Source organism: Candidatus Microbacterium phytovorans (assembly GCA_029202445.1).
Classification (GTDB): domain Bacteria; phylum Actinomycetota; class Actinomycetes; order Actinomycetales; family Microbacteriaceae; genus Microbacterium; species Microbacterium phytovorans.
Genome location: CP119321.1, coordinates 1084644 through 1198331, shown reverse-complemented (window position 1 = coordinate 1198331; position 113688 = coordinate 1084644). Strand labels below are relative to the sequence as shown.

The following is a 113688-nucleotide window of genomic DNA, read 5'->3' as shown; positions in this document are numbered from 1 at the left end:
CGAGTATCCGAAGCGGGGCCGCGTGCCCGCCTTCAAGGCCGTCGAGAACGCGTCGATCAAGATCCAGCCCGGTGAGGTGCTGGGACTGGTGGGCGAGTCGGGCTCGGGCAAGACGACGATCGCCCGCGCGATCGTCGGGCTCGTCCCGATCTCCGAGGGCGCGTTGCGTGTCGCCGGCCAGGAGATGGTGGGAGTGGATGCCAAGCAGCTGCGCGCCGTGCGCCGCAAGCTCGGCATCGTCTTCCAGGATCCCGGTTCCTCGCTGAACCCGCGGTGGCCCGTCGGCATCTCGATCGGTGAGCCCCTCGAGCTCGCCGGCTGGGAACGCAGCAAGATCGGCAAGCGCGTCGAGGAGCTGCTCGACATGGTCGAGCTGCCCCGCGAGTTCCGCAACCGCTACCCGCACGAGCTCTCCGGCGGTCAGCGTCAGCGCATCGGCATCGCCCGCGCGCTCGCCCTCGATCCCGAGGTGCTCGTCGCCGACGAGCCCACGAGCGCGCTCGATGTGTCCGTGCAGGCGCGTGTGCTGGAGCTGCTGCAGAACATCCAGAAGGAGAAGCAGTTCGCGACGCTGTTCGTGACGCACGACCTCGCCGTCGTCGACCTGCTCGCCGACCGGATCGCGGTCATGCAGCACGGCAAGATCGTCGAACAGGGCTCGAAGGAGCAGATCCTCCGGAACCCGCAGGACCCGTACACGCAGCGACTCATCGCGGCCGTGCCCGTGCCGGATCCGGGCGAGCAGCGCCAGCGCCGCGAGGCGCGCGCGGCGCTCCTGGCGACCCAGGAGAAGTACCGTCCGGCCAGCTGAGACCGCCCCGGACGCGGTTCACAGCCGCGGCTTGTAGAATGGGATGCACCCGACTCCGGGTGCATCCCCTTCTTCTTTCAAGGAATCCCATGGCGCGCGCCCTTCGTCCCGACCTCCGAAACGTCGCGATCGTCGCGCACGTCGACCACGGCAAGACCACGCTGGTCGACGCGATGCTGCGGCAGACGGGCTCGTTCGGCGAGCACGCGCACGTCGAAGATCGCGCGATGGACTCCAACGACCTGGAGCGTGAGAAGGGCATCACGATCCTCGCGAAGAACACCGCGATCACCTACAACGGCGCCCACACCGACGTGCCCGTGACCATCAACGTCATCGACACCCCGGGCCACGCCGACTTCGGAGGCGAGGTCGAGCGCGGTCTGTCGATGGTCGACGGCGTGGTCTTGCTGGTCGACGCGAGCGAGGGTCCCCTTCCGCAGACGCGCTTCGTGCTGCGCAAGGCCCTCGAGGCGAAGCTCCCCGTCATCCTGCTCGTCAACAAGACCGACCGTCCCGACGCGCGCATCGTCGAGGTCGAGGAGGAGGCCCACGACCTGCTGCTGGGCCTGGCATCCGACCTCGTCGACGACGTGCCCGACCTCGACGTCGACGCGCTCCTCGACGTGCCGGTCGTCTACGCGTCCGGTCGCGCCGGCGCCGCCTCGCGTACGCGGCCCGACAACGGCTCGCTGCCCGACAACGACGACCTCGAGCCGCTGTTCGAGGCGATCCTCCAGCACGTCCCCGCGCCGTCCTACGACGACGAGGCGCCGCTGCAGGCCTGGGTCACCAACCTCGACTCCTCGCCGTTCCTCGGCCGCCTCGCGCTGCTGCGTGTCTTCAATGGCACTCTCAAGAAGGGCCAGACGGTCGCGTGGGTGCGTCACGACGGCACGCACAGCAACGCGCGCATCACCGAGCTGCTGAAGACACGCGCGCTGGAGCGCTACCCGGCCGAGTCGGCGGGTCCCGGCGACATCGTCGCGATCGCCGGTATCGAGGAGATCACCATCGGCGAGACGATCGCCGACCCCGAAGACGTGCGCCCGCTCCCGGCCATCACGGTCGACGACCCGGCCATCTCGATGACCATCGGCACGAACACGTCGCCCCTCATGGGCAAGGTGAAGGGCCACAAGTTGACGGCTCGCATGGTCAAGGACCGCCTCGACCGCGAGCTCATCGGCAACGTGTCGCTGAAGGTCGTCGACATCGGGCGCCCCGACGCGTGGGAGGTGCAGGGCCGCGGTGAGCTGGCCCTCGCGATCCTCGTCGAGAACATGCGCCGCGAAGGTTTCGAGCTGACCGTCGGCAAGCCCCAGGTCGTCACGAAGAAGGTCGACGGCAAGACGTACGAGCCGTTCGAGCACCTCACGATCGACGCGCCCGAGGAGTACCTCGGCGCCATCACGCAGCTGCTCGCGTCCCGCAAGGGCCGCATGGAGACGATGACCAACCACGGCACCGGATGGGTGCGCATGGAGTTCGTCGTGCCGTCGCGCGGACTGATCGGCTTCCGCACCGAGTTCCTGACCACCACGCGCGGCACGGGCATCGCCAACGCGATCTCGCACGGCTACGAGCCCTGGGCGGGTCACATCACGACGCGTCAGAACGGTTCGATCGTCGCCGACCGCTCGGGTGTCGTCACGCCCTTCGCGATCATCGCGCTCCAGGAGCGGATGTCGTTCTTCGTGCAGCCCACGGAGGAGGTCTACGAGGGCATGGTGATCGGTGAGAACTCGCGCGCCGACGACATGGACGTGAACATCACCAAGGAAAAGAAGCTCACCAACATGCGCTCTTCGACCTCGGACTCGTTCGAGTCGATGACGCCGCCGCGCACCCTGTCGCTGGAGGAGTCGCTGGAGTTCGCCCGTGACGACGAATGCGTCGAGGTCACGCCGGAGAAGGTCCGCATCCGCAAGGTCGTGCTCGACGCGACCGAGCGCGGCCGCGCGACTGCTCGTCTCAAGCGCCAGGACGCCAACGCCTGACCAGGACCCGTGCCGTCAGTGGGGCCCTGTGCCGTCAGCGCACTTCTGACACGAGCACGGCGGCGGTGTCGGGTTCGAGGGCCTCGAACACGTGCGGCGCGTCGCCGGCGTAGCGGAGGTAGTCGCCGGGCGTCAGCTCGAACGGTTCGTCCAACGGACCGACGAGCGCCCGTCCGGTGACGAGGACGACGTGTTCGACCGTGCCTACCAGGTGGGGGAGCGAACGTCGGGGCTCGCCGGGCTCGGCACGCAGGAGGTAGAGGTCGCTTCTCGCCTGCGGCGCGCCGGCGGCGAGTAGGAGCGCTTCGTACGACGACTCGGCGGAGCGGATGCCGCTGCGGTCGGTGGCGCGGATGAGCTGCGGGCCTTCGCGCCGGTCCTCCACGAAGACGGAGAACGGCACATCGAGCGCGGTCGCGATGGCCCACAGCGTCTCGACGCTCGGATTGCCGCTCCCGGACTCCAGCTGCGACACGGTCGCCTTGGAGACGCCGGCTCGGCGTGCGAGCTCTGACGCGCCCAGTCCCGCGCGCTCGCGCTCGCGGCGCAGGGCGACGGCGATCCGAGGTCCGAGTGCATCCATGCGGTTCATTGTTTCAAACGTACGGCCGATTTGACGAACGCAGGCAATATCGTTCATCATTTCGACCATGCGTTCATCGAATCAGCCAGCTGCCGATTCCGATGATCGCGACATCCGCCGGGCCTGGCGCGACGGCGTCGGGGTAACGCTTGCGACGAGTGCCTACGGAGTGTCGTTCGGTGCGCTGTCCGTGGCATCCGGTCTCGACGTGTGGCAGACCTGCGTGCCGAGTCTCCTCATGTTCACGGGCGGATCGCAGTTCGCTTTCGTGGGCGTCATCGGCGCCGGCGGACTCGCCGCTGCGCCGGCGGCCATCGCCTCTGCCGGCCTCCTCGGCGTCCGCAATGTCGCGTACGGGCTGCGCGTCTCGCCGATGATCGGTGCCGGCGGGTGGCGGCGTGCGACGGCGGCCCACTTCACGATCGACGAGTCGACGGCGGTCGGATTGGCCCAGCCGACGCCGCGCGCCCGACGCGTGGGCTTTTGGGTCACGGGCGTCGGCATCTGGATCGGCTGGAACCTCACGACGCTGGCGGGTGCGCTCCTGGGCGACGTGCTCGGCGACTCGAGAGCATACGGGCTGGATGCCGCGGCGGCGGCCGCCTTCCTCGCGCTGCTGTGGCCTCGGCTGCGTCGTCGCCAGGCGATCGCCGTCGGCGTGGGCGCGGCGGTGGTCGCGACCGTGCTCACGCCTGCGCTGATGCCCGGCATCCCCGTGCTCGTCGCCGCGCTCGTGGCCGTCGTCGTGGGCTGGACGAACTGGCTCGGCACCCGCACGCCGGAGGTGGCCTCATGACCCTCTGGAACGCCGTCCTCCTCGCCTCGATCGTGTGCGTCGGGCTCAAGGCGCTCGGATACCTGATCCCGCCGCGCTGGTTCGATGCGCCGACGCCGTCGCGCATCACCGACCTCCTGACCGTCGCGCTGTTGGCTGCGCTCGTCGCCGTTCAGACGCTGGGAGCCGGCCAGAACGTGGTCGTCGATGCCCGTGTCCCCGCACTCCTCGTGGCGGCGGGACTCCTGCTGATCCGCGCCCCCTTCCTCGTCGTCGTGGTCGCCGCGGCCGCCGTGGCCGCGCTGCTGCGGCTGGCGGGTATCGCCGCGTGAGCTCTCGGCGTTCGCTCTGCGTTGCGGCCTACACCGCGGCCTAGACTGACGCGGTGAGTATGACGCTTTCCCGGGCCGGCACCTGGCTCGTCGCGCTGATTATCGGATTCGTCTTCGGCGTAGCCGGCACCGTGGCTCAGTCGGCGATGTGGGGATGGTTCCCGGTCGGTCTCCTCGTCGCGATCGTCGGGGCTGCGGCGATCGTCCTCGCGGTGCGGCTCCTGACGGCCGACCGCTGGGCGGCGCTGTCGACAGGGCTCGGCGTCATGATCGCGACGCTGCTCTTCTCGGGGCGCGGTCCGGGTGGCTCGGTCATCGTCCCCGCTCCCGACGACGGCCAGATCTCGACGGGTCTGGTGTGGACCGTCGTCGTCCCGCTCGTCGCGGCGATCATCGTCGCGTGGCCCAGCGTGACGCGTCCGGCATCCGTGCCGACTGCGCCCGTCGGCGGACCTCACGCGGAGTGACGAACTAGACTCGAAGGCGTGACGTATGTGATCGCCCTGCCCTGTGTGGATGTGAAGGACCGTGCGTGCATCGACGAGTGCCCCGTCGACTGCATCTACGAGGGTGAGCGCTCCCTGTACATCCACCCCGACGAGTGCGTCGACTGCGGGGCGTGCGAACCGGTCTGCCCCGTCGAGGCGATCTATTACGAAGACGACCTCCCGGACGAGTGGCAGGACTACTACTCCGCGAACGTCGAGTTCTTCGATGACATCGGCTCGCCCGGTGGCGCCGCCAAGATCGGCGTCCTCTCGAAGGATCACCCGCTGATCGCCGCCCTGCCTCCGCAGACGCACTGATGGCCGTCCGCGACCTCGCCGATTACCCCTGGGATGCCGTGGCCCCCTTCGCGGCCACCGCTCGTGCGTACCCCGGCGGCATCGTCGACCTCTCCATCGGCTCTCCCGTCGACCCCACTCCCGATGTCGTCGCCGACGCGTTGCGCGCCGCGACCGACGCGCACGCCTACCCGCAGACGGTCGGGTCTTCGCTCCTTCGAGAAGCCATCGTCGCGTGGTACGCCCGCCGGCGGGGAGTAGCCGGCCTCACCGTCGACCAGGTGCTCCCGACCGTCGGCTCCAAGGAGCTGGTGGCGTTGCTGCCGCTCCTGCTCGACGTGCGGCCCGGCGATGTCGTCGTGCACCCGCGGGCTGCCTACCCCACGTATGAGGTCGGTGCCCGACTCGTCGGAGCGACGCCGCTGGCTGCCGACGACCCCGACGCGTGGCCGGAGGGCACGCGACTGGTGTGGATCAACTCGCCGGGCAACCCCGACGGTCGGGTGCTCGACGTCGCCGAACTCCGCCGCGCGGTCGCGCGCGCCCGTGAGCTCGGTGCCGTGCTGGCATCCGACGAGTGCTACGCGGAACTCGGCTGGGACGGCGCATGGGCGGCCGAGCCCGTACCCAGCCTGCTGGACCCGCGCGTCACCGAGGGCGACCTCTCGGGACTGCTGTCCGTCTACTCGCTGAGCAAGCAGTCGAATCTCGCGGGGTACCGCGCCGCCTTCCTGGCCGGCGACGCCTCGATCGTCGCGCGGCTGCTGACGGCCCGCAAACACCTCGGTCTCATGCTTCCCGCACCGGTCCAGGCGGCCATGGTCGCCGCTCTCGGCGACGACGCGCATGTCGCGGCGCAGCGCGAGCTGTACCGCGCGCGGCGCGCGGTGCTGAAGCCGGCGCTGGAGCGCGCGGGCTTCCGGATCGACCACAGCGAGGGTGGCCTCTATCTGTGGGCGACGGCGGGGGAGGACGCGTGGGAGACGATGCGTCGGCTGGCGCACCTCGGCATCCTGGCCGGTCCGGGGCACTTCTACGGAACGCACTTCCCCCAGCATGTGCGCTTCTCGCTCACGGCGACCGATGAACGCATCGAGGCAGCGGCGGAGCGTCTGACAGCGACCGAAGAGTCGCGGGTGCCCTCGTAGACTTCCTCCTACGGATGCCGTGATCCTTTGGCGCCGATCGGAGTAGGCCGTGAGGGCCAGTAGTCTGTAGAGACCGCCTAGATCGACCGCAAGGAGGCTTCGTGAGCGAGTCGGGCACCCCCCAGCAGGCCACCGTCACCGTCGGAGAGCGGACGGCGCAGCTGCCGATCCTCACCGGCACCGAAGGTATTCCGACCGTCGATTTCTCGACGTTCACGAAGCAGACGGGCCACACGGCGCTCGACTACGGCTTCGTCAACACGGCCGCCACGAAGTCCGCGATCACCTACATCGACGGCGACGAGGGCATCCTTCGTTATCGGGGCTACCCGATCGAGCAACTCGCGACGAACAGCACCTACCTCGAGGTCGCGTGGCTGCTTCTGTACGGCGACCTGCCGACCGCGGATCAGCTGGGCGAGTGGGACGACAAGATCCGTCGCCACACGCTGCTGCACGAAGACCTCAAGCGCTTCTTCTCCGCGCTGCCGCACACGGCGCACCCGATGTCGATGCTCTCTGCCGCCACGGCGGCGCTGTCGACGTACTACGAGGGCCAGTCCGACCCCAACAACCCCGACCACGTCGAACTCAACACGATCCGGCTGCTCGCGAAGCTGCCCGTGATCGCGGCTTACGCGCACAAGAAGAGCATCGGTCAGGCGTTCCTCTACCCGGACAACTCGCTTAGCTTCGTCGACAACTTCCTGAAGCTCAACTTCGGGGTCCTCGCTGAGCTCTACGAGGTGAATCCCGTGACCTCGCGCGCACTGGAGCGGCTCCTCATCCTGCACGAAGACCACGAGCAGAACGCGTCGACGTCCACGGTCCGCCTGGTCGGATCGACCGGCGCCAACCAGTTCTCCTCCATCTCCGCGGGCATCAACGCGCTGTACGGGCCGCTTCACGGCGGAGCGAACGAGGCCGTCCTCGACATGCTGGCGCGGATCCGCGATTCGGGTGAGACCGTGCAGCGCTTCGTCGAGCGAGTCAAGAACAAGGAAGACGGGGTGAAGCTCATGGGCTTCGGTCACCGCGTCTACAAGAACTACGACCCCCGCGCCAAGCTCGTGAAGGAGTCCGCGGATGAGGTGCTGGAGGAGTTGGGCGTGCACGATCCGCTCCTCGACCTCGCCAAGGAGCTCGAGGACATCGCATTGAACGACGACTACTTCAAGGAGCGTCGTCTCTACCCGAACGTCGACTTCTACACGGGCGTCATCTACAAGGCGATGGGCTTCCCGACCCGCATGTTCACGCCCCTGTTCGCGATCGGCCGTCTTCCGGGCTGGCTCGCGCACTGGCGCGAGATGCAGCTCGACCCGCAGACGAAGATCGGGCGGCCGCAGCAGCTTTACACCGGGTCGCCGCAGCGGGACTACCCGGGCATCTGACCCCGACTCCACCACCGCTTTCCGGCATCCGTTCGGGTCGTCTCTCACCCCGATAAGGTCGAGGGATGCCGCGTCTTCTCGTTCGTCGACCCTCCTCCCAGCTGGCTGACGGCGAGCTCACCCACCTCGAACGTGTGCCCGTGGACGTCGGGCTCGCGCGTACCCAGTGGGAGGGCTACGTCGACGCCTTCCGGACACGCGGTTGGGAGGTCGTGGAGGTTCCCGCCGACGATGCTCAGCCCGACGGGCGTCTTCGTCGAGGACGCGCTGATCGTTTTCGGTGACCTGATCGTGCTCGGCCGCGCGGGGGCGGAAGCTCGACGCGGCGAGGCGCCGACGGCGCGTACGGCGGCGGAGCGGCTCGGGCTGGAGGTGGCGTCGATCGACGCCCCCGGCGCGCTCGACGGCGGCGACGTGCTCAAGGTGGACCGCACCGCCTACGTCGGCGCGTCGTCGCGGACGAACGCGGCGGGGATCGCTCAGTTGCGTGGCCTGCTGGAGCCTCGCGGGTGGGATGTCGTCGAGGTTCCGGTGACGCGCGTGCTGCACCTCAAATCGGGGGTCACCGCGCTGCCGGACGGCACCGTCGTCGGGTATGCGCCGCTGGTCGACGATCCCGACGCTTTCCCGGTCTTCCTTCCCGTCCCGGAGGAGCACGGCACCGCGGTCGTCGTGCTCGATCCCGGCACCGTCCTCATGTCGTCCGATGCCCCCGCGACAGCCGCGCTGTACCGCGACAGGGGCCTGGAGGTCGTCACGGTGCCCGTGACGGAGTTCGAGAAGCTCGAGGGGTGCGTCACCTGCCTGTCGGTGCGCATCCGCGACTGATCTCACCCGTAGCGACGTGCCGGCGACGGCAGTGCGGACGACCGTCTATGCATGTGGACCTGCGCGCTACGCTGTGGACATGCGCGCCGCGGAGCTGATCGACGACATCATCATCGAGCCGGTCGACCCGACCATGGGCGCCTCGGCGGGCTTCGCGGGCTTCTTCGGCGTGGTGGTCTTGCTCATGGTGATCGGGGTGATCTTCAGCGCCGTCGTTGGCTACCGGAAGTACCGCATCCTGCGGGATGCGGGAACGGACCCGTTCACCGTCGATGCCGCCCTGGCGGCGAAGGTGCTCAAGAGCGACGTTCTCGCCGCACCCGCTGCCGCCCGCTCGATCGAGGAGCGGCTGCGCGAACTCGACGATCTGCTCGCGCGCGGGGTGATCACCGCCGACGAGCACCGTGAGGCGAGAGCCGCCGCACTCCGGGACTGAGGCCCGCGCCTCGAATCAGGCGTGCAGCGCCTCGTTGAGCGTGACGCCGACGCCGCGTCGGCGCACGGCTTCGATCGCCCCGGTGAGCGAGTTGCGGCGGAACAGGATGCCGTTGCGCCCCGACAGCTCGGCGCCCTTCACCGAGGGACGGGTGCCATCGGCACGCGCGGGCTCGTCGGCCAGCACGATCTTCGAGCCCGCGGTGACGTAGAGGCCCGCCTCCACGACGCAGTCGTCACCCAGGGAGATGCCGATGCCCGCATTGGCTCCGAGAAGGGTGCGGGAGCCGATCGAGACGCGGTGGCTGCCACCGCCCGACAGTGTGCCCATGATCGAGGCGCCACCGCCGATGTCGCTGCCGTCGCCGACCACGACGCCCTGCGAGATGCGTCCCTCGACCATCGACGCGCCGAGCGTTCCCGCGTTGAAGTTCACGAATCCCTCGTGCATGACCGTCGTTCCCGGCGCGAGGTGCGCACCGAGGCGCACGCGCGAGGCGTCGGCGATCCGGACCCCGGGCGGGACGACGTAGTCGAGCAGTCGCGGGAACTTGTCGAGACTCTGTACCTGGATGCCGGCGCGCTGCAGGCGCGGGCGGAGCCGGGTCAGCGCGTCGGGGTGAACCGGGCCCGCGTTCGTCCACGCCACATTCGGCAGGTGGGCGAAAATGCCTGTCAGATCGAGTTCGTTGGGGGCGACGAGCCGGTGCGAGAGTGCATGCAGCCGGAGGTAGGCATCTGACGTGCTGGCGGGGGCGGCATCCAGGTCGATCTCGACGACGACGGACTCGATGCTCACGTCGCGACGCTCGTCCTCTCCGACTCCGTCGGCGACGAGCGCCAGGTCGGGTCGCTCCGGGGCGCGTCCGCGTGCGGGCGCCGGGAACCACGTGTCGAGGACGACACCGCCACGGTCCACCGTCGCCAGCCCGACACCCCAAACCCACCGCTGCTCGCTCATCTCCCCAGGCTATCCGGCCCATGGCGGCCCATCGACCGCGGTGGTCATCGGACGTCTCGATAGAATCGACGTCATGCCCACGCTCGATCTGACCGTCTCCGCGCTCGAGCTCACGCGTGCGATCTGCGACATCCCCAGCGTCTCCGACGACGAGACGACCCTCGCCGACGCCATCTACGCTGCCGTCAGCGCCTACCCTCATCTCCATGTCGAGCGCGACGGTGACACGATCATCGCCCGCACGCGTCTCGGGCGGGCGCAGCGCGTCGCGATCGCGGGCCATATCGACACAGTGCCGATCAACGAGAACCTGCCCACGCGGGACATCGAGATCGACGGCGAGCCCTACCTGTGGGGGCGCGGCACCGTCGACATGAAGGCCGGTGTCGCGGTGCAGCTGAAGCTCGCCGCCGAGCTCGTCGAACCGCGCGTCGACCTCACGTGGATCTGGTACGACCACGAAGAGGTGGATTCCGATCGCAACGCGCTCACGCGGCTCGTCGCGACCCGTCCCGACATCTTCGAGGCAGACTTCGCCATCCTCGGCGAGCCCTCGAACGGTCAGGTCGAGGGCGGGTGCAACGGCACGCTGCGCGCTGTCGTGCGCACGCACGGGGTCCGTGCCCACAGTGCCCGTTCGTGGATCGGCGAGAACGCGATCCACAAGGCGGCGCCGATTCTCGCGCGCCTGGCGGAGTACCGCACGCGCGACCTCGAAGTCGACGGCCTGGTCTACCGCGAGGGCCTGAACGCGGTGGGCGTCCGCGGCGGCATCGCAGGCAACGTCATCCCCGATGTCTGCGAGGTCGAGGTGAACTACCGGTTCGCGCCTCGTCGAAGCGGCGAAGAAGCCGCGGCGCACGTGCGCGACGTCTTCGCCGGCTTCGAGGTGGAGATCCTCGACGTCGCCCCCGGCGCGCGGCCGGGGCTCGACGCGCCGCTCGCGCAGGAGTTCCTCGCGGCCGTGGGCGCCGAGCCGCGCCCGAAGTACGGCTGGACCGACGTGGCCCGCTTCTCCGAGCTGGGTGTCCCTGCTGTCAACTACGGGCCGGGCGACCCTCACCTCGCGCACCATGACGAGGAGCGGGTCGCGGTCGCCCAGATCGACGACGTCGAGCGGGGCCTTCGGGCGTGGCTGACAGCGTCCTGACGCGCTCGCGGGCGCAGTCGGCCCGCTCCCGCCTGTCACCGGCGCTGCAGATCGCGATCGTCTACGTGGTGGCCCGGGCGGTCACGACCGTCTTCCTGCTCATCGCGGCGGAGCTGTCCGGCGAGGGTTCCCGCTTCGGGCCCGACGCCACCATCGGTTCGTTCGTGATGGGCTGGGATGCCGAGTGGTACTCGTTCATCGCGGGTTTCGGCTATCCGAGCGATCTGCCGCGCGACGAGACCGGCGAGGTCACCACCAACCAGTGGGCGTTCATGCCGCTCTACCCCGTGCTCGCCAAGCTCGTCGGCTTCGGCAACTACGGCCTCGGCGCGTTGATCGTCTCCCTCGTCGCCGGATACCTGTCGGCGCTGGTGCTCTACCGGCTGCTTCGCGACCGCATCGATGCATCCGCCGCGATGTGGGCGGTGGTCTTCTTCGTGAGCGGACCGCTCGCGGCGTTGTTCCAGATCGGGTACGCCGAGGCGCTGTTCCTCCTGTGGTTGTTCTGCGCGCTGTGGTGCGTGCAGCGCCGCCGGTTCGCTCCGCTGTACGTCCTGATCCCACTCATGGGCTACACGCGACCGGGGGTGCTGGCGTTCTCGCTGTTCCTCGCGCTCTACGGGATCTGGCGCTGGTTCCGCCGTAAGAATGATCCGCTGCCGGCACGCGAGGTGGTGCACATCGTGGTCCTGGGGCTGTGGGCCGCTGCGGTCGGGTTCTCCTGGCAGATCATCGCGGGTCTGGTCACCGGAGACCCGTCGGGTTACCTCGAGACCGAGCTCAGCTGGCGCCGGTCCTGGACCGGAGAAGTGGGCGCGTTCGTGCCCTTCGACGGTTTCGTGCAGGCCGCCGCGATCTGGTTCCGGCTGTGGGGCCTCGACGTCGTCTGGGGCTATGTGGCGCTGGGTGTGGGAGTCGTGGCGGTTGCCGCCGCCCTGCTCTTCGTGCCGCAGGTGCGCCGGCTCGGCGCGGAGGTGCGGCTGTGGTCGGCGAGCTACATCGTCTACTTGCTGGCCGTGTTCTTCCCGCAGTCCAGTCTCTTCCGGCTGCTCGTGCCGCTCGCGCCGTTGTCGGGCGCGCTTGCGCTCCCGCGATCGCTCGCTTGGCGCGTCGGAGTGCTCGCAGCATGCCTCGTGGGCCAATGGATGTGGATCCTCAACATGTTCGCCCTCGCGAGCACGTACTACCAGATCCCCTGAGGGTGTCGTCGGCGTGCGTCGCGCTTCGCTCCGGTGCCCGCGGAACGCGCTATCCGCGCAGACGGGTAAACTTGTCGGGTACTCAACGAAAAGGAGCCGCAATGGCAGCCATGAAGCCGCGAACCGGTGACGGACCGATGGAGGCCGTGAAGGAGGGACGCCTCATCATCGTGCGCGTGCCTCTCGAAGGCGGCGGCCGTCTGGTCGTCTCGGTGAACGACGACGAGGCCAAGGAACTCCACAGCGTTCTGGGCGAGGTCGTCGGCGCCGCCTGACCTCACGACATACGACGAGGGGCCGGTCTGCGGACCGGCCCCTCGTCGTATGTCTGCGAGGGAGCGTCAGCGCCCGTCGCTCTGCGTGGTCGTGAGCTGGAGCAGTCCCTCTCCGACGATGGAGAGGGCACCGAGCACGGCGGGGGAGGACTGCGTCTCCTGGATGAGCGACCGGTAGGCGCTCGTCACGGCATCCCGCTTCACCGGGTCGGCGACGGCACCGCCGGCCAGCACGCGGGGCACCAGAACCGTGCCGCCCGCGCGCACCAGGCGCAAGCCGTGCTCGACGTACTCGATGGCGCCCTCGGCGTCGGCGTCGACGAGCACGATGTCGTAGGAGGCCTCGTTCATCCGGGGGAGCACATCGGCTGCCCGTCCGGCGATGAAGCGGGCGCGCGCCGGGGGGATCTTCGCCTCGGCGAAGGCGCTGCGCGCGGCGGCGAGGTGTTCGGGCTCGATGTCGATGGTCGTGAGGGTCGCGCGGGGGGAGCCGCGCAGCAGCCACAGGCCCGAGACGCCCCCTCCCGTGCCGATCTCGACGATGTTCAACGCCGCGGTCGCCGCGGCGATGACGGCGCACTGCGCTCCGACGGGTGCGCTGACCGGATCGGCGCCCAGTTCGAGCGCATGTGCCCGGGCGCGTGCGATCGACTCCGGTTCGACCGTCGCCTCATCCGCGAACCGGCGGATCGCCTCGAAATCGCGGCTGGACTCGTTGTCACGCATGTGCTGGACCTCCTCTGCCAGGGTAGGCCGCGTGGGCGCCGTGGACACCGAGGCGCACGGGTAACCTTGAGCCATGTTCTTCGGGATCGACATGGAGAAGATCGTCATCATCCTCGTGGTGGCGGCGCTTCTGCTCGGCCCGGAGAAGCTGCCGCACTACGCGGAGCTGCTGGCGAAGTTCACGGTTCGCGCACGCGACTGGCTCCAGGGGGCGCGCTCACGCGTCAAGGACGAGATGGGCGAGGACTTCGACGACATCGAGTGGCGCAAGCTCGATCCCCGTCAGTACGACCCGCGTCGGATCATCCGCGATGCGCTGCTGGATGACACGCCGCCGCCGGCACGCGCTGCCGCCATTGCGCCGGCGATCGTGGCTCCCGTGGCATCCGCTGCTGAGGCCGGCGAGAGCCCGAGCGCGCCTCGACGGCGCACCGCCGACGAGCCCGTTCCGTTCGATTCCGAAGCCACCTGACCCGTCTCAGGCGGGCGTGAAGGGGAGGGAACGGCCCGACAGCCCGCGCGGCCTGGCCGCAAGGGCGATGGCGATCTCGGTGAGCGCGCGTGCGGCCGGGTCGCCCGGATCGGCGACCACGACGGGGACCCCCTGATCAGCGCTCGTGCGCAGCGGCGCGCTCAACGGGATGGAGCCCAGCAGCGGCACCGTGGTCTCGGTGCTGAGGGCCGCCGCGACGGCTTCGCCCCCACCACTGCCGAACAGGTCGAGGGTCGTGCCGTCGGAAAGCGTGAGCGCCGCCATGTTCTCGATCACCCCGGTGACTCGCTGCCCCGTCTGACGGGCGACGAGGCCGCTGCGGACGGCGACGTCGGCGGCCGCGGCCTGGGGCGTCGTGACCACGAGCACCTCGGCGTGCGGGAGGAACTGGCCGACCGAGATCGCGATGTCTCCCGTTCCGGGCGGCATGTCGAGCAGCAACACATCGAGATCACCGAAGTAGACGTCCGTGAGGAACTGCTGAACGGTGCGATGCAGCATCGGCCCGCGCCAGGCCACGGCGCCCGCCGTGGGGGAGTCGCGGGGGAGGAACATGCCGATCGAGATCGTCTTCACGTCGTAGGCGACCGGCGGGAGCATGAGGTCATCGACACGTGTCGGCGCAGGCGGGAGCCCATCGGGGCCGACGAGACCTAGCAGACCGGGGATGGAGAATCCGTGCACATCAGCGTCGATGAGGCCCACGGCAAGGCCCTGCTGGGCCAACGCGACGGCGAGATTCGCGGTCACGGTGGATTTGCCGACGCCCCCCTTGCCGCTCGTGACGGCGATGACGCGGGTGAGCGAGTCGGGGCCGAACGGCATCCGTCGGGGTCCGCCTCGCAGACGCTCGGTCAGCGCCGATCGCTCGGCGGGAGTCATGACACCCACCGAGACGACGACCTCGTTGACCCCGGGAACGGATGCCGCGGCCTCGCGCACGTCACGTTCGATGCGGTCGGCGGCCGGGCAACCGACGATCGTCAGCGCGATGGCGACGCGCGCCTGGTCGCCTTCGACGACGATGTCGCGCACCATGTCGAGTTCGCCGATCGGACGGCGCAGTTCAGGATCGGCGACATCTGAGACGGCGCGGCGCACGGCGGCCGCGGTCTTCTCGTTGCTCACAGGCGGGCGTCGTCGGTGACTGTCGCGTCGCGCGAGTCGAGCTGTTCCACGACGCGGGCGAGTTCCTGGCGCAGTGTCTCTCTCGTGACCAGCTCTCCCGTGAGGTCGGTCAGAGCCATGCGCAGCGCCACGACCTCGCGCGCGAGGTACTCGGTGTCGGCGAGGTTGCGTTCGGCGCGCTGGCGGTCCTGCTCGATCTGCACCCGGTCGCGGTCGTCCTGGCGGTTCTGGGCCAGCAGGATGAGGGGAGCAGCGTAGGACGCCTGCAGCGACAGGACGAGGGTGAGGACGGTAAACCCGTACTCCTGGGAGTCGAACCGGAGCCACTCGGGCATCAGCGTGTTCCACGAGATCCAGCCGATGCAGAACAGCGACAGGATGAGCAGGAACATCGGCGTGCCCATGGCCCGCGCGATCCACTCGGTGAAGCGACCGAACCGATCACGCGACGGCTGGGGAGCGCGCCGTGTCGTGCGGCCGAGGGGTGCGTCGAGGGACGCCTGACGGGTCGTGCGCGCCATCATCGCCTCCTCGCCGCGCTGATCGGGGCCGCCTGCCGCGGGGCGGGCGCGTCGTCACCGTCGTCGTGGGAACGCCAGTCCTCCGGCAGGAGGTAGTCCAAGACGTCATCGACGCTCACGACCCCCACGAGCCGATGAGCAGCGTCGACCACGGGCAGGGAGACGAGGTTGTAACTCGCCAGCAGCCGCGCGACCTCGGCGGCCGAGCCCGTGACCGGTACGGCATCGACGGTGTCGTCGATGATGGCACCCAAACGCTCGTGCGGCGGGTAGCGCAGCATCCGCTGGAAGTGGACGGTACCGAGGAGGCGCCCCGTCGGGGTTTCGTACGGGGGCAGAGTGACGAAGACGGCCGCGGCCAGAGCGGGGTGGAGTTCGTGGCGCCGGATCAGCGCCAGCGCCTCCGCGACGGTCGCATCGGCCGATAGCACGATCGGCTCGCTCGTCATCAGACCACCGGCCGTGTCGGACCCGTACTTGAGCAGCTCGCGCACGTCCTCGGCCTCTTCGGGCTCCATGAGCTCCAGCAGATCCTCCCGTTGCTGCTCGGGAAGCTGGGCGAGGACGTCTGCGGCGTCGTCGGGCTCCATCTGGTCCAGGATGTCGGCGGCGCGCTCGTCACCGAGCGCCTCGAGAATGTGGACCTGCTCGTCTTCGGGCATCTCCTCGAGCGCGTCGGCGAGACGGTCGTCAGGCAGTTCCTCGGCCACCTCCAGCAGGCGCTCCTCAGGGAGGTCGAGCAAAGTGTTGGCCAGGTCGGCCGCCTTCAGCTCGGAGTAGCTCGCCACGAGCTGCTCGGCGGACTGCGCCTCGCCGGGCGTGGACTGCTCGCGCACGTCGCTCCACTGGGCGAAGGTCGTCGGTCCCTTGGCGAAGGGAGAAGCGCTCGTCTTGGGCTTGCGCAGGAAGAGCTGTCCGATGTCCCACTCGCCGAGGCGATTGCGCTCGATCGCGGCATCTTCGATGACCGCCTCGCCCGATCCGTCGCGGAAGAAGATGCGGCGCCCGAGCAGCTCGGCCATGACGCGCACCTCACCGCCGCGCTGCTGGAAGCGACGGACGTTGATGAGGCCCGTCGTGATGACCTGGCCCGTCGCTATCGATGTGACGCGCCCGATCGAGAGGAAGACGTGACGGCGGCCGGGGATCTCCACCACGAGTCCCACGACGCGTGGTGGATCGTCCTTGCGGAAGATGACGACGACGTCCCGGACCCTGCCGAGCCGGTCGCCGGCGGGGTCGAAGACGGCGCACCCGACCAGGCGCGCGACGAAAACCCGCTGCGTACTCACTCGTCCAGCGTAGTCCGCGACCGCCACGAAAGCGGTGACCGCACCGGGCTACTCGGGAGTCGGGCATGACAAGATGGAGAACGTGAGCATGATGGGCGGCACTCCGCAGGAGCACGGCGAGACGATCGCCGAATACTCGTCGTACGAGGGCGCCCAGAAGACGGTGTCGCGCCTCATCGCCGGCGAGATCCCGGCGAAGGACATCGCGATCGTCGGTCGCGGACTGCGGTCCGTCGAGACGGTCACGGGCCGCCTCGGGTACGCCGCCGCCGCACGGTCGGGCGCCATCAACGGCATCCTGCTGGGTCTGCTCTTTTCCGCCATCTTCGTGCTCGGCACTCCGAATGCGGCCATCCAGCTGTTCGTGGGCGTGATGCTCGTGGGCATCGCGATCGGCATGTTGATGAGCATCATCACCTACTCGGTGTTGCGCCGTCGCCGTGACTACACCTCGATCACGCAGCTCATCGCCGACCACTACGACGTGACCGTGCTGCCGAGGTCGCTCGCACGTGCACGGGAGATCGCCGGCGTCGCGGCAGCTCCGGCCGCACCGGCGACGCCGATCATCGACTCCCGCGTTCCCCCCCAGTACGGAGAGCGGATCGACCCGGCCCCCGACCCGACGCCCGAAGCGCGCGCCGCCGCCGACCCGGACGCGCCGACTCCGGAGACGCCGTCGGGGTCGTGACCGGTTTCGAGGTCGACCTGCCGGCAGGACGCACCCGTGTCTCTGCCCTCGTGCTGGCGCCGGCCGATCCGGTCGCGGTGGTCCTCCTCGCCCACGGTGCGGGCGCCGGCATGGAACACCCGTTCCTCACCGGTCTCGCCGATGCGCTGGAGCAGGCCCGATTCGCGGTCGTGCGCTTCGTCTTCCCGTATCTCGAGGCAGGCCGACGGATGCCGGGCCCCGCAGCCCACGCCACGGCGACGTGGATCGCGGCGATGCGGGATGCCGAGCGGCGCTTCCCCGGGTTGCCGGTGATCGCGGCCGGGAAGTCGTACGGCGGACGCATGGCGTCGATGGCGGCTGCCGAGGGGCTCATCGCTCCCGCAGGGCTCGTCTACCTGGGCTACCCGCTGCATCCGCCCGGCGCCCCCGAGAAGCTCCGCGCGGCACACCTTCCCGCGATCACCGCGCCGCAGCTGTTCGTCGAGGGCACGCGCGACCCCTTCCTCCAGCCTCTGGAGCAGTTCGCCGAGGTCGTGGCTCACTGTCAGCTCGCCGAGGTGGTGTGGATCGAGGGTGGCGGGCACTCCTTCGACGTCGCGGGGACGAAGCGCCCTGCCTACGAGATCGGGGCCTCGCTGGCCGGACCCGTCGCGGATTGGGTGGCACGCCAGGGCATCGCGTGAGGGCCCTCGCCCCGGAGTCGGAGCCGAAGCCTCTGTGCAGCGCGGCGTCAGCGTCCGGCGGCGTACCCGGACATCCCTCGTGCGTTGGCCGCGGCCCACAGTACCGGGGCTCCGGATGCCAGGCGCCGCCGGCGATCGATGCCGACCGCCGACAGCCTGCCGAGGGTCCAGTCACCCGCACGTCTCACGTCGTGACCGCGCTCGATCAGCCCGGCGATGACATCGTCGCCGAGGCGGTCCTCCGCGACCACCCCGGCCGGATTCCAGGTGCGCGGCCAGAAGGAGTCGATGAGAGCGGTGGTGTGCAGGGTCGGTGCGTCGATCGCCTCCTGCGCGGTGTAGCCGCCGACGAGCATCCGCAGCAGAAGGGGGAGCTGCCATTGATCCTGCTGGTCACCTCCGGGCGTGCCGAGGGCGGCGACGGGGAGCCCGTCCTCCAAGAGCAGGGTCGGAGTGAGCGTCGTCCGCGGACGCGCGCCGGGCCGCAACGCGGAGGGCGACTCGGGGTCGAGCCAGCACATCTGCAGGCGCGTGCCCAGGCAGAAGCCGAGTTCGGGCACCGTCGGCGACGACTGGAGCCACCCGCCAGAAGGTGTCACGGCGACGATGTTCCCCCAGCGGTCCACGACGTCGATGTGACAGGTGTCGCCTCGGGTCTCGCCGCTGGACGACACCGTGGGCTCTCCCGTCCCCGAATCCGCAGCGGATGCCGTGAACAGCGGTGGGCGGTGAGGCGCTTCACCCGTGGGGGAGCCTGGACGCCACTCCTGCGAGGCCTGTGCACCGAGGAGAGTGCGCCGACCGTCCAGGTACGCATCGTCGAGCAGCGGGCTCGGATCGACGCCGTCGCCGAAGTGCGCGTCTCGATCGGCCAGGGCGAGCTTGAGCACTTCGATGATCGTGTGCGCGCCATCGACGGTGGACGGGTCGAGGCGGTCGTCGGTCATCGGCTCCAGAAGGCGCAGCGCCTGCAGCAGCGCCGGACCCTGCGTCCACGTCCCCGCCTTCGCGACCGTGCGGCCGCGGAACGTCGCCGTGACCGCCGGCTCGTACGAGGCGGCGAGGGAGTCGACGTCCGCATCGGCGAGGACGGCGGCGTGATCAGTTCCCGTGGAGTGCCGATGAGGGTGCGCGAGGAAGGCGACGGCGGCGTGCAGGATCGTCCGCCAGCGCGCGCGGGCGGCGTCGATGCGAGCACCCCGATCGCCCCCGGCCGCCGCGGACGTGTCGGCGAGATCCTGCAGGACGTCGGCATAGGCGGGGTTGCGCACGAGATCGCCGCCGCGGGGCGCGGTGCCCTCCGGCATCCACAACGCCGCGGACGTCGGCCAGTGCGCACGGAAGAGTTCTGCCACTCGTCCGATGGTCGCCGCCGCTGCGGGGAGGAGCGGGTGACCCTCGCGCGCATAGGTGATCGCGGCGCCCAGCACGTCATCGAGGTCGAGGGTGCCGTGGTCGCGCAGAAGCAGGAGCCACGCGTCGACGGCGAGCGGAACGGCGGCCGCGAGCCCGCCCGCGCCGGGCACGAGCTCGAGACCCTGCGCGCGGAAGTGCGCGATCGTCGCACCGCGGGGAGCAGCGCCCTGGCCCATGAGGACCGTCGGAGCGGTCGCGCCGGCAGTCTGGAAGATTCCGACCAGATCACCGCCGGGTCCGTTGAGGTGCGGCTCCACCACGTGGAGGACGAACCCGCCCGCCACGACCGCGTCGAACGCGTTCCCGCCGCGCTCGAGCACCGCCTGCGCCGCACCGGTGGCGAGCCAGTGCGTCGAGGCGGCGAAGCCGTGTACGCCCTCCAACTGAGGGCGTGTCGTCGTCGTCGGCGGAGGGGTGTAGCTCACGCGGTGAGCCGCGCGATCCAGGCCTCGACCTCGTCCGCGGTGCGAGGGATGCCGGCGGAGAGGTTCTCGGGTCCGTCCGCCGTCATGAGGATGTCATCCTCGATGCGCACCCCGATTCCACGGAACTCCTCCGGCACGGTCAGGTCGTCGATCTGGAAGTAGAGACCGGGCTCGATCGTGAACACCATCCCCGCTTCCAGGATGCCGTCGTAGTACATCTCCCGTCGGGCCTGGGCGCAGTCGTGCACGTCGATCCCGAGGTGGTGGCTCGTTCCGTGCACCATGTAGCGGCGGTGCTGGCCGCCGTTGTCGGCATCCAGCGCCTCCTCGGCCGAGACGGGGAGCAGACCCCATTCCGCGACGCGCGCCGCGATCACACGCATGGCCGCCTCGTGGATCGAACGGAAGGTCACGCCGGGGCGCGCTGCCGCGAAGGCGGCATCGGCGGCTTCCCGGACGGCTTCGTAGATCTTCCGCTGGATCGGCGTGAACGTGCCCGATACCGGGAGGGTGCGGGTGATGTCGGCGGTGTAGAGGCTGTCGACTTCCGCGCCCGCGTCGATGAGGATCAGGTCTCCGGCGACGACGGGACCGTCATTGCGCGTCCAGTGCAGATAGCACGCGTGCGGCCCGGAGGCGGCGATCGTGTCGTACCCCTCGCCGTTGCCCTCGACCCGTGCTCGGTGGTGGAAGATCCCTTCCACCGCACGCTCGCCGCGCGGCGTCTGCGCGATGCGCGGGAGGTCGGCGACGATGTCGTCGAATCCGCGGGCGGTCACCGCGACGGCCTGCCGCATCTGCTCGATCTCGTACGCGTCCTTCACGAGCCGCAGCTCCGAGACGAACCGGGTGAGATCCGCGTCGGCATCCAGCACGACATCGCCCTCAGCCGGTGTGAAATCGTCGAGGTGCGCCGTCGCGATGCCGAGGTCGGCTGCCACGCCGGCCAGCGCCGGACGCGGGCCGATCCAGAACTCGCCGACCGTGGCATCCGCGTAGAACTCGGCCGTCGTGCGATCTGCGCGCTCACGCAGGTACACCGTCGCGGTGTGGCCGTCGTCCGAGGGGTCGAAGACGAGGACCGAGTCGGGGACGGCGTCGGACGCCCAACCCGTGAGGTGGGCGAACGCGGAGTGCGCACGGAACGGGTAGTCCGTGTCGTTGGAGCGCTGCTTGAGCGAGCCGGCGGGGATGACGAGGCGCCGCCCCGGGAACGCCGCGGAGACGGCCCGGCGCCGAGCGGCGGCATAGGGAGCCTGCGCGCGTTCCACCGGGGTGGCGTCGGGCCGTTCCGCCCACCCCGTCGAGATCGTGTCGAGGAAGCCCTGCGGGAAGGGCTGCTTGCGGTTCGCGTTCTCCTGCGGCTCTGCCGTGGCGGGGGTGTCGGCGATCGTGTCGCTGTCGCTCGTGCTCATGGCATCCAGTCTCGCACTTCGCCGCCGGTCAGTCAGCGCCCGCGCGTTCGAACTGCACGATGACCGGGCGATGGTCGCTCCCGGCATCGTCGAGGGTGCCGAGGACGACGGATGCCACGGGCTTCCACCGGTCGGTCGCCATGACGTGATCGATCGGCGTCCCCAGCAGTGAGGGCCACGTCGTCGACCAGGTGCCGACCGCGCCGTTGCCCGTCTCGCTGGTCGCATCGTGGCAGCGACCGAGCGTTCCTCCGTCGGTGCCCAAGCGGTCCATGTGATCGACGGTGGCGTTGAAGTCGCCCGCGAGGATGACGTCGTCGGCCGCGCACTGGTCGGCGATCCACTGGAGGTCGCTGCGCCACGCATCCATCGCGTTCTGGCGGGGAGCGACGGCGTGCACGGCGACGACGATCGGACCCTCGCCCTCCACGGGCATCGCGACGACGCTCGGCACGGCGGACGTGTTGGTCGTGCCATCGGAGGAGGACTCGACCACGGCGTAGTCGCCCAGGTCCGGGGAGATGAGCAGTGTCGTCGAGTTGGCATCCCAGTCGGGGTAGTCCTCGCGGTCGCCGAAGTCTTCGTGGTGCGCCCACATCGGGTGCCCCATCTCGCGCATCGCGACGGCGACGTCCTCGCCCGTCTCGATCGTCGTCTCCGGCAGCGCGACGATGTCTGCCTGCATGGCGACGGCGGTACGCGCGATGATCGCCGGGTCGGTCGCTGCGCCCGCCGTGTTCCAGGTCATGACGCGCAGGGACCCGTCCGTCTTGCTCGGGAGCGTAGCCGCGCCGGTGCCGCGCGCCAGCATGATCGCCGCGTTCGCGCCGGACGCGACGAGCGCCACGATCAGCACCGACACCGCGAATCCTCGCGCCGTGCGCGCCAGACACAGCAGCAGCGCGAGCAGGGCGACGAGGCCGAAGGCGAGCACGAGGGGCCCGCGGAGCGACACGATCTGGGCGAAGGGGAAGGCCCGTTCGAGGCGGAAGAACTGGGGCCAGGTGACGATCGCGGCAGAGATCGCGAAAGCCACCGTCACGAGGATCCCGAGCAACCGCAGCACGGCCCCGACTCTAGGACAGCAGGCTGGGAGTTCCCGCCATCGCGCTACGCTCGTGGTCATGTCGGAAAGCGGTGAACCCCGGGTCGATGCGGCCCGCGCTCACCGCCGTTTCGCCGGTCCGAGCGATCTGCACCTGCACTCCGATCACTCTGACGGAACAGAGCCGCCGGCCACCGTGATGGCCGCCGCTCACCGGCATGGACTCCGCACCGTTGCCCTGACCGACCACGACACGACATCCGGGTGGGCTGAAGCGGCCGAGGCGACGGGGTCGCTCGGGATGACCTTCCTGCCGGGCATGGAACTCTCCGCGCGACACGAATGGCGGAGCGTGCACGTGCTGGCCTACCTGTTCGACCCCGACGACCCGAGTCTCCGGGCGCTCACCGAACGCATCCGCGACTCGCGGCTGACGCGGGCGCGGGGCATGGCCGACCGCATCTCGCGCGACTACGACCTGCACTGGGACGACATCGTCGCTCAGACCGCGACCGGTGCCACCGTCGGGCGACCGCACATCGCGGACGCGCTCGTCGCGAAAGGGTTCGCACGTGATCGCGGCGACGCCTTCGCCGGCATCCTTCATCCCGCCAGCGACTACTACATCGACCTCTTCGCGCCCGATCCGGTCACGGCGGTCTCGGCGGTGACCCGCGCCGGGGGAGTCGCGATCATCGCGCATCCGGCAGGTCGCGCCGGTCTCCTGCCCGCGCGACTCACGCGGGACATGCTCGACGCGGGTCTCGCCGGATACGAGCTCGGGCATCGGGAGAATCAGGAGCCCGCGCTGGCGCGGCTGCGCTCTCTCGTGGCCGAACGCGACCTGATCGTCACGGGCTCCAGTGACTACCACGGGTTGGGCAAGCCCAACCTGCCGGGGGAGAATACGACCTCCGACGACATGGTCGCAAGGATCGTGGACCTCGGCTCGGGAAGCGACCCGGTATACCCCTGACGGGGCAGGTGTCAGGCGCCGGCGACGGCCGTGCCACCACCGGATCCGCCGCGACGGCGACGTCGACGACGGGCGGCGGCGGGCTTGCCGTCGTGGTGCTCCTTGCCGGAGCCGTCGTGCGTTCCCGCGCCGTCGGCGTCGCGCCCGCTCCCGGCATCGATCGCCACCGACGCCTCACCGCGCGAGGAGGCGGACGCCTCTTCCGCGAAGGTGGAACCGACGCGTGCCTGGTCGGAGCCGGTGCGGCGACGCCGGCGACGTCGCGTTCCCCCCTCGCTCGTAGCCTCCGCTGCGGCATCCGCGGCCCGTGCGGGCTGCGTCGTGCGGATCGTCTGGGTCTTCGGCGCGGTGGCGATGCGGCCCTTCGTGCCGGCGGGGATGTCGAGCTCCTCGAAGAGGTGCGGGCTCGACGAGTAGGTCTCGACGGGCTCGGGCTGCCCGAATTCGAGGGCGCGGTTGATGAGGGCCCACTTGTGTAGGTCCTCCCAGTCCACGAAGGTCACCGCGATGCCGGTCTTGCCGGCGCGGCCGGTGCGTCCGGCACGGTGGAGGTAGGTCTTCTCGTCGTCGGGGATGGTGTGGTTGATCACGTGCGTGACGTCGTCCACGTCGATACCGCGCGCGGCCACGTCGGTCGCGATGAGGATGTCCTTCTTGCCGGCCTTGAAGGCCGCCATCGAGCGCTCGCGGGACTCCTGACTCATGTCGCCGTGCACGGCGCCCGCGTTGAAGCCGCGGTCGTTGAGTTCGTCGACGAGGCGCTGGGCGGCGCGCTTGGTGCGGGTGAAGACGACGGTCTTGCCGCGGCCTTCGGCCTGCAGGATGCGGGCGATGACCTCGTCCTTGTCGAGCGAGTGGGCCCGGTAGACGAGGTGGCGGATGTTGGCCTGCGTGAGGCCCTCGTCGGGATCGGTCGCCCGGATGTGGATCGGGTTGGACATGAAGCGGCGGGCGAGTGCGACGATCGGACCGGGCATCGTGGCCGAGAACAGCTGCGTGTGCCGGACGGGAGCGACCTTCGAGAAGATCTTCTCGATGTCGGGGAGGAATCCGAGGTCGAGCATCTTGTCGGCCTCGTCGAGCACGACCTCGGTCGCGTTCGAGAGGTCGAGGAGGCGCTGATTGTTGAGGTCGATGAGGCGGCCGGGGGTGCCGACGACGATCTGCGCGCCCGCCTTCAACTGGTCGATCTGACCTTCGTAGGCCTTGCCGCCGTAGATGGCGACGACGCTCGTGGCGCGATTGGACGTCAGCATGTCCATGTCTTCGTAGACCTGCACCGCGAGCTCACGCGTCGGGACGACGATCAGAGCCTTGACGCCCGGCGCGGGGTCGAGGCCCAGACGCTGGACGACGGGGATGCCGAAGCCGAAGGTCTTGCCGGTACCGGTCTTCGCCTGGCCGATGATGTCCTGACCGGGCAGGCCGAGCGGGATGGTCTGCTCCTGAATGGGGAACGCGTCAACGATCCCCTTGGTGGAGAGAGCATCCACGATGTCCTGGTCGACGCCGAGTTCGACGAATGTCGTCACTTTTCCGTGCCTGTCTGGCGGTGAGAAGCCGCCGGGTGATGGGGTCCACGCCCTTCACTCAGCCACAGGCGCGGGGGTCCCGATCCGACGCCGGGACCTGCCCAGCCTATCCCAGGGGGTCACCGCCTCACGCGGGCGCCTCCCGCGTGGCGCGCGGCTTCGGCCTAGGCTGTACCCGTGGTGAGGTGGTTCTGGCAGCGCGGGCACGCCCCCGATCGCACACTCCGCGTGCGTTCGCGCGGCGATCACGGTGACGTCTCGCGCGTCGATTTCGAAGAGCTCGCCCCCGACATCGACACGTTCCTCGGGCAGGCCGCGTACCTGCAGCTCGGCTACTTCGAGACGCTGAGCGAGCTCATCGCGCCGACACCCGACCTCACCCACAAGGAGTCGCTCTCTCTCGCTGCCGGGTCGGCCCTGCTGAAGCACAGGGCACTCGTGGAGGTCATCCGCGACCGCGGCGACGATCCGCTGGATCTGATGCTGCCCTTCCGCGAGCCGCTGGATGCGTTCCGGCGGGCCACCCATGGGGCACGGCCGCTGGAGACCATGCTCTCCGTGCACATCACGGCCGGCATGCTCGACGACTTCTACCGCTCGCTCTCGGCCAGCTACGCCTCGACGGGTCGCCGCGTGGCAGACATCCTCGACCGCGATGACGATCGTGACGCGCTCGTCCAGATCATCACGGCTGCGATCGCGGCCGATGCGGAGTGGAAGTCCCTGCTCGCGCTGTGGGGACGTCGGCTGGTCGGCGACACGCTGCTCATCGCGCGTGGGGCGCTGCGTCCGCAGTCGCTGGATGCGGCCGAGGAGAAGCGGGTGGAGCCGGTCTTCACGGAACTGCTCGGGGCGCACTCGCGCCGCATGGCACACATGGGCCTGGACGCCTGACGGCATCCCTCGCGATCAGGCGATGCCGAGGCGCACGCGCTCACGAGCATCGTGAGCGGCGCGCGTGCGCGTGAGCAGAAGCAGAGTGAGCGGCACGACGACGAGCGGCGCCGCGAACGACACGAGCCACAGCCACGGATTCAGCGTCGTGACACCGACCCAGGTGAGGACGAGCCAGACCAGGCCGCCGGTGAGGGCCCCCAGCAGCGGTGCCAGAGCGACGCCACGTGCATCGCGACCCGACTGCACGAAGTGCAGGAGGCCGCCGACCGCCGCGCCGAACACCAGCGCGATGATGATCTGCATGTCAGGCGACGAAGCCGACGCGACGGGACTGGTCGGTGCCGACCTCGACGAAGGTGATCGCGGCCGTCGGCACGACGAAGGAGTTGCCCTTGGAGTCGGTGAAGGAGAGGTGGCTCGTTCCCGCCTCGAGCGCGCCGGTCACGGCGCTCTTGACGGCGTCCGCCGACTCGTCGGACTCGAAGCTGAGCTCTCGCGGGGTGTTCGCGAGGCCGATACGGATCTCCACGGTGACTGCCTTTCCGGCACGTGATCTCACGCGCCACTTCGACTCTACGACACCGCTGAGTGTCGGGCGCTGCGGCTAGCGTGGATGCCATGCCGCTCCTTCCCGTCCGGGCCGTCGACGACGCCCAGCGCGCGATCGTGGAGCTGCCGCCCGAGGCCTCCGGTGTCGTGGCGGGGGCAGCGGGCACCGGGAAGACGTCGACGATCCTCACGCGCACCGCCCGCCTGATCTCCGACGGCGGGATCACGCCGGAGGAGCTCGTCGTGCTGACCCCGACCCGTCCCGCGGCGACGGCGCTGCGTGACGATCTCGCGCTCGCGGTCGGCGTGGCGACGGCAGGACCGCTGGCGAAGTCGGTGGCCGCCCTCGCCTTCCAGATCGTCCGATCGGTACTCGTCGCCGCCGACGCCGACCCGCCCCAGTTGCTCACCGGTCCTGACGAAGACCGCATTGTGCAGGACCTGCTCGCGGGCGACGCCGAAGACGAGGCGACGGGCCCGTCGCGGTGGCCGTCGTGGCTCCCCTCCGAGGTGCGCGCGACCCGTGGGTTCCGTGCCGAGGTGCGCGCGTTCCTCGCCGAGATGACGACGCTGGGAATCGATGCGCCCGCTCTTGCGCGGCGTGCCGCAGAAGACGACGTCGAGATCTGGCGTTCGTTGGCCGGCTTCGCCGCCGAGTACCACGACGTGCGCGCGCGGATGCGCGGCGCGCACAGGGATGCCGCGGGCCTCCTGCGTGAGGCTGTCCGGCTGCTGCGTTCGCTGCCGTCCGATGCGCGGGAGCTCGGCGCCGTCTCGCGGCTGCGGGTCGTCCTCGTCGACGATGCGCAGGAGCTCACCAGGGGCGGGGTGGAGCTTCTCGAAGCGCTGCGCGATCGCGGCGCGAGCGTGCTGGCCTTCGGCGACCCCGACATCAGCTCGGGGTCGTTCCGCGGCGCCTCGCCCGAGAACTTCGCGCGCCTCGCCGCGTCGCTTCCCGTGCACGTCCTGCCGAAGGTGCACCGCGGTACGGGCGCGCATCGCGACCTCGTGGCGGAGGTGACCTCCCGGATCGGTGCCGGCGGCATCGTCTCGCATCGGCGACCACCCGGCGGAGAGGACCACGCCGCCGACGTGCGTGCCTCGGTGCGTGTGCGCACGCTGCGGTCGACAGCCGAGGAGTACGACACGATCGCGCGCCTGCTGCGTGAACGTCATGTGCACGACGGCGTGCCGTGGGCACAGTGCGCCGTGATCGCCCACGACGCACGCCAGGTCGCCGCGCTCGAGGATGAGCTGGGTGCGCGCGACGTGCCGACCGGCGCGACGGGCCCCACGCGCACTCTCGCCTCCTCGGCCGCGGTGCGAGACCTGCTGTGGGTGGTCGAGCTCGCCGCTGTCGACCCCGACGTCTGGGAGCCCGACGACGTCGTCGACGTTCTGCGCGCCACGGGACTGGACACCGTCGAGTTGCGCCGGCTGCGCACGGCTCTGCGGCACGATGCACTGCGGCGGGAGGAGCCCGACGAGTCGGCGCCGCGTGAGCTGCTGCTGTCGGCGATGCGGCATCCGCTCGAGTTCGAACTCCTCGACACACGTGAAGGGCGTCGCGCGGCCCGCGCAGCCGAGACGCTCGGCCTGGTCCGCGCGCAGATCGCCGAGGGCGCCACGGCCCACGAGCTGCTCTGGACGGTGTGGGAGCGTTCGGGCCGCGAGCGCGCGTGGCACGAGACGTCGCGCGGACACGGCCCGCTCGCCGAGCAGGCGGGTCGCGACCTGGATGCCGTCGTCGCGCTCTTCCAGGCCGCTAAGCGGCACGGCGAGCGCGAAGACGGCACGTCGCCCCTGGACTTCCTGCGTGGCGTGCGCGACTCCGATGTCGCGGAAGACCGCTTGAGTGCGCCCCTGCCGCCCCAGGCAGTGCGCGTCATGACCCCCGCCGGCGCGCTCGGCGCGGAGTTCGACACCGTCGTGGTGGCGGGCGTCCAGGACGGGGTGTGGCCCAACCTGCGCGTGCGCGGGAGCCTCCTGGAGACGTGGCGTCTCGGGCTCGCGGCCGGCATCGACCCCGCCACCGTCGATCGCCGGCGGGGGGTGCTCCACGACGAGCTCAGACTCTTCGCCCGTGCGGTGTCGCGGGCACGGTCCCTGTTGATCGTGACCGCGGTCGACGACGACGACACCGGCCCGAGCGCGCTGTTCGAGCTCCTCCCGTCCACGTCGCCGGCTCCGGCATCCGCGGAGCATCCGCTCTCGTTGCGGGGCCTCGTCGCTCAGCATCGTCGCGCGCTCACCGCCGACGGCGTGCCGCCGGCGGTTCGGCGCGACGCGGCCGGTCAGCTCGCTCTTCTGGCCGACGCCGGGGTGCCCGGCGCGTCGCCGGAGCACTGGTACGGGCTCGCTTCGCCGTCGACGACCACGCCGCTCTACGACCTCGAGACGGAGCCTGCGCGCATCTCGCCGTCGAAGCTGGAATCGATCGACGAGTGTCAGCTCAATTGGGTGATCAGCGATCTCGGCGGCGACGGTGCCAGCGTCACGGCAGGTCTCGGCACGTTGATCCACGCGGCGTTGGAGCATGCCGAGGGCGGCGATGACGCGGCGCTCTGGACGCTCGTGGAGCAGCGGTGGGGTGAGCTGGAATTCGAGGCGGCGTGGATCGAACGAGCCGAACGCACCCGCGCCCGCGACCTGATCTCGCGGCTGGCTCGCTATCTGCGTGACCGGGAGACCGACGGCACGCGCCTCCTAAGCGCCGAACCACACTTCGAGCTCGAGGTGCCGGTAGAGGGTGCGGCGATGCCGGCCGTCATCAGTGGGACGGTCGACCGGGTGGAGCTCACGCCGTCGGGCACGGTCGTCATCGTCGACCTGAAGACCGGGCGCACGCAGGCGACCGGCGCGGCCGCCGCCGCAGCGCATCCTCAATTGAGCGCCTACCAGCTCGCTCAGGAGCGGGGCGCGATCGCGGCGGCGGCCGGGATGCCGACGGGCGGCGCGAAGCTCCTCGTGCTCCGGCAGACCCGCACCACGCCCTACGCCACTCCCACGCAACCGCCGTTCGACGACGAGACCCGCGAGGCCTTCCTCGCCCGCATCCGCGACGCGGTCCAGGTGATCGGCGCGCGCGAGTTCCTCGCTCCCTACGAAGCCCACTGCCGTGACGATCACACTCGCGGCCTGTGCCGCATCCACACCGTCGGGGCGGTGAGCGCGACGTGACGGCATCCGTGCCCCTTCTCTCTCCGCGCGTCATCGCCGCGGCCCTCGGACAGTTCCCGCCGACCGACGAGCAGGCTGCCGTGATCTCTGCACCTCTTGCGCCTGCGCTCGTCGTCGCCGGCGCGGGCAGCGGCAAGACCGAGACGATGGCGGGCCGTGTCGTGTGGCTCGTCGCCAACGGCCTCGTGCGTCGCGATCAGGTGCTCGGTCTGACGTTCACGCGGAAGGCAGCCGGCGAGTTGGCCGAGCGCATCCATCGCCGGCTTCAGCGATTGGCGGAGTTCGAGCGGCGCGGCATGCTGTCGACACTTCCGGAGCTCCACGCCGAGGGCCGCCTCGACGTGTTCGCGCGGATCGAGCGTGCGGGAGCGGGGGATGGCGCGCGCCGGGTGGCGCTGGACGCTCTTGCGCCGGGTCTCGCCGTCGATCCGGATCCCGATGCGCTCCTGCACCGCCCGACCGTCGCCACCTACAACAGCTTCGCGGACGCCATCGTGCGCGAGAACGCCGTGCGGGTGGGGCGCGACCCCGAGGCCGTGGTCCTCAGTGAGTCTGCTGCCTGGCTTCTCATGCGTCGTGTCGTGCACGATGCCGACGATCCGCGACTGGACGGGATCGAGTACCGACCGTCGACCATCATCGACGCCGCCCTGCGGATCGCTCGGGATGCCGCCGACAACCTCGTCGACCTCGATGAGCTCGCCGCATTCCCGGCAGGGCTGGCCGAGATCCGTGATCGACCGTCGGCGCGCCGTGGCCAGGGGGTGTACGCCGAGGTGGAGAAGGCCCTCGGCGCGATAGACGGCCTGGGCGTGCTCACGGCGCTCGCTCGAGAGTATGCGCGTCAGAAGCGGCGGCGGGGGGTGATCGACTTCTCGGATCAGGTTGCGGGAGCGCTCGAGATCGCTCAGCGCCACCCCGCCGTGGCGACGGAGCTGCGCGATAGATTCCGGGTCGTGCTCCTCGACGAGTATCAGGACACGTCCGTCGTGCAGAGTGATCTGCTCGCGACGGTGTTCGCGGGCACCGCGGTCATGGCCGTCGGCGATCCTCATCAGTCGATCTATGGCTGGCGCGGCGCGAGTGCGGGAAATCTCGGCGGCTTCCGGGCCGCGTTCGCTGAGGGAGGGGAGTCGTCCGAGTACTCGCTGCTGACGAGCTGGCGCAACAGCGAGGCGGTGCTGGGGGCGGCGAACGCCGTGCTGTCTCCGCTGTCCGAGCGGTCGCCCGTGCGGGTCGACGCGCTGCGTGCACGTCCCGAGGCTCCCGCCGGGCGCGTCGAGGTCGCCTTCGATGAAGACGTCGACGCGGAGGCGGAGCGCGTCGCCGCGTGGTTCGAGACGTTGAGGGCGACCCGGTCGGAGACAGGGCGCGCGACGACCGGCGCTGTGCTGTTTCGCGCGAAGAAGCACATGGTGCGCTTCGCGGACGCCCTCGCGCGCCGGGGGATTCCCCACCGCATCCTGGGGCTCGGCGGCCTGCTGTCGACTCCGGAAGTGGTCGACGTGGTCTCGGCGCTCCGCGTCATCAGCGATCCGACGGCCGGTTCGGCGCTGATTCGGCTGCTCTCGGGGCCGCGGTGGGCGATCGGACTCGCCGATCTGCGGGCCCTCGCGAGCCTCGCCCGGCGACTCGTCCGGCACGACACCGCTCTGCAGCCCCTCGACGCCGACGTCGTGTCGCTCATGCGTCGCAGTGATGCGGCGTCGCTCGTCGACGCCCTCGACTGGATCGTCCGGCAACCGGCCGGTCACGGTTGGCTCGACGGATTCAGCGATGCGGGCATCGAGCGGCTGCGCGACGCCGGGGCCGTGTTCGCGGGCTTGCGCAGAGCGATCGGACTCCCGGTGCCCGATCTCGTGCGACTCATCGAGATCGAACTGCGCCTGGACATCGAGCTGGCCGCGAACGAAGCGCGCGGTCCGGCACGCATCGCCAGTGACCAGTTGCGGGCCTTCGTCGACGAGCTGCACGGGTTCCTCGCCACCGATGACTCCGGCTCACTGTCCGCATTGCTCGCCTGGCTCGACCGGGCGGAACGACTCGACGAGTTCGCGCCGCGTACGGAGCCGCCCGAGGAAGACGTGGTTCAACTGCTCACGATCCACGGCTCGAAGGGCTTGGAGTGGGATGCCGTGGCGGTCGTCCGCTGCGTCGAGGAGGAACTGCCGGCGAAGGCACGAGACGGCTTGGGTTGGCTGCGCTTCGGCGTTCTGCCCTACCCGTTCCGCGGTGACCGCGGCTGGCTCCCGCGCCTGCGATGGTCCCTCGACGACGCGCCCACGCAACAGGACGTGCGCGACGAACTCGCCGTGTTCCGCGCGGAACTCGACGAGCGTCGGCAGGATGAGGAGCGGCGGCTCGCCTACGTCGCGGTGACGCGAGCGCGCGATCACCTCCTCTTGACGGGCGCCTCGTGGTCGGGCACGCGCTCGGCACGCCGCGCCAGCCGCTATCTCATCGAGATCGCCGATGCGCTCGACCTCTCGCTGGAACTGCCAGAAGATACGGGGGAGAACCCCTATCTCGACCAGCAGCGTCTGCTCGCCTGGCCGATGGACCCGTTGGGCTCCCGCCGGTCACGGGTGCAGGCCGCCGCCGATGCCGTCGCCCGCGCGCAGAGAGATCCGCGCCCTGCGCCGTCACGCGATCTGTCGCTCCTCCTAGCCGAGCGCGACGCCCGCCGGGCCGGGCCGGCCCCGTCGGCGCCGACACGGATCCCGGCGTCGCGGTTCAAGGACTTCGTCGGGAACTACTCGGCGGCTGCAGCGGCGGCAGCCCGTCCGCTGCCGGAACGCCCGTACCGGCAAACGCGTCTGGGCACCCTCTTCCACGCCTGGGTCGAGCAGCGATCGGGAATCAGCGGTGCCGGCGCGTCGGACGACGATGGCCTGTGGGAGCAGGACGACGATGCCTTCATCGGATCGTCGGCCGATCAGCACGCTCTCGCCGAGCTGAAGGAGCGGTTCCTGGCATCCGAATGGGCTGACCTGCAACCGATAGAGGTGGAGACGGAGATCGACTTCACGGCCGACGACCTGCTCGACGACGGCGCTCCACACGTCGTCATCTGCAAACTCGACGCGGTGTACCAGCGCGACGGCCGCATCGAGATCGTGGACTGGAAGACCGGCCGCCCGCCTCGCACAGCCGCCGAACGCGCCGAGCGCATGGTGCAGCTAGAGCTGTACCGCCGGGCGTATCACGCGAAACACGGCATCGCGCTGTCCGACATCGATGTCGTCCTCTACTACGTGGCCGACGACCTCATCCTGCGCGGCTAGAGCGCGGGCGTCAGGCGGTTTCGGTCCAGCGGCGCAGCGCGTTGCGGGCCGCGGCTTCGGGATCGTCGTCGTCCGCGTGCGCGGCCGTCGCATCGCCGGCGGGCTCGGGCCGCACCCAGTCCGACAGCTCGAGGGGAGCGGTCTCGTCTTCGCTCGGCGCCGATGATCCGGTGTCGTCCGCGGTGTATTCGGAGAGGGCGTCGGCGTCGTACGTGTCGGTCTGCATCGACGTGTCGACGGCCGCAGCCTGCGGCACGCGCCCGATGGCAGCGAACGCGTCGTCGACGGTGACGGAGTCCTGCGCGAGCGGGGGAGCGTCTCGCACGCTTTCGTCGAGCGCCTCGAGCAGGGCGACGGCGTCGGCGACGACGCTCTCCGAACCTGCGGCGTGGCCGTGGACGAGCCACGAGGCGAACTCCAGTTCGGCATGGAGCCGCGCACGCTCTGACAGCGCTCCGTCGACGGCGCGGGGGGAGGAGACGGCGTAGGCGTCGAGCACATCGGTGCGCGCATCGGGAGCGGAGGCGAGCCATCGAAGATCGACCGCAGGGTCGCCCACCGACAACCCGCCCCACTGCAGAAGGCCCGTGATGCGGGGGACGTCGTCGGCATCGTCTTCGAACAGGAACGATGCCGGGTCGACGCCGCCGAGGACGACCGTCGTCTCGAATCGCCAGAGTTCGTCGGCGGCGACCGCAGCGCTCCAACGTCGCAACAGGCCGAACGGGAGCGCCCCGGTGGCCTCGGCGCGGTCGAGCAGCCGCTCGGCCTCCGCACGCACCTGGGCGGCATCGAGCGCCGGCAGGCCGCCGTCGCGGACGACCGAGGTGGGCAGAGCGTGCACGGCGGCGATGGCGGCAGCGAGTTCCGTTGCGACTCCGGGACCGGGGGGCACGTGGCCCGCGTCGACGCGGTAGCCGGGCAGCCACGAGTGCACGACCACCGGGCGCGCGTCGAGCACCGTGTCGCCCAGGATGACGGGCGCGGCCAGCGGCAGCACCGCGCGCACCCCCGCGGTGAGAGCCTGCAGGGCGCGAGCCTCCCCGCGGAGGTCGCGATCGGCGTCGGCATCGGTGGGCACACGGACGACGACCTGGCGACCGTCGTCGAGCGTCGCCAGCGCGCTGTCATACCGCCCGGCAGCGTTCTCGGAGAGAGCGGCGACGCTCACCACGCCCGCCCGAGGCAGAGCGGACGTCACCGACGCGGCTAGAGTGAGGGGTGAGCGTGCCATGCCCCCCAGGGTAGGCGGGGCACGTCTCGGCGCCTCCGCGCCACGCCCGCAAGAGAGGTCCTCGATGTCGCCGAAGGACACCCCGCATACGCCTCCGTTGGCGCGCGCATCGCACGATCGAGCCGCCGACGAGCGCCTGGTGTCCGATCTCGTGGCGAAGCTGCGCAAGGATTCCGCGAGCCGCGTACTCGTGGTGTGGGGAGATCAGGCCCCGCTCGCGCCGACGGGCTCGCTCGCGTTCGTGGCGCCGGATGCCGTCAGAGGAGAGGCGGCCTGGGCCTTCCTCGGCAGGGATGCCGGGGGCGCCGCCCTGCTCGTCGCCGCGTTCGACGCCGACGCCGAGGCTCCCGTCCCGACACCGGAGTGGGGGGCGCTGCGCGCGGTGGGCGGCGACCTGCCGCCGGAAGAGGCATCCGTGTTCGTGAACGCGCTGGCGCTCGGCCGGTGGCTGCTCGATTCGCGGTACTGCCCGCGATGCGGCGGGATCACGGAACTGCGAGCGGCGGGATGGTCGCGTCGGTGCACGGTGTGCGGGCGTGAGCACTTCCCGCGCACCGATCCTGCCGTGATCGTGGCCGTCACCGACGCGTCCGGCGATCGCCTGCTGCTGGGCAAGAACGCCCGCTGGGCGCAGCGCAACGTGTACTCCGCCTTCGCCGGGTTCGTGGAGGCGGGCGAGTCGCTCGAGTCCGCCATCGTGCGCGAGATCGCCGAGGAATCAGGGGTTGTCGTGCGCGGCATCCGCTATCGCGGCTCGCAGGCGTGGCCTTACCCGCGCTCGCTCATGCTCGGGTTCCATGCGGTCGCGGACGATCCGGACGCTGCTCGGGCGGACGGCGAGGAGATCGTGGACGTGCGGTGGTTCACCCGCGCCGAGCTCCGCGCGGCTTTCGACGGCGCCGGCGATGTCCAGCTGCCGGGGGCGGCCTCGATCGCTCACCGTTTGATCCGCGACTGGATCGATGCCGACGAGGATCGGCCGTGACGACGGATCCGCTCGACGGACTCGACGACGCGCAGCGGGAGGCGGCGGCGACGCTGCGCGGACCGGTGTGCGTCCTGGCGGGGGCCGGGACCGGCAAGACGCGCGTCATCACGCACCGCATCGCCCACGGTGTCGACACCGGCGCGTACTCCCCGACGAGGGTGATGGCGGTCACGTTCACGGCGAAGGCCGCGGGTGAGATGCGCGGCCGGCTGCGCGCTCTGGGCGTGGCGGGTGTCGCGGCCCGGACCTTCCACGCGGCGGCGCTGGCCCAGCTCAATCACTTCTGGCCGCAGGTCGCCGGCGACGTCGCCCCCACGATCCTGTCGGGCAAGGTGAAACTGCTCGGTCAGGCAGCGGATGCCTTGGGCCTCCGCCTCGACGGCGCGACGCTGCGCGATGTCGCCGCGCGGATCGAATGGCGAAAGGTCACGCTCAGGTCGATCGAGCAGGCGGCGCGCGATCGACCCGACGCGGTCGGGGGCGTCGGCATCCAGGCGCTCGTCGACCTTCAGCACGCGTACGAGAAGCTCAAGGACGAGCGACGCCAGCTCGACTTCGAAGACGTGCTGCTCGCCTGCGCGGGGATGCTGGAGGCGGAACCACGCGTGGCGGCGCAGGTGCGCGAGCAATATCGGCACTTCACGGTGGACGAGTACCAGGACGTCTCGCCCCTGCAGAACCGACTTCTCGAACTCTGGCTCGGCGACCGGCGCGACCTGTGCGTGGTCGGCGACGCGAGCCAGACCATCTACTCCTTCGCGGGAGCCGACCCTCGGTACCTGCTCGGCTTCGGCGACCGGTATGCGGACGCCACCGTCGTGCGACTCGAGCGCAACTACCGCTCCGATCCCGGCATCCTCGACGTCGCGAACGAGCTCATGCGCGGGAGGCCCGGCGCGCTGCGATTGCACTCGGATGCCGAGACCACGGCGGCCCCGGAGGTCACCGCCTACCCCGACGACGTCGCGGAGGCCCGCGGTGTGGCGGCGCGGATCGCCGATCTCCTGGCGGCTGGCGAGGATCCCGGCGACATCGCGGTCCTGTACCGGGCCAACGCGCAGTCTGCCGAGCTCCTCGCCGCGCTCGCGGCCCGAGGCATCCCTGCTTCCGTGCTCGGCGGAACCCGCTTCTTCGACCTCCCCGAGGTGCGCCAGGCGTTGTTGGCGCTGCGCGGTGCGTCGGTCGCGCCCACGGAGGGCGGATTCGTCGCCGCGGTGAGGGACGTGCTGCGCTCGCTCGGGCTCACCGACGAGCCGCCGGCCGCGGGGGGTGCGCTGCGGGAGGCGTGGGAAGCACGCTCGGCGCTGCTGCGCCTGGCCGAGGAGGCTCCGGAGGGGATGACACTCCGTCGGTTCACGGACGGCTTGCAGGCCCGCGCCAAGGATCAGCACGAGCCGACGCTGCGCACGGTCACCCTGGCGACGCTGCACGCGGCAAAGGGACTGGAGTGGCCGCACGTCCATCTGGTCGGGTTGTCGGAGGGGCTCCTCCCGATCTCGTACGCGATGACGTTCGAGGCGGTCGACGAGGAAAGGCGACTCGCTTACGTCGGGATCACGCGGGCCGCGCGAACGCTGTCGCTGTCGTGGGCTCAGGCGGCGGGGCATCGAGAGCGGCAGCGCTCGCGGTTCCTTCAGGAGATCGGCACAAGCACTCTGCGTGCGGGCGATGCGCGCGCCAGGTCCGGCGCACGCTCGAAGACGACACGCTGACCGAGTGCGACACGTCGTGATGACGACCGTCGGGCGGCTCGACCGGTGACGCACCGCGCAGCATACGGGCGGCGAGGAGCGCCGACTCCTGGAGTAGCGCAGGATCGGTGGGCGTCGGAGCGCGCGAGAGGAGCTGCGCCGCGATGACCGGCCACGCGGAGTCGGCGTCGCGCCGGTGCGCATGCCGGCACGCTTCGCACGCGGTGCGGCCGGGTACGACGAGCGGACCGACGGTGACCCGGTCGCCAGAGAGCTCCACGGGCAGATGCACGATGTCGGCACGGATGAGCTGTGCCACCCGACGCGGGTCGAGGAGACGGTGGGCCACGACGACGACGGGGACACGGTGGCCGTCATGCGACCACCGGCGCACGTCTACGTCGAGTCCGCTCGAGAAGAGTGCCCGTGCGAATGTCGCGCCCTCCTCGTGGCTGAGCTTCTCCGGGAGTTCGAGTGCGACTCTCGGCGGGCGGGGGGAACCGTCGACGAGTGCCGGGCGGATCCGCTCCAGGAAGCGCTCAGCCGCGTCGCGGTCTGCGCCGAGGTTCCCGGCGAGCGGAATGGCCATCGCGTCGGGGATGCCGTCGACGAGCGCGTCGAGCAGACGTTCCTGCCAGGGGGCGATGTCGTCGACACGAACGACGGCGTCGGCGCCGAACTGCACCGAGGTGGGAGATCGCCACAGGGGCACGTGAGAGGGAGCGAGCCGAAGCATCCATCGATTGTCGACGCACCCGTGCGTGCGTCGCGAGAACTGTCCACAGACGCGCGTCGGCGTGACGCGGGGCTCAGACGGGCCGCGGACCTTCCGGGCCGTCGTCGGCGGAGTCGCGCCGGTCTGAGCGGTCTTCCCCCTGCTCGGGCGCGGCCTCCGCGTCGGCGGCCTCCGCGAGCAGCGCGTCGAGGGCGTCGTCCATCGCGTCGCGGACAGGAGCGTCGCCGCGGGCGTGCGCACGCAGCCTCTCCACGAGAGCGGCAGGATCGTCGATGTCCTCGGCAGAAGGCATCAAGTCGGGGTAGTCCCACAGAGCGTCGCGCTCCGCTGTGCCCACAGCGTCGGTCACCGCGCGCCACATGGCGGCCGCCTCGCGCAAACGCCTCGGACGCAGCTCGAGTCCGACCAGCGAACCCATGGCGCGCTCCGCGGGCCCGCCCACCGCACGTCGGCGACGTACCGCCTCGGCGATACGGTCGGCGGCGGGCAGCCGGATCGTGGCATCCGCCGTCACGACGTCGACCCATCCTTCGATCGTCGCCAGGAGGTTCTCCAGCCGTGCGAGCGCCGCCGTCTGGGCCTCGGAACGCGCAGGGAGGAGCGCGCCGGACTCGAGGGCCTGGCGGAGTTCTTCCGGCGCCGAGGGATCGAAGCGCGACGCGAGTTCCTCGAGAGCGTCGGTGTCGACGTGCAGGCCGCGGGCGAACTCGGTCACCTGCGAGATGACGTGAAGGCGCAGCCAGCGGGCGTGCCGGAAGAGGCGAGCGTGGGCGAGTTCGCGGGTGGCCAGGTACAACGCCAGCTGCTCGTCGTCGATCTCGAGGTCGCGCCCGAAGTCCGCGAAGTTCTGCGGCAGGATGGCGGCTTGCCCGTCGGGCATCACCGGGATGCCGACATCGCCTCCCGACACCACCTCCTGCGACAGCGCGCCGATCACCGCTCCCAGCTGCGCGGCGAAGAGCGAGCCGCCGACCGTCCGCATGAGGCGGCCGGCGCCGGCCGCGACGTCCCGCATCTCCTCCGGGAGCTGCGTGCCGATGGCCTCGGTCATCGCGTCCGCGATCGAGGTCGCTACCGGCTCGGCGAGCTCCTGCCACACGGGGAGCGTCGCCTCGACCCACTGTCCGCGCGTGAGCGCTCGAGCGGGCGTCGGGAGATCGGAGATGGCCGTCGCCTCACTGAGCCACAGGGTTGCGAGGCCGAACGCCTGATCGAAGTCCTGACGGTCGCCGGTCGTGATCCCCAGCCCGTCCTTGTTGGCCAAGTGCAGTGCCTGCGTGCGCGCCGACGACCAGTCGATGCCGCCGTCGCCGCCGGCGGCGAATGCGCCCTGGAGCTGGCGCATCATCTGCTGGGCCATCGCCGGGTCGATCCCCAACCCGCGCAGCTGCTCGAGCTGCTCGGGGTCGAACCCGCCGTGCCCGCCGAGCAGATTGCGGAGGATCTCCGCGAAGTCGTCGGGGTCGGGTCGCTCGTCGTCGGTCATGTCAGGCGCCTTTCAGCAGGATGATGACATCGCGTTCTACGCTAGTCGCACGTGTTCGCGGCCCGTCCGGCTCGGACCCGTCTCGTGTACGCCGGCGGCGAACGTCCGGCCAGGAAGGTCAGACGTGGCACTGTTCGATGAACGCGACGACATCGTGCGCGCCCCTCGCCGGCGGATGCCGCGCACCACGATCGCGGGCATCTGGGCGGTCACCGTCGCCCTCGTCGCGCTTCTCGCTCTCACCGTCCTGCCCACGTCGTTCGTCGTCCAGCAGCCCGGTCCCGTCTTCAACACGCTCGGGACGGCGGAGGGACCCGACGGCACCCAGGTGCCGCTGATCTCGGTGGCCGGCGCCGACACCTTCGAGACGAGCGGTTCGCTCGACCTCCTCACGGTGCAGGTCGTCGGCAATCGCGATCGCACACCGTCGTGGTTCGAGCTCGCGCTCGCGTGGTTCGATCCTTCGCGTGCGGTCCTTCCCCTCGACGACATCTTCCCGGCCGATCAGACCACCGAGGAGCGCAACGAGCAGAGTGCGGCGATGATGGTCGACTCGCAGAAGGAGGCGACGGCCGCGGCGCTCACCGAGCTCGGCTACGACGTGAAGCCGATGGTTCGCGTCTACTCGCTCACCGATGACTCCGCGGCGACCGGCATCCTCGAGCCCGACGACATCATCCGTGCCGTCGACGGCACCGCCGTCACCGATACCGGCGCGCTCCGCGACCTCATCAATGCGGCCGACGGCGCGCCCGTCCGGCTGACCATCGAGCGCGGCGACAAGACGGAGGACGTCGAGATCCAGCCCCGGCGCACCGACATCGACGGCGAGCAGCTCTGGCTCATCGGGGTGACGACGCTGCACGACTACGTGTTCCCCATCGACGTGACCATCCAGCTCGACAACGTCGGCGGCCCGAGCGCCGGGATGATGTTCGCGCTCGGGATCATCGACACCCTCAGCGAGGGGGAGCTCAACGGGGGCCTGGACGTCGCGGGAACCGGAACGATCGATTCGGCGGGGACGGTCGGGCCGATCGGCGGCATCCGCCAGAAGCTCTACGGCGCTTCGGGAGCGGGCGCGGACTACTTCCTCGCTCCCGAGAGCAACTGCAACGAGGTCGTCGGCCATGTACCCGCCGGGCTCCGCGTCTTCTCGGTCGCCACTCTCGACGATGCGCTCGACGTGCTCTCGACGCTGCGAGACGGGGGAGACCTCGACACCCTCCCGACCTGCCGCTGACTCCCGCCCTCACCGTCGCCTGTCGCGGCTCGGTGCCGGGAGAAGTCGAGGAATCCCCACGGCATCCACCCAGAATGCACGCGCCTAGGATGGAGGGGTGACCACGACCTCAGCGCCGAACCAGGCCACGCCCAGTCCGCTCCGCCGCGCCGTCGGCATCACCCTCGCGGTGATCGCCGCCCTCGTGGTGGCGTTCTTCACCTTCGCGAGCCTCTTCGCCGACTGGCTGTGGTACGAGCAGCTCGGGTTCGACAGCGTCCTCGTGACGCAGTGGACCGCGCGCGTGACCATGTTCGTCATCGGCTTCGCCGCCATGGCGATCCCCGTCTTCGTGGCCATCCAGCTCGCCTACCGACTACGGCCGGTGTACGCCCGGCTCACCTCGCAACTCGACCACTACCAGGAGGTGGTCGAGCCGCTGCGCCGTCTCGCGATGTGGGGAATCCCGGTCTTCTTCGGGTTCTTCTCCGGCTTCGCCGCGTCGGCCCAGTGGGAGACGGTGTGGCTGTGGCTGAACCGCGTTTCCACGGGGAAGGCCGACCCGCAGTTCGGTCTGGACACCGGCTTCTATCTCTTCGAGCTCCCGTTCTACAGCTCCGTTCTCGGCTTCGCGTCAGCCGTTCTGCTCGTGTGCCTCGCTGTCACCGCCGTCGTCGCCTACCTCTACGGTGCCGTTCGCGTCGGCCAGCGCGAGCTTCGGATCTCGAAGTCGGCGCGTATCCAGCTCGCCGTGCTGGCGGGTCTCTACCTCGCGGTGCAGGCGGTCAGCATCTGGCTCGACCGCTACAAGACGCTCCTCGCCCAGAACGATCGCATCACCGGCGCCGGCTACACCGATGTGAACGCGATCATCCCCGGGCTTGCGATCCTCTCGATCGTCGCGGCGATCGTCGCCGCGCTGTTCTTCGTCACGGCGATCATCGGTCGCTGGCGTTTCCCGCTCATCGCGACCGGTCTTCTCATCGTGTCGTCGCTCGTCGTGGGCGTCGCGTACCCGTGGTTCGTCAACCAGTTCCAGGTGATCCCCAACCAGGAGCGCCTCGAGAGCACCTACTACCAGCGCAACATCGACGCGACGAAGGCCGCGTACGGCATCGACGGCCTCGAGAAGGAGGACTACACCGCGCGCACCACGGTGGAGTCCGGCCAGTTGCGCGAGGATGCCGAGACCACCTCGTCCATCCGCATCATGGACCCGGCGATCATCCCGCCGACGGTGCGTCAGCTGGAGCAGTACCGGTCGTACTACCAGTTCCCCGAGGCGCTCGACGTCGACCGGTACGAGATCGACGGCAAGTCGCAGGACACGGTCACGGCCGTGCGTGAGCTCAACCTCTCCCAGCTCGGTCAGGCGGCATCGTGGTACAACACGACGCTCGTCTACACCCACGGCTACGGCATGGTCGCGGCAAAGGGTAACGACCGCACGCCCGACGGCGACCCCGTCTTCCTCGAGCGTGGAATCCCGGCTTCGGGCGTGCTGACGTCGCAGGAGAAGTACGAGCCGCGGATCTACTTCGGCGAGTCGTCGCCCACCTACTCGATCGTCGGCGCGCCCGAGGGTACGGACGACATCGAGCTGGACTACCCGCGCGGCACCGACGAGGGCGCGGCGCAGACGAAGACGACCTTCTCGGGCGACGGTGGGCCGGAGATCGGTGGCATCTTCAACCGGCTCATCTACTCCCTGAAGTTCCAGTCGACCGACATCCTCTTCTCGGATGCCGTCAACGAGAAGTCGCAGATCCTCTACGACCGCGATCCGCTGACGCGTGTGCAGAAGGCGGCACCGTACCTCGAGCTCGACAACGACCCGTACCCGTCGATCGTCGACGGCCGGATCGTCTGGATCGTCGACGGGTACACGCTGAGTGCGAACTACCCGTACTCGTCGATCGTGAGCCTCCGTCAGGCCATCAGCGACACGACGACAACCGCCGCGCGCGTCGCGCTCGACGACATCAACTACATCCGCAACTCCGTGAAGGCGACCGTCGACGCGTACGACGGCTCCGTCACGCTGTACGCGTGGGACGAGACCGACCCGCTGCTCAAGGCGTGGCAGAACGTGTATCCGAACACGCTCAAGCCCATCTCGGAGATGTCCGGCGATCTGATGAGCCACGTGCGCTACCCGAGCGACCTCTTCAAGGTGCAGCGCGCCATGCTCGGCACCTACCACGTCGACGACGCAGCCTCGTTCTACGCGCGCGACAACGCGTGGAAGACGCCGAACGACCCGGTGTCCAACCGCGATGTGCTCCAGCCTCCGTACTACCTGACGATGCAGATGCCGGGGCAGGACGCTCCGTCGTACTCGATGTTCTCGTCGTTCATCCCTGCCTCCGAGGGCGAGGGGTCGAGGAACGTGCTGATGGGCTATTTGGCCGTCGATGCGAACGCCGGGTCGGAGAAGGGCGTGAAGGGCGAGGGGTACGGCAAGCTGCGGATGCTGGAGATCAGTGCCGACGTGAGCGTGCCGGGCCCGGGTCAGGTGCAGAACACCTTCAACTCGAACCAGGAGATCTCCTCGCAGGTGAACCTGCTGAAGCAGGGGCAGTCCGAGGTACTCAACGGCAACCTGCTGACGCTGCCGGTCGGCGGCGGTCTGCTCTACGTGCAGCCCGTCTTCGTGCAGGCCTCCAGCGGAACCCAGCTGCCGGCGCTCCGGAAGATCCTCGTCGCCTTCGGTGACAAGGTTGCCTTCGAAGACACGCTGCAGGAGGCGCTCGACGAGATCTTCGGCGGAGATTCCGGTGCCAGCACCGGCGACGGAGACGTGACGCCGACGCCGACACCGACTCCGTCGCCGAGCGAGACGCCGGGTACCGATCCCGGCACCGGCGGCCAGAACGGCGATTCGCTCGAGCAGGCGCTGGCGGCCGCCCGCACGGCGATGGAGGAGCGGGACGCGGCACTGAAGGCGGGAGACCTCACGGCCTTCGCCGAGGCCGACAAGAAGCTCACGGATGCCGTCGAGCGGCTGCTCGCGCTGAGCGGCGACTGACGACACGAGACGATCCGACGGGCGGGTTCCTCCATGGGGGACCCGCCCGTCGGCGTATGCGCAGCGCCGTCGAAGCGTGAGGCCGGCGCGGTGTCAGGGCCACTGCGGCATCAGGCGACGAACCACCACCAGATGAGCAGGAGCGTCACGCCGAAGCCGGTCAGCTGATTGATCCATAGGAAGCGGCGCCACCCCGTGGTCGCTGCGGCGCAGTCCGCGTCGGCGAGATGACGATACGGCCACACGGCAACGAGGTAGGGGATCACCAGCAGGGCCGCGAACGGGCCGGGCCAGGCCGCGCCGAGGACGACGAGTCCGGCGGCGGCGTAGCAGCCCAGCGCGAGCCGGACGGTCGGTCGGGCCCCCAGGACTGTGGCGACGGAGGCGATGCCCGCCTCCCGGTCGGCGACGATGTCCTGCACCGCACCGAACGCGTGGGAGGCCACGCCCCATAGCGCGAACGCGGCGATGACCGCGACGAGCGGCCAGGTCCAGGTCGCACCGGCGAGCACGAGAGCGTAGACGGCGGGGGAGAAGAAGTGGATGCTGCTCGTGATCGAGTCGGCTACGGGTCGCTCCTTGAGCCGGAGCGGGGGAGCGGAATAGAACACGACGAAGAAGAGGCTGAGTGCGAGGACGAGCCACGACGCCGGTGAGCCGACGATGGCGAGGTAGACGAAGAAGGGCAAGGATGCGATCGCAGAGGCCCACAACGTGACACGATGGAAGCGTCGGTCGAGGACCGACCCCTGTGCGCCCCCCTTACGGGGATTGCGGAGATCGGATTCGTAGTCGAACACATCGTTGATGCCGTACATCGCGAGGTTGTAGGGCACCAGGAAGAAGATCGTGCCGACGATGAGCGTGGCGTCGATCTGTCGCGTGGAAAGCAGGTACGCCGCCGCGAACGGGTACGCGGTGTTGATCCAGCTGACGGGTCTCGACGCGAGAAGGAGCTGCCGCAGGGTTCCGGTCATGAGACGCGCCGCCGTTCGAGGAGAGTGCGCACCGCGGGCACGAGGAACGCGGCGCAGAGCGGGTAGGAGAAGTCTTCGATGGGTGCGAGGCCGATGCGCACCCCGCTGATGAGATGCTCCGGGTAGGTGAAGAGGCCCGCCGCGATCATGACATTGTCGAAGACGGCGGTGAGTATCAGCAGCACGGCCGCGGCGATGCCGGACCCCGCCATGCGAGCGGGGAAGTGCGGCATCCGCAGGGTGGCGAGGGTCACGGCGATCGTCACCGCGACGAACGGCAGCACGATCACGCCGTACATCACGCCTTCTCGTCCGCGACCCGCATCCGCTCCTGACGCCGGCTCACGGCCCCGTGTACGAGGAGGGCCAGGTAGCAGAGGAAGGCCAGGAAGACCGGTTCCTCCACCGGAAGGTGGGGGGCGAGGTCCCAACCCAGCAGGAGAGGGCTGTCGCCCTTGACGAACACCCCCGCGGCGATGCCGACGGCATCCCACGCGAGGAAGAAGGCCGTTCCGAGGGCGATCGCCGCCGCAGCGCGACCGGCGCCCGCCGACCACAGTACGAGCCGGAAGCGCGCGTCGAGCAGCGCGAGTCCGGTGGCGGACACGAGCAGGCACGCCAGGTACAGTCCGGGCACGTCAGTCCTCCGCCCGCGCCGGCACGGGAAGTCGCCCGGCTCCGCGGTCGCCGCGGAGGCGCTTGACCACGAGTTCCGCCGAGATGAGGCACATGGGAAGCCCGATGCCGGGCAGCACCGTCGAGCCGGCGTAGTAGAGGTCGGCGACCTTCGACGACGCGTTGCGGGGGCGGAAGATCGCGCTCTGAGTGAGCGTGTGCGACAGCCCGAGCGCCCCGCCGCGCCACGCATGCAGATCCTGCTCGAAGTCGGCGGGCATGATCGTGCGACGCACGCGGACGCGGGCGGCGAGATCAGGGATGCCGGCCCACTGTGCGATCTGATCGATGACCCGATCGGCCATCTCTTCCACGCGCGCGTCGCCGCCGCGATCGACGCCGCCGTGACCGAGTGCGGGGTCGGCGGGAATCGGAACCAGGACGAACAGGTTCTCCGATCCCGCGGGCGCCACGGTGTCATCGGTCGCCGACGGACGGCACACGTACAGGGATGCCGGTTCGGGAATACGCGTCTGCGCACCGTAGATGTCGCCGAAGTTCTTCTCCCAGTCGCGGGCGAACAACAGCGTGTGGTGCTCCAGCTCCGGGAGGTCTCCGTCTACCCCGAGAAGGAGCAGCAGGGCGCCGGGGCCGGGCTTGCGGCGTCGCCACCACCGTTCGGGGTAGGCGCGGTGCGCGGCGGGCAGGAGGGCCGTCTCGGTGTGGTGGAGGTCGGCGCCGGAGACGACGATGTCGGAGAGGTGGACGTGCCCGTCGGCAAGCCTGACCCCCGTCGCCGATCGGTTCTCGACGAGGATCTCGTCGACTGCGGCGTTCGTACGGATGTCGACACCGCGGGCGCGGGCCAACCGCTCTATCGCCGCGATCACCTCCGTGAAGCCACCGCGGGGGTACTGCACGCCGTCATCGAGATCGAGGTGCGACATCAGGTGGTAGAGACTCGGCGCGTCGAACGGCGAGGCGCCCAGGAAGACCGCCGGGTAGCCCAGGATCTGGCGCAGCACGGGGTCGGAGAAGAACCGGGCGACGTGCGACGCGAGGGGCCGCAACAGCAGCGGTGCGAGGCGCCCCAACTGCGACAGCACCCGACGGTCGCGCAGGCCCTCGGTCGAGGCGTAGGTGTCGTACAGGAACTGCGACACCGCCAGGTCGTACGCGTCCGCCGCGGAGTCGAGATACGCATCCAGGCGCGGACCCGAGCCGGGTTCGCGCGACTCGAACAGTTCCCGCACGGCGTCCCGGCCCGTGACGACGTCGACGCGGTCACCGGGGCCCTCGCCGTCGGGCTGCGCGTACACGCGGTATGCGGGGGTCAGGGGCACGAGATCGAGCTCGGCCTCAGAGCTCGTGCCCAGCAGGGCGAAGAAGTGATCGAACACCTCGGGCATGAGGTACCAGCTCGGGCCGGTATCGAAGCGGAATCCATCGCGCGTCCAGCTGCCCGCGCGCCCGCCGACGTCGTCGCGGGCCTCGAAGAGCGTGACCGACCAGCCGTCCTCCGCGAGAAGGGCTGCGGTCGCGAGCCCCGCGATGCCACCGCCGATGATCGTCGCTGTGCGGCTCATGAGGGAGACCTCCGGGGTGCGCGGCCCGCGATCGCCCGAGCGGCGATCCGTGCCTTGACGGTGCGGGGAACGCTGACGCGCACGTTCTCGTCCGAGTCGCGCAGACGTATGGCGAGCTCTCTGAACAGGCCGTGGGCTGTCGTGACGGCGCGTCGGCAATCCCGTGGCAGCTCGGGGATCACGGCGGCCGCGGCGTCGAGGTCGCGATCGATGCGCTTGAGCACGGTGGCTCGGTCGGTCGTCCCGCCGATCCCGAGATAGTCCCGGCCCAGGCGCTCGGAGTCGTCTGCCTGGTCGCGCAGGAAGTTGATGTCCTGGAAGGCGGCTCCCAGCCGTCTGGCACCCTCGACCAGGCGCGCGTCGGGGGCGCGCGGTACCGGGGAACCTGCGTTGACGAACACCTGCAGGCACATGAGGCCGACCACCTCGGCGGAACCGTAGACGTAGGACTCGTGGGATGCCGCGTCGTGCGCGGCGAGGTCGAGATCGGTGCGCATCGACGAGAAGAACGGACGGATGAGGTCTTCGCCGATGCCGCAGGAGCGAGCCGTCGTGGCGAATGCATGAACGATGAGGTCGACACTGAATCCGCGGTCTATGGCCGCGAGGGTCTCGGTCTCCAAGGCGTCCAGGAGTACACGTTGCTGATCGCGGTCGAGACCGGCGGCCTCAGCGGCGCCATCGACGATCTCGTCGGCCACACGGACCAGCGCGTAGATCTCGCGCACCTGGGGGCGTACGCGCGGTCCGAGGAGACGCGTCGCGAGCGCGAAGGACGTCGAGTAGTTCGCGATGACGGCCGCTGCGGCATCGCGCGCGCACCGGTCGTACAGCTCACCGCCCGTCACGGAATGCGCCGCTCGATGGCATCCGCGATCCCCGCGAGGAGCATGACGGCAGGGGGCGGCAGCTCGGGGGATGCCGCGTGGGCCCGGGCGCGGCGGAGGTTGGCTCGCACGAGCTCCTCGACACCCGCACGTGCACCGCTCGCCTCGATCTCGCGCTGCGCACGGCGCACGGCGATCGGTCCCGTATGGGCCTCGGCCAGAGCGTCGCTCACGCGGGACCACGACTCGCTCTGCCGTGCCAGCGCGATCAGCGGCGTTCGCTTGGCCTCGCGCAGATCGGCGCCGGGGTCTCGCCCGGCTTGGCTGCGGGAGCCGAAAGTGCCGATCAGGTCGTCGACGAGTTGGAACGCGAGCCCGAGGGCCGCCGCCGCGTCGGCGAGGGCGGGGTGCGAGGCGGCGCCGGCGAGGATGGCGCCGGCGCGCAACGGGGCGCGGAAGGAGTACACGGCCGTCTTGTCGTGTGCCGCGGTCAGCAGCGCTTCGGCGTCGGGTAGATCGGCGCGTGCCGCGTGCTCGGCGTCGGCCAGTTCGCCGACCGCCGACACGAGGAGCGCTTCGTCGAGCACCGCGAACAACTCGTCCCGCTCGACGTCGGTGAGAGCCGCTGTCGCGACCAGGCGCGTGGCCTCGAAGAGGAGAAGATCCCCCGCGAGGACGGCCGCAGCATCCGCGACGACGGCCGTGCCGTGCGCATCTGCCCCGAAGCTCTGGGCCCGCGCGCGGAATCGCCCCGAGACATTCGGGATGCCACGGCGCTCGTCGTCGCGGTCGATCAGGTCGTCGTGGACGAGGAGCGCCGTGTGCAGGATCTCGAACGCGGCTGCGACGTCCCACAGTGCGGGGACGGCATCCGTGTCCCCGCCATACGCCGTGAACGCGGCGACGACCAGTGCCGGGCGCAGCCGTTTGCCGTCGGCCGCGGCGGCGTGAACGGCGGCGGTGAGGGCTTGCGCCGATTCGCCGTGGGGTCGGGCGCGCGCGGCCAATCGCGTCAGGGCGCGATCGATGGCACCGTCGACGCTCTCGCGGTGCTCGGGAGCGAGCTCGATCACGAGGCTCTCCGCTCCTGCCCGTTGGAGAGCACGTCGAGCTGCTCGGCCTGGAGCACGAGCCAGGGGCTGAAGGCCCACGGGGTCACGCGCAATCCCGTGGCCAATCCCACCGGGTCGACCCAGCGAGCCTCGGCCACCTCGCGCGGATTGAGGTCGGGCTCGTCGTCCGTCACCGCGATGTAAACGGGGCAGACTTCGTGCTCCACGATGCCGCTCGCGTCGACGGCGCGGTAGCGGAACAGGGGGAGGGCGAGTCGCACGTCGCGCAGCGTGATGCCCAGCTCGTGCTCGGCGCGCCGGTGGACGGCATCGATGACGGGCTCGGCGGGACGCGGGTGTCCGCAGAAGGAGTTGCTCCACACCCCCGGCCAGGTGCCCTTGTCGAGCGCGCGCCGAGTGACGAGGGTTTCGCCTCGGGAGTTGTAGACGTGGCAGGAGAATGCGAGGTGCAGCGCAGTGTCGGTTCCGTGCACACTGGCCTTCGGAGCCGTGCCGATCTCCCGTCCGTCGTCATCGAGTAGGACGACGAGCTCTGTCGGCGACATGCGATTACCTCCATTGCTAGTTTATCTAGCGATTTTCAGCGATACTACCTACTCTGACAGGAGGTGTCCACACGGTGCAGGAGAGATGGGTACCCACGACTCCCCGCGACGGGCTCGTGCTCGAGGCGATGCGTGCCGTGCGTGCATTCTCCGACGCGATGGACCGTATGCACGGAACTCTACGCGGCGACATGGACATGAACGCGAGCGACCTCGCCGCCCTGCGCATGCTCATCGTGCGGGAGCAGCGCGGGCACTGGGTGTCGCCCCACGACATCGCGTCGCATCTGGCCATCTCCACCGCCTCCACGACGAAGCTGCTCGACCGGCTGACCCGGAGCGGTCACCTCGAACGGCGACCGCACCCCCACGACCGACGCGCCCGGATCGTCGTGCTGTCCGAGGCGGCGCGCACCGAGTTCTATCGACACCTCGGCGCGCGCATGACGAAGATGCGCGTGGCGGTGGAGTCCTACAGCGACGACGAACTGCGCGCGATCGTCCGATTCCTCGGCGACATGGAGGAGGCGCTGACACAGGAGCCAGACGCGAACCCGTCCGCCACCGCGTGACGAATCTGCTGGTCGGCACGCAAAAAGAAGAAGGCGTCCCCATCGGGACGCCTTCTTCATCTGTTGCGGGGACAGGATTTGAACCTGCGACCTCTGGGTTATGAGCCCAGCGAGCTACCGAGCTGCTCCACCCCGCGGCACAAGAAGCGAGCCTAGCACGGATCTGAGACCGCGTCGAACCGGCTGCGTCCGTCGGAGCGTCCTGTTGTCCCAGACGAGTGTGGCGAGCGAGGATGGCCGCATGGGATCCACATCGGCCTCACCCGCCGCCGACCCCGCGCCGGACGCCCGCCCGGGCGACGGGCGCGAGGAGACGGCCAACGAGCGTGCGGACCGCAACTGGAGCGAGGTCCTGCAGGAGCTGCGGGTGCTGCAGACCGGGACCCAGATCCTGACGGGATTCCTTCTGGCGCTCGCGTTCCAGCCGGCGTTCGCCGACCTGTCGTCGGGGCAGCGGACGTTCTACCTCGTACTGGTGGTACTCGCGGCGCTCAGCGCGATCATCGCGCTCGCACCGGTCGCCCTGCACCGTCTGCTGTTCCGGCGCGGTGTGAAGCCGACCATCGTCGCCTACGGCCACGCCTCACTGCTGACCGCCCTGCTGACGGTGTCCGCCATGATGGTGGGTGTGGTGGCATTCGTGTTCGACATCGTGGTGGGTGACGCCGCCGCCTGGGTGACGGGCGGCGTGATGGCCCTCGTCATCGTCCTCCTCTGGATCGTCATGCCCGTCCTCGTGCGCTCGCATCGGATCGAAGCGAGCAGTCGATGAGCCGGGATGCCGTCGCCGTCGCGGTCGCGCAGTTCGCTCCGACGGCTGATGAGGACGCCAACCTCGCGGCCATCGGCGAGCTCACCGAACGCGCCGCAGCGCGGGGAGCGCGCGTCGTCCTGTTCCCGGAGTACGCGAGCTACTTCCTCGATCCTTTCGACGACTCGCTCGTCGAGCACGCCCAGGAGATCGACGGTCCGTTCGCCGGCGCGCTCCGCGAGCTCGCGCAGCGCCACGGCGTCACGGTGGTGGCAGGCCTCCTCGAACGCGGGGGTGGACGGCGGGTGCGCAACGCTGTGATCGCCGTCGACGGGTCGGGCGTGCGGGCCGTCTACCGGAAACTGCACCTCTACGACGCCTTCGGTCAGCGGGAGTCGGATTGGGTCGAGCCGGGGGAGATCGGCGAGCCCCAGACGTTCGAGGTCGACGGCATCCGCTTCGCCTTGATGACCTGCTACGACCTGCGCTTCCCGGAAGTGGCACGACTGCTCGCCGACACGGGCGCTCATGTCGTGCTCGTCGCGGCGGAGTGGGTACGCGGTCCGCTCAAAGAGCACCACTGGCGCACGCTCCTGCACGCGCGCGCCATCGAGAACACCCTCTTCGTCGCGGCGGCGGATCATCCGCCGCCTCTCGGTGTCGGCGCCTCCATGATCGTCGACCCTCAGGGGGTCGAGATCGCCGCTGTGGGGACCGCTAGGGATGTCGCGGTGGCACACCTCGACCCCGAGGCGGTCGATCGTGTGCGTCGCGTCAACCCCGCACTGCGGCTACGGCGGTTCGCCGTCACACCGCGCACGGGAACACCGGCCCCCGACGCGACGCGCAGCTGAGCAGCGTCAGCGACCGAGGGCGGCCAGGCGCGCCGATGCCTCCTCGATGACGTCCACCCGCTTGCATGCGGCGAATCGCACGAGCGTCGCGTAGTCCTGCCGATGCTCGGGCGTGACGAACGCGGTCAACGGGATCGCGGCGACCCCCGCGCGGGCGGGCATCAGACGGCAGAGGGCATCGGCATCCGCTACGCCCAGTCGATCGCAGAGGTCCGCTGCATCCGCGACGGTGAAGTAGCCGCCACGCGGCGGGATCACGTCGAAGCCCGCGGAGCGAAGGCCGGCCGCCAGCACCTCGTGCTTGTCGGCGAGCGTGGCGGCGAGATCTGTGAAGAATCCGTCGTCCAGGCGCAACCCCACCGCGATCGCCGGCTGGAAGGGTCCGCCGTTGACGTACGTGAGCCACTGCTTGACCGCGAGCACCGCGTCGACGAGCTCCGCCGGGCCGGTGACCCAGCCGATCTTCCAGCCCGTCGTGGAGAACGTCTTCCCTCCGGACGAGATCGTGAGCGTGCGCTCCCGTGCCTCCTCGCGGCGTGCGATGGGCACGTGAGGCGCGCCGAACACCAGGTGCTCGTAGACCTCGTCGGTCACGATGACTGCGTCGTGACGAGCGGCCAGCCGCACCACCTCGTCCAGGACGTCCTCGGTCAGCACAGCACCCGTGGGGTTGTGCGGGTCGTTGACGAGGATGACGCGCGTGCGGTCGGTGACGGCGCGGCGGAGGTCGTCCGCATCGGGCTGGAAGTCGGGCCGTCGCAGCGGCACCGTCACGAGGCGCGCACCGGCGAGAGCGACACACGCGGCGTAGGCGTCGTAGTAGGGCTCGAAGACGACGACCTCGTCGCCCGGACCGTCGATGAGCGCGAGAAGCGTCGCCGCGAGCCCTTCGGTCGCCCCGGCGGTCACGAGCACCTCGCGGTCGGGATCCACGGGGATGCCGTAGAAGCGCGCTTGATGCTCGGAGATCGCCGCGCGCAGGTCCGCGGTTCCGCGTCCCGGCGGATACTGGTTGCCTCCGGAGGCGATCGCGGCACGAGCCGCTTCGAGGACGACGGCCGGGCCGTCCTCGTCGGGGAAGCCCTGCCCGAGGTTGATCGCTCCGTGTTCGACCGCGAGGGCGCTCATCTCGGCGAAGATGGTGGGGATGCCGGTGCCGTCGGGACCGAGGAGGCCTGCTCCGCGGGCAGCGCGGGACCAGGCTCCGGGGACGTGTCGCATCGGCCTCACGCTACACGCATAGCGACATCGGGGTGCGGGCATAAGGAACGCACAGAAACCGGGGCCATGCTGAAGTCGTCTTGGAAAGAAGGAAACGCCATGAGCACCACATCATCCCCCGAGAACGACCCGACTCCCGCCGCGGCCGAGCAGCCCACCGGCGTCGAGCAGCCCGCCCCGTTCGAGCAGCCCGCCCCGTTCGAGCAGGTCGTGCCGCCGCGTCCGCCCCTGCCGACGGCGGCGCCGCAGGGCCCGTCGTACGGTTCCGCGTTCCACCACCAGCCGACCCAGCCGACCGTTCCGCTCGGGACCGCCCCCCAGGGTGGGCACGTTTCGACCTCGGCAGGCGTCGCGGAAGAGCCGGAGGCGTCGGGACGCGTCGGCGCGGGCAAGATCGTCGCGATCATGGTCGCCGCCGCTCTCGTCGGCGGGGCGGCCGGGCTCGGTGGGTCGGCGGCCGGCGCCTCGCTGTTCGGCGTCGCGGGATCGACCGTCGTGACCGCGGCTCCGTCCACCGTCACCGTCAACAACACCGACTCCGTGACCCAGACCACGGCGATCGCGGCGAAGGTGCTCCCGAGCGTCGTCACGATCTCGGCGACCTCCTCGTCGTCGGGCGGAACCGGATCGGGTGTCGTGCTCACGAGCGACGGTTACGTCGTCACGAACACACACGTGGTCACACTCGACGGTGCGACCGGGAGCGCGGACATCACCGTGACCACCTCCGACGGCAAGGTGTACAAAGCAACCGTCGTGGGCACCGACCCCACCTACGACCTGGCGGTCATCAAGCTGGAGGACGCATCGGGGCTCACCCCCATCGAGTTCGCCGACTCCGGGGCGCTCAACGTGGGCGACCAGACGGTGGCCGTGGGAGCGCCGCTCGGCCTCTCCAACACCGTGACCACCGGAATCGTCAGTGCGCTGAACCGCTCGATCCAGATCGCCAGTTCGGCCGCGCCCGAGGGTCAGGACGAAGACCAGCAGCAGGGTGAGGGCGAGTCGCCCTTCCAGTTCGACTTCGGGCAGGGCCAGCAGCAGTCCTCGTCGAACAGTTCCATCTCGATCGCGGTCATCCAGACCGACGCCGCCATCAACCCGGGCAACTCCGGTGGGGCCCTCGTGGACTCCGACGGCGCGCTCATCGGCATCAACGTCGCGATCGCCTCGACGGGCGGATCGAGCTCGAGCCAGTCGGGCTCCATCGGCGTCGGCTTCTCGATTCCCTCCAACGTCGTGAAGCGGATCACCGACGAGCTGATCGACAAGGGCGAGGCGACGCACGGTCTCCTCGGCGCGATGGTGGGTGACGCCGCCTCCCAGGAGGATGCGACCGTCGCGGGCGCCTACATCAGCGAGGTCACACAGGGTGGGGCCGCCGCAGAGGCGGGGCTCAAGGCCGGTGACGTGGTGACCTCGTTCAACGGTCTCCCCATCACCGACGCGACCGACCTGACCGCCCAGGTCCGTGCGCTGGCGGCGGGGGCGACGGCGACGGTCGTCTACCAGCGTGACGGGCAGACGGCATCCGTCGAGGTGACCCTCGGCACCCTTACGCAGTAACCCGCCCAACCTCGCTGCGCCCGGGAGGTCGCCACGGAAGACAGGACGCCACCCCGCGATAGGCTCGCGGGGTGGCGTCCTTCTCCTTCTCTGCGGGCAACGCCGCCCAGTTGGCGCGTATCCCGCTCTACGCGATCGGACGCCTCGTGACAGCGATCGTTCCCCGCTCGCGCGACGCCTGGGTGTTCGGCTGTGCGGTGGGAATCGCGGACGGTGCCCTCGCGCTGTGGCAGGTCGCGACCCGTGAGGGAGCGCGCGCGGTCTGGCTGACCGCCGACGAGCGACAGGATGCCGAGGCCGCTGCGCGCGGCATCCCCACCGTCCGCAAGGGGTCGCTGCGCGGCTTCTGGCGCACGGCACGCGCCGAGGTCATCGTGGTCACCCACGGGTTCGGAGACGTCAACCGCTACGCGACGGGTGGGGGATTGCTCGTGCAGCTCTGGCACGGGATCCCGCTGAAGCGGATCGGCCTGGACTCTCCCGCCACCCTCCGTGCCCCTCTTCCCCTGCTCCGTCCGCTGATCGCGGCGCTGTATCGCGCGACGCAGCGACGCATCGCCCTGCTGCCGGCCGCGTCGCACGTCGTCCGGGGGCGCCTCGAGTCCGCCTTCGCGCTATCCGACGAGCGGGTCCCGGTGACGGGCGAACCCCGGGTCGACGTGCTGTCACAGGGGACGGACGAGGAGCGACGTGCGCGGGCACGCGCGGCGGTCGTCGCGGCGGTCGGCGATGTCGGGGATCGGCGTCTCGTGCTCTATGCACCCACCTGGCGTGACGGCGCTCCCGATCCCGCGGTGCCCACCGAGGCCGACTGGGTGAGCATCCGCGCGGCGCTGGAGGCGACCGATGCAATGCTGCTCGTGCGGTCGCATCCGCTCGGCGCGGGGGACTACACGCCGGGGTTGGGTGAGCGCGTGAGGCTGCTCGGAAGCGACCTCGTCGCCGACGTGACACCGCTTCTCCCGGCGATGAGCCTTCTGCTGACCGACTACTCGTCGCTCATCTTCGATGCTTCTCTCGTGCCTCTGCCGGTGGTCTTCCTCGCCCCCGATGCCGTCGCCTACGCGCGAGAACGGGGCTTCTACGGCCACTACGCCGAGGTGACGCACGATTCCGAGGCGCAGTCGTGGACCCACGCCGTCGCGCAGGTGGAGCACGTCCTCTCGGACGCCGACGAGCGCGAACGCCGCGTCGCGCGCGCCGTCGCTCTCGACCGCGCGGTCCACGCCCATCGGGACGGCGGCAACACCGAACGCGTGCATCGCCGCATCCGGGCGTTGCAGGGCGCGCGGCACCGCGTACGGGGCGGCCGGAGAGGAGCGACGGCATGATCCGCGCACGATTCGCCGAAGGACCCGTGCTGGAACTGCACGGCAGCGGCGCCAGACCTGCCGTGGAACTGCGCGGGCCCCGAGCAAGCGTGTCGGCTGCCGTGACCGGTCGTGGGAAGACGTGGCGCGCCGTCGTCCCGCTGCGGGCCGCACGCTGGGGGAGCGACCCCCTGCCGCTGCCGGCCGGGAGGTACAGCCTCCGGGTGAGTGCCGACGATGGCACCGTGCTGCCCGTCGACGTCGACCTCCCGCTTGCACAGCTGGGGCTGCTTCGCGCTTCGTTGCACGACGGGCACGTCGAGATCGGCCCGCCGATCGATCCGGCCTACGATTCGGGCGAGGGGCAGGACGCCCTCGAGCGCCGGTACGCCACCCGCCCGCTGGGACTCGAGGAGGCTGTGTTCTTCGAGAGCTTCTATGGTCGCAATGCGAGCTGCAACCCGCTGGCCATCGATCGAGAGCTCACTCGCGTCCTGCCGGGGCTGGTTCGCTACTGGAGCGTCGCCGATCTCTCCGTCGCCGTTCCCGAGGGTGCGATACCGGTGGTGGAAGGCAGTCCTGAGTGGTGGCGTGCGCGAGGAGCCGCGCGACTGCTCGTGGTCAACGACTGGCTGCGGCGTCGTTTCGTACGCCGCCCGGGTCAGGTGGTCCTTCAGACGTGGCATGGGACGCCCCTCAAACGCCTGGCCCTCCACCGGCCCGGGTTCCACCTCCGGCGCGCTGTGGCGGTGCTGCGTGAGGCGCGCCGATGGAACGTGCTTCTCGCCCAGAACCCCTATGCCGCCGGCATCCTTCGGGGTGCGTACGCGTTCCGCCGCCGTCCGGTCTGGATCGAGGGATACCCGCGCAACGACGTGCTGGTCAGGGGTGACGGAGCCGACGTACGCGGGCAGCTGGGGCTCGGCGAGGACGACCGTGTCCTCCTCTACGCCCCGACCTGGCGTGACGACAGAGATCAGGTCGTCGACTTCCTCGACCTCCAGCGGCTCGCCGCGGCCACCGGCACGGTCGTTCTCGTGCGCGGCCACTCGCGCACGCTCTCTGCCGGGGAGGACGCGACCACCCGCGGCGGAGATGTCGGGGACGCCGGCGATCGACGTCGCCCGCGCGTCATCGACGTCACCTCGTATCCCGATGTCTCCCGTCTGCTGCTGGTCGCCGACATGCTCGTGACGGACTACTCCTCGGTCATGTTCGACTTCACGGTCACGGGGAAGCCGATCTACTTCTTCGCCCCCGACCTCGATCATTACCGGGGGGAGTTGCGCGGCTTCTACTTCGACCTCGAGCGTCACGCGCCCGGACCGCTCACGGCGACGCAGGAGCAGCTCGAGGCCGCGATCCTCGACGGCGATGTCGAGCAGCGCTACCTCGACCGGTACGCGTCGTGGCGTGAGCGCTTCAATGCACGGGATGACGGACATGCCGCCGAGCGTGTCGTTGCGCGCCTTCTGGATCAGAAGTATTTGACGCGCTGACCTCGCCCTCTGTCGCCGCACGCGTCGGTGCGGCACAATGAGCCCCAGGATGTCGCTGGGGGCGTCCTGACGGGGGTCATCATGTCCGCTGCTGCATCGTCGCGTCCGGTCTTCCGCGCTGTGCTGTCGTCGACCGCGCTGGTCGTCGCACTCGTCGCCGCGGCACCACCCGCCGAGGCGGTGGACGACGTCGTCTTCGCCGATCCCGACCTTCAGCGAGCGGTGAACGCGTCGCTCTCATGGGAACGTGCGCCGGATGCGCCTGTCACCACGACGGAAGCCGCGAGTATCGAGTACCTCTACGCGAGCGAGGGCGACGGCTTCGGCGACATCGACAACCTCGGCGGCATCGAGGCCCTCGTGAACCTGACCTCCGCGTGGCTGGGCGGCAACCGCATCCTGGACGCACGCCCGCTCGCAGGCCTCGCCAAGCTCGAGACGGCGGACCTCTCCCACCAGCGCATCACCCTCCCGGCGCTCACCACCACCACCGCCCAGAGCAACCCGTTGCGGCAGATCGACGGAGTCATCCCCGTCCCGACGTCCGACACCGCCGTCGTCTCCTCCACCGGGAAGTCGTGGCGGCTTCCGGTCGCCGGTACCCACACGCTGACGTGGCAGGTGTGGGGCGACCTGGGCTCGAGCGGGTGGTTCGAGTTCAGCGGCATCGTCACCCAGACCTCCACAGGCCCGAGTCAGCTCTCCCTCACGCCCATCCCGACGGTGTCGGGAACGGCGCGGGTCGGTAGCAAGCTCACCGCCGTCACAGGGACGTGGGATGCCGGTGTCGGCTTCACCTATCAATGGCTGGGCGACGGCATCCCGATCCCGGGGGCGCAGAGTCGTACGCTCGTGCTCGCCGCTGCGCAGCAGCACGAACGGATTTCGGTCGCCGTCACGGGGAGCAAGCCCGGCTTCGCCGCTGTCGCCCGCACGTCGACGGCGACGCCCAAGGCCATCCTCGCGCCCGTCCCCACGATCAGCGGGACGGTGAAGTACGGCGAGAAGCTGACCGTGCGAACGGGAACATGGACCACCGGCACGACACTGCGCATCCAGTGGTACGCCGATCACGTCGCCATCCCCGATGCCGACTCCCGGTCATTCGTGCTGACCACGGCACAGTCCGGGAAGAACATCGTCGTGAAGGTCGCCGGGCGCAAGAGCGGATACGCGGCGGCGACGATGACGTCGGCGACGTCGGACCGCGTGCTGCTGCTGCGCACATCCAGCCGGGCATCGGTCGCCTCCGCCTACAAGCGCATCCTCGCACCCGGGCTGCGGGTCACGACCGGGTGGACCGGCAGCACCCGCGGCTGCGTGCTCGGGTCCGAGTCCGCGGCCTCCCAGCGTGCCACGCTCAACGCCGTCAACGTCGTGCGTGCCCTCAACCAGCTCGACGGCGTTCGATTCGTCTCGAGCTGGCGTGCGCCCGCCCTGCGAAACTCGCTCATGATGCAGGCACGGAACCAGATCACCCACTACCCGAGCAGGTCCGGCGCCTGCTGGTCTTCGTCGGGCGCGTCGGCGGCCGCACGATCGAATCTCTACCTCGGCAGCGGGTTCAGCGGCTCGCTCAACTACGCCACCGGCGCCCGTGCCGTCGTCGGCTACATGGACGACCCGGGGCCCTCCAACGTCGTAGCCGGTCATCGCCGCTGGATTCTCGAACCCACGATCACCGCCATGGGTACCGGCTCCACGAGCAAGGCCAACACTCTCACCGTGATGGGCACCAACGGTCCCGTCACCTCCCGGTACAACGCGGAGCCGGACTGGATGGAGTGGCCGTCAGCCGGATGGTTCCCCAAACAGTTGAATCCCGAGGGGCTCTGGTCGCTGTCCTCGTCTGACCCCGGCGCCGATTTCCGGAACGCTCGGGTCACGGTCACCAACGGAAGCGGAACGAAGCTGTCCGTCCGGAAGTACACCGTCGTCGACGGGTACGGTCCGAACACGATCACCTTCCAGGTGAGCGGCGTCGTGCTCCCTAAGGGCTCGTCGTCGCGGAGCTACACCGTGAGCGTGACCGGCATCCGAGGTGCCGCGGCGTCCACGTACCGGTACACGGTGAAGATGTTCGATCCGTACGGGTGACGAGACGCCGCCCACGGCGTGATCGCCGTCAGGGCAGGGGAGTGTTACGGCGCAGGCGGGAAGTGTCGACGGTGTCACGCGCGCCGCGTGCCACCCCGCGAAGAAAGCCGGTGCCCCACGCCACGTGCATGGAGGGCAGCACTGCGAGGCTCCAGAGGCGTTCCCGCAGCGTGCGCCGCGGCATCCCGCTCGACGGCGGGAGACTGGCCACGATCATGAGCACCACCGCGTAGGCCGCCACGGGGATGTGGGCCAGCCACGCCCAGGAGGAGGCCGGACCGCGGACCACGCCGATCGCTTGGAGAAGGCCGACGACGACCGACACGATGATGGCGAGTGCCAGCGCCGGGGGCGCGAAGAATCGCGCGGAGTTGCGACGTCCGTAGCGGCGCACGAGCTCGCCTCGCCAGATTCCGGTCGCGTGGAACTGTCGGACCAGCCGCAACCAGCGCTCGCGCGGCCAATAGGTCACGGACAGGCTCGGATCGAACCACACCCGGTAACCGGCTCTGCGGATGCGGAGGTTCAACTCCCAGTCCTCACCCCGACGGATCGACTCGTCGAATCCTCCGACCTCCTCCAGCACGCTGCGCCGCAGGACACCCAGATAGGCAGACTCGGCTTCGCCCGCCGTATGGCCGCCGTGGTACGCGCCTCCGCCGAGGCCGATCGGCGAGTTGTATGCCCATGCCACGGCGCGCTGGAAGGCGGTTCGACCCTCCGCGCGCATGACGCCGCCCACGTTGGCCGCGCGCACCTCGGCGAGAGTGTCGAGGGCTCGGCGGGTGTACCCGGGAGCGAGTTCGGAGTGCGCGTCGACGCGCACGATCGTGGGGAAGCTGCCCGCGGCGATCGCGAGATTGAGGCCGATCGGGATGTCGGCGGCGGGGTTGTGGACGAGGCGGATACGGGCGTCATGGGACGCCAGCTCCTCCGCGAGGCGGGTCGTTCCGTCGGTCGACGGGCCGAGCGCGAGCACGAGCTCACTCGGGCCGTCGACATCCTGCGCGAGAACCGTGTGAACGGCACGCTCCAGATAGTCCCGCTCGTTCAGCACAGGCATGACGAACGTGACGCCCGCTCCGGCGGGAGGGACGGCGGCGTCGCGGGTCATGCCCTCGATGATCCCGGATCCGGCATCAGCGTGTCGAACTGGGCCAGCACCTCCGCCGTGTACTCGGCGACGTCGAGGCTCGTGGGGGGAACGTCGCCGTCGAGGAACGCGCGCATTCCCGACGCCAGAGCATCGTCGTCGCGCGGCACGATGTGCATCGCGTCGCCAGGCAGGGCGCCCTCCGCGGAGCCGAAGGCCGTAGAGACGATAGGGAGGCCGAGCTGCGCGGCTTCGATGAGAACCATCGGCTGACCTTCGTAGTCGCTCGACAAGACGAAGCAGTCGCTGCGGCGCATGATCGACAGCGGGTCGTCCTGAGGTCCGGTGAGGAACACCGCGGCATCCAACCCCGCCTGCTGCACCTGCTCGCGAAGCACTCCGGCAAGCGGACCCCCGCCGACGATGAACAGCTGGGTGTGCGGTGCGTCGGCGTGAACGCGAGCGAAGGCGCGGATGAGACGCGCGTGGTTCTTCTCCGTCGACAGACGTCCGACCGTCACGAAGCGCCGACGATCCGGCTCCGCGAGGGCTGTGCGCCAGCCCTCCACGAGGCCGTCCTCCGAATCCTCGGACTGGCGCGGCGCCGGCGAGGGGGCCCCGACGGCGTCGGGAAGATTGCGCAGCGTGCGGAAGCGATCGGCCGGAGCATAGGCGGAGAGTTCGTCGCGATTGAGCGCCGTCAGAGCCGGCGACACCGACACGAGCTGGTCGTAGGCGCGGTACATCGCGAACACCCGACCGAGGGAGTGGCGGAACGGCTGCCGTCCACCCACGGTGCGTTCCCGGTCCGCCGCCATCTCGTTGTGCAGCCAGATGGCGCGCACGGCGCGTGGGGAGTGGAGCATGAGGTGCGCCCAGAACGGGCTGTAGCCGCTGAAGTCTGCCACCCAGTCGAACTTCGCGGAACCGAAGATGCGCGTCCACTCGTCGTGCCACAGCGTGCGGTGACCGAGACGGCGGTGTGCCCGCAGCGGGTCGGTGCTCACGTCGGCAACGCGGCGTGCGAGCTGGCGGACCTTCAAACCGTTCATGCCGCCGATGCGGAACACCTGGCGGATGCCGGGATGCAAACGCTGCTGGTTCCGGCGGGTCGTCTCCCCGCGCGGCAGGGCCATGAGCGCCGTCACGTCGTAGCGTTCGGGATCGAGCGAGTTCAGCAGGTTCACCGCCGAAGTGGTGATCCCGTTCATCCGGATGCCACCGAGGTAGAAGAGCAGGCGCGTCCGCCCGTCGCGTACGGCCGTGCGGACGCGCCGGCCTTCGGTGCGGCCCCGGAACACCACGTCGATGACGCGTGACGTCGCGCCGCCGTCTTCGTAAGGGGTGAACCGCTCGGCCCACTCGTCGTAACGCGGGTGGCGCGCGGCATCGGATGCCATGAGGGATGCCAGGGCGGAGCCCAGAGCCGAGGGGTCTGTGTGGACCGGACCCGGAAGCTCATCCAGCGGAAGGTACGTTCCACGTTCGGCGGCGTACGCGTCGCCGTCGGGGACGAGGAAGCCGATGGGACGTCCGGTGGCGAGGTAGTCGAAGAAGATCGAGGAGTAGTCGGTCACGAGGGCATCGGCCACGCCCAGCAGGACGTTCGTCGGAAGTGTCTGGGGGATGAGCAGCCGCTGCAGTGAGGGGATGCGGCGTGCCAGCGCGTGCACGATCTGATGCGTCTTCACGAGCACGATCGCGTCGTCGCCGAGTTCACGCTGCAGTCGCTCGGCCTGGTCGGCCAGGTGCGCGAGATCGGCGTCGGGGGACTGGAACGACGACCCTCGCCACGTCGGCGCGAACACGACCAGCCGGCGGTCTGCCAACGGCAGCCCCATGCTTCGGGCGAGGTCGGCCCGAACGGCGCTCGCTTCGGCATCCGTCATGCGCTGTCTATCGATGCGCGGATAGCCCTCCTCGACGATGGAACCGCGATAGACGTTGCGCAACTGGTACGCGCCCTCGTACATGACCTCGGTCATGAAGGGGTTCGCCGCGAGGAGGTAGTCGGCGGCGAGCAGGTTGCGGAGGGTGTTGGCAGACTCGATCGCGCCGCCGGGCATGTCGAACCCCATGAGCTTCAGCGGCGTGCCGTGCCACGTGTTGAGGTAGATCTGTCCGCTCCGCTTCCCGAACGCCGGGGGGAACGTCGCGTTGTTCACGAGGTAGCCGGCGGTGGACAGGGCGCGCCAATAGGCGGCGCCACCGCGCCGCACGATCCGCACGTTGCGAACTCCTCGGAACTCGCTCCGCAGAGCGGCGATGGCGTGCGGTTCGCTCAGCGCCCACACGTGCTGAAGGTCAGCGAAGTCGGGATGGGCGAGGAGCGCTCGGAAGATCGCCTCCGGGTTGCACAGCGCGCCGTTTCCCGCGAACGACTCATAGAGAACGGTGCGGGGTTGGATGGGGCGCAGGCGCGAGAGCGCGATCTGCTCAGCGGCGAGAATGCGGCCCGCGCGTCGGAGCGCCGTGCGGGCGGCTGCGGGCAGACGGATGGGCATGACGGTAGGAGGCTCTCGTTGCAGACGGTCAGGGCGCGACTTCGCCAGCGCGACGATTCGCGCGAGCGGCGACGGCGCGGTGCACGCGGCGCGCGGCCTGATGGATTCTAGCTTCGACCGCCTGATAGAACGCCCAGGCGACCAGGAGGCTCAGGGGGATTCCGATGATGCCGATCAGGGGCCACTGGTCGGAGCCGAGAGCGAATGCGAGTGTTGCGAGCACCGGGACGTGCACGAGGTAGAGGCTGAAGGAGATCTTGCCCAGCCACTGCAGAGGCCGCGTCTCGAGGAAGCGAATCGCCGGCGCCCATGCCAGGCTCACGACGACGATGCCCGCCGCTCCCGGCGCCGCCAGCGCCCACAGCACGTGGCTCAGTTCGCTCCCGCTCGGAGCGATCGGACGCGCGAGCCAACTCGCGATCAGCATGACGACGCTCGCCGCGGCGAACGTCGGCATGAACCAGCGCGCGCGTGGACGCTCGACCCACGCGAGGAGGTCGGGCATCCGGGCCGCCATGATGGTGCCGATCAGGAAGATCGGGAAGTACAGGAGCTCGCTCTGCTCGAACACGCGCCCTACGAGGCTGATGGCACAGCATACGACCACCGCGGTCAGCGCCCACCGGCGCACCAGGAGCGCGAGAGCGGTGGCGAAGGGGAGCAGGATCGAATACAGGAGCTCCCAGTGGAGCGACCACAGCGGGTTGTTCAGGGGGTACTGACGTGGCACGAGGGATGCCTGGAAGAGGAAGCTCTGCCACGTCACGTCCGTGGCGTGGGTCTCCGCCATCCACGAGCCCTCTGGCATCGTCGAGCGGTCGCGCGGCACCAGGTAGATCAGGGCGACGCTCAGAGCGAGGGCCGCGATCACCGGCCCGTACAAACGGACGATGCGCGCGGAGAGGAAGCCCATCCACGAGAAGCCGGGTCGGAACACGGGCAGCACGACGACCAGCCCCGACAGGACGAAGAAGACCAGCACCGCCTCGTTGCCGGCGGTGAGGAGCTTGACGGGGGACTGCGAGATGATCGCCCAGCTCAGGCTCCCCTCCAGCAGCGGCCGCGCGATGAGGAGCCAGTGATGGAGGAGGACGATCGTCGCGGCGAGCCCGCGAAGGCCGTCGAGGCTCGCGATGCGGCCGGCGACCCGAGGCGAGGGACTGGACATCCTCTCCAGGGTATCTACTCGGAGGTCGCGGGAGGGGACACCGTCGCCCCGCGCGCCACGAGTCGGTCGATCGCCGCGAGCGGAATGTCCAACCATTCCGGCCGGTTGCGGCTCTCATAGATCGCCTCGTACACGGCCTTGTCGAGTTCGAAAGCATCGAGCAGGGGACCCGTGGCCGGGTGTCCGCTGCGTGCTTCATATCCGCTGAGGAAGGCCCGTCGCGCTTCCTCCGCCCAGGCGGGGTTCGGGGGTGGTGTCCCGCCGCCCGTGCTCAGCGAACCGGCGACGTAGTCGAATGACCGGAGCATGCCGGCGATGTCGCGGAGGGGCGAGTCCGGACGACGACGTTCGCTCATCGGACGCATCGGCTCGCCCTCGAAGTCCAGCAGGATCCATCCTCGGCCTTGTGCGTGCAGCACCTGACCGAGGTGGTAGTCGCCGTGGATCCTCTGCAGCGGCTCCCACACGGCGTCATGGGCGCGCGCGTAGACCGCGGCGATCGTGTCGCGGTGCCGGGTCAGAGCGGGCACCTCCGAGGTGGCGATGTCGAGGCGCCGCCGCCACGCGGCACCGATCGCTTCCCTCGCCTGCGGGTCGGCGGCAGCGGTCGGCAGCACCCGGGCAAGGCTCAGGTGCACGTCTGCCGTGGCGGCGCCCAGAGCGTGCGCGGATGCCGCGAACGACTCGCCCGACTCCGCGGCCTGCCGAGCGACGCGCCACGCGTCCGCGACGTCCGGAAGAAACTCCTGAGCGAACGCGAGCGAGCCCTCGGTGGGCCCCGATCCGTCTGGCGAGGCCCACGATGCGGCCACAGCCCCACGGGCGCGAGGGACGTGCCGGGAACCCGATTCGGCCAGTGCTGTCTGGAGCTCGATGTCGGGGTTGATCCCCGGATGCAGCTGACGGAAGACCTTGCAGATGACCGGAGGTGCGCCTTCGAGTTCGAAGATGACGGAGGTGTTCGACTGCTCGCCCGTGAGTACGCGAGCGCGAGGGACGGGCGCGTGTGGGTCGGCCGCCGAGGTCGACTCGCCGCGCGTGGCGTCGAGCGCTCTCCACAGGGCGGCGGTGTACGCAACGTCTCGAGGGCCGTCGATCAGGACGATCCCGTCCTCCGTCGTACCGACGATCGCCGCCGCATCGGAAGGTGGCACGGTTCGCAGCACGAGGGGCACCTGGTAGACGACCGTGACAGCGGCTCCCTCATCGGCGACGATGAGCGTGCGCACGCGGGCGGAGGGGTCGTCCGACGGCCACTCGTGCGTCGTGAGGAGACGCAGGAGGGGGGAGCGGCCCTTCGAGGAGTACCAGCGCTGGCGCGGCATCCATTCGACGAGGCACGCCAGCGTGCTGTCCATGACGCGAGCGTATTGCCGTGATCGCGATGGTGTCGAGCAGCGCGCGGGTGAAGGGGCATCCTACGCATCAAAGCCCATGCATGAAACCCGCCTGACAAAGAGCGCGATGCCCGGAGGCTGGATGCATGGCTGAAGCACGCTCCCGCGCATCCGCTCACGTGGGACGCCTCGTGCGTTCTCTCCGCGATGAGCAGACGATCAGCCGCAAGACTCTCGCGGAGCGCGCCGACCTCGACGTCTCCCACCTCGCGCGGATCGAGAACGGTCAGGGCAACCCGACGCTGTACGTGCTCATCCAGTTGGCGACGGCGCTCGACGTCAAGGCCGAGGAGTTCGTCGCCGGACTCGGGGCCGACGATCTGCCGCCAGACCTCACGCCCTATTCCGAGGCAGACTTCCGTCGCGAGCTCCGTCGTCGCGAGTCGGTCGGCTGAGCCGGTCGTCGCGCGCGGCGCGCACTCAGTCCGCGTCGTCGGCACCGTCGACGGGCGCTCCCTGAGGCTGCACCCACGCTTCCTTCGTCTGATCGGGCGCAGCCGTGTAGGCGATCGTCGTGCGCGCGGGGATGTCGCCGAACAGCGGGATCTCCGCCACGGAGGCGGCCGATCCGGCAGGCTCCTCGAGGAGTTCGGCGGGACCCCGAGGCTCCCACGGCTCGGCGGGCAGACCCGCCCACTCGCTCGGCTCCTCCGGTCGTTGCTGGAACAGTCCCATGCGTCCATTGTGCGCCGCGCCCGTACGTCTCGCCATCGTTGCCGCACGATCCGCTCCGTCACATCACGAAGCGCCACGCGTACTCGACCCCGGTGGAGCGCCGGAACCAGCACAATGTGACGATCACGGTGTCGAGGTCCGCGTCGCACAGACAGACGTCGAGCGTCTCGCCCGGTGCGAGGCTGCCCCAATGCGCGGTATCGCCATCGGACCGGAACACGCGCACGGCTTCGGCGGGCTCGGAGCCGGAGTTCACGACGAGCGGGTGGCTGTCGCTTACGCGCTCGACACGCCACGGGACGGGGTAGGCCGTGGACAGTTCGGATTCCCTGGTGCGCATCATCCCTCCACCGTAGGAACCGAGTCCGACGCCCGAGGCGTCCTCCGCAGGTGCTTGCGAGGTGCTGGGGAGAACACCGCGACTCACCTCGATGGGGAGGAGACGCGAGGGGCGCGGCGCGTCACGTTTGGTGCCGGTCGCCACCCTCGCCCGCGGCCGGATCGGCCGCGTCGTCGGTGGCTGTGACGCCCTTTCGAGAGGAGGGTGTGCCGCGCCGCGGAGTGGCGGCTCGCACGACGGCATCCGACAGCGCGCGTCCCGCACCCGCCACCCTGCCGCCGGCATGGCGGGCGGCGCGCATCATCGAGCGCTCCATCCGCTCTGCGCCCGGCTGCGGCTCCAAGGCCGCAGGGTACGTTGCGGGCGGGATCCCGAAGGCGCGGCGTGCGTGGACGACGACCCGACGTCCGAGCAGGTGATTGCCGGTGCCGCCGACGGCCGCTCCGATGCCGAACGGCAGCGCCTTCCCGAGGATCGAAGCCCCGCCCTTGGCGGCGAACTGTCGGACGAAGGCGGTCTTGAGACGGTCGACGAGCGGTCCCATAGCCGCTCGCGGGAGCGACTTCGTGACGAGTTCGCCCCAGTACTTGTCACGTGAGCCGCCACGCCCCGACGCCTGTCGCGCCCACTGTGAGACGAGATCGACGCCTTCGGAGCCGAGCATGAGCGTGAGGACGAGCGCACGCGCGCGGTCGGGGTCATCGACGCGGATGCCGTGCAGTTCGGCCATGGACTGCGCGAAGAGCGCCGTCGCCTCGAGGAACACGACGGTTTCGGCGCCGCTGAGTGCGAGCGTCATTCCGGTCCCGATCCCGGGTACGACAGCGGTGGCGCCGACGGCGGCACCTCCCGTCGTCACGGCGGCCAGATAACGACGTTCGAGTATCCGCGCGATCTGTCCGGCGTCAGCATCGGGGTGGCGCAGGCGGATACTACGGAGATGCGCGATGACGGCGGGGCGCTGCACGGCCAGCACACGGTCGAGCATCCGCACGACGCGCGGGTGTTCGGGGGAGCCCTCGGGGGGAATCCCGCCGTCCCAGGGCGCGTCGTCGGGCAGGGAGTGGATGCGGTGGACCTCGGCCATGTCGGGTCGATCCTAAGAGCCCTCGCTGGGCGGGCCCTGAGGGCGGCGGCGCGTCGTCAGGGCCGCGAGCCCGCGTCAGACGAACTGATTGGCGCGCTCGAGGTCTTCGGCGAAGTCGATCTCGACGGCGTAGAGGTCGGAGATGTCGAGGGGCTCGACGCGAAGTCCGTTCTCGGCGATCGCCTTCTCGATGCCCCGCTCGAAGTAGTCCTGGTCGTCGACCTGTGAGAGGTGTGCGATCAGCGTGCGCTTGTCGGCGGCGGAGATGAAGTTGATGCCGACGGCTTCGCCGACACCTCCCACGACGGTCTTGGACAGCTCATCGATGTGCCCCGCGGGAGTGACGGTGTACTTGACCTCTTCGTCGCTCACCTTGGCGGTGTTGACGGCGACGAAAGACTGGCCGCGCTCCACGAGTGCGATGGCACGACCCAGCACGCGCGGGTCGAAGACGACGTCGCCGTTCATCCAGAGGACCCCGCCCTTGCCCGTTGCGCGGAGTGCGCGGAGCAGGCTCTTGGACGTGTTGGTCTGGTCGTAGCGGTCGTTGTAGACGTAGTCGGCATCGGGGAAGGCGTCGACGATGGTCTCCGCCCTGTAGCCGACGACCGTGGTGATGCGCGCGTCGGAGCCGAACGCCGCACGGATGTTGTCGTGCTGCTGCTGCATGATCGTGCGACCGTCGGAGAGCTCGGTCAGCGGCTTGGGCAGGCTGCGGCCGAGGCGCGAGCCCATACCGGCTGCGAGGATGACGATCTGAAGAGTCACGATGATGCTCCTGAAGGTGTTCACTGTCTATTCGACAAGGAGACACGCCTTCGTGCCGGGTCCGATGCTATCGAAGTCGCCTGAGAACCCGCAGAATACGCCCGGCTCGTTGCCCTTTCGTGATATCCATCCCCCAACGGGACGAAGTGTGGAGTCGCGCGTCGGGTCCGTGGGTGGGGTCCGACGGACTTGCTAGGTTGGTTGGGTGACAGCCCCTCTCCCGCCGTCGCAGGAAGATCCGATCGAGATCGCGGATGCTTCTTCGGCCACAGCTCCGGTTCCGAAGACCCCCTCAGACGAGGTCGCGGCGCCCGCTGAAGCTGTCCCTCCGGCGAAGCCGCGAACCCCTCGGGCTCCTCGCCCTTCGACATCGAAATCGCCTCGCGCGTCCACTGCGAACGCAACGGCAGCGAAGACGGCGAAAGGCACGAAGGCTGCTCCGAAGGCGACGAAGGCTGCCGCAGGCGCGAGCAACGCGAAGCGTCCCGCGGGTGGATCCGCGAAGACGACCGGCACGGCGAAGTCGACGAAGGCGCGGCCCGCTTCTGAGGCGGACATCGAGGCGACCCCCGTCGCAGACACTTCTCCGGTGGCGCCGCCCAAGCCGAGTGTGTCGGCGGTCGATGCGGCTGCACGGTTCGCGGCAGACGCTGCTGAGCCGGAGACCGACCGTGCGGAGCAAGAGCGCGCAGCGGCGGAAGCGGCGATCGACCCGGCAATCTCGGGCGGGTTGGAAGCAACGGGGGCGACCGCACCCGAGCCGGACATCGCGGCCGATCTTCCGCAGGACGATGTCGTCGACGTCGCAGCGGAGAGCGATCCCGCCCCCGAGAGCGAACACGCGCCGGAGAGCGAACCCGCGCCCGAGATGCTCAGCGAATCTGAGCTGCGGGACGACCTCGACCCGACCCCGGAGCCTGCACCCGACGAGCAGGCCACGCCGGCGATCGCCCCGACGACACTGTCGGAGTCGGCATCCGATGACGAGGATGCGGCTCCGGATGCCAACGTCATCGCGCCCGCCGCGCATGCCGCGGGGGACGCGCCTGCGGTGCGCCTGCGCAACATCGCCAAGTCGTTCGGTGAGACGCGGGCCGTCGACGACATCGACTTGTCGATCCCCGCGGGGACGTTCTACGGGATCGTCGGGCCGAACGGGGCCGGCAAGACGACGACGTTGTCCATGATCGCGGGGCTCCTCCGGCCCGACCGCGGCTCGGTCGAGATCGCGGGCGTGGACCTCGCGGCCGAGCCTGCGCGGGCAAAGCGGATGATGGGCATCCTCCCCGACCGGCTTCGCACGTTCGACCGGCTGACCGGACGCCAATTGCTCCACTACTACGGTGTCCTGCGCGGCCTCGCGCCCGCGGTCGTGGAGAGTCGGGTGGCCGACCTGGCACGTGCGTTCGATCTCACCGATGCGCTCGGTCGCACCGTCGCCGACTACTCCGCGGGAATGACGAAGAAGGTCATGCTCGCGGGCGCGATGATCCACTCGCCGCGTGTCCTCGTGCTCGACGAGCCGTTCGAGGCCGTCGACCCTGTATCGAGCGCCGTTATCCTCGACATCCTCACCGCGTATGTCTCCCACGGCGGCACGGTGCTGCTCTCCTCCCACGGGATGGACCTCGTGGAGCGCGTGTGCTCGGGCGTCGCGGTGATCGTCGCGGGCCAGGTGCTCGCCGAAGGCACGGTCGACGCAGTGCGCGGCGAGCTGACTCTCGAACAGCGGTTCGTCGAGCTCGCCGGTGGTCTGAGCGACGTGGAGGGCCTCGAGTGGCTGCACACGTTCTCCGGCTGAGACTCGATCTCCTTCTCGGTGCCTTCCGGGGGGACTCGCGTCACATCGCGAAGACCGTCGGAATGCTCGTCGCCCTCCTCGTCGCGTTGGGTGCCGTGGTGTGGGGTGTCCTCCGGCTTCGCTCCGCCCCCGAAGACGTCGCCGAGGTCGTGGCGATCATCGGCGGGGCCGCCGTCACCGTCGGGTTCTTCGCCACACCCCTCATTGGGGGCCCCGACGACCCGCTCGATCCCCGGCGGTTCGCCGTTTTCGGGGTCGCTCCGGCGCCCTTGGCGGGGTCGGTGCTGCTGGCCAGCATCGTCAGCGCACCAGTTCTCTCCCTCTCAGTCGTTGCGGCCGCGATGGTGGGCCTGTGGAGCGGACACGGCATCCCGCCGGCGATCGGCGTCTTGGCCGCCATCCTCGGCGTGATCACGTGCGCGCTCTTCGGGAAGGTCTCGGCGGCCGTCGCGGGACGCGTGCTGCGCCATCGGCGTTCTCGAGAGCTCACGGGCCTGTTCCTTCTCGCCGTTCTCGTCGTGGTGCTGCCGGTGGTCGTCTTCCTCGCTTCGCTGGAGTGGGAGGGCGACATCCCCACGCAGTTGGTCGAAGCCGTGGATATCCTGGCGCTCACACCTTGGGGCGCCGCCTGGGCGCTACCGTGGCGCGCGCACGCCGGTTCGGCCGGGCCGGTGCTGGCGATCGCGCTCCTCACCGTGCTCGGGCTCGCCGGCGCGTGGTGGGGCCTGGTTCGATGGCTGCTGTCGACGACGGAGCGTCCGCTGAGCACGCGCGCCCAGCGCGGTCTGGGCTGGTTCGCGATCACTCCGGGCACGCCTGCGGGGGCGGTCGCCGCGCGTAGCCTCATCTATTGGCTGCGCGATCCGCGATACATCGTCAACTTCGTCATCGTTCCCGTGTCGGCCGTGCTCACCATGGTGCCGCTCCTCGTCGTGGGGGTGCCGCTGTCCGTGGCGGTTCTCCTCCCGGCCCCGCTCATCGCCCTCTTCCTCGGCTGGGTTGCTCACAACGATCTCGCCTACGACTCCACCGCTCTGTGGATGCACGTGGCGGCAGCCGTGCGCGGGTCGGCCGATCGCCTCGGCCGACTCGTGCCGGTCACGCTCATCGCGGTGCCGCTGCTGGCTGTCGCGGTGCCGGTCACGGTCGGCCTGCACGGGCGGTGGGCGATCCTTCCGGCGATGGTGGGCGTGTGTGCGAGCCTCTTCCTCAGCGGTCTCGGCCTCTCTTCGCTCTCATCTGTGCTTGCCCCGTACCCGGCCTCGCGGCCCGGCGACGGTCCCTTCCAGCAACCTCAGCGGACGGGGGGAGCGCTGTCTCAGGCTGTCGTGCTGCTGGGGTCGGTCGCACTGAGCCTTCCGGCCTTGTGGTGGGCGTGGCTCGCGCTCACCGACGAGGACGCGTTCGCGTGGCTCGCCTTCTGGGGCGGTGCCGGAGTCGGGGTGCTGACACTGCTCGTCGGGATGCTGCTCGGCGGCTGGTTCTTCGATCGGCGGGGCGGCCGCCTCATGGAGTTCGCCGAGTCTGCATGACGGGTATGGCTCTCGGCCGTCCCGGGAGAGGCGTCCGCGGCTAGACTTCCTCTCCATGAGCACGCCACTGGACAGTCCCGACCAGGGAGGCCTTGCCACCCTCGATCGCGAGCTCGAGGAGCTCATTCGGGAAGAGAGCATCGAACCCGGTGACCACGAGCGTTTCTCCCATTACGTCAAGAAGGAGAAGATCCTCGAGTCGGCCCTGACCGGCAAGCCGGTGCGAGCACTCTGCGGGAAGAAGTGGACTCCCGGGCGCGACCCGGACAAGTTCCCCGTGTGCCCCACCTGCAAAGAGATCTATGAGTCGCTCATCGGCTGAGACAGCCGTCAATCCACCTCGCGGAAGACCGTCGGCAGCGCGGGGTCGGACCGGCTGAGTGCCAGGGCGCGCACCGGAAGCTCCTCTCGCACCCGGGCGTGGTGCTCGCGAGCTGCTCGAACGCCCGCAGGACCGAGGTGAGACGCGTCGGCGTCGCCGTTCTGCATCAGCGTGACCTGGAGGGGGCGCGCGTCAGGGTACTCGGTGGCGCTGCCGAGCGGCTCGAAGCCGTCGGACACCGTGATGAGCTCGGTGGTGGCCTTCCCGCGTTCCAGCTGGCGGAACGCCGCCTTCCTCCCCCCGCGAGAGCCCTTGTCCGTCGAGGTCTTCGCGACCGGAATCCACGATCCGTCCCCGGCTTGGCGGGCGACCAGCTTGTAGACCATGCCCGCGGTCGGGGAGCCCGACCCGGTCACGACGGACGTGCCGACACCGTAGGCGTCGACGGGGGATGCCGCGAGCGCCGCGATCGCGAATTCGTCGAGGTCGCTCGTGACGGTGATCCGCGTCGCGGTGGCGCCGAGCTCGTCGAGCTGCGCGCGCACCTCCGCGGCGACGGTGGGGAGGTCGCCCGAGTCGATGCGGACGCCACCCAGGCCGGTGCCGGCCACCCGCACCGCGGTGGCCACGCCTTCGCGGATGTCGTAGGTGTCGATGAGGAGCGTCGTGTCGGTACCGTGCGCCTCGATCTGGCTGCGGAACGCGGCTTCCTCGCTGTCGTGCAGCAGAGTCCACGAATGGGCCGCCGTCCCCATCGTGGGGATGCCCCAGCGCCGCCCGGCCTCGAGGTTGCTGGTGGCTCCGAAACCGGTGATGTATGCGGCGCGGGCCGCGGCCACCGCGGAACGTTCACCCGCTCGACGCGATCCCATCTCTGCGAGGGGGCGGTCGCCCGCAGCGATGCTCATCCGCGCGGCGGCGTTGGCGACCGCGGAGTCGTGATTGAGGATGCTGAGGGCGAGCGTTTCCAGGACGACCGCTTCGGCGAAGGTCGACTCCACGGTGAGCACGGGTGAGCCGGGGAAGTAGAGCTCACCTTCGGCGTATCCGGTGATGGTGCCGCGGAAGCGGAAGCCCTCGAGGAAGCGCAGGGTCTCCGGACCCACGATTCGTTCGTCGCGGAGATAGCGCAGTTCGTCGTCACCGAAGCGGAAGCGATCCACTGCCTCGAGGAGGCGCCCGGTGCCGGCGACGACCCCGAACCTGCGCGCGCCGGGGAGCCGGCGTGCAAAGAGCTCGAAGACGCACGGACGGTCGGCCGTGCCGTCGCGCAGTGCGGCGTCGAGCATCGTGAGTTCGTAGCGGTCGGTGAGGAGGGCGGTGCTCGCGGGGGAGCTCGGCGCGGCGCTCATGCCGTCACTCTATCGACGGCGGCCGACGGTGCGGGACGGGAGGGCGGGTAGGCTGGGTGATCGTGAATGACGCGCCGATCGGGATCTTCGATTCAGGGGTCGGCGGCCTCACCGTCGCGCGAGCGGTCTCGCAGTTGCTGCCGCGCGAGTCGCTGCTCTATATCGGCGACACGGCCCACTCGCCGTATGGTCCGCAGCCCATCGCCGACGTGCGCCGGTACGCGCTCGAAGTGCTCGACACCCTCGTGGATCAGGGCGTGAAGATGCTCGTGATCGCGTGCAACACGGCATCCGCGGCCATGCTGCGCGACGCGCGGGAACGGTACGACGTACCGGTGGTGGAGGTGATCGGACCCGCTGTCCGCACCGCCATGTCGACGACGAGGAACGGCCGGGTGGGCGTCATCGGCACTGCCGGGACGATCGGATCGGGCGTGTACCAGGACATGCTGGGCGTCAACGAGCGCCTGAGCGTGTTCGCGCAGGCGTGCCCTCGGTTCGTCGAGTTCGTCGAGGCCGGGGTCACCGACAGCGCTGACGTGCTCGCCGTCGCCGAGGACTACCTTGCTCCGCTGCGACACGCGGGGGTCGACACGCTGGTGCTCGGGTGCACGCACTATCCGTTCCTCGAGGGTGCCATCAGCTACGTCATGGGACCGGATGTGTCGCTCGTCTCCAGCGACACCGAGACCGCCAAAGACGTGTACCGGCAGCTGGTCTCCCGCGATCTCCTCGCGGGTCCGGATTCCGTGGCGACCCACGTCTACGAAGCCACCGGCGATTCCGCCGACGAATTCCTGAGCCTCGCCCACCGGCTGATGGGGCGCGGCGTGGCCAGCGTCCGCCTCGTGCAGACCGGAGCAATCGACCTTCCGAAGGGAACCCCATGACCGACATCGTCCGCGCCGACGGCCGCACCATCGATCAGCTTCGACCGGTGGTGATCGAGCGCGGGTGGAGTGCGCATGCGGAGGGTTCCGCGTTGATCTCGTTCGGAGGAACGAAAGTGCTGTGCACGGCGTCGTTCACCGGCGGTGTCCCCAGATGGCTCACCGGCAAGGGCAAGGGGTGGGTGACGGCCGAGTACGCCATGCTTCCCCGCGCGACGAACTCGCGCAACGATCGCGAGTCGATCAAGGGCAAGGTCGGCGGACGCACCCATGAGATCTCGCGCCTGATCGGCCGCGCCCTCCGCGCCGTCGTCGACACGAAGGCCCTGGGCGAGAACACGATCGTCATCGACTGCGATGTGCTGCAGGCCGATGGCGGCACGCGCACAGCCGCGATCACGGGCGCTTACGTAGCACTGGCCGATGCGATCGAGTGGGGTCGGCGGAAGGGTCTCGTCGCGAAGAAGGCCGAGGTGCTGCTCGACTCGGTGTCGGCGATCTCGGTCGGCATCATCGACGGCGAGCCGATGCTCGATCTTGCGTACGTCGAGGATGTTCGCGCCGAGACCGACATGAACGTCGTCGTCACCGGTCGCGGCCTCTTCGTCGAGGTTCAGGGCACCGCCGAGGGGGCGCCGTTCGACAAGCGCGAGCTCGACGCGCTCCTCGAGCTCGGGGTGGCCGGGTGCGCGTCGCTTCGCGAGCAGCAGGCGGCCGCGTTGGCCGACGAGGCAGCGGAGGCCTGATGGCATCCCGCGTCGTCCTCGCGACCCACAACCCCCACAAGGTCGAGGAGTTCGGTCACATCGTCGCGGCGACCCGGCCCGATCTGGAAGTCGTCGGCTACGAGGGTCCGGAGCCTGTCGAAGACGGCGTGACCTTCGCCGAGAACGCCCTGATCAAGGCGCGGGCGGCTGCGGCGCACACGGGGTTGCCGGCCCTGGCCGATGACTCGGGAATCTGTGTAGACGTCCTCGGTGGCGCTCCAGGTGCGTTCTCCGCGTACTGGGCGGGTCACCGCAAGGATGCCGCGGCGAATCTCGAGCTGCTGCTCGATCAGCTGTCCGATATCGCCGACCCGCGGCGCGCTGCGCACTTCACCTCGGTGATCGCGCTGGTCGTCCCCGGCGGCGGCGAGCACGTCGTCGAGGGCGTCTGGCCGGGACGGCTGGCGACGCAGGCGAGGGGCGCCGGCGGTTTCGGCTACGACCCGATCTTCATCCCCGACGGTCAGAGCGGCGCAGAACGTACCGCGGGCGAACTGACGGCGGCGGAGAAGAACGCGCAGTCGCACCGGGCGCGGGCCTTCCGCGCGCTGGCCCCGCTGCTGCGCGACCTATAACCGTTCTCATTCCCGACTGCGGCGGAAACGGCATCCGGGCACCTCGCCGGTCGTAGCCTCGTCGTATGCACGATCACGCGCACGATCACGCGCACGGCCACGGCATCCGAGCGGCGAGCAACCGCCGCCTGCTCGCGATCTCGCTCGGCCTCACCGGCGTCGTCTTCGTCGTGCAGGTGGTCGGTGCGCTGCTGTCGGGGTCCCTGGCGCTCCTGGCCGACTCCGCCCACATGCTCACGGATGCCACGGGCCTCGTGATCGCGTTGGTCGCGAGCATCGTGGCCGCTCGGCCGGCCAACGATCGCCGTACGTACGGCTACCAGCGAGCGGAGGTCTTCGGGGCGCTCGTGAACGGGATCGTGCTCGTCGTGCTCGCGACGGTGATCGCCGTCGAGGGTGTCCGGCGGCTGCTCGCGCCCGAAGGCGGTGAGGTCGCGGGCGGAGTCATGCTGGTGGTCGCCATCGTCGGTCTCGTCGCGAACGCCGTGGCCCTGTGGCTCCTGTCGAGTGCGCAGAAGCGCAGCATCAATGTTCGCGGCGCGTACCTGGAGGTGCTCGGCGATCTGCTGGGGTCGGTCGCGGTCATCGTGGCGGCCATCGTCATCGTGACGACCGGATGGGTGACGGCGGATGCGATCGCCTCCCTTCTCATCGCGGCGATGATCGTGCCGCGCGCCGTCTCGCTCCTCAAGGAGGTGGTGTCGGTGCTGGCCGAGTCGGCGCCCGCGGGCACCCAGGTGGCCGAGATCCGCACGCATCTGCTGAGCAAGCCGGGGGTGGTGGAGGTGCACGACGTCCACGTGTGGCAGTTGACGCGCGGCGCCCCCGTCTTCACGGCGCACGTGGTGGTCGATCCCGACGTCCTCGCCGACGGTCGTGCGGCGGCGCTGCTGTCGAGCCTCCAGTCCTGTCTGTCGGAGCACTTCGACGTTGAGCACTCCACGTTCCAGGTGGAGCCGGCGGGGCACGTCGAGCACGAGGCGCACTGACGGTCGAAGGCGAGAGCGTCAGCGCGCGACGTCGGCGGGGTCGATGTCGGGTCGGAGGCCCCGCCAACGGGCGTGGCGGAGAGTGCCGGACGGGGTGAACTCGGCGAACTCCACCTCCGCGACCACGGCGGGACGCACCCATTCGGCGTCGGAGGCGTCGGCGGCCGGCACACCGACGAAGGGATTCTCGTCGGTGCGCAGGGGGTCGAGCAGCCGTTCCAGTCGGTCGATCGTGGCGTCGCTGAAACCGGAGCCGACGCGCCCGACGTACCGGAGGCCGTCGGAGCTCGGGATGCCGAGGAGCAACGACCCGATTCGCCCCGTACGCCCGCCCTTGCCGGGACGGATCCCGCCGACGATCACGTCTTGCGTGAGGGTGAGCTTGACCTTGAGCCACTGCTCGCTGCGTGCTCCGGGTCGGTAGGGCGAGCGCGGATCCTTCACCACGATGCCCTCGAGGGAGAGTTCGCGCGCGGTCGCGAGGGCCGCTTCGACGTCGGGGACGACGGGCGGCACGACGATCGCGTCGATGGCTTCCGCGGCCACGTCTTCGAGAAGCGCGCGGCGGTCGCGGAGCGGGAGCCGGGTGGCATCCATTCCGCCGTGTCCGAGGAGGTCGAAGAGGAAGTAGGCGATCGGCGTGCGCACCGTCTCCCGCTGGATCTCTGCCGCGTTGGTCAGGTGCATGCGGTTCTGCAGCCGGCTGAAGCTGGGTCTTCCTGCCGCGTCGAGCGCGACGATCTCCCCGTCGACGACGCACGGTTCGCTGCCGAGACCGGCGTCGCCCGCGGTGAGTTCGGGGTAGCGGTCGGTGATGTCGGTGCCGCTGCGCGCGTGCAGTCGCAGGCGGTGGCCGTCCCACGTGCCGAGGGCCCGGATGCCGTCCCATTTGAACTCGGCCCAGGCGCCGTCGCCGTCCCGAGCCCAGCGGTCGGACGCCTGCGTCGCCTGAGCGGGCGTCGCGAGCGTGGCCAGCATGGGGGAGATGGGCGACGTGGAGGCGGCGAGCCCGCTATCCTCGGGGCGGGGGACGGCGCGCCGGGGGCGCGGAGCGGGGGCGATGGTGTGGGCGGTGTCGGTCTTCATGCGGTGAAGAAGCCACTGCGACTTCTCCCCGTCGCCGGAGGTGCGGATGAGCGCGAGCCGCACCCGGCCGAGGGGCCCGTCGGTGGCGCCCGAGAGGGTGAAGATGACTTCGTCGTCACGCCACTTCTCGAGGTCGTACGTGCCGGTGTCCCACACCGTCATCGTGCCCGCGCCGTACTCTCCGCGGGGGATCTCGCCGTGGAAGGTGAGGTATTCCAGGGGGTGGGGCTCGGTCATCACCGCCAGATGGTTGGTGGCAGGGGTGGACGGCACACCCCGGGGCACCGCCCAGCTGACGAGCACGCCGTCGCGTTCGAGCCGGAGGTCGTAGTGGAGCCGCGACGCGTGATGCTCTTGGATCACGAAGCGCGGCGCGTCGCTGACGGCACCCCGTCCGGCCTCGGGCGGTGCGGGTGTCGACGCGGTGAGGTCGGTGGGCATCGGCTCGGGAGTGCGATCGGCGGAGCGCTTCGCGAGATAGGGCGCGAGTGCCGCTGCAGCTACCGAGGGCGCGCTCCCGGTCGGTGCGGCGGCGTTCAGGGGCTGTAGCGGGTCGTCGGCACCGTGCTGCACCGCGTCGGACCGCGCAAGGACAGTGTCGAAGAGGAGGTGACGAAGCGCCGGGTCGTCGAGTTCCTCCCACGATCGAGGCGCCGCGACCGTCGGCTCCTCGCGTCCGCGCAGCGAGTAGGGGGCGATGGTCGTCTTCGAGCCGTTGTTCTGGCTCCAGTCCAGGAACACCTTCCCCGGACGCGCGCTCTTGCTCATCTGGCTGACGACGAGGTCGGGGTGGTCGGCTTCGAGCGCGCGGGCGAGTTCCTTCGCGAAGGCGGAGATCTCGTCGCTGGTCCTATCGCCCTCCAGCGCCGCATAGAGGTGGATGCCCTTGCTCCCGCTCGTGACGGGGACGGGATCGAGGCCGAGGTCTCGGAGGATCGTGCGGCACCAGCGTGCGACCTCGGCGCACTCGGCCAGCCCCACCCCGGGGCCGGGATCGAGATCGAGCACGAGGCGATCCGGTGCCCGTCGCTCTCCGTCCCTCCCGAACCGCCACTGCGGCGTGTGCAGCTCGAGGCTCGCGACCTGCGCCAGGTAGACGAGGGCGGCGGTCTCCGTCACGAGGGGATAGTCCTTCGCCCCCGAGGAGTGTTCGATGGGCAGTCGCGGAAGCCACGCCGGCGCGCCCTGCTCGAGCGCCTTGGCGAAGAACGGCGGTTGATCCACGCCCTCCGGCCACCGCTTCCGGGTGACCGGCCGACCCGCGAGAACCGGCAGGAGGAGCGGAGCTATGCGCGCGTAGTAGTCGATGACCTCGCCCTTGGTCGTCCCGGTCGCCGGGTACAGGACCTTGTCGAGATTGCTGACGCGCAGGCGCCGCCCGCCGATCTCGACCGTCTGCGCTCCGGATGCCATGGCGCAAGGCTAATCGGCAACCCCTGGCATGCGGGGCCTGAGGCGGTGTGTACTGGAGGAATGAGATCCATCTGGAAGGGCGCCCTGACCTTCGGCCTCGTGAACGTGCCCGTGAAGGTGTATTCGGCGACGGAGGATCACGACGTGCCGTTGCACCAGGTGCATGCCGCAGACGGCGGTCGCATCCGCTACCAGCGGATCTGCGAGATCGACGGCGAAGTGGTGCCCTTCGCCGACATCGACAAGGCCTACGACGACGGGGAGCGGACGGTCGTGCTCACGAAGGACGACATCGCATCGCTTCCAGCCGAACGGAGCCGCGAGATCGATGTCGTCGAGTTCGTGCCCTCGGAGCAGATCGATCTGCTCACACTCGACCGGGCCTACTACCTCGAGCCGGACTCGAAGTCGCCCAAGGCCTACGTGCTGCTGCGCAAGACGCTGGAGCAGACCGACCGCACCGCGATCGTGCGCTTCTCGCTACGTCAGAAGACGCGGCTCGCGGCGTTGAGAGTGCGAGGCGACGTGCTGGTGCTGCAGACGCTGCTGTGGGCCGACGAGGTGCGCGAAGCCGCGTTCCCGGGACTGGATGAGCCGGTCAAGATCTCCGCCAAGGAGTTGGAGCTGTCGGCATCCCTCGTCGAGAGCTTCTCGAGCGACTTCGACCCGACCGCCTTCACCGACGAGTACCAGGAGGAACTGCGCACGCTCATCGACGCGAAACTCGAGAAGGGCGATGCGCTCGACACGTCGGAGACCTTCGGGCAGACCGAGGATGCCGAGAGCGGCGGTGAAGTCATAGACCTCATGGCGGCGCTGCGGGCGAGCGTCGAACGCAGTCGTGCGGCGCGCGGAGCGTCGGATGACGCGAAGGAGCCGAGCGAGTCCGCGCCGGAGAAGAAGAAGCCCGCGAAGAAGGCGTCGAAGGCGTCCTGACGGATTGCCGCACGGGCTGCCGCCGGGGTGGCCTCAGTTGCGCGGACGGTCTTCGCCGTCGTGACCGCCGAGGTCGGGCTCGCGATCGAACACCTCGGGGTCGAGGACGAGTTCCTGCGCCTCGGCCGCGTCGACCACGACGTCGCCGCCGGCAGCCGCCTCCTTACGCACCTTGCGACGCTCGCTGAAGTAGTGCCAGAGCGTGACGAGCGCGGTGCCGCCGACGGCCACGAGGAGGATGATGTCGATGTACTCGGTGACGATGTGGGCGACCCACGGGATGTACCCGACGAGGAAGCCGACCATCGTGAGCCCGAAGCCCCAGATCATCGCACCGATGAAGTTGTAGAGGCTGTACCGCTTCCACGGCATGTGACCGACACCGGCCGCGACGGGCGCGAACGTGCGGACGATGGGCACGAACCGGGCGAGGATGATCGTGAGCCCGCCGTAGCGCACGAAGAACGCGTTGGTGCGTTCGACGTTCTTGCGGCTGAAGAGGCCCGACTCCTTGCGTTCGAAGATCGCCGGTCCGCCCTTGTGTCCGATGAGATAGCCGACTTCGCCGCCGACGAAGGCGGCGAGGGCGATCAGCAGCGAGACGACCCAGATGTTGACGCCGAAGATCTCGTTCGTGTGCGTGAGCAGGCCCGAGATGATGAGCAGCGTGTCGCCCGGCAGGAGGAAGCCGACCAGCAGGCCCGTCTCGGCGAAGACGATGAAGCACACCACGAGCAGCGCCCACGGGCCGGCGGCCTCGATGATGGCGGTCGGGTCGAGCCAGGGGATGAGAGCGATGGAGTGCACGAGAGTCCCGTCGGTCGGTCGTCGGTCGGTCGTCGGTCGGCGGATGGGTGTCCGTGGTGCCGTGAGGGAACTCTCGACGCCGTCGGCCGTGCGGAAGGTGGGACTTGAACCCACACGCCTTTCGGCACAGGAACCTAAATCCTGCGTGTCTGCCAGTTTCACCACTCCCGCGGGCCGCTTCAGTCTACCGACGGGAACCTTCGAATCCGCGCCGAGCTGCCTGTGTGAGGCTCAGCGCAGAGTCGACGCTGCGGGGGCGCCTGGGGCATCGACGCGGGCGCGGCGCGGGGAGCCGCCGACGACCCAGTACGCGACGCCCACGAACAGGCCGCCGCCGACGAGGTTGCCGAGCCCCACCCACAGCACGTTCGTCGCGAACAGCGCCACCGTGGCATCCGCGTAGCCGCCGAACAGCCCGATGCCGTAGGTCGTCATGTTGGCGACGACGTGCTCGAAGCCGGAGCTGATGAAGGCGAGGATCGCGGCGAAGATGAGCACGATCTTCGCGATCTCGGTGGTGACGCGCGAGGCCATCCAGATGGCTAGGCAGACGAGCAGATTGCACAGGATGCCGCGGACGAACAGCTCCGCCGGGCCCTCGTGGGCCTTCGCGGTGAGCATGTCCTGCAGCATTGCCCCCGCGGGCGCGTTGCTGTGGAGCACGCCCGACACGACGATGAGCGCGGCGAACAGCAGCGCGCCGACGAGGTTCGCCGCGACGGTGGCCAGGAGCGTGCCGAGCGCGGGCCAGGGGCGGATGGCGCGCATGAGGGCTCCCTGGGGGAGCACCATCATCGCGGAGGTGGCGAGGTCGCCGCCGGCGAAGACGACGAGGGTGAGCGCGACGCCGAAGACGAGGCCGCTCACGAGCTTGCCGAGGCCGGTTCCCGCTTCGATGAGAGGTCCGGCCGTCGCCACCATGAGCACGACGCCGATGCCGATGTAGGCGCCGGCGAGCATCCCCGACACAAGGAACCGTCCCGGGGAGCCGACCGCTTCGACCTTGTGGACGGCGGCATCGGCCTGCACGTCGAGCGCTTCGGGGATGCTGAGCATCGCACCCGCTCCTTCCGCGGATCCGCGTCCGCCGAGGCGAATCTACCGGGCGCGCGGGAGGCCGCGCCGACCTGCGGGCAGGGAAAATGCGTCCGGGGCAACGCATGGGATGCCTTCATGCACACGTACGCATGCGGAGCATGAATGCGTTGTGGACAAGTCGCGCGTCGATGCGGCCACGGCAGCGAGGATGCCAGGCATGCCCTCTGCCCTCGACACCGCCGATGCCGTGACGCTCGAGGTTGCGGCGCGGGTGCGGGACCGGCTGCGGGCCGAGCAGATCGAACCCTCACGCAACCCGGCACGTGCGGCGCAGCTCGTCACCGCGGAGGTCCGCCGACACAACGACTTCGCCCCGGCGCGCGGGGACGCGCTCATCCTGGACGAGGAAGCAGTCACCCGCGAGGTGCTCGCGGTGATCGCCGGTCTCGGCCCTCTCCAACACCTTCTGGAAGATCCGTCGGTCGAGGAGATCTGGATCAACGCACCCGACCGCGTGTTCTGCGCGCGCGACGGGCGCAACGAGCGCGTCCCGGTCACCCTCACCCCCGAGGCCGTCCGTGACCTCGTCGAGCGGATGCTGCACACCACCGGGCGTCGCGTCGACCTCAGCCATCCGTTCGTCGACGCGTCCCTCCCCGACGGCTCGCGCCTGCACGTCGTGATTCCCGACATCACCCGTGCGCACTGGTCCGTCAACATCCGCAAGTTCGTGCCGCACCGCCGGACGCTCGCCGACCTCGTGGAGGCCGGATCCGTGCCTTCCGACGTGGCACACCTCCTCGTCTCCGCGATGGTGGCCGGTCGAAGCGTCCTCGTCTCCGGCGCCACCCACGCGGGAAAGACGACTCTGCTGTCGGCGCTGCTCGGGGCGTGTCCACCTCACCAGCGGATCGTGACGGTCGAGGAGACCTTCGAACTGGCGGTCGTGGCGCTCGACACGGTTGCGCTGCAGGGACGCCAGCCCAGCCTGGAGGGGACGGGGGAGGTGACGCTGCGACGGCTCGTCAAGGAGGCGCTGCGCATGCGGCCGGATCGGCTCGTGATCGGCGAGGTACGCGACGCGGAAGCACTCGATCTCCTCCTGGCGCTGAACACCGGTATTCCGGGTGCCGCGACGATCCACGCGAACTCTGCGGCGGAAGCGATCCGCAAACTCGCCGCCCTTCCCTTGCTGGCGGGTCGAAACATCGACGCCGGTTTCGTGCTGCCCGCCATCGCGGCATCCGTCGACCTCGTCGTGCATTGCCATCGACTCGCGGACGGGCGAAGGGTCGTTGCCGAGGTCGCGGAGGTCACCGGTGAGGTGCAGGCGGGAAACGTCTCGACACGTCCGCTCTACGGAAGAGGGCACGGATGATCCCGCTCGCGGGGGCGATGCTCGCCGGCGGAATCCTGCTGTCGCTGGCACCGTGGCTGTGGCCGGCGGGCGCATCACCGCGCGTCGGACGGCGTGAAGGACGACTGCGCAAGCTCCTCGACGCGGCAGGGTTCGCCCACGCCCCCGTGGCGCGTCTGCCGCTTCTCGCCGGAGTCGGCTCGCTCGCGAGCGGTGCTGTCGCGTGGCTCATCACTGGTCTCGTCGTCGTCGCGGGACTCGCCATGGTCGTCGGGTTCGCCGCTCCCTTCTCTTGGGTGCGTACCCGCGTGCGACGTTTGCGCCGCGCCCGCAGACTGCTCTGGCCTGATGTGTGCGAACTCCTGGTGGCATCCGTGCGTGCGGGGATGTCGCTTCCTGAAGCCGTGTCGGCGCTCGCGGTCGCCGGTCCGCCTCCGCTTCGGCCGGCATTCGCCCGCTTCGCCTCCGACATCTCCGCATCGGGACACTTCGACTCCGCCGCCCTGCGACTGAAGTCTGCGCTGGGCGATCCGGTGGCCGACCGGATCGTGGAGACCTTGCGGATGGCGCGTCAGGTCGGCGGCACCGAGCTGACTCCGGTCCTGCGGGCACTGGCCGCATCGGTTCGGGCGGATGCCGCGGTGCGCGGTGAGGTGGAGGCGCGGCAGTCGTGGATCAGAGGGGCGGCGGTCCTGGGCGTCGTCGCGCCCTGGGTCGTGCTCGGCCTGCTCGCCACGAGACCGGAGGGGATGCAGGCCTATGCGTCTGCGGAAGGCATGGTCCTCGTCGTCTCGGGGGCGGTCGTGTCGGTGGTCGCCTACCGCCTGATGATGCGGTGGGGTCGTCTTCCCGAACCGCAGAGGTGGTTCGGGTGAGCGTGCTGTCCGATCTCGCCGTCGCGATCGTCGCGGGTGTCGCGTTGGCGGGCGGGGTGCTCCTCCTGACCTCTCGTCACGCGCGCTGGGCGGCGCCCACCTTGGCGAACCGGATCGCACCGTATGTCCGCGACGTCAGCGACCCCCGTGGACTCACCCCTGCCGCGCGCCTGCCCGGTCGTGGTCTGCGCGCGCTCGTCCTTCAGCTGCTCGGGACCCGGGCCAGCGGAGTGGAGCGCCGGCTGGCACAAGCGGGGCGGTCGCACGGCGCCGTCACTCACCGGGCTCACGCGCTCGGGTGGGCGGTCGGCGGGCTTGTGGGAGGGGCCCTCACCGCGCTCGTGCTGGCAATGCTCGCCGGCGTGACCGCGGCCACCGCGCTCCTCCCGCTCACGTGTGCGGTCTGCGCCGTCGTGGCTCACGACGCTCATCTGACGCGCGCTGTCCGGCGCCGTCGTCGGCGCATCGAGGAGGAGCTTCCCACCGTGCTGGAGTTCCTCGCTCTGTGCCTGGCGGCGGGGGAGGGCCTGCGCGACGCGCTGCGGCGGGTGGGCGATGTCGGCACGGGCGAGCTGACCGCCGAGCTGCGCCGCGCCGTCCTCGACAGCGGCACCGGGTCCAGCCTCGCGGAGGCGCTCCAATCGGTGAGTGCCCGCCTCGGCTCACCTGCGCTCGCACGCTCGATCGATCATGTCGTCGCCGCGATCGATCGGGGCGCGCCACTGGCGCAGGTCTTGCAGGAGCAAGCGGGCGACGCCCGAGACGAGGCCAAGCGGGCGCTCATCGAACTCGCCGGACGCAAAGAGATCGTGATGCTCCTCCCACTCGTCTTCCTGCTGCTTCCGCTCTCCGTCTTGTTCGCCGTGTTTCCGGGGGTCGTCATGCTCCGACTCGGCACCCCCTGACCCTTCCCACCGAAAAGGAAAGAGAACGATGTCCCATCTGACGCGCCGCGGGCGCACGCGCCGACCGCTGATCCGCGACGAGCGAGGCGACGTGCCCGGCTGGGTACTGGTAACCCTCATGACGGCGGGTCTCGTCGTCGCGATCTGGGCGCTCGCGGGTCCCGCGCTGGCCCAGCTCTTCGAGCAGGCCATCGGGCGCGTCTCGGGCTTCTGACGGTGCGCGGTCTGCTGCGCGACGATCGTGGATCGAGCGCGGTCGAGTTCCTCCTCGTCGGGCTTCTGCTCACAGCGCTCACGCTGGGAGTGCTGCAGTTCGCTCTCACCGTGTACCTCCGAAACGTCGTTCACGATGCGGCGGTGGAGGGTGCGTTCCACGCCGCGCTGGCCGATGTCGACGTCCGCGAGGGCGCAACTCGTGCCGTCGCCGTCGTGGAACGCGCGATCGGAGACGGGTACGTCGTCGCGGCATCCGCTGCACTCGTCGGAGCCGAGGGTCAAGAAGAAGTCGAAGTGTCCGTGTCGGCCACGCTGCCGCTCGTCGGCATCTTCGGTGTTCCCGCCGGGTGGGAGGTGACCGCCCGTGCACCGCGCGAAAGCCTGGCGGGATGACGGGGGAGCGGCGGCGGTGGAGTTCCTCCTCGTGGGACTGATCCTCCTGGTGCCGATCGTCTATCTCGTGATCGCGCTCGGACAGATACAGTCCGGCTCGTTCGCTGCCGAGACGGCGTCGCGTCAGATCGCGCGCGGGGTGGCCGCGGCCCAGAACGCGGAGCACGCCCGCGAGCGTGTCGAGCAGACGGCCCGCGCGGTCGCCGCCGAATACGGCATCGAGCGACAGGAGTTGGAGGTCGACATCGCCTGTCGTCCGGCGACGGCGCTGTGCCCGTCCGCGGGGGCGACCCTCGTCGTCACCGTCCGGGTGCGCGTTGCCCTCCCGCTCGTTCCCGACGTGTTCGGAGCGCAGCAGAAGACGAGAGTCGCCGTGGAGGCGACGAGCGTGCAGAAGATGTCGCGGCTGTGGAGCGCAGGGTGAAGCGGGAGTGGCGCGTCGCGAGCGGAGAAGACGGCACGGCGCTCCTGCTCACGCTCGGCTATGCGGTGCTGGCGCTGGTGCTCGTCCTCCTCTGCGCGGATGCCACGAGCCTCTATCTCACGCAGAAGCGTGCGGATGCCGCCGCCGACGCCGCGGCGCTCGCGGGCGCCGATGGGTTCGTCTTCACGGTCGCAGGCGGCGAGGCGGTCGCGCGACTGACCGATGCGCACGTCCACGAACAGGCGACAGCGCTCGTCGGAGAGATGCCGGGAGTGACGCTCCTTGACGCGGGAACCCCCGACGGGTTGTCCGCGCGCGTCACGGTACGGCTGCAGTGGCGACCCCCCGTGCTCACGCTGTTCGTTCCCGAAGGGCTCTCGGTCGAGGCGACGGCGACGTCGCGTACGGCGCTCGGATAGCCGCCGGCTCCAAACGGTCAGCTAGCCCCGCGGGACGAAGCGCGGCACCCACCTCGCGAACGCGGCGGCGCCGAGCAGTCCGACGGCGCCCATGAGCCCCGTGGCGATCGACAGCGAGAAGACTGCGGCGACCGCCGACACGAGGAGCGGCGCCAGGGCACCTCCGGCATCCGTGAGCGTGCGCCACGACCCGAGGAACGCGGCCGGATCCGATTGCGGGGCGGCGTCCGCGCCGAGCGTCAGCAGGATGCCGCTCGACAGCCCGTTTCCGACCCCCAACACGGCGGCGAAGAGGGCGAACCACATCGCCGCCTGATCGACGTCATGCGTGAACGACAGCGCGATGAAACCGAGGCCCATCAGCAGCATCGCCGGCAGCGCTGCCCACAACCGGCCGAAGCGGTCCATCACCTGACCGCTCGCATAGAACAGGGCGAAGTCGATCGCCCCCGACACGCCTACCACGAGCGCGATCGTCTGCGCGTCGAGTCCGATCGACACACCCCACAGCGGTAGCACCACCTGACGGGCCGACCGCACCGCCGACAGCGACGCCGCCGCGACCCCGAGCCGCGACAGCACGCCCCGATGCCGCCACATCGTGCGGATCACGCCCGTCCCCGGCTCTCGCCGCGTGGGGATCGCGCCGGTCACGGGCTCTCCCGTGTCCTCGCGCTCCTCGACGTCGCGGCCGGCACGTGCGGCCGACCGACCCGCAGCGGCAGCCTCGACCTCCGGATCGGGCCCGAGGAGCACGAGCGCGATCGTCGCCACGAGGCATCCGCCGAAGAACCAGATCGTCGCGCGCAGGTCGCCGAAGACGCCCAGCAGAGCGGCGGCCAGGAACGGACCGACGAACATGCCGAGGCGGAACGTGCCGCCCAGGAGCGACAGCGACCGCGCCCGGAACGCGAGCGGCACGCGCGTCGTCATGAAGGAGTGACGCGCGAGGCCGAAGGCGGCCGCGCTCAGCCCGATGACGAACACGGATGCCGCGAGCACCGCGAGATTGGGGGCGAACGCGAGGCCCGCGGTGCCGACGAGCGCCACCGCGCCGCCGATCGCCATCGTCACGCGCTCACCGATGCGTGCGACCGCCCAGCCGGCGGGGAGGTTGCCGCACAGCTGGCCGACGACGAGAGCGGACGCCACGAGGGCGGCGGTCGGGACGTCCGCGCCGAGAGCCGCCGCCAGCACCGGCAGCAGGGGGATCACGGCACCCTCGCCGACCGCGAACAGCACCGTGGGTCCGTAGATCATCGGCGCGAGGCGCCACAGCATCTGCCCGATCGGGGCCTCTCCGGGATCGGGGGAGGCGTCGGGGGTCACCCTTCCACGTTAGTCTGGGGATGCCATGCTCGAACTCGATCTGTCCGCCGACATCCAGGCCCTCCGCTCCACCTTCGCCGACATCCAGGCGGTGGTCGACGTCGACGCGCTCCGCTCGGAGATCGAGCGACTCTCCGAAGAGGCCGGCGCCCCCGACCTCTGGGACGACCCCGAGAAGGCGCAGAAGGTCACCAGCGCCCTCAGCCACCGTCAGTCGGAGCTGAAGCGCATCAGCGACGTCGGTCAGCGACTCGACGACCTCGACGTCCTCATCGAACTCGCCAACGAGATGGAGGACGAGGACTCCGCCGCCGAAGCGCGTGCCGAACTCGCGAGCCTCCAGGAGACGATCGGCCAGCTCGAGGTGCAGACGCTCCTCGACGGTGAGTACGACGCGCGTGCCGCGGTCGTCACGATCCGCTCGGGCGCCGGCGGCGACGACGCCACCGACTTCGCCGACATGCTGCTGCGCATGTACCTGCGCTGGGCCGAGCGCCACAAGTACCCCGTCAAGGTGATGGACACCTCCTACGCCGAGGGCGCGGGCATCAAGTCGGCCACGTTCGAGATCGACGCCCCGTACGCGTACGGCACGCTCTCCGTGGAAGCCGGCACGCATCGCCTGGCTCGCATCAGCCCGTTCGGTTCTGCCGACAAGCGCCAGACGAGCTTCGCTGCCGTCGAGGTCATCCCCGTCATGGAGGAGGCCCAGGAGGTCGAAGTCCCCGAGGGCGACATCCGCGTCGACGTCTTCCGCAGCTCCGGTCCCGGTGGCCAGTCGGTCAACACCACCGACTCTGCCGTGCGCATCACGCATATCCCCACGGGGATCGTCGTTTCGATGCAGAACGAGAAGAGCCAGATCCAGAACCGCGCCGCCGCCATGCGCGTGCTCCAGACGCGCCTCATGCTGCTCCAGAAGGAAGAAGAAGCAGCGAAGAAGAAGGAGCTCGCCGGCGTCATCACCGCGAGCTGGGGCGACCAGATGCGGTCGTACTTCCTCTACGGACAGCAGCTCGTGAAAGACCTCCGCACCGGCTACGAAGTGGGAAACCCCGCGTCCGTGTTCGACGGTGACCTCGACGGTCTGATCGCAGCCGGCATCCGCTGGCGCAAGCGCAAAAGCGACGACTGACGCTTTCTCCTCGATGCGCTGAAGATTTTCTTCGATCCGCTGCATCCAGCTCCGAGTATTCGCACGAATACATCCATGACGACGCGATCGGCGCGTCGCACGGAAGGAGAAGGACATGCGATCCAGGATTCTCGTCGGCCTCGCCGTCGCAGGGCTCGCGGCGGTGACCGTCGCTGCTCCCGCTACCGCGGCAACTTCGGACGACGCCACTCTGTCGGTGCTGCACGGCATCCCCGACACCCCCGTGGATGTCTACGTCAACGGTGACCTCACGCTCGACGACTTCCAGCCGGGCGACCTCGCCGGACCGCTGGAGCTGCCCGCGGGGGACTACGACGTGGCCCTCACCGCGACGGACGCCGCCGACGACTCCGACCCGGTGCTCGGACCGATAACCCTGACGCTCGAGGGCGGCATGTCCTACACGGCGGTCGCTCACCTCACCGAAGACGGCGAGCCCACGGCCAAGCTGTTCACGAACGACACCTCCGAGACCGCCGCCGGCGAAGGCCGCTTGACGGTCCGTCACGTGGCGGCCGCTCCCGCCGTCGACGTGCTCGCCGGTGACAGCCCCGTGATCGAGGGTCTCGTGAACCCCGACGAGGCGACGCTCGACCTGCCGGCCGGCACCGTGTCGGCGTCGGTCGCCCTGGCCGGGACCACCGACCCCGTGCTCGGACCCACAGACGTGGAGATCGCCGACGGCACCCTGACGATCGTGTACGCGTGGGGCAGCGCCGAGGACGGCAACCTCGCCATCGCCGCACAGACGATCGAGGGTCTCCACTCGAACCCCGACGGGGTGAACACCGGTTCGGCCGGCCTCGCCGCCGAGAACCGCGGAGACGTGTGGATGCCGGTCGTCCTCGGTGGTGCGGGCCTGCTGCTCGCCGCCCTCGTCATCGTCGCCGTGCGCCGCACCGCGGTGAACCGCTCCCGATGAACCGCCGCGGCACGAGTGGGGCGATCGCTGCCGGCGTCGTCGTGACCGTGTCGCTGCTCACCGCCTGCTCCCCCGCCGCCCCCACGGTGGGGGAGCAGGCGGTCGGGGGAGCGGGCGTCCCCCAGGCAGTGGCGACGGAGCGGCCGACACCCGCCGTCGACGTGCCGGTCGCGCAGGCGACGCTCGCACCCATCGACGCGTCGGCCCGGCCGGTCGAGCTCCGTATCCCGGCTATCGATGCGGACCTCCGGGTGAAGCCGGTGGGAGTGCAGGACGACGGGTCCATGGAGATCCCTGAGGACCCGGCCGTTGCGGGCTGGTACCGCTACGGACCGACCCCCGGCGCCGATGAGGGCTCGGCTGTGATCGCCGCCCACGTGGACTCGCGGGTCCTCGGTATCGGTCCGCTGGCACAGCTCCGCGACCTCGATAAGGGCGCGAAGGTACAGGTGCGCGATGAGGACGGCGAGACCACAGAGTTCACCGTCGTGTCGGTCCGCTACATCCCGCGAGCGGAACTGCCCGTCGAAGACCTCTTCTCGCGCTCCGGTGAGTCCTCCCTCGTGATCATCACATGCGGCGGCTCGTTCGATGAGGCCACGAGGACGTACAGTGACAACGTGGTCGCGGTCGCCCGCCCCGAGGGGTGAGACCGATGACCCTCGTATACACAGAGACCCGGGAGGAGAGCGTCATCGACGACGCAGAGGAGCAGCACCTCGGGTTCGTGTTCGCGACGGCGGACGAGCGGGTGCTGAAGCAGGTGTACGACCGGTGGTCGCGTCTCGTTTACACGATCGCGCTCCGTTCGCTGGGCGACGTCTCCGAAGCGGAGGACGTCACCCAATGGACGTTCGTGTCCGCGTGGCGCGCCCGCAGTACCTTCGACCCCGCCAAGGCGTCGCTCCCGACGTGGCTCGTCGCGATCGCCCGCCGGCGGATCGCCGACGCGCACCGTCGACGGGCGCGCGATCACCGTGTGCTCGACGCGCTCAAGGCGCATGCCGATCCCGAGATCGATCCCGCTCCCGATCCGACGGATGCCATCATGGTGGCGCACGAGATCGAGCAACTCGAACCCGACGCCCAGGCGGTCGTGAGACTCGCCTTCTATGATGACCTCACCCACGCCCAGATCGCGGAGCGGCTGGACATGCCGCTGGGAACCGTGAAGAGCCACGTGAGAAGAAGCCTCCAAAGACTGCGGAAGAGATGGGAGGGCACCCATGTCGCATATTGACCCCGACGACCTGGCGATGGCCGCCCTCGGCGACCTCGCTCTCAACGCCGACGCCGCTGCACACCTGTCGCAGTGCGCGACGTGCGCCGACGAACTGGCCGCTCTCGAGCAGACCGTGACGGTCGCCCGCGGTGCGCACCGCGCCGGGCTGGCTGCTCCTGCCCCCCACGTGTGGGACGCGGTGGCCCGTGAGATCGCCGCCGACCCGACCGACGCCGACCCGACCGACACCGACACCCGCCTCGATCGCAGCGAAGGTCGCGACGGCGCCCACCGCGCGCCGCGGAGCGCACGCCTGTCCCGTCGTCTCGCGGTGTTGGCGGGGGGACTCGTGGCGACGGCGGCCGTGGTCGTGCTCGTCGTCACGCTCATCACTCCGCGACCGATCGACATCGCGACGGCGACCCTCGACGCATTCCCCGATCATCCCGGTGCACGCGGCAGTGCGACGCTCGAGCGCGAATCGGACGGAGTGGAGCGCGTCATCGTCGACCTCGACGCGGACCTCGCCGACACCGGTCACCGCGAAGTGTGGCTGCTCACGCCCGACGGGTCCGATCTCGTGAGTCTCGGCATCCTCGATGGCACGACCGGGTCGTTCACCATCCCCGCCGATGTCGACACGGCGCGATTCAGTGTCGTGGACATCTCGCAGGAACCCGACGACGGCGACCACACCCACTCCGGCGATTCGATCGTGCGAGGCCAGCTCGAGAGTTCCTGAGCCGGGCGTTCCGCGCGCGTGGGGGTGTCGTATCCGGCATCCTCACCCGCCGCGCTTAGGCTCGACGGGTCATGATCCGGTTCGAGCACGTCACCAAGAAGTACCGCGGGACGAACAAGCCGGCGCTGAACGACGTCGGTTTCGAGGTCCAGCGCGGCGAGTTCGTGTTCCTCGTGGGCGCGTCCGGCTCGGGGAAGTCCTCGTGTCTCCGGCTCATCCTGCGGGAGGACAGTCCGAGCGACGGTCGCGTGGTCGTGCTCGGGCGCGATCTGCGCACCCTGTCCACCCGCAAGGTGCCGTACTTCCGTCGGCACATCGGCTCGGTCTTCCAGGACTTCCGGCTTCTCCCCGGCAAGACCGTGTTCCAGAACGTCGCCTTCACGCTCCAGGTCATCGGATCGTCGCGCGCGTTCATCCAGCAGACCGTGCCCGAGGTTCTCGCGCTCGTCGGGCTCGAGGGCAAGGACAAGCGGCTGCCGCACGAGCTCTCCGGCGGTGAGCAGCAGCGCGTCGCCATCGCGCGGGCGCTCGTCAACCGGCCGCAGATCCTGCTGGCCGACGAGCCGACAGGAAACCTCGACCCGGCGACCTCGGTCGACATCATGCAACTGCTCGCGCGGATCAACGCCGGTGGCACGACCGTCGTCATGGCCACCCACGAGGCAGGCTTCGTGAACGAGATGCAGCGCCGCGTCATTGAGCTTCGCGGCGGCGTGCTCGTGCGCGACGACCGCCACGGCGGTTACGGCGACACGTCGTCGATTCCGAGCCTCGCACCTCAGGAGGAGAAGGGCGCCGCCGCGACCGCTGCTCTCACCGCCGTGCTACAACTGCAGCGCGAGATCGCCGCGCAGCCCGCTCCGGCGCCGACTCCCGAGCCCGTCGCCGAACGACCGGCGGCTCCGGAGTTGACGACGCCGGCTGCGGCGGAACCCGACCCGTCCACGCGCCCCATTCAGATCGCCGCTCCCGAGGTCGACCTCTCCGAACTCGGACTCGGGGGAGGACTCGGAGCGGCGGACCGACTCGGCCTCGCAGACGAGCCTGATGACGAAGTGGGGCCCACGTCGTGAGAGTCGGACTGATCCTCGGCGAGGCGCTGACGGGACTGCGACGCAATGCGTCCATGGTGATCTCGGTCATCCTCGTGACGTTCGTGTCGTTGACCTTCGTCGGTGCGGCGATGCTCATGCAGATGCAGATCGTCAAGATGCAGGGCTACTGGGTCGAGCGTGCTCAGGTCGCCGTGTTCCTCTGCAGCTCGATCTCGTCCGGCCCGAACTGCACCGACGGCGTAGCCAGCGACGATCAGATCCTCGCCGTCAAGGAGAAGCTCGACAGCCCGGCGTTGCAGACGGTCGTGCGCAGCTACGACTTCGAGTCGCGCGAACAGGCCTATCAGGCGGTGCTCGACCTCTACGGCGAGGACTACGCCGAGTTCGTCACCGAAGATCAGATGAACGAGGCTTTCCGCATCAACCTCGTCGACCCCACGCGCGCCGACGTGATCGAGGAAGCGTTCCGCAGCATGGCGGGCGTCGACGCCGTCCAGAACCAGATGCAATACCTCGATCCGCTGTTCTCCGCGCTCACCGTCGCCACCTACATCGCGATCGGTATCGCTGTCCTCATGCTGATCGCCGCCGTTCTCCTGATCGCCACCACGATCCGCCTCTCCGCGTACGCGCGACGACGGGAGCTCGGCATCATGCGACTCGTCGGCGCCTCCAACCGCTTCATCCAGACTCCCTTCATCCTGGAGGGCATGTTCGCGGCGCTCATCGGGTCCGTCCTGGCGAGTCTGGCGATCGTCGCCGGCATCCAGTTCGGGATCAACGGGTACCTCCGAGATCGCGTCGACTTCATCACGTCGTGGGTGGGGATGCGGGATGCCGCGGTCGTCATCCCGTCGCTCATCGTCATCGGCCTCGTGCTCGCCGCCGCATCGGCAGGTTTCGCGATCCGCCGCTGGCTGCGCGCGTGAGATAGTCTGGACGGCTGCCGTCTTCCTCTCGAGGACACCGGACGGCATCCGATCACGAGGAGAACGTCATGCCCAGGGAACGCGGGGAGAAGGTCATCGCGACCAACCGTCGCGCGCGCCACGAGTACGCCATCGAGAAGACCTACGAGGCGGGCCTCGTGCTCACCGGCACCGAAGTGAAATCGCTGCGGCAGGGGCGGGCGAACCTCAGCGACGGGTACGCCTACATCGACGGAGGACAGGCCTACCTGGATGCCGTGAACATCCCGGAGTATTCGCAGGGGCACTGGACGAATCACTCCGCCAAGCGCACGCGCAAGCTGCTGCTCCACAAGGACGAGATCGTCAAGCTGTCCCACGCGATCAGCGCGGGTGGCTACACGCTCGTCCCGTTGAAGCTCTACTTCAGCGACGGTCGCGCGAAGGTCGAGATCGCCGTCGCGAAGGGCAAGCGCGAGTTCGAGAAGCGGCAGACGATTCGCGAGCGCGAGGACAAGCGCGAGGCCGAGCGGGCCATGCGCACGAAGAACCGCCTCGGCGACTGACCGTCAACTCGCGCGGAAGCGCGCTTCGACGGCGGCGGATACGACGATGTCGTCAGGTTGGAAGTCGACGGCAGGTGCGCCCGCGGCATCCATCGCCATCGCAGCCTTCGCGTACATGCGCGGGGTGGGAGCGGATTCGGCGGCGCCCGTGAGGAGCCCGAGATCGGCGATCTCCAGGGGCGCGACCGTGCGCAGGCCCAGAGCCGCGGCGTAGGCGCCGGCGCGTTCGACAGCAACCGACACGGCTGCCGTCGCCACATCGCGTTCCACCCGCGCCCGCGTCTCGGGGGACAGCAGCCACTCCACCGCCCCTACCTGGAGTCCATCGCGTGCGGCGACGTCGTTGAGCCAGTCCGACAGCACGGTGAAGTCGGTGAACGTCGCCGTGATCTCGAGCGAGGCGTGGTGCACGAGGTCGAGCTGCTTCCCGTCGCTGTTCCAGGGCCGATCCGACCACACCGAGACACGCTGACTCGACCAGTCCGCGACCGAGCCGGCATCCTTGCGTCGAGCGAGGTCGTCGCGCACCGGCGTGGCCACGGCGGAAATACGTTCGACGACGGCGCCCCGGTGCGGTCCGTCGGCTGCGACGGACACGTGGGCGACGGCCCGTTCAGGTGCGACGCGGCTCTCGTTCTCGCCGCGGACGGTGATGATCACTTCGCTCATGGCGCCGACTCTACGGGGGAATGGTGGGGGATGAGGGGATGTTGTAGGCTGTAATGCTCGGGTGCTCGCACTCGGGTGACAACTCCACAGGGTGACAGTGGTCTGCCTCACGGCGCTCCGGGGATGATCGGTTTCGACATCGCCTGCGTTGCTGCGGGAAGCGGGCCGAGGATGCAGGGTTATCTCGTAAACGATCTCTGCGAAACAATAACTGCCGAAAAGAAGCAGTCCGACTTCGCCCTCGCTGCCTGAGCAGCGAGCCCGAGTCCGTCAGTGCGTGACTGATCCCGTCACGTTCCCTGGCGTCATCTAAGGGATCTTGCTGCGCGACGGCGTCCGGACGTCGCGTGGGACTTTTCCCGGACTGGGCTCGTCAACTCGGGTGTCTGTGACCAAGGGTTGGGGCCGAGCAGAACGAACTTCACAGACTGCGCCCGGAGAAGACGCCGCTTTTCAGCGATGGACGGGGGTTCGATTCCCCCCATCTCCACGATTCACTGTCACCACAAGAGGCCCGAGGCCGCGCGCACGCGCGGTGCTCGGGCCTCTGTCGTTGCGGCGTGCCCGCCGCCTCGTGCGGAGGTGGTTCACCGCTCGGCACCCGACACGGATCGAGCCCTCGCGCAGAAGGCGGCGAGGGCTCGAGCGGGTCCGCGCGACTGGGGGGTGTCGCTGAGTGGGGGACTGGTACCCGTGAAAAGGAAGTTAGCCTAACTAGCGACTTTTCGCTAGAGCATGCGCCTACCGTGTCGATATGAGTGACACGCCGAGGTGGCGGGCCCGGATGTGAGCAGTGTGCTCAGTGTGAGCTCCAGAGCCCCTCGATCGGCACCTCACGACCCGCGATGCGAGAGGCCGCACGGTGGCCCGACATCATCGCCGCGGTCACCGTTGCCGGGTCGTCGGTCCACGTCGCCTCGCCGGCCAGATGCAGCACGCCGCCCACCGGCGTCGCGAGGGCATCGTGGTCGGCGGTGGTCGAACCGACGGTCATGTAGGCGTAGGAACCGTGACTGAACGGATCGTCCTGCCAGTCGGTGACGACGACGGCATCCGGTTCCACCGCACGCTCGCCGTACAGCCGACGCAGCTGCACCATCACTGCTGCCGCGACCTCCGCATCGCTCCGGTCGCGGAACTCCCGCGCGGTCGGCCCCGCCGCGAACGTGAGCAGGGTCGGGATGCCGTGGAGAGCTGTCAGGTCGTACCACGAGTGCCAGGCGCGACTTTCGGCGCCCTGCTGGCGGATCGCGTACACGTCGTCGTCCCAGAACTTCTCGGGGAAGGAGAGGAAGACCTTCTCGAACGCGTTCATCCGCAGCCGTCCGAGGGGCTGGGCGACCTCGTCGGGCAGCGGGGGGACGATCTCCAGGGCGCCCGACTGCAGGACACCCACGGGGACGGTGACCACGGCGGTTGCCGCCGACAGGTCGGTACCGCCGACGCGCACCGTGACGCCGACCTCCGACCAGGCGATGCGGGTCACGACGCTGCGCAGCCGCACGTCAAGGCCTTCCGCGAGGGCGGCGGGTAGACGGTCGTACCCGTCGGGGAAGACGACCTCGTCGCCGTCGATCTCGTCGTCGTCCAGTCCGTGGGCCGCGAGATCCTCGATCCAGGCGCCGTACTGCTCCTCGCTGCGGTGCTCGAGGTACTCCCGCACGCGCTGGAGGCGTTCGACATCCCACGGCTGCTGTGCGAGCGCGGCCTCGGTGACGTCGCGGTACGAGGCGTCGTCCGGCGATTCGGCGATCACCCGCACGAGAGTCTCGTCGACGGCGTGGATGTCGGCGATGTGCTGCTGTGCGGCCGCGTCGGACAGCCGTCGCCCGTCGGGACCGTAGTACGCGATGGGGCGACTGTCGGGCTGGTATCCGCCGACCGTGAACTCCATCGTGCGCATGCCGAAGGCATCCGCTGCCGCTGCCACAGGGCTATCGGTGATCCCGTGAATCCACGACGCGCCGCGGTCGATGACCTGCGACCCCGTGCGGTCGCTCCACACGCGACCCCCGACGCGGTCCCGTGCCTCGAGGACGAGAACGTCTCGGCCCTCCGCGACGAGGAGCCTCGCCGCTGTCAGGCCGGCCACCCCCGCGCCCACGACGACCGTGTCGTAGCGCTCCATGATTCCCGCTTTCGTCGTCAGGCGCCCGGGCGCTCGATGAGGATCAGTCCCTGCTTGGTGTCGGAGACGGTGACCCACCCGTCGCCGAAGAGGTAGGTCATGCCGTAGCCGTCCTCGTCGACGGCGATCGCCTGTGACGGATCCTCCGTGAGGTACACGCCCTCTGCGCCCTCTTCGCGCAGCCAGCCCTCCGACTCGAGCGCGGCCTGCGCGGAGGATGCCTCGTCGGCGGTGATGGGCGACCAGCCGAAGAGCAACAGGTCGTCGCCGGTCGCCTGCTCGAAGTCGCCCCACGTGCAGGACGTGCCGTCGGCCAGCTCCAGATCGCCGATGATGAACGGGTCTTCGCGCGGCGTCCACCCCTGCTCCGTGAGCTCTTCGACCAGGTCGGCGCCGATCAGGTTCTCGCACGTGACATCGGCGGGGTCGACGGCGGGCACGGTCACCGTGGGCGTCGGCGTCGAACCCGGTTCGGTGGGACCCGCGGGAGCCGACGGCTGTGCACCCGGGTCGGCGGGCGTTCCGGAGGGCGTCGGCGCGCACCCGGCCGCGGCGAACGCGACGGTGAGAGCGAGCAGGGTCGTCAGGGCGAGGCGGGGCGAGCGACGAACGGTCAAGGCGTGCTCCGGGTCAGCGGGGGCGGATGAGGGAGAGGAAATCGTCGTGGAGGATGCCGTTGGTGGCCAACGACGACCGGGAGGTCAGAGAGTCTGCGCCGTCGATGTCGGTGAAGCGGCCGCCGGCCTCCGTGACGATGGGTACGAGCGCGGCGATGTCGTACTCCTTGACATCGAACTCGGCGACGAACTCCAGCCGTCCCTCGGCGAGCAGCATGTACGGCCATGCATCACCGTAGCCGCGATCGCGCCACACCGCCCGCGAGAGGCGAAGGAGATCGTCGACGCGACCCACGTCATCCCACTGCGTGATGCTCTGAAAGCTCACGCTCGCCGAGGCGATGTCGGAAACGGTCGACACCCGCAACCGGCGCGGACCCGACGGCGTGTCCGTCCACGCGCCGAGACCGGAGGCCGCCCACCAGCGGCGGCCGAGGGCGGGCTGGCTGGCGACGCCCACGCGAGGGACGCCGTCGATCGCGAGGGCGATCAGCGTCGTCCACATGGGAATGCCCTTGAGGTAGTTCGCGGTGCCGTCGATCGGGTCGACGATCCACTGCCGGCGGTTCGCCCCGCTCGATCCGAACTCCTCACCCAGCACGCCGTCGTCGGGGCGCTCCGCGCCGAGGATCGCGCGGATCGCCTCCTCGGTCGTGAGATCGGCCTCGGTCACGTGGGTGTCGTCGGCCTTCATGCGCACGTCGAGATCGCGCGCATCGAACCGTGCCATGGCTGCCGCGTCGGCCGCGTCGGCCAGCCGTAGAGCGAGCGCCAGATCGTCGGACAGGTCCCCGGTGTACGGCGCGTTCCAGGAGGGCGTCGAAGTGGGGGAGGTCACGGCATCCAGGATACGCGGCGTTCCCGCCTCGATTGGCGAGAGACGGCATCGGGATGGTAACGTTGACCCTCGGTTCGCCTCGTGGCGAGCAGCCTGCACCTCTAGCTCAATCGGCAGAGCAACTGACTCTTAATCAGTGGGTTCTGGGTTCGAGTCCCAGGGGGTGCACAGGCAGAAGGCCCCGGAGAAATCCGGGGCCTTCGTCGTGCGCCCGGAGGAGTCCGGGGCCTTCGTCGTGCGCCCGGAGGAGTCCGGGGCCTTCGTCGTGTGCGCGGACCGTCAGGACGCGTCACCCACGAGGATCGACGCCGCTTCGTCGCCCAGGTCGGCTTCGCGCGCATCGACGCGACGGAGCGCGCGCCGTCCGAGCGCGATGACGCCGGCCGAGACGAGCACGGATGCCGCGGCGAAAACGAACGGTACGGCCGCACCGCAGGCGTGCCACAGGAGAGCGGCGAGGGGCGGCGCCGCCGCTCCGCCGAGGAATCGCACCGCCGAGTAGGCGGAGCTGGCGACCGAGCGGGGAAGGTCGGTGGCCTCCATGACCGACTCGGTGAGGATCGTGTTCATCAGGCCGAGGAGGAGTCCTCCGATCACGATGCAGACGACCAGGCCCGTGGGGCTGTCGACGACGAGCGCCGCCGCGATCAGATCGAGCGCCAGGAGCGGCAGCACGACGAGCATGGCTGTGGTCCGCCGCCAACGCCGCAGCAGGAGCGGCGCGACCCAGACGCTCGTGACGGCCAGCGCCACGCCCCACCCGAAGAAGGTGAGCCCGATGCCCATCGCGCCGAAGCCGAGCGGGAACGGGGAGAAGGCGAGCAGCACGAAGAACCCGATGTTGTAGAACAGCGCCGCGATGGCGAGCACGGCGAGCGACGGGATCCGCAGAGCGCGCAGCGGTGCCGACAGCGGAATGGGGGTGCGCTTCTCCGGGGGCGTGCGCAGGAGCAGGCTCACGGTGATGAAGGCGATCGCCATGAGGGCGACGACGCCGAAGAACGGTCCGCGCCAGCTGATCTCGCCGAGAAATCCCCCCAGGAGCGGACCGATGGCGATGCCGAGGCCGAGGGCCGCCTCGTAGAGCACGATCGCGGCCGCGCTCCCACCGGACGCGGCGCCGACGATGGTGGCGAGAGCGGTCGAGATGAAGAGGGCGTTGCCGAGTCCCCACCCGGCCCGGAAGCCGATGACGGCATCCACCGACCCCGACAGTGCGCACAGGAGCGCGAAGACGACGATGAGTGCGAGCCCGGCGAGCATCGTGGCCTTCGCTCCGATGCGACTGGAGATCCAGCTCGTGACGAGCATGGCGAGGCCGGTGACGACGAGGTAGCTCGTGAAGAGGAGCTCGGTCTCCACGGGGGTCGCCTCCAGCGACTCCGCGATGGCGGGGAGGATCGGGTCGACGAGTCCGATGCCCATGAAGGCGACGACGCTCGCGAACGCGACGGCCCACACCTGGGCGGGCTGCCGCCAGACGCTTCCGACGCTGGTGCCGGCGCTCATCGAGAGACCGCCAGCGGCGCGGCGACGGCGGTGAGGATGTCGGCGGCGCGGCGGAGCACGGCGCGATCCTCTTCGCCGAGGGCCTCGAAGCGAGGCGCGAGGGTCTCGCCGAGGAGCGTGAGCCAGCCATCGAGTGCGGCGGCACCCGCCGGCGTGAGCGACAGGATGCTCACCCGCGAGTCGTGCGCGTCGGCGGAGCGTGCGATGAGACCGGCATCCGCCATCTGGGTCGCCAGTCGCGTCATGCCGGGCTGCGTCACTCTGCTGAGGGTGGCGAGGTCTCCGAGGCGCTGCGGACCGTGGTCGCGAAGGAGTGCGAGAGTGCGCCACTGGGCCGCGGGGGCATCGCTCCTCGTCTCGAGCGACGCGATGCGTGTGAGCGCGTGGGCGCCTAGGAGCAGGCGCAGGAGGTCGTCCGTCTGTTGCATACCTAAAGTATATACCCGAGGTATCTAAACGGACGCGTTGACATCGTCGGTGCGCAGCGCCCAGCATGGCACCGGCGGAATCGCCGCAACCAGCGCAGAACAGGAGACGGGGATGCCGGAGACCACTCGAGGAGACGACCTCACCGGTCGGACGGCCCTCGTGACCGGGGGAGCGAGCGGTATCGGGCTGGCCATCGCCCGCGAGTTCGCTGCGCGCGGCGCGGAGGTCACGGTCGCCGACCGCCAAGCCGAAGCCGCGCAGGCCGCCGCTGACGCAATCGGCGGGAAGGCGTGGACCGTCGACCTCTCCGACACCGCTGCCCTGGAGGATCTCCGCCTGGATGTCGACATCCTCGTCAACAATGCGGGGGTGCAGACGGTCGCGCCGCTGGAGGATTTCGATCCGGACCGTTGGCGCTTCATGCATCGCTTGATGGTGGAGTCGCCGTTCCTCCTCATTCGGTCGGCGCTGCCGGCGATGTACGAGCGGGGATGGGGACGCATCATCAACATCTCGAGCGCACACGGCTTGCGCGCGAGCCCGTTCAAGTCGGCATATGTCTCCGCGAAGCACGCGCTGGAGGGGCTGTCCAAGACCGCAGCCCTGGAGGGTGGCCCCCACGGCGTCACGAGCAACTGCATCAACCCCGCCTACGTGCGCACGCCGCTGGTCGAGCAGCAGATCGCCGACCAGGCCGCCGTGCACGGCATCCCCGAGTCCGACGTCGTCTCCCGCATCATGCTGACGGAGTCGGCCGTGAAGCGGCTCATCGAACCCGAAGAAGTCGCTGCCCTGGCCGCGTGGCTGGCCTCCGACCGATCCGGGATGGTGACGGGAGCCAGCTACACGATGGACGGAGGTTGGACGGCTCGCTGATCCGCGCGCGCTCGCCCGCACGGGCGCTCGTGAGCCCGTCTCACCGCAGGTCTCGCAACCGCGCTCCGATTCCCTCGGCCTCGCCGGCGCGCCGTTCGTACGAGACCGCGATGATCAGGAGGACGGCGCCGACGACGGCGAGCGTGATCCACCACGGCATCGACGCGATCCCCCGGCCGATCTGCACGGCGAACGCGGACACGTTCTCGATGGGCAGCACGGCGATGCCGAGGAGGAACGGGGCGGACAGCCGCCACCGGGCACCGATCAGGATCGCGGCGAGAGCCATCACGATGACGAGGATCGCCCGCCAGGTGAGCGGATCCGTGAAGGTCGCCAGGATCGACGCGCTCATGATCGTGATGAGTCCCGGCGCGAGCAGCGGCCACGAACCGACCCAGCGGGCGGGCCAGGAGGTCAAGGTTCCTCGCTCCGGCACGGGTGCGCGGTCCAGATGCGCGGCGCCGGCGATCAGGAGGGCTGTCCCGAGTGGCAGCGAGAACCACTCGACGCGCAGCTCCCGGGGGCTCCACGCGACGACCGCGGTCGTGAACGCGAGAGCGAAGAGGAACCAGACGGGAGGCAGGATGCCGGCCGGGCTCCGGCGCACGCGGATCGCGATGCCGACGACGGCAACGAGGAGGGCGAGGAGAAGCGCCCATATCGCCCAGATCGACAGCCAGTCGTCGGAGATGAGGGGCCATGCCCCACCGGCGACGAAGAGCGCCGCGGGCGCGAGGACCCATCGCTCGCGCCACCGTCGCACGTCCGGGATCTCACGCGCGAGCGATCGCCCCGCGACGAGCGCGAGAAGGCCGCCGGTAATCGAGAGGCCGAGGCCGAGCACAACCGGATGCCAGCCCGTCGGCACGGCGTCGAGTCCCGCACCGAGCCTGACCGACTCGACCGGGCCGGAAGCGGCAGCCAGCAGCGCGCCGGCGAGAACGGGTACGCGCAGCGCGGAGAGGCGCGCCGCACGGCGGGCACGCTCGGCGGCGAGGTACAGGGCGAGCGAGGCCGCGAGGAGTCCCGCCATCCGCCAGCCCGCTCCGCTCACGGCGAGCGCGACGAGGCTCGGCGCGATCGCGACGCCGATGCCGCTCGCCACGAGGGCGACGGCCGGGCGTCCGCGAGCCGTCAGGATCGTGCCCACGAGCACCGCGCCGAGCGCCGGTGGCAGTACGTAGGGCTCGAGGAGGTCGATCTCGGCGATGCGCCACACCGACCACATCGCCCCCGTCGCCGCCGCGGCGGCGACCCACCAGAGCCTGACGTGCCGCGTGGTGAGGGCGCCGGCGGCCGCCCCCGCGGCGAGGATGACGAGCACCGCGACCGCGGTGGGCAGGCCCGCGGCATCCCGGACGAGCGCGAGCGCAACAGCCAGCGCGCCCGTGAGCAGAGCGGATGCCTCGAGCGCGACGCGAACGAGCGTAGCCTCCGCTGCCGCCATGCCTCGACGGCCGAGCAGGGCGGCAGCCATGTCGGTGGTCGGCAGGGTGAGAGCGACGATGACGGCGATCACGGGGAGCGTGATGGGTGACGCGCTCACACTCAGCACCTGGGCCCCGAGACAGATCACGACGACCGACAGCGACGGCACGAGGAGGGCGGCGCACGCGGCGCGGAGCCCCGCGACGAGTCCGGGACGGCGTGTGACCACCAGCGCCAGCGCGAGGAGGAAGATGAGTCCCGTCGACAGCGCCGTCCACCCGCTGCGTTCCCGCACGACCTGAAGGATGCCGATCGCGAATGGAACGGAGGTGACCGCGAGGATCGTCCACCAGGTGCGCACGGGCACGACGCGGAGGAACGTCGACACGATCGCGATCACCGCGCCGACGGACGTCGTGAGACTCAGCACCGCGGTGTCGGGCAGGCCCAGCAGCTCGAAGCCGGCTGCGGCGACGGTCAGCGCGTACGCGTACCCGGCGCCGACGTAGACCCAGCGCGCGGATACCGGCACGGTGCGGGCGAGCAGAGTGACGGCCCCGAGCACGCCCGCGGCGAGCGTGACGGCGAGCACGGACGAGTGCCACGACGCTATTGCGGCCAGGACGAGTGCCCCGTGACCACCCAGCAGGAGCGGCACCCGCGTCGTCGGGACGAGTGCTCGCCCGGCGACCTTCACGGTGAGTGCGACGGCCGCCACGACGCCGAGAGCGACCAGTGCGGTGGTCGCGGCCTCCGGGAAGGGCAGGCCGGCGACGGCGACGACCCCAGCGGCAGCGATCCAGGCCGCGACGACCGCCGACCCGTGCGCTCCGACGCGCGCGGTCGCCGTCGCTCTGGCGTGGACGAGGAAGCCCGCGGCCGCCACCCCGAGGCCGACGACGGCCCCGACGGCTGCGCTCAGCGCTTCGCCACTGCCGCCACCCGGGAGACCCTCGCGGAAGGCCGGGATGACGGAGGCGGTGGTGAGCAGGGTCGAGGTGGCCGCCGACGACACGACGGCGAGCACCGCCGGGACGACGACCACCAGGGCGCCAGCCGTGCCCGCCGTGCGTCGCCGTCGCGAGCGCGGGGGACGCACCGCCGTCACGAGCAGGAAGCCCGCGAGCGGGCCGCCCGTGAGGAAGGCAGGAGAGAGTGCGTCGGGAAGCGCGAGCGGTTCGATGAGGGCGAGGGCCGTTGCCGTCGACGCGATCGTTGCGGCACCACCGGAGAGGAACGACCACAGTGCGGGTGCGACACGCTGCGCCGAGAGTCGCGCCACCGCCGCAGCGGCTGCGGCAGCACCCGCGGCGAGCCACAGGAACGGTGCGACGCCCATCACGCCTGCGGAGAAGACAGTGAGCGCACTCGCCGCGAGCGCGATGAGCTGGACGACGGTGAGCGCCCGACGCTCTGCCCGCAGGGGGCGCCCCATCGACGTTTCGAGGCGGCGTGACACGCGCACGAGCGCGAGCCCGGCGGCCATGGTCGTCAGCCAGCCCGCGACGCATGCGACGGCATCGGACTCCGCAGCGCCGAGCATGGCGGGTGCAAAGGCGAGGCCGAGAACGGAGACGGCCACCCAGCTGCGGATGCCGACGCGGGCACCGACGGCGATCATGACGAGGGCCGCGACGATCGTGCCGATGCCCGCGAACACCCACCCGCTCACGTGCGCGGGAGCGAAGCCGGCGAACGCGTAGACGTCGAGCGCGACGAACACCATTCCGAGGGCACCGACCGCCTCGGCTGAGGCGCGGAGTCGGCGTCGCGCCAGCATCCGGGCGCCGACGAGGAAGACGGCGGTGACGACGAGGGTGACGATGCTGCGCGTCGCGTGGTCGCGCAGATCGGGGTTGAAGAACGTGAAGACGATGGCCGCGACCGCGAACAGTCCGGCGCCGGCGATCGCCAGCAGCGACTGCACCGACGTGTTGCCGCGTGGAGCGACCTGCGGCGCGGGGATGCCGGGGGGTCGCGGTGACGACATTCCTGCGGCGGACTGCGTGGCGTCCGTCGTTCGGACGAGCGGCGGCTGCGCGGGGGCCACCGGCGTCCGCGGCACGCGGCGGCGCAGGTCCTCCCTGCGGGCGAGCGCATCGGCGGCGGCCAGGGAGGCGTTCCACAGGTCGGTGCCGATGGCGGTCGAGAGCTCTGCGCCGCACGCCGGGCACCTGCCGGCGCTGAGCCTGCCGAGCCCGCAGACCGGGCAGGTCTCGGCATCCCGCAGTCGTGTGACGGCGATCTCGCTCCACGACGGCGTCGCGGATCGTGCGACGCTCATTCGTCCCCCTCCGGAACCCACTGCAGGATGTCGCCGGGTTGGCACTCCAGCACTCGGCAGATCGCGTCGAGGGTGGTGAACCGCACGGCTTTCGCGCGCCCGTTCTTGAGGACCGAGACATTGGCGGGGGTGATGTCGATCGCCGCGGCGAAGTCTCCGACGGACATCTTCTTCTTCGCGAGCTCGACGTCGAGGTTGATGATGATGGGCATCACACCACCTCCGACAGGTCGTGCTGCAGTTCCAGGGCTTTCCGCAGGAGCGCGCGGAGCACCGCGACCAGCAACGCGAGGGCGGCTCCGACGACGATGCCGAAGCACCCGAGGAGCAGGATCGAGGGGTTCGCGGCGTTCCCGGCGGTCAGGAGCGCGACGGCGACGACCAGCAGCAGGTCGGCGGCGACGATGGCGGCGATGATGATCGTGATGAATCGCAGGGCGCGAGCGCTGAACGGATCGTCCGCGTCGATCAACGTCAACATGCGCCACAGGCAGACCAGCACGACTTGGACGCACACGATGAACGAGATCGCGATGACGAGCCCGGGTGCACGCAACCACGCCAGCTCCGGGTAGAGCGTCGCCCACGTGGTGGCCGTCGTCGGCAGGGCGACGACCTGCGCGACGACCAAGAGCACGAGGGTGATCGCGAGGAGCGTGCGGAGCGTGAGGGTGGTGGCGCGGTTCATAGCGGTACCTATCGATAAACGACATACAGACATCGTTAATCAAGGCATAGGCATCGTTTCTCAGCAAGCGTGAAACGTCTCTCCGGGTGAATTCCCAGGCACGGCGCCCGCACCCGAGCGCGGCTCAGGTACGGCGAGCGCTCAGGCGTGAAGTGAGCTGGTGCGCATGCGCGAGAAGTGTCCTGCCCAGCATCGGCAGGCGGCCAGGCCCATAGCGGAATTCGACCCCGGTGAGACTGAGCGCCCACTCCGGACGGCCCGCACTGTCGAACACGGCGGCCCCCATGCCCCACGATCCCGCCACGATCAGCCCGGGGTTCACGGCGTAGCCGCGGTCTCTCGTGTCGGCGAGGCGGGCCCGGAGTGCGCCCGCATCATGGGATGCGCCCCAGCGCTGAGGAAGTTCCGGATGCCGTTCGAGGTACGCGTCGATCTCCGCTTCGGGCAGGAAGGACAGGATGGCCAGCCCCGCTGAAGCGACACCCAGTGGGAATCGCACACCCTCGCTCAGCACGAATGAGCGGATCGGGAAGGCGCCCTCCTCGCGCACGAGACAGACGGTCTCGTCGCCGCGTCGCACCGACAGGAACGCGCTCTCCTCCGTCGTCACCGCGAGGGAGCGCACGATGTCGCGAGCGCGATGCGTGACGTCGTAGCGGTTGGCGGCTGCCGAGCCCATCAGGAACAGCTCGGGTCCGGGCAGCCAGCGCAACGACCGTGCGTCCTGATCGACGAGACCTTCCGCTCGGAGGGCGGTCAGGAGGCGATGTGCCGTCGACCGCGACAGGGCGGCATCCCGTGCCAGGTCTTGCAGGGCACGCCCCGCCTCGCCGCCCGCGCTCACGAGCCGCAGCAGCGTCGCGGCGCGTGCCACGGCCTGCGCTCCCGGCACGGAGCGGTGCGGTGATTCCACATAGTGGACGCTACGTCGAGGAGCTCCCACATGGCAAGCGTCGTCCTTGTCCGCCGGCGTGAGGACGGTCACGCTGGACGGACGAGTGACAGACCGGAACGAAGAGGTGCGGTGTGATCGACAAGAGGTGGGCGTCCCCCGAGGACGCGGTAGCCGACATTCCCGACGGCGCTTCCCTCGCGGTGGGGGGTTTCGGACTCTCCGGCAACCCGATGCTGCTCATCAAAGCGCTCCATCGGCGCGGCGTGCGCGGCCTGCGCGTGGTCAGCAACAACTGCGGCGTCGACGACTGGGGTCTCGGCATCCTCCTCGCCGACCGCCGCATCGCCAAGATGACCTCGTCGTATGTCGGCGAGAACAAGGAGTTCGAGAGGCAGTTCCTCTCCGGCGAACTCGAACTCGAACTCACTCCGCAGGGAACGCTGGCGGAGAAGCTCCGCGCCGGGGGCTCCGGTATCGCGGCGTTCTACACGCAGACCGGAGTCGGGACGCAGGTCGCGGAGGGAGGGCTTCCGCAGCGGTATGACGGCGCGGGCGGCGTCGCGGTCGCCTCGGCGCGCAAAGACGTGCGGGTCTTCGACGTCCACGGTCGCGAGCGCGAGTACGTCCTGGAAGAAGCGATCGTCACCGACTACGCACTCGTCCATGCCGCAGTCGCCGACACCCACGGGAACCTCGTCTTCCGAAAGGCGGCGCGGAACTTCAATCCGCTCGCCGCCATGGCGGGACGGGTCTGCATCGCACAGGCCGAACGCGTCGTGCCCGCGGGCGAGCTCGACCCCGACCGCGTCCACCTTCCGGGCGTGTACGTCCACCGCGTGGTCGAAGTGGGCGCCGATATCGAGAAGCGCATCGAGCGCCGGACGGTGGCCGCCGCCGGCCCGACGGGAGACTGAGATGGCCCTCACCCGCGATCAGATGGCGGCTCGTGCGGCCGCGGAACTCGCCGACGGCTCGTACGTGAACCTCGGGATCGGGCTCCCGACCCTCGTGCCCAACCACGTGCCCGACGGCGTCACGGTGGTGCTGCAGTCGGAGAACGGCATCCTCGGCGTCGGACCCTACCCGGCGGAGGCCGACGTCGATCCCGACCTCATCAACGCGGGCAAGGAGACGGTCACGGTACGCGCCGGCGCTGCCTACTTCGACTCTGCGACGAGCTTCGGGATGATCCGCGGCGGAAAGATCGACGCCGCGATCCTCGGTGCCATGCAGGTGTCGGGTTCCGGCGACCTCGCGAACTGGATGATCCCCGGCAAGATGGTGAAGGGACCCGGCGGGGCGATGGACCTCGTGCACGGCGCAGCGCGAGTGATCGTCCTCATGGAACACGTCGCGAAGGACGGTACGCCCAAGATCGTCGTCGACTGCACCCTTCCGCTGACGGGACGGGGCGTCGTCGACAGGATCATCACCGACCTGGCGGTCATCGACGTCACGCCCGACGGCCTCGTCCTCGTGGAGACGGCGCCCGGCGTCACGGTGGCCGAGGTCATCGCCGCCACGGAGCCCCCACTCATCGTTCCATCCGACAAGGAGATCCCCGCATGAGCACTGACGACATCGTCATCGTCGCCGCCGCCCGCACGCCCCAGGGTCGCCTCCGGGGCCGGCTCGCCTCGTTCAGCGCACCACAGCTCGGCGGGTTCGCGATCGCCGGCGCCTTCGCCAAGGCCGGCATCCCGGCCTCTGCCGTGGACGCCGTCATCATGGGGCAGGTGCTTCCCGCCGGGTCCGGGCAGAACCCGGCGCGTCAGGCGTCGCTGGCCGCGGGCATCGGCTGGGACGTGCCGGCATCCTCGGTCAACAAGGTCTGCCTCTCCGGCCTCACGGCCGTCATCGACGGTGCGCGGATGATCGCCACCGGCGATGCGAGCGTCGTGGTCGCGGGCGGCATGGAGTCCATGACACGCGCGCCCCACCTCCTCATGGGATCGCGCGACGGTTGGGCGTACGGGTCGGTGGAGGTGCTCGACCACATGGCTTACGACGGCCTGACCGACGCGTACGACCGCGAGAGCATGGGGGCCTCCACGGAACGGCTGAACCCACGCTTCGACATGACCCGGGAAGCGCAGGATGCCGTGGCCGTCCGCTCGCATCAGCGGGCCGCCGCCGCCGCGCGCGAGGGTCGGTTCGACGCGGAGATCGTGCCCGTCTCGGTGCCGCAGCGTCGCGGCGAGCCCCTCGTCGTCACCACTGACGAGGGGGTGCGGCCCGACACGACGGCGGAGACACTCGCCGCTCTCCGCCCCGCCTTCCATCCCGAGGGCACGATCACGGCGGGAAACGCCTCGCAGATCTCCGACGGCGCCGCCGCGGTCGTCCTCACGACCCGCGCTCACGCGGACGAGAACGGCTGGGCGGTGCTGGCCGTGGTCGGCGCGTCGGGTCAGGTCGCCGGCCCCGACAACTCACTGCACGAGCAGCCGTCACGCGCCATCGAGCGCGCTCTCGAAAAGGAGGGGCTCGCGGCATCCGCTCTGGATCTCGTCGAGATCAACGAGGCGTTCGGGGCCGTCGTCGCTCGGTCGCAAGCGCAGCTCGGACTCTCCGACGACGTGGTCAACCCGGACGGGGGCGGCATCGCTCTCGGGCATCCGATCGGAGCGAGCGGATGCCGGTTGGTCGTTCACGCGGTGCACGAGCTTGTTCGCCGGGGTACGGGCCTCGCCGCGGTCGGGCTGTGCGGGGGCGGTGGGCAGGGGGAGGCGCTGATCCTCCGCCGGTGACAGCCGGTACGCTGAAAGCACGCGCGCCGGGGCGGCGCGTCGTCACCCGAGGAGCCCTCATGTGTTCACCCGTGCGCTGCGCGAACTGCGGTAAGACCACCTGGCAGGGCTGTGGCCTGCACGTCGATGAGGCCCTCGCGGGCGTCGCGGTGGCCGATCGCTGCGACTGCCCGCGCTGAGACCGCTCAGCTGCCCCGCACGCGACGCCGCAGCAGCTTCTGCTCCTTGCCGGCGATGGGGGAGTTGTGGGCGATGAGACCGCCGCGCGATGCGCGGTAGGTGTCGACGATCGATCCGATCGCGAGGGCGAACGTGATGCCCCAGCTGAGCCACGCGAGTGCGGTGCGCCAATTGAACGGCGCATCGTCGCGCGCGGAGCGCAACAGGGTGAGTCCGCCGGTGACGGCGGAGAGGAGCCCGGTGCCGAACAGGTACTTGCGCATATCACCACGCTACCCGGCCTGACAAGGAAGGGCGGGGGGTTGCGCGTCGGTTGTTAGCCTGGCTAGACACCCGCCCCCTGAGAGGAACGTCGTGCCCCCTGCCGCCGAACTCGTGGTCGTCGCCAATCGTCTCCCCGTCGACAGAGGTGAGGACGACTCTTCCTGGCGGCGTTCTCCCGGCGGGCTCGTGACGGCTCTGGAGCCGGTCGTCCAGCGCACGGGCGGCGCCTGGGTCGGCTGGGCCGGTCAGCCCGACCTGGAGGTGGAGCCGTTCGACTTCGACGGGGTGCACCTCGTGCCCGTGACACTGTCGACGGACGACGTCGCGCAGTACTACGAAGGCTTCTCCAACGACACGATCTGGCCGCTCTACCACGACGTGATCGCGGCCCCGACGTACCACCGCGCCTGGTGGGACGCGTACGTGCGCGTCAACCGCAGGTTCGCGGAAGCCGCCGCCGCGGCAGCCGGCGAGGGAGCGACCGTCTGGGTGCACGACTACCAGCTCCAACTGGTGCCGCGCATGCTGCGCGAGATGCGTCCCGACCTCGTCATCGGCTACTTCCATCACATCCCGTTCCCGGCATATGGCATCTACTCACAGCTGCCCTGGCGTTCGCAGGTGCTCGAAGGACTCCTCGGTGCCGACGTGATCGGCTTCCAGCGCGTCGCGGATGCCGGCAACTTCGCCCGGGCCGTCCGACGCCGCTTCGGCTACGACACGCGGGCGGGGGCGATCACCGTTCCCACGGGGGACGGCGGACACCGCACGGCGATCGCGAAGGCCTACCCCATCTCGATCGACACCGCTTCGTACGAGGTGCTCGCGCAGCGACCGGAGATCCAGGCTCGCGCCGCCGAGATCCGCGCGGAGCTCGGCAACCCCGAGACGGTGCTGCTGGGCGTCGATCGGCTGGACTACACGAAGGGCATCCGCCACCGACTGAAGGCGGTCGGCGAGCTGTTCGACGATGGCCGCCTCGGCACGGGAGACGCCACCCTCGTGCAGGTCGCGAGTCCGAGCCGCGAGCGCGTGGCCGCGTACGTGCAGCTGCGCGATGAGATCGAGCTCGCCGTCGGGCGCCTCAACGGCGACCACGACACGATCGGCTTCACCGCCGTTCGCTATCTGCACCACTCCTACCCGCGTGAGGAGATGGTGGCCCTCTATCTCGCCGCCGACGTCATGCTCGTCACCGCGCTGCGCGACGGCATGAACCTCGTCGCCAAGGAGTACGTGGCCAGCCGCGTCGACGGGCGAGGAGTGCTGGTGCTCAGCGAGTTCGCCGGCGCGGCGGACGAGCTGACGCAGGCGCTGCGGGTCAACCCTCATGACATCGAAGGGCTGAAGGATGCCGTGATGACGGCGGTGTCGATGCCTGTCGAAGAACAGCGGCGGCGGATGCGGGCGCTGCGGCGCCGCGTGCGGGACAACGACGTGTCGGCGTGGTCGGCACGGTTCCTCGGTGACCTGCGGGCGGTGCGGGGCGGCGACGCGTGAGCCTCGACGACCTCGCTCTCACGCCGCGCCTCCTCGTGGCGCTCGACTTCGACGGAACGCTCGCGCCCCTCGTCGACGAGCCGTTGACGGCGCGCATGCTCCCTGAAGCGGCCGACGCGGTGGCGGCCCTCGTGGCGGCGCCCGGGACGACCGTGGCCTTCGTCTCGGGGCGCTCGCTCGACGACCTGCGGGAGATCGCCGAGCACGACGACGACTCCGCCATCGTGCTGGCCGGTTCCCACGGTGCTCAGTGGTGGCATCCGCGGGGCATGGTGCAGGACGGAGCAGGGGATGCCGTCGGCACAGGCACCGCAACCCCTCGTCCGGCAGAAGAGGCTCTCCGCGACGAGCTGCGAGAGGCGGCGGAGGCGGCCGTGGCCGACATCGACGGCGCGTGGATCGAACCCAAGACCTTCGGCTTCGGCGTGCACTCTCGCCTCGTCGACCCTGCACGCGCGGCGGATGCGCACGCGCGCGTGGATGCTCTCATCGCCGACCGTGCCCCCGGCTGGCGCCGACGGGTCGGCCATTCCATCACGGAGTACGCGTTCCGCGAGGAGGGCAAGGACACCGCCGTGGCGAGACTGCGGGCGCTCACCCGCGCCACCGGCGTGCTCTTCGCCGGTGACGACGTCACGGACGAGGACGCCCTGCGCAGCCTCGAGCCGGGCGACGTCGGTATCCGGGTCGGTGCGGGGGAGACAGCGGCCACCGTGCGTGTCGCGGACGAGCGAGAACTGGCGGACCTTCTGCGCGCGCTCGCGCACCGGCGCACCTCCGCGCGGGAATAGACTTCGAGAATGCCTGCGCCCGACAACACCATCGACATCAAGCCCCGCAGTCGCGTCGTCACCGACGGCATCGAGGCCACGACCTCCCGAGGCATGCTGCGTGCCGTCGGGATGGGTGACGAGGACTGGGACAAGCCCCAGATCGGGATCGCATCCAGCTGGAACGAGATCACCCCCTGCAACCTGAGCCTGGACCGGCTCGCACAGGGAGCCAAGGAGGGTGTGCACTCCGGCGGCGGGTACCCGCTGCAGTTCGGCACCATCTCCGTCTCCGACGGCATCTCCATGGGCCACGAGGGCATGCACTTCTCGCTCGTCAGCCGCGAGGTCATCGCCGACTCCGTCGAGACGGTGATCATGGCCGAGCGCCTCGACGGGTCGGTGCTGCTCGCGGGCTGCGACAAGTCGATCCCCGGCATGCTCATGGCATCCGCGCGCCTCGATCTGTCGAGCGTGTTCCTCTACGCGGGTTCGATCGCTCCGGGCTGGGTGAAGCTGTCCGACGGCACCGAGAAGGATGTCACGATCATCGACTCCTTCGAGGCCGTCGGCGCGTGCCTGGCGGGCAAGATGAGCGAGGAAGACCTCAAGCGCATCGAGTGCGCGATCGCTCCGGGCGAGGGTGCCTGCGGCGGAATGTACACCGCCAACACCATGGCGTCCGTGGCCGAGGCGCTGGGGCTGAGCCTTCCCGGCTCCGCCGCGCCGCCGTCGGCGGACCGCCGGCGCGACTATTACGCGCACCGTTCGGGGGAGGCGGTCGTGAATCTGCTCCGTCAGGGCATCACGACGCGTGACATCCTCACCAAGGAGGCGTTCGAGAACGCGATCGCCCTCGCGATGGCGCTCGGCGGCTCCACCAACGTCGTCCTGCACCTCCTCGCCATCGCCCGCGAGGCCGAGGTCGATCTGAGCCTCCACGACTTCAACCGCATCGGCGACAAGGTCCCGCACGTCGCGGACATGAAGCCCTTCGGCAAGTACGTCATGAACGACGTCGACCGGCACGGCGGCATCCCCGTCATCATGAAGGCCATGCTCGACGAAGGCCTCCTGCACGGCGATGCGCTCACGGTCACCGGCAAGACTCTCGCGGAGAACCTCGCCGATCTGAACCCCGACCCCATCGACGGCACCGTCATCCACACCTTCGACAACCCCATCCACGCCACGGGAGGGCTCACGATCCTGCACGGCTCCCTCGCGCCCGAGGGCGCCGTGGTGAAGACCGCCGGTTTCGACGCGGCCGTCTTCGAAGGTCCGGCACGCGTGTTCGAGCGCGAGCGCGGTGCGATCGATGCGCTCGCGGCGGGCGAGATCGAGGCGGGCAGCGTCGTCGTGATCCGCTACGAGGGCCCCAAGGGCGGCCCGGGCATGCGCGAGATGCTCGCCATCACCGCCGCCATCAAGGGCGCGGGGCTCGGAAAAGATGTACTACTCTTGACGGACGGCAGATTCTCAGGCGGCACAACCGGCCTGTGCATCGGCCACATAGCACCCGAAGCGGTGGACGCTGGTCCCATCGCCTTCGTGCGCGATGGTGATCTGATACGGGTCGATATCGCGGCTCGCACTCTCGACCTACTCGTCGACGAGGCTGAGCTGAGTTCCCGCCGCGAAGGCTGGGAGCCCCTTCCTCCGCGCTATACCCGTGGCGTCCTGGCCAAGTACTCGAAGCTCGTGCGCTCCGCTGCGGAGGGCGCGACGACAGGCTGAGGCCCTCCCGACTGCGTCGACTCCACCATTCGAGGTTCACCCATGTCATCCGACACCGCTGCGGCCGTTCCCCGGCCGCCCGCCCGAAACCAGTCCGCTCCCGTGCTGACGGGTGCCGAAGCCGTCGTCCGCTCGCTCGAGCTGCTCGGCGTCACCGACGTCTTCGGCCTTCCCGGCGGCGCGATCCTGCCCGTCTACGACCCGCTCATGGACTCGTCGGCGCTGCGCCACATCCTCGTGCGCCACGAGCAGGGTGCCGGCCACGCTGCGGAGGGCTACGCCGCCGCGTCGAACAAGGTGGGCGT

Annotated in this window: 108 protein-coding genes, 3 tRNA genes, 1 other RNA gene and 1 pseudogene (2 of these 113 running past the window's edge); 65 read left to right on the top strand and 48 right to left on the bottom strand. The window is 69.9% G+C overall.

What is annotated here, in order from left to right; translation table 11 throughout:
• Both P0Y48_05765 and typA read left to right on the top strand, forming a co-directional pair.
• Positions 1-811: the end of an ABC transporter ATP-binding protein gene (locus P0Y48_05765; GenBank protein WEK14705.1), read on the top strand. It extends 959 nt beyond the left edge of the window; the window shows 811 of its 1770 coding nt (coding positions 960-1770); its start codon lies beyond the left edge, outside the window; the stop codon is at positions 809-811.
• 89 nt (positions 812-900) lie between these two features.
• Entirely contained in the window at positions 901-2811 is a 1911-nt protein-coding gene (gene typA / locus P0Y48_05760) for a translational GTPase TypA (GenBank protein WEK14704.1), read from the top strand.
• 34 nt (positions 2812-2845) lie between these two features.
• Here the strand turns inward: typA and P0Y48_05755 are convergent, their stop codons facing one another.
• On the bottom strand, positions 2846-3394 hold the full coding sequence (locus P0Y48_05755) for an XRE family transcriptional regulator (GenBank protein WEK14703.1): 549 nt from the start codon (positions 3392-3394) through the stop codon (positions 2846-2848).
• A 67-nt stretch (positions 3395-3461) separates the two neighbouring features.
• Between P0Y48_05755 and P0Y48_05750 the strand changes: the two genes are divergently transcribed.
• The 8 genes and pseudogenes from P0Y48_05750 to P0Y48_05715 all read left to right on the top strand — a co-directional run bounded on the left by P0Y48_05750 (position 3462) and on the right by P0Y48_05715 (position 9092).
• Positions 3462-4190, top strand: coding sequence for an AzlC family ABC transporter permease (locus P0Y48_05750; protein ID WEK14702.1), 729 nt, complete (start codon positions 3462-3464; stop codon positions 4188-4190).
• A complete protein-coding gene (locus P0Y48_05745) occupies positions 4187-4501 on the top strand; it encodes an AzlD domain-containing protein (protein ID WEK14701.1) in 315 nt (104 codons plus the stop codon). The genes P0Y48_05750 and P0Y48_05745 overlap by 4 nt, the downstream gene beginning before the upstream one ends.
• Positions 4502-4560: 59 nt before the next feature.
• A complete protein-coding gene (locus P0Y48_05740) occupies positions 4561-4968 on the top strand; it encodes a DUF6113 family protein (protein ID WEK15014.1) in 408 nt (135 codons plus the stop codon).
• An 18-nt stretch (positions 4969-4986) separates the two neighbouring features.
• Positions 4987-5307: a ferredoxin family protein gene (locus P0Y48_05735; GenBank protein ID WEK14700.1), complete on the top strand. Its 321-nt coding sequence runs from the start codon at positions 4987-4989 to the stop codon at positions 5305-5307.
• Positions 5307-6434 carry a succinyldiaminopimelate transaminase gene (gene dapC / locus P0Y48_05730; protein ID WEK14699.1) on the top strand — a complete coding sequence of 376 codons (1128 nt, stop codon included), beginning with the start codon at positions 5307-5309 and terminating at the stop codon, positions 6432-6434. The genes P0Y48_05735 and dapC overlap by 1 nt, the downstream gene beginning before the upstream one ends.
• A 101-nt stretch (positions 6435-6535) precedes the next feature.
• Positions 6536-7828 carry a citrate synthase gene (locus P0Y48_05725; protein WEK14698.1) on the top strand — a complete coding sequence of 431 codons (1293 nt, stop codon included), beginning with the start codon at positions 6536-6538 and terminating at the stop codon, positions 7826-7828.
• A gap of 65 nt (positions 7829-7893) precedes the next feature.
• Positions 7894-8656: pseudogene (locus P0Y48_05720) on the top strand (arginine deiminase-related protein).
• Between the two features lie 79 nt (positions 8657-8735).
• Positions 8736-9092 carry an SHOCT domain-containing protein gene (locus P0Y48_05715; GenBank protein ID WEK14697.1) on the top strand — a complete coding sequence of 119 codons (357 nt, stop codon included), beginning with the start codon at positions 8736-8738 and terminating at the stop codon, positions 9090-9092.
• A gap of 15 nt (positions 9093-9107) precedes the next feature.
• Here the strand turns inward: P0Y48_05715 and dapD are convergent, their stop codons facing one another.
• The gene (gene dapD / locus P0Y48_05710; GenBank protein ID WEK14696.1) at positions 9108-10052 is read right to left on the bottom strand and encodes a 2,3,4,5-tetrahydropyridine-2,6-dicarboxylate N-succinyltransferase; all 945 of its coding nucleotides are present in this window, start codon (positions 10050-10052) and stop codon (positions 9108-9110) included.
• A 73-nt stretch (positions 10053-10125) separates the two neighbouring features.
• Here dapD and dapE point away from each other — a divergent pair, with 73 nt between their 5' ends.
• From dapE to P0Y48_05695, 3 genes are all read left to right on the top strand, one after another.
• Entirely contained in the window at positions 10126-11202 is a 1077-nt protein-coding gene (dapE, locus tag P0Y48_05705; GenBank protein ID WEK14695.1) for a succinyl-diaminopimelate desuccinylase, read from the top strand.
• Positions 11184-12401 carry a hypothetical protein gene (locus P0Y48_05700; protein WEK14694.1) on the top strand — a complete coding sequence of 406 codons (1218 nt, stop codon included), beginning with the start codon at positions 11184-11186 and terminating at the stop codon, positions 12399-12401. Before dapE ends, P0Y48_05700 begins: the two co-directional genes overlap by 19 nt.
• 101 nt (positions 12402-12502) lie before the next feature.
• On the top strand, positions 12503-12676 hold the full coding sequence (locus tag P0Y48_05695; GenBank protein ID WEK14693.1) for a DUF3117 domain-containing protein: 174 nt from the start codon (positions 12503-12505) through the stop codon (positions 12674-12676).
• A 66-nt stretch (positions 12677-12742) separates the two neighbouring features.
• Here P0Y48_05695 and P0Y48_05690 read toward each other — a convergent pair whose 3' ends face one another.
• Positions 12743-13402, bottom strand: coding sequence for a class I SAM-dependent methyltransferase (locus P0Y48_05690; GenBank protein WEK14692.1), 660 nt, complete (start codon positions 13400-13402; stop codon positions 12743-12745).
• A gap of 73 nt (positions 13403-13475) precedes the next feature.
• On the opposite strand from P0Y48_05690, the gene P0Y48_05685 reads away from it, so the two are divergent.
• Positions 13476-13874, top strand: coding sequence for a twin-arginine translocase TatA/TatE family subunit (locus tag P0Y48_05685; protein ID WEK14691.1), 399 nt, complete (start codon positions 13476-13478; stop codon positions 13872-13874).
• A 6-nt stretch (positions 13875-13880) separates the two neighbouring features.
• Here the strand turns inward: P0Y48_05685 and P0Y48_05680 are convergent, their stop codons facing one another.
• Genes P0Y48_05680 through P0Y48_05670 form a run of 3 tightly spaced genes read right to left on the bottom strand, consistent with a single transcriptional unit; the run spans position 13881 to position 16836 of the window.
• Entirely contained in the window at positions 13881-15023 is a 1143-nt protein-coding gene (locus tag P0Y48_05680) for an Mrp/NBP35 family ATP-binding protein (protein WEK14690.1), read from the bottom strand.
• Entirely contained in the window at positions 15020-15544 is a 525-nt protein-coding gene (locus tag P0Y48_05675; GenBank protein ID WEK14689.1) for a DUF1003 domain-containing protein, read from the bottom strand. The genes P0Y48_05680 and P0Y48_05675 overlap by 4 nt, the downstream gene beginning before the upstream one ends.
• Positions 15544-16836 carry a CBS domain-containing protein gene (locus P0Y48_05670; protein ID WEK14688.1) on the bottom strand — a complete coding sequence of 431 codons (1293 nt, stop codon included), beginning with the start codon at positions 16834-16836 and terminating at the stop codon, positions 15544-15546. Before P0Y48_05670 ends, P0Y48_05675 begins: the two co-directional genes overlap by 1 nt.
• A gap of 82 nt (positions 16837-16918) precedes the next feature.
• Here P0Y48_05670 and P0Y48_05665 point away from each other — a divergent pair, with 82 nt between their 5' ends.
• Together P0Y48_05665 and P0Y48_05660 are read left to right on the top strand one after the other, a co-directional pair.
• On the top strand, positions 16919-17527 hold the full coding sequence (locus P0Y48_05665) for a hypothetical protein (GenBank protein WEK15013.1): 609 nt from the start codon (positions 16919-16921) through the stop codon (positions 17525-17527).
• 50 nt (positions 17528-17577) lie between these two features.
• Positions 17578-18192, top strand: a complete 615-nt coding sequence (locus tag P0Y48_05660) for a dienelactone hydrolase (protein ID WEK15012.1) — start codon at positions 17578-17580, stop codon at positions 18190-18192.
• A gap of 47 nt (positions 18193-18239) precedes the next feature.
• Here P0Y48_05660 and P0Y48_05655 read toward each other — a convergent pair whose 3' ends face one another.
• The 3 genes from P0Y48_05655 to P0Y48_05645 are packed head-to-tail and all read right to left on the bottom strand — an operon-like array spanning position 18240 to position 22514.
• Entirely contained in the window at positions 18240-20033 is a 1794-nt protein-coding gene (locus P0Y48_05655; GenBank protein ID WEK14687.1) for a gamma-glutamyltransferase, read from the bottom strand.
• Entirely contained in the window at positions 20030-21448 is a 1419-nt protein-coding gene (locus tag P0Y48_05650; protein WEK14686.1) for an aminopeptidase P family protein, read from the bottom strand. The genes P0Y48_05655 and P0Y48_05650 overlap by 4 nt, the downstream gene beginning before the upstream one ends.
• A 28-nt stretch (positions 21449-21476) precedes the next feature.
• Positions 21477-22514, bottom strand: coding sequence for an endonuclease/exonuclease/phosphatase family protein (locus P0Y48_05645; GenBank protein WEK14685.1), 1038 nt, complete (start codon positions 22512-22514; stop codon positions 21477-21479).
• A 58-nt stretch (positions 22515-22572) separates the two neighbouring features.
• Between P0Y48_05645 and P0Y48_05640 the strand changes: the two genes are divergently transcribed.
• The gene (locus P0Y48_05640; GenBank protein WEK14684.1) at positions 22573-23469 is read left to right on the top strand and encodes a PHP domain-containing protein; all 897 of its coding nucleotides are present in this window, start codon (positions 22573-22575) and stop codon (positions 23467-23469) included.
• Positions 23470-23480: 11 nt separating this feature from the next.
• Here the strand turns inward: P0Y48_05640 and P0Y48_05635 are convergent, their stop codons facing one another.
• Complete coding sequence (locus tag P0Y48_05635) at positions 23481-25001, bottom strand: DEAD/DEAH box helicase (GenBank protein ID WEK14683.1); 1521 nt, start codon at positions 24999-25001, stop codon at positions 23481-23483.
• A 177-nt stretch (positions 25002-25178) separates the two neighbouring features.
• Between P0Y48_05635 and P0Y48_05630 the strand changes: the two genes are divergently transcribed.
• A complete protein-coding gene (locus P0Y48_05630; protein ID WEK14682.1) occupies positions 25179-25895 on the top strand; it encodes a ferritin-like fold-containing protein in 717 nt (238 codons plus the stop codon).
• Between the two features lie 15 nt (positions 25896-25910).
• Here P0Y48_05630 and P0Y48_05625 read toward each other — a convergent pair whose 3' ends face one another.
• Together P0Y48_05625 and P0Y48_05620 are read right to left on the bottom strand one after the other, a co-directional pair.
• Positions 25911-26201, bottom strand: coding sequence for a hypothetical protein (locus P0Y48_05625; GenBank protein WEK14681.1), 291 nt, complete (start codon positions 26199-26201; stop codon positions 25911-25913).
• Between the two features lies 1 nt (position 26202).
• Positions 26203-26427, bottom strand: coding sequence for a DUF3107 domain-containing protein (locus tag P0Y48_05620; protein ID WEK15011.1), 225 nt, complete (start codon positions 26425-26427; stop codon positions 26203-26205).
• Positions 26428-26516: 89 nt separating this feature from the next.
• Between P0Y48_05620 and P0Y48_05615 the strand changes: the two genes are divergently transcribed.
• Both P0Y48_05615 and P0Y48_05610 read left to right on the top strand, forming a co-directional pair.
• The gene (locus P0Y48_05615) at positions 26517-29627 is read left to right on the top strand and encodes an ATP-dependent DNA helicase (protein WEK14680.1); all 3111 of its coding nucleotides are present in this window, start codon (positions 26517-26519) and stop codon (positions 29625-29627) included.
• Positions 29588-32911 (top strand): ATP-dependent DNA helicase, encoded by a 3324-nt coding sequence (locus P0Y48_05610; GenBank protein WEK14679.1) that lies wholly within the window; start codon positions 29588-29590, stop codon positions 32909-32911. The genes P0Y48_05615 and P0Y48_05610 overlap by 40 nt, the downstream gene beginning before the upstream one ends.
• Before the next feature lie 10 nt (positions 32912-32921).
• Here P0Y48_05610 and P0Y48_05605 read toward each other — a convergent pair whose 3' ends face one another.
• Positions 32922-34145, bottom strand: a complete 1224-nt coding sequence (locus P0Y48_05605) for a phosphotransferase (protein ID WEK14678.1) — start codon at positions 34143-34145, stop codon at positions 32922-32924.
• A 64-nt stretch (positions 34146-34209) separates the two neighbouring features.
• Here P0Y48_05605 and nudC point away from each other — a divergent pair, with 64 nt between their 5' ends.
• Both nudC and P0Y48_05595 read left to right on the top strand, forming a co-directional pair.
• Positions 34210-35130, top strand: a complete 921-nt coding sequence (nudC, locus tag P0Y48_05600) for an NAD(+) diphosphatase (protein WEK14677.1) — start codon at positions 34210-34212, stop codon at positions 35128-35130.
• Positions 35127-36845, top strand: coding sequence for an ATP-dependent helicase (locus P0Y48_05595; GenBank protein ID WEK14676.1), 1719 nt, complete (start codon positions 35127-35129; stop codon positions 36843-36845). Before nudC ends, P0Y48_05595 begins: the two co-directional genes overlap by 4 nt.
• 788 nt (positions 36846-37633) lie before the next feature.
• Here the strand turns inward: P0Y48_05595 and P0Y48_05590 are convergent.
• Positions 37634-39046 (bottom strand): zinc-dependent metalloprotease, encoded by a 1413-nt coding sequence (locus tag P0Y48_05590; GenBank protein ID WEK14675.1) that lies wholly within the window; start codon positions 39044-39046, stop codon positions 37634-37636.
• A gap of 124 nt (positions 39047-39170) precedes the next feature.
• Here P0Y48_05590 and P0Y48_05585 point away from each other — a divergent pair, with 124 nt between their 5' ends.
• Together P0Y48_05585 and P0Y48_05580 are read left to right on the top strand one after the other, a co-directional pair.
• Positions 39171-40289, top strand: coding sequence for a PDZ domain-containing protein (locus P0Y48_05585; protein ID WEK14674.1), 1119 nt, complete (start codon positions 39171-39173; stop codon positions 40287-40289).
• 97 nt (positions 40290-40386) lie between these two features.
• Positions 40387-43296, top strand: a complete 2910-nt coding sequence (locus tag P0Y48_05580; GenBank protein WEK14673.1) for a UPF0182 family protein — start codon at positions 40387-40389, stop codon at positions 43294-43296.
• Between the two features lie 110 nt (positions 43297-43406).
• Here the strand turns inward: P0Y48_05580 and P0Y48_05575 are convergent, their stop codons facing one another.
• The 7 genes from P0Y48_05575 to idi are packed head-to-tail and all read right to left on the bottom strand — an operon-like array spanning position 43407 to position 48919.
• Positions 43407-44273, bottom strand: a complete 867-nt coding sequence (locus P0Y48_05575) for a prenyltransferase (GenBank protein ID WEK14672.1) — start codon at positions 44271-44273, stop codon at positions 43407-43409.
• Positions 44270-44575 carry a lycopene cyclase domain-containing protein gene (locus P0Y48_05570; GenBank protein WEK14671.1) on the bottom strand — a complete coding sequence of 102 codons (306 nt, stop codon included), beginning with the start codon at positions 44573-44575 and terminating at the stop codon, positions 44270-44272. Before P0Y48_05570 ends, P0Y48_05575 begins: the two co-directional genes overlap by 4 nt.
• The gene (locus P0Y48_05565) at positions 44572-44910 is read right to left on the bottom strand and encodes a lycopene cyclase domain-containing protein (GenBank protein ID WEK14670.1); all 339 of its coding nucleotides are present in this window, start codon (positions 44908-44910) and stop codon (positions 44572-44574) included. The genes P0Y48_05570 and P0Y48_05565 overlap by 4 nt, the downstream gene beginning before the upstream one ends.
• A 1-nt stretch (position 44911) precedes the next feature.
• Complete coding sequence (gene crtI / locus P0Y48_05560; GenBank protein WEK14669.1) at positions 44912-46474, bottom strand: phytoene desaturase family protein; 1563 nt, start codon at positions 46472-46474, stop codon at positions 44912-44914.
• Positions 46471-47322, bottom strand: coding sequence for a squalene/phytoene synthase family protein (locus P0Y48_05555; protein ID WEK14668.1), 852 nt, complete (start codon positions 47320-47322; stop codon positions 46471-46473). Before P0Y48_05555 ends, crtI begins: the two co-directional genes overlap by 4 nt.
• Positions 47319-48374, bottom strand: a complete 1056-nt coding sequence (locus tag P0Y48_05550) for a polyprenyl synthetase family protein (GenBank protein WEK14667.1) — start codon at positions 48372-48374, stop codon at positions 47319-47321. The genes P0Y48_05555 and P0Y48_05550 overlap by 4 nt, the downstream gene beginning before the upstream one ends.
• Positions 48371-48919: an isopentenyl-diphosphate Delta-isomerase gene (idi, locus tag P0Y48_05545; protein WEK14666.1), complete on the bottom strand. Its 549-nt coding sequence runs from the start codon at positions 48917-48919 to the stop codon at positions 48371-48373. Before idi ends, P0Y48_05550 begins: the two co-directional genes overlap by 4 nt.
• A 191-nt stretch (positions 48920-49110) precedes the next feature.
• On the opposite strand from idi, the gene P0Y48_05540 reads away from it, so the two are divergent.
• Complete coding sequence (locus P0Y48_05540; protein ID WEK14665.1) at positions 49111-49491, top strand: MarR family transcriptional regulator; 381 nt, start codon at positions 49111-49113, stop codon at positions 49489-49491.
• Between the two features lie 63 nt (positions 49492-49554).
• Here the strand turns inward: P0Y48_05540 and P0Y48_05535 are convergent.
• Positions 49555-49628 (bottom strand) — tRNA-Met (locus tag P0Y48_05535).
• A 104-nt stretch (positions 49629-49732) separates the two neighbouring features.
• On the opposite strand from P0Y48_05535, the gene P0Y48_05530 reads away from it, so the two are divergent.
• Both P0Y48_05530 and P0Y48_05525 read left to right on the top strand, forming a co-directional pair.
• A complete protein-coding gene (locus tag P0Y48_05530) occupies positions 49733-50263 on the top strand; it encodes a DUF6328 family protein (GenBank protein WEK14664.1) in 531 nt (176 codons plus the stop codon).
• Complete coding sequence (locus P0Y48_05525; protein ID WEK14663.1) at positions 50260-51096, top strand: carbon-nitrogen hydrolase family protein; 837 nt, start codon at positions 50260-50262, stop codon at positions 51094-51096. The genes P0Y48_05530 and P0Y48_05525 overlap by 4 nt, the downstream gene beginning before the upstream one ends.
• 6 nt (positions 51097-51102) lie before the next feature.
• On the opposite strand, the gene P0Y48_05520 is transcribed toward P0Y48_05525, so the two are convergent.
• On the bottom strand, positions 51103-52317 hold the full coding sequence (locus P0Y48_05520; GenBank protein ID WEK14662.1) for an aminotransferase class I/II-fold pyridoxal phosphate-dependent enzyme: 1215 nt from the start codon (positions 52315-52317) through the stop codon (positions 51103-51105).
• Positions 52318-52416: 99 nt separating this feature from the next.
• Here P0Y48_05520 and P0Y48_05515 point away from each other — a divergent pair, with 99 nt between their 5' ends.
• From P0Y48_05515 to P0Y48_05500, 4 genes are all read left to right on the top strand, one after another.
• A complete protein-coding gene (locus P0Y48_05515; GenBank protein ID WEK14661.1) occupies positions 52417-53883 on the top strand; it encodes a trypsin-like peptidase domain-containing protein in 1467 nt (488 codons plus the stop codon).
• Between the two features lie 71 nt (positions 53884-53954).
• Complete coding sequence (locus P0Y48_05510) at positions 53955-55214, top strand: CDP-glycerol glycerophosphotransferase family protein (GenBank protein WEK14660.1); 1260 nt, start codon at positions 53955-53957, stop codon at positions 55212-55214.
• Complete coding sequence (locus P0Y48_05505; protein WEK14659.1) at positions 55211-56692, top strand: CDP-glycerol glycerophosphotransferase family protein; 1482 nt, start codon at positions 55211-55213, stop codon at positions 56690-56692. Before P0Y48_05510 ends, P0Y48_05505 begins: the two co-directional genes overlap by 4 nt.
• A gap of 81 nt (positions 56693-56773) precedes the next feature.
• A complete protein-coding gene (locus P0Y48_05500; GenBank protein WEK14658.1) occupies positions 56774-58789 on the top strand; it encodes a hypothetical protein in 2016 nt (671 codons plus the stop codon).
• 28 nt (positions 58790-58817) lie between these two features.
• Here P0Y48_05500 and P0Y48_05495 read toward each other — a convergent pair whose 3' ends face one another.
• The 4 genes from P0Y48_05495 to P0Y48_05480 are packed head-to-tail and all read right to left on the bottom strand — an operon-like array spanning position 58818 to position 64912.
• Positions 58818-59903 (bottom strand): glycosyltransferase, encoded by a 1086-nt coding sequence (locus P0Y48_05495; GenBank protein WEK14657.1) that lies wholly within the window; start codon positions 59901-59903, stop codon positions 58818-58820.
• The gene (locus P0Y48_05490) at positions 59900-62386 is read right to left on the bottom strand and encodes a glycosyltransferase (protein WEK14656.1); all 2487 of its coding nucleotides are present in this window, start codon (positions 62384-62386) and stop codon (positions 59900-59902) included. The genes P0Y48_05495 and P0Y48_05490 overlap by 4 nt, the downstream gene beginning before the upstream one ends.
• A 28-nt stretch (positions 62387-62414) precedes the next feature.
• Positions 62415-63554: an acyltransferase gene (locus P0Y48_05485; protein ID WEK14655.1), complete on the bottom strand. Its 1140-nt coding sequence runs from the start codon at positions 63552-63554 to the stop codon at positions 62415-62417.
• A 14-nt stretch (positions 63555-63568) separates the two neighbouring features.
• Positions 63569-64912: a phosphotransferase gene (locus tag P0Y48_05480; protein ID WEK14654.1), complete on the bottom strand. Its 1344-nt coding sequence runs from the start codon at positions 64910-64912 to the stop codon at positions 63569-63571.
• A 125-nt stretch (positions 64913-65037) separates the two neighbouring features.
• Between P0Y48_05480 and P0Y48_05475 the strand changes: the two genes are divergently transcribed.
• On the top strand, positions 65038-65346 hold the full coding sequence (locus P0Y48_05475; protein WEK14653.1) for a helix-turn-helix transcriptional regulator: 309 nt from the start codon (positions 65038-65040) through the stop codon (positions 65344-65346).
• Between the two features lie 25 nt (positions 65347-65371).
• On the opposite strand, the gene P0Y48_05470 is transcribed toward P0Y48_05475, so the two are convergent.
• The 4 genes from P0Y48_05470 to P0Y48_05455 form a co-directional block, all read right to left on the bottom strand.
• Positions 65372-65626: a hypothetical protein gene (locus P0Y48_05470; protein WEK14652.1), complete on the bottom strand. Its 255-nt coding sequence runs from the start codon at positions 65624-65626 to the stop codon at positions 65372-65374.
• Positions 65627-65684: 58 nt separating this feature from the next.
• Positions 65685-65969, bottom strand: a complete 285-nt coding sequence (locus tag P0Y48_05465) for a hypothetical protein (GenBank protein ID WEK14651.1) — start codon at positions 65967-65969, stop codon at positions 65685-65687.
• Positions 65970-66087: 118 nt separating this feature from the next.
• Positions 66088-67053: a hypothetical protein gene (locus P0Y48_05460; protein WEK14650.1), complete on the bottom strand. Its 966-nt coding sequence runs from the start codon at positions 67051-67053 to the stop codon at positions 66088-66090.
• A gap of 75 nt (positions 67054-67128) precedes the next feature.
• Positions 67129-67821, bottom strand: a complete 693-nt coding sequence (locus tag P0Y48_05455) for an NTP transferase domain-containing protein (protein ID WEK14649.1) — start codon at positions 67819-67821, stop codon at positions 67129-67131.
• Between the two features lie 589 nt (positions 67822-68410).
• Between P0Y48_05455 and P0Y48_05450 the strand changes: the two genes are divergently transcribed.
• From P0Y48_05450 to P0Y48_05440, 3 genes are read left to right on the top strand one after another with little or no spacing between them, the layout of a single operon-like run.
• Complete coding sequence (locus P0Y48_05450; GenBank protein ID WEK14648.1) at positions 68411-69622, top strand: ATP-binding cassette domain-containing protein; 1212 nt, start codon at positions 68411-68413, stop codon at positions 69620-69622.
• The gene (locus P0Y48_05445) at positions 69598-71154 is read left to right on the top strand and encodes a hypothetical protein (GenBank protein ID WEK14647.1); all 1557 of its coding nucleotides are present in this window, start codon (positions 69598-69600) and stop codon (positions 71152-71154) included. Before P0Y48_05450 ends, P0Y48_05445 begins: the two co-directional genes overlap by 25 nt.
• Before the next feature lie 55 nt (positions 71155-71209).
• Entirely contained in the window at positions 71210-71476 is a 267-nt protein-coding gene (locus P0Y48_05440) for a DUF3039 domain-containing protein (GenBank protein ID WEK14646.1), read from the top strand.
• 8 nt (positions 71477-71484) lie between these two features.
• On the opposite strand, the gene P0Y48_05435 is transcribed toward P0Y48_05440, so the two are convergent.
• Positions 71485-72828, bottom strand: coding sequence for a nicotinate phosphoribosyltransferase (locus P0Y48_05435; protein WEK14645.1), 1344 nt, complete (start codon positions 72826-72828; stop codon positions 71485-71487).
• 62 nt (positions 72829-72890) lie between these two features.
• On the opposite strand from P0Y48_05435, the gene murI reads away from it, so the two are divergent.
• The 4 genes from murI (at position 72891) to P0Y48_05415 (ending at position 76049) form a co-directional block, all read left to right on the top strand.
• On the top strand, positions 72891-73718 hold the full coding sequence (murI, locus tag P0Y48_05430; GenBank protein ID WEK14644.1) for a glutamate racemase: 828 nt from the start codon (positions 72891-72893) through the stop codon (positions 73716-73718).
• Positions 73715-74464, top strand: coding sequence for a ribonuclease PH (gene rph / locus P0Y48_05425; protein ID WEK14643.1), 750 nt, complete (start codon positions 73715-73717; stop codon positions 74462-74464). Before murI ends, rph begins: the two co-directional genes overlap by 4 nt.
• Positions 74464-75060 (top strand): RdgB/HAM1 family non-canonical purine NTP pyrophosphatase, encoded by a 597-nt coding sequence (gene rdgB, locus P0Y48_05420; GenBank protein ID WEK14642.1) that lies wholly within the window; start codon positions 74464-74466, stop codon positions 75058-75060. Before rph ends, rdgB begins: the two co-directional genes overlap by 1 nt.
• 65 nt (positions 75061-75125) lie before the next feature.
• Positions 75126-76049, top strand: coding sequence for a cation diffusion facilitator family transporter (locus P0Y48_05415; GenBank protein ID WEK14641.1), 924 nt, complete (start codon positions 75126-75128; stop codon positions 76047-76049).
• 18 nt (positions 76050-76067) lie between these two features.
• Here P0Y48_05415 and P0Y48_05410 read toward each other — a convergent pair whose 3' ends face one another.
• Positions 76068-78548: an ATP-dependent DNA ligase gene (locus tag P0Y48_05410; protein WEK14640.1), complete on the bottom strand. Its 2481-nt coding sequence runs from the start codon at positions 78546-78548 to the stop codon at positions 76068-76070.
• A 60-nt stretch (positions 78549-78608) separates the two neighbouring features.
• On the opposite strand from P0Y48_05410, the gene P0Y48_05405 reads away from it, so the two are divergent.
• A complete protein-coding gene (locus P0Y48_05405; GenBank protein WEK14639.1) occupies positions 78609-79484 on the top strand; it encodes a Ku protein in 876 nt (291 codons plus the stop codon).
• A gap of 33 nt (positions 79485-79517) precedes the next feature.
• On the opposite strand, the gene P0Y48_05400 is transcribed toward P0Y48_05405, so the two are convergent.
• The 3 genes from P0Y48_05400 to P0Y48_05390 all read right to left on the bottom strand — a co-directional run bounded on the left by P0Y48_05400 (position 79518) and on the right by P0Y48_05390 (position 81347).
• Complete coding sequence (locus P0Y48_05400) at positions 79518-80291, bottom strand: DedA family protein (protein WEK14638.1); 774 nt, start codon at positions 80289-80291, stop codon at positions 79518-79520.
• An 89-nt stretch (positions 80292-80380) separates the two neighbouring features.
• Positions 80381-80462, bottom strand: a tRNA-Leu gene (locus P0Y48_05395).
• 60 nt (positions 80463-80522) lie between these two features.
• Positions 80523-81347 (bottom strand): formate/nitrite transporter family protein, encoded by an 825-nt coding sequence (locus P0Y48_05390; GenBank protein WEK14637.1) that lies wholly within the window; start codon positions 81345-81347, stop codon positions 80523-80525.
• Positions 81348-81546: 199 nt separating this feature from the next.
• Here P0Y48_05390 and P0Y48_05385 point away from each other — a divergent pair, with 199 nt between their 5' ends.
• From P0Y48_05385 to P0Y48_05355, 7 genes are read left to right on the top strand one after another with little or no spacing between them, the layout of a single operon-like run.
• Positions 81547-82707 (top strand): ATPase, T2SS/T4P/T4SS family, encoded by a 1161-nt coding sequence (locus P0Y48_05385; GenBank protein ID WEK14636.1) that lies wholly within the window; start codon positions 81547-81549, stop codon positions 82705-82707.
• Positions 82704-83561 (top strand): type II secretion system F family protein, encoded by an 858-nt coding sequence (locus P0Y48_05380; GenBank protein ID WEK14635.1) that lies wholly within the window; start codon positions 82704-82706, stop codon positions 83559-83561. The genes P0Y48_05385 and P0Y48_05380 overlap by 4 nt, the downstream gene beginning before the upstream one ends.
• On the top strand, positions 83558-84466 hold the full coding sequence (locus P0Y48_05375) for a type II secretion system F family protein (GenBank protein WEK14634.1): 909 nt from the start codon (positions 83558-83560) through the stop codon (positions 84464-84466). Before P0Y48_05380 ends, P0Y48_05375 begins: the two co-directional genes overlap by 4 nt.
• 28 nt (positions 84467-84494) lie before the next feature.
• A complete protein-coding gene (locus tag P0Y48_05370) occupies positions 84495-84680 on the top strand; it encodes a hypothetical protein (protein ID WEK14633.1) in 186 nt (61 codons plus the stop codon).
• Between the two features lie 2 nt (positions 84681-84682).
• On the top strand, positions 84683-85075 hold the full coding sequence (locus P0Y48_05365) for a TadE/TadG family type IV pilus assembly protein (protein ID WEK14632.1): 393 nt from the start codon (positions 84683-84685) through the stop codon (positions 85073-85075).
• On the top strand, positions 85047-85499 hold the full coding sequence (locus P0Y48_05360; GenBank protein ID WEK14631.1) for a TadE family protein: 453 nt from the start codon (positions 85047-85049) through the stop codon (positions 85497-85499). The genes P0Y48_05365 and P0Y48_05360 overlap by 29 nt, the downstream gene beginning before the upstream one ends.
• Positions 85484-85918 (top strand): pilus assembly protein TadG-related protein, encoded by a 435-nt coding sequence (locus tag P0Y48_05355; GenBank protein WEK14630.1) that lies wholly within the window; start codon positions 85484-85486, stop codon positions 85916-85918. Before P0Y48_05360 ends, P0Y48_05355 begins: the two co-directional genes overlap by 16 nt.
• A gap of 21 nt (positions 85919-85939) precedes the next feature.
• Here P0Y48_05355 and P0Y48_05350 read toward each other — a convergent pair whose 3' ends face one another.
• The gene (locus P0Y48_05350) at positions 85940-87199 is read right to left on the bottom strand and encodes an MFS transporter (GenBank protein ID WEK15010.1); all 1260 of its coding nucleotides are present in this window, start codon (positions 87197-87199) and stop codon (positions 85940-85942) included.
• 73 nt (positions 87200-87272) lie between these two features.
• Here P0Y48_05350 and prfB point away from each other — a divergent pair, with 73 nt between their 5' ends.
• From prfB to smpB, 8 genes are all read left to right on the top strand, one after another.
• Complete coding sequence (gene prfB, locus P0Y48_05345; GenBank protein ID WEK14629.1) at positions 87273-88382, top strand: peptide chain release factor 2; 1110 nt, start codon at positions 87273-87275, stop codon at positions 88380-88382.
• 115 nt (positions 88383-88497) lie between these two features.
• Entirely contained in the window at positions 88498-89325 is an 828-nt protein-coding gene (locus P0Y48_05340; protein WEK14628.1) for a DUF4397 domain-containing protein, read from the top strand.
• Positions 89322-89975 (top strand): class F sortase, encoded by a 654-nt coding sequence (locus P0Y48_05335; protein WEK14627.1) that lies wholly within the window; start codon positions 89322-89324, stop codon positions 89973-89975. The genes P0Y48_05340 and P0Y48_05335 overlap by 4 nt, the downstream gene beginning before the upstream one ends.
• Before the next feature lie 5 nt (positions 89976-89980).
• Positions 89981-90565, top strand: coding sequence for a sigma-70 family RNA polymerase sigma factor (locus P0Y48_05330; GenBank protein ID WEK14626.1), 585 nt, complete (start codon positions 89981-89983; stop codon positions 90563-90565).
• A complete protein-coding gene (locus P0Y48_05325; protein ID WEK14625.1) occupies positions 90552-91289 on the top strand; it encodes an anti-sigma factor in 738 nt (245 codons plus the stop codon). The genes P0Y48_05330 and P0Y48_05325 overlap by 14 nt, the downstream gene beginning before the upstream one ends.
• Positions 91290-91360: 71 nt before the next feature.
• The gene (gene ftsE / locus P0Y48_05320) at positions 91361-92362 is read left to right on the top strand and encodes a cell division ATP-binding protein FtsE (GenBank protein WEK14624.1); all 1002 of its coding nucleotides are present in this window, start codon (positions 91361-91363) and stop codon (positions 92360-92362) included.
• Entirely contained in the window at positions 92359-93273 is a 915-nt protein-coding gene (ftsX, locus tag P0Y48_05315) for a permease-like cell division protein FtsX (protein ID WEK14623.1), read from the top strand. The genes ftsE and ftsX overlap by 4 nt, the downstream gene beginning before the upstream one ends.
• A gap of 68 nt (positions 93274-93341) precedes the next feature.
• Positions 93342-93818 (top strand): SsrA-binding protein SmpB, encoded by a 477-nt coding sequence (smpB, locus tag P0Y48_05310; protein WEK14622.1) that lies wholly within the window; start codon positions 93342-93344, stop codon positions 93816-93818.
• 3 nt (positions 93819-93821) lie between these two features.
• Here the strand turns inward: smpB and P0Y48_05305 are convergent, their stop codons facing one another.
• The gene (locus P0Y48_05305) at positions 93822-94487 is read right to left on the bottom strand and encodes an SIMPL domain-containing protein (protein WEK14621.1); all 666 of its coding nucleotides are present in this window, start codon (positions 94485-94487) and stop codon (positions 93822-93824) included.
• 119 nt (positions 94488-94606) lie between these two features.
• Here P0Y48_05305 and ssrA point away from each other — a divergent pair.
• Positions 94607-94980: a transfer-messenger RNA gene (gene ssrA / locus P0Y48_05300) on the top strand.
• Between the two features lie 306 nt (positions 94981-95286).
• Here the strand turns inward: ssrA and P0Y48_05295 are convergent.
• From P0Y48_05295 to P0Y48_05285, 3 genes are read right to left on the bottom strand one after another with little or no spacing between them, the layout of a single operon-like run.
• Entirely contained in the window at positions 95287-96615 is a 1329-nt protein-coding gene (locus P0Y48_05295) for an NAD(P)/FAD-dependent oxidoreductase (GenBank protein WEK14620.1), read from the bottom strand.
• Between the two features lie 17 nt (positions 96616-96632).
• A complete protein-coding gene (locus P0Y48_05290; protein ID WEK14619.1) occupies positions 96633-97232 on the bottom strand; it encodes a hypothetical protein in 600 nt (199 codons plus the stop codon).
• A gap of 13 nt (positions 97233-97245) precedes the next feature.
• A complete protein-coding gene (locus P0Y48_05285; protein WEK14618.1) occupies positions 97246-98070 on the bottom strand; it encodes a histidinol phosphatase in 825 nt (274 codons plus the stop codon).
• A 95-nt stretch (positions 98071-98165) separates the two neighbouring features.
• On the opposite strand from P0Y48_05285, the gene P0Y48_05280 reads away from it, so the two are divergent.
• Positions 98166-98238: transfer RNA gene (locus P0Y48_05280), tRNA-Lys, on the top strand.
• A gap of 111 nt (positions 98239-98349) precedes the next feature.
• Here P0Y48_05280 and P0Y48_05275 read toward each other — a convergent pair.
• Together P0Y48_05275 and P0Y48_05270 are read right to left on the bottom strand one after the other, a co-directional pair.
• Positions 98350-99579, bottom strand: a complete 1230-nt coding sequence (locus P0Y48_05275) for an MFS transporter (GenBank protein WEK14617.1) — start codon at positions 99577-99579, stop codon at positions 98350-98352.
• A complete protein-coding gene (locus P0Y48_05270) occupies positions 99576-100007 on the bottom strand; it encodes a MarR family transcriptional regulator (GenBank protein WEK14616.1) in 432 nt (143 codons plus the stop codon). Before P0Y48_05270 ends, P0Y48_05275 begins: the two co-directional genes overlap by 4 nt.
• A gap of 112 nt (positions 100008-100119) precedes the next feature.
• Here P0Y48_05270 and P0Y48_05265 point away from each other — a divergent pair, with 112 nt between their 5' ends.
• Complete coding sequence (locus P0Y48_05265) at positions 100120-100884, top strand: 3-hydroxybutyrate dehydrogenase (protein ID WEK14615.1); 765 nt, start codon at positions 100120-100122, stop codon at positions 100882-100884.
• A gap of 40 nt (positions 100885-100924) precedes the next feature.
• Here the strand turns inward: P0Y48_05265 and P0Y48_05260 are convergent, their stop codons facing one another.
• The 4 genes from P0Y48_05260 to P0Y48_05245 form a co-directional block, all read right to left on the bottom strand.
• Complete coding sequence (locus tag P0Y48_05260; protein ID WEK14614.1) at positions 100925-104599, bottom strand: hypothetical protein; 3675 nt, start codon at positions 104597-104599, stop codon at positions 100925-100927.
• Positions 104596-104811, bottom strand: a complete 216-nt coding sequence (locus P0Y48_05255) for a helix-turn-helix transcriptional regulator (protein ID WEK14613.1) — start codon at positions 104809-104811, stop codon at positions 104596-104598. Before P0Y48_05255 ends, P0Y48_05260 begins: the two co-directional genes overlap by 4 nt.
• Positions 104811-105287 carry a DUF2975 domain-containing protein gene (locus P0Y48_05250; protein ID WEK14612.1) on the bottom strand — a complete coding sequence of 159 codons (477 nt, stop codon included), beginning with the start codon at positions 105285-105287 and terminating at the stop codon, positions 104811-104813. The genes P0Y48_05255 and P0Y48_05250 overlap by 1 nt, the downstream gene beginning before the upstream one ends.
• A gap of 124 nt (positions 105288-105411) precedes the next feature.
• A complete protein-coding gene (locus P0Y48_05245; protein ID WEK14611.1) occupies positions 105412-106200 on the bottom strand; it encodes an IclR family transcriptional regulator in 789 nt (262 codons plus the stop codon).
• 113 nt (positions 106201-106313) lie between these two features.
• Between P0Y48_05245 and P0Y48_05240 the strand changes: the two genes are divergently transcribed.
• Genes P0Y48_05240 through P0Y48_05230 form a run of 3 tightly spaced genes read left to right on the top strand, consistent with a single transcriptional unit; the run spans position 106314 to position 108932 of the window.
• The gene (locus tag P0Y48_05240) at positions 106314-107096 is read left to right on the top strand and encodes a CoA transferase subunit A (protein WEK14610.1); all 783 of its coding nucleotides are present in this window, start codon (positions 106314-106316) and stop codon (positions 107094-107096) included.
• Between the two features lies 1 nt (position 107097).
• Positions 107098-107751: a 3-oxoacid CoA-transferase subunit B gene (locus P0Y48_05235; GenBank protein WEK14609.1), complete on the top strand. Its 654-nt coding sequence runs from the start codon at positions 107098-107100 to the stop codon at positions 107749-107751.
• Positions 107748-108932: an acetyl-CoA C-acetyltransferase gene (locus P0Y48_05230; protein ID WEK14608.1), complete on the top strand. Its 1185-nt coding sequence runs from the start codon at positions 107748-107750 to the stop codon at positions 108930-108932. Before P0Y48_05235 ends, P0Y48_05230 begins: the two co-directional genes overlap by 4 nt.
• 185 nt (positions 108933-109117) lie before the next feature.
• Here the strand turns inward: P0Y48_05230 and P0Y48_05225 are convergent, their stop codons facing one another.
• The gene (locus tag P0Y48_05225) at positions 109118-109375 is read right to left on the bottom strand and encodes a hypothetical protein (GenBank protein WEK14607.1); all 258 of its coding nucleotides are present in this window, start codon (positions 109373-109375) and stop codon (positions 109118-109120) included.
• Positions 109376-109466: 91 nt separating this feature from the next.
• Between P0Y48_05225 and P0Y48_05220 the strand changes: the two genes are divergently transcribed.
• The 4 genes in view from P0Y48_05220 to P0Y48_05205 are tightly spaced (at most 42 nt apart) and all read left to right on the top strand, a layout consistent with a single transcriptional unit that may run on beyond the window.
• Positions 109467-110876, top strand: coding sequence for a trehalose-6-phosphate synthase (locus P0Y48_05220; protein ID WEK14606.1), 1410 nt, complete (start codon positions 109467-109469; stop codon positions 110874-110876).
• On the top strand, positions 110873-111667 hold the full coding sequence (gene otsB / locus P0Y48_05215) for a trehalose-phosphatase (GenBank protein WEK14605.1): 795 nt from the start codon (positions 110873-110875) through the stop codon (positions 111665-111667). The genes P0Y48_05220 and otsB overlap by 4 nt, the downstream gene beginning before the upstream one ends.
• A 9-nt stretch (positions 111668-111676) precedes the next feature.
• Positions 111677-113383, top strand: coding sequence for a dihydroxy-acid dehydratase (ilvD, locus tag P0Y48_05210; GenBank protein WEK14604.1), 1707 nt, complete (start codon positions 111677-111679; stop codon positions 113381-113383).
• A 42-nt stretch (positions 113384-113425) separates the two neighbouring features.
• Positions 113426-113688, top strand: the beginning of a protein-coding gene (locus tag P0Y48_05205) for an acetolactate synthase large subunit (protein ID WEK14603.1). It continues 1540 nt past the right edge of the window; only the first 263 of its 1803 coding nucleotides appear in the window; its start codon is at positions 113426-113428; the stop codon falls past the right edge of the window.

Bases quoted from the DNA above. Each gene is read 5' to 3' on its own strand.
- P0Y48_05675 (WEK14689.1), bottom strand. From the start codon at position 15,544: ATGGCGCGCACGACCCGTCAGGCGTCCCTCGACGCACCCCTCGGCCGC.
- P0Y48_05440 (WEK14646.1), top strand. From the start codon at position 71,210: ATGAGCACGCCACTGGACAGTCCCGACCAGGGAGGCCTTGCCACCCTC.
- P0Y48_05260 (WEK14614.1), bottom strand. From the start codon at position 104,599: ATGAGCGTCGCACGATCCGCGACGCCGTCGTGGAGCGAGATCGCCGTC.
- typA (WEK14704.1), top strand. From the start codon at position 901: ATGGCGCGCGCCCTTCGTCCCGACCTCCGAAACGTCGCGATCGTCGCG.
- P0Y48_05435 (WEK14645.1), bottom strand. From the start codon at position 72,828: ATGAGCGCCGCGCCGAGCTCCCCCGCGAGCACCGCCCTCCTCACCGAC.
- P0Y48_05525 (WEK14663.1), top strand. From the start codon at position 50,260: ATGAGCCGGGATGCCGTCGCCGTCGCGGTCGCGCAGTTCGCTCCGACG.
- P0Y48_05495 (WEK14657.1), bottom strand. From the start codon at position 59,903: ATGACCCGCGACGCCGCCGTCCCTCCCGCCGGAGCGGGCGTCACGTTC.
- P0Y48_05590 (WEK14675.1), bottom strand. From the start codon at position 39,046: ATGACCGACGACGAGCGACCCGACCCCGACGACTTCGCGGAGATCCTC.
- P0Y48_05640 (WEK14684.1), top strand. From the start codon at position 22,573: ATGTCGGAAAGCGGTGAACCCCGGGTCGATGCGGCCCGCGCTCACCGC.
- P0Y48_05305 (WEK14621.1), bottom strand. From the start codon at position 94,487: ATGAGCGAAGTGATCATCACCGTCCGCGGCGAGAACGAGAGCCGCGTC.
- P0Y48_05695 (WEK14693.1), top strand. From the start codon at position 12,503: ATGGCAGCCATGAAGCCGCGAACCGGTGACGGACCGATGGAGGCCGTG.
- P0Y48_05490 (WEK14656.1), bottom strand. From the start codon at position 62,386: ATGCCCATCCGTCTGCCCGCAGCCGCCCGCACGGCGCTCCGACGCGCG.
- P0Y48_05505 (WEK14659.1), top strand. From the start codon at position 55,211: ATGATCCGCGCACGATTCGCCGAAGGACCCGTGCTGGAACTGCACGGC.
- P0Y48_05335 (WEK14627.1), top strand. From the start codon at position 89,322: ATGAACCGCCGCGGCACGAGTGGGGCGATCGCTGCCGGCGTCGTCGTG.
- P0Y48_05465 (WEK14651.1), bottom strand. From the start codon at position 65,969: ATGATGCGCACCAGGGAATCCGAACTGTCCACGGCCTACCCCGTCCCG.
- P0Y48_05340 (WEK14628.1), top strand. From the start codon at position 88,498: ATGCGATCCAGGATTCTCGTCGGCCTCGCCGTCGCAGGGCTCGCGGCG.
- P0Y48_05405 (WEK14639.1), top strand. From the start codon at position 78,609: ATGAGATCCATCTGGAAGGGCGCCCTGACCTTCGGCCTCGTGAACGTG.
- P0Y48_05715 (WEK14697.1), top strand. From the start codon at position 8,736: ATGCGCGCCGCGGAGCTGATCGACGACATCATCATCGAGCCGGTCGAC.
- P0Y48_05295 (WEK14620.1), bottom strand. From the start codon at position 96,615: ATGGAGCGCTACGACACGGTCGTCGTGGGCGCGGGGGTGGCCGGCCTG.
- P0Y48_05250 (WEK14612.1), bottom strand. From the start codon at position 105,287: ATGAACCGCGCCACCACCCTCACGCTCCGCACGCTCCTCGCGATCACC.
- rph (WEK14643.1), top strand. From the start codon at position 73,715: ATGACCGACATCGTCCGCGCCGACGGCCGCACCATCGATCAGCTTCGA.
- P0Y48_05255 (WEK14613.1), bottom strand. From the start codon at position 104,811: ATGCCCATCATCATCAACCTCGACGTCGAGCTCGCGAAGAAGAAGATG.
- smpB (WEK14622.1), top strand. From the start codon at position 93,342: ATGCCCAGGGAACGCGGGGAGAAGGTCATCGCGACCAACCGTCGCGCG.
- P0Y48_05485 (WEK14655.1), bottom strand. From the start codon at position 63,554: ATGTCCAGTCCCTCGCCTCGGGTCGCCGGCCGCATCGCGAGCCTCGAC.
- P0Y48_05275 (WEK14617.1), bottom strand. From the start codon at position 99,579: ATGAGCGCCGGCACCAGCGTCGGAAGCGTCTGGCGGCAGCCCGCCCAG.
- P0Y48_05480 (WEK14654.1), bottom strand. From the start codon at position 64,912: ATGGACAGCACGCTGGCGTGCCTCGTCGAATGGATGCCGCGCCAGCGC.
- P0Y48_05270 (WEK14616.1), bottom strand. From the start codon at position 100,007: ATGCAACAGACGGACGACCTCCTGCGCCTGCTCCTAGGCGCCCACGCG.
- P0Y48_05265 (WEK14615.1), top strand. From the start codon at position 100,120: ATGCCGGAGACCACTCGAGGAGACGACCTCACCGGTCGGACGGCCCTC.
- P0Y48_05755 (WEK14703.1), bottom strand. From the start codon at position 3,394: ATGGATGCACTCGGACCTCGGATCGCCGTCGCCCTGCGCCGCGAGCGC.
- P0Y48_05350 (WEK15010.1), bottom strand. From the start codon at position 87,199: ATGCTGTGGCGCCTCGCGCCGATGATCTACGGACCCACGGTGCTGTTC.
- prfB (WEK14629.1), top strand. From the start codon at position 87,273: ATGCTCGAACTCGATCTGTCCGCCGACATCCAGGCCCTCCGCTCCACC.
- crtI (WEK14669.1), bottom strand. From the start codon at position 46,474: ATGAGCCGCACAGCGACGATCATCGGCGGTGGCATCGCGGGGCTCGCG.
- rdgB (WEK14642.1), top strand. From the start codon at position 74,464: ATGGCATCCCGCGTCGTCCTCGCGACCCACAACCCCCACAAGGTCGAG.
- P0Y48_05520 (WEK14662.1), bottom strand. From the start codon at position 52,317: ATGCGACACGTCCCCGGAGCCTGGTCCCGCGCTGCCCGCGGAGCAGGC.
- P0Y48_05745 (WEK14701.1), top strand. From the start codon at position 4,187: ATGACCCTCTGGAACGCCGTCCTCCTCGCCTCGATCGTGTGCGTCGGG.
- P0Y48_05410 (WEK14640.1), bottom strand. From the start codon at position 78,548: ATGGCATCCGGAGCGCAGACGGTCGAGATCGGCGGGCGGCGCCTGCGC.
- P0Y48_05605 (WEK14678.1), bottom strand. From the start codon at position 34,145: ATGGCACGCTCACCCCTCACTCTAGCCGCGTCGGTGACGTCCGCTCTG.
- P0Y48_05325 (WEK14625.1), top strand. From the start codon at position 90,552: ATGTCGCATATTGACCCCGACGACCTGGCGATGGCCGCCCTCGGCGAC.
- P0Y48_05650 (WEK14686.1), bottom strand. From the start codon at position 21,448: ATGAGCACGAGCGACAGCGACACGATCGCCGACACCCCCGCCACGGCA.
- P0Y48_05690 (WEK14692.1), bottom strand. From the start codon at position 13,402: ATGCGTGACAACGAGTCCAGCCGCGATTTCGAGGCGATCCGCCGGTTC.
- P0Y48_05230 (WEK14608.1), top strand. From the start codon at position 107,748: ATGAGCACTGACGACATCGTCATCGTCGCCGCCGCCCGCACGCCCCAG.
- P0Y48_05530 (WEK14664.1), top strand. From the start codon at position 49,733: ATGGGATCCACATCGGCCTCACCCGCCGCCGACCCCGCGCCGGACGCC.
- P0Y48_05470 (WEK14652.1), bottom strand. From the start codon at position 65,626: ATGGGACTGTTCCAGCAACGACCGGAGGAGCCGAGCGAGTGGGCGGGT.
- P0Y48_05625 (WEK14681.1), bottom strand. From the start codon at position 26,201: ATGCAGATCATCATCGCGCTGGTGTTCGGCGCGGCGGTCGGCGGCCTC.
- P0Y48_05385 (WEK14636.1), top strand. From the start codon at position 81,547: ATGCCCTCTGCCCTCGACACCGCCGATGCCGTGACGCTCGAGGTTGCG.
- P0Y48_05750 (WEK14702.1), top strand. From the start codon at position 3,462: ATGCGTTCATCGAATCAGCCAGCTGCCGATTCCGATGATCGCGACATC.
- P0Y48_05235 (WEK14609.1), top strand. From the start codon at position 107,098: ATGGCCCTCACCCGCGATCAGATGGCGGCTCGTGCGGCCGCGGAACTC.
- P0Y48_05330 (WEK14626.1), top strand. From the start codon at position 89,981: ATGACCCTCGTATACACAGAGACCCGGGAGGAGAGCGTCATCGACGAC.
- dapE (WEK14695.1), top strand. From the start codon at position 10,126: ATGCCCACGCTCGATCTGACCGTCTCCGCGCTCGAGCTCACGCGTGCG.
- P0Y48_05575 (WEK14672.1), bottom strand. From the start codon at position 44,273: ATGACCGGAACCCTGCGGCAGCTCCTTCTCGCGTCGAGACCCGTCAGC.
- dapD (WEK14696.1), bottom strand. From the start codon at position 10,052: ATGAGCGAGCAGCGGTGGGTTTGGGGTGTCGGGCTGGCGACGGTGGAC.
- P0Y48_05225 (WEK14607.1), bottom strand. From the start codon at position 109,375: ATGCGCAAGTACCTGTTCGGCACCGGGCTCCTCTCCGCCGTCACCGGC.
- nudC (WEK14677.1), top strand. From the start codon at position 34,210: ATGTCGCCGAAGGACACCCCGCATACGCCTCCGTTGGCGCGCGCATCG.
- P0Y48_05460 (WEK14650.1), bottom strand. From the start codon at position 67,053: ATGGCCGAGGTCCACCGCATCCACTCCCTGCCCGACGACGCGCCCTGG.
- idi (WEK14666.1), bottom strand. From the start codon at position 48,919: ATGTCGCCGACAGAGCTCGTCGTCCTACTCGATGACGACGGACGGGAG.
- P0Y48_05415 (WEK14641.1), top strand. From the start codon at position 75,126: ATGCACGATCACGCGCACGATCACGCGCACGGCCACGGCATCCGAGCG.
- P0Y48_05540 (WEK14665.1), top strand. From the start codon at position 49,111: ATGGACATGAACGCGAGCGACCTCGCCGCCCTGCGCATGCTCATCGTG.
- ftsE (WEK14624.1), top strand. From the start codon at position 91,361: ATGATCCGGTTCGAGCACGTCACCAAGAAGTACCGCGGGACGAACAAG.
- P0Y48_05615 (WEK14680.1), top strand. From the start codon at position 26,517: ATGCCGCTCCTTCCCGTCCGGGCCGTCGACGACGCCCAGCGCGCGATC.
- P0Y48_05390 (WEK14637.1), bottom strand. From the start codon at position 81,347: ATGCTCAGCATCCCCGAAGCGCTCGACGTGCAGGCCGATGCCGCCGTC.
- P0Y48_05475 (WEK14653.1), top strand. From the start codon at position 65,038: ATGGCTGAAGCACGCTCCCGCGCATCCGCTCACGTGGGACGCCTCGTG.
- P0Y48_05370 (WEK14633.1), top strand. From the start codon at position 84,495: ATGTCCCATCTGACGCGCCGCGGGCGCACGCGCCGACCGCTGATCCGC.
- P0Y48_05515 (WEK14661.1), top strand. From the start codon at position 52,417: ATGAGCACCACATCATCCCCCGAGAACGACCCGACTCCCGCCGCGGCC.
- P0Y48_05685 (WEK14691.1), top strand. From the start codon at position 13,476: ATGTTCTTCGGGATCGACATGGAGAAGATCGTCATCATCCTCGTGGTG.
- P0Y48_05380 (WEK14635.1), top strand. From the start codon at position 82,704: ATGATCCCGCTCGCGGGGGCGATGCTCGCCGGCGGAATCCTGCTGTCG.
- ilvD (WEK14604.1), top strand. From the start codon at position 111,677: ATGCCTGCGCCCGACAACACCATCGACATCAAGCCCCGCAGTCGCGTC.
- dapC (WEK14699.1), top strand. From the start codon at position 5,307: ATGGCCGTCCGCGACCTCGCCGATTACCCCTGGGATGCCGTGGCCCCC.
- P0Y48_05500 (WEK14658.1), top strand. From the start codon at position 56,774: ATGTCCGCTGCTGCATCGTCGCGTCCGGTCTTCCGCGCTGTGCTGTCG.
- P0Y48_05740 (WEK15014.1), top strand. From the start codon at position 4,561: ATGACGCTTTCCCGGGCCGGCACCTGGCTCGTCGCGCTGATTATCGGA.